Origin of the sequence: Pseudoalteromonas sp. CF6-2, assembly GCF_021729425.1 — a bacterium.
Taxonomy (GTDB): Bacteria; Pseudomonadota; Gammaproteobacteria; order Enterobacterales; family Alteromonadaceae; genus Pseudoalteromonas; species Pseudoalteromonas arabiensis.
The window spans coordinates 1,844,664-1,960,006 of record NZ_CP091442.1 but is presented as its reverse complement, the minus strand read 5'-3'; the positions used below and the strand labels follow the sequence as shown (position 1 = coordinate 1,960,006).

Annotated in this window: 106 protein-coding genes and 3 tRNA genes (1 of these 109 only partly in view); 67 read left to right on the top strand and 42 right to left on the bottom strand. The window is 40.2% G+C overall.

Features of this window, described 5'->3' with window-relative positions; translation table 11 throughout:
• The 5 genes from L3Q70_RS09080 to prpF form a co-directional block, all read left to right on the top strand.
• A protein-coding gene (locus tag L3Q70_RS09080; protein WP_054554723.1) for a GntR family transcriptional regulator crosses the window boundary here: on the top strand, positions 1 to 677 show its 3' portion. Its footprint begins 28 nt before the window's first position; the window shows 677 of its 705 coding nt (coding positions 29-705); the start codon falls outside the window, past its left edge; it ends in the stop codon at positions 675 to 677.
• Positions 678 to 761: 84 nt separating this feature from the next.
• Positions 762 to 1,637, top strand: coding sequence for a methylisocitrate lyase (prpB, locus tag L3Q70_RS09075; protein WP_062569203.1), 876 nt, complete (start codon positions 762 to 764; stop codon positions 1,635 to 1,637).
• Positions 1,638 to 1,661: 24 nt separating this feature from the next.
• Complete coding sequence (gene prpC / locus L3Q70_RS09070; RefSeq protein ID WP_062569202.1) at positions 1,662 to 2,786, top strand: 2-methylcitrate synthase; 1,125 nt, start codon at positions 1,662 to 1,664, stop codon at positions 2,784 to 2,786.
• A 116-nt stretch (positions 2,787 to 2,902) separates the two neighbouring features.
• Complete coding sequence (gene acnD / locus L3Q70_RS09065; protein ID WP_237114133.1) at positions 2,903 to 5,494, top strand: Fe/S-dependent 2-methylisocitrate dehydratase AcnD; 2,592 nt, start codon at positions 2,903 to 2,905, stop codon at positions 5,492 to 5,494.
• Positions 5,495 to 5,497: 3 nt separating this feature from the next.
• Positions 5,498 to 6,667 carry a 2-methylaconitate cis-trans isomerase PrpF gene (gene prpF, locus L3Q70_RS09060; RefSeq protein ID WP_237114132.1) on the top strand — a complete coding sequence of 390 codons (1,170 nt, stop codon included), beginning with the start codon at positions 5,498 to 5,500 and terminating at the stop codon, positions 6,665 to 6,667.
• A 29-nt stretch (positions 6,668 to 6,696) separates the two neighbouring features.
• Here the strand turns inward: prpF and L3Q70_RS09055 are convergent, their stop codons facing one another.
• The 5 genes from L3Q70_RS09055 to L3Q70_RS09035 all read right to left on the bottom strand — a co-directional run bounded on the left by L3Q70_RS09055 (position 6,697) and on the right by L3Q70_RS09035 (position 11,071).
• Complete coding sequence (locus L3Q70_RS09055; protein WP_237114131.1) at positions 6,697 to 7,605, bottom strand: transporter substrate-binding domain-containing protein; 909 nt, start codon at positions 7,603 to 7,605, stop codon at positions 6,697 to 6,699.
• Positions 7,606 to 8,329: 724 nt separating this feature from the next.
• Positions 8,330 to 8,406, bottom strand: a tRNA-Val gene (locus L3Q70_RS09050).
• A 121-nt stretch (positions 8,407 to 8,527) separates the two neighbouring features.
• A tRNA-Val gene (locus tag L3Q70_RS09045) sits at positions 8,528 to 8,604 on the bottom strand.
• 114 nt (positions 8,605 to 8,718) lie between these two features.
• Positions 8,719 to 9,723 (bottom strand): DUF3080 family protein, encoded by a 1,005-nt coding sequence (locus L3Q70_RS09040; RefSeq protein WP_237114130.1) that lies wholly within the window; start codon positions 9,721 to 9,723, stop codon positions 8,719 to 8,721.
• The gene (locus L3Q70_RS09035) at positions 9,716 to 11,071 is read right to left on the bottom strand and encodes an MATE family efflux transporter (protein WP_062569196.1); all 1,356 of its coding nucleotides are present in this window, start codon (positions 11,069 to 11,071) and stop codon (positions 9,716 to 9,718) included. The genes L3Q70_RS09040 and L3Q70_RS09035 overlap by 8 nt, the downstream gene beginning before the upstream one ends.
• 97 nt (positions 11,072 to 11,168) lie before the next feature.
• Here L3Q70_RS09035 and L3Q70_RS09030 point away from each other — a divergent pair, with 97 nt between their 5' ends.
• The gene (locus L3Q70_RS09030; protein WP_237114129.1) at positions 11,169 to 11,795 is read left to right on the top strand and encodes a riboflavin synthase subunit alpha; all 627 of its coding nucleotides are present in this window, start codon (positions 11,169 to 11,171) and stop codon (positions 11,793 to 11,795) included.
• Here L3Q70_RS09030 and L3Q70_RS09025 read toward each other — a convergent pair.
• Positions 11,792 to 11,995, bottom strand: coding sequence for a CPXCG motif-containing cysteine-rich protein (locus L3Q70_RS09025; RefSeq protein WP_062569194.1), 204 nt, complete (start codon positions 11,993 to 11,995; stop codon positions 11,792 to 11,794). The two genes, L3Q70_RS09030 and L3Q70_RS09025, sit on opposite strands and share 4 nt — an antisense overlap.
• 214 nt (positions 11,996 to 12,209) lie before the next feature.
• Positions 12,210 to 13,070: a fructosamine kinase family protein gene (locus L3Q70_RS09020; RefSeq protein WP_062569193.1), complete on the bottom strand. Its 861-nt coding sequence runs from the start codon at positions 13,068 to 13,070 to the stop codon at positions 12,210 to 12,212.
• Positions 13,071 to 13,181: 111 nt separating this feature from the next.
• On the opposite strand from L3Q70_RS09020, the gene L3Q70_RS09015 reads away from it, so the two are divergent.
• The gene (locus L3Q70_RS09015; RefSeq protein ID WP_193988877.1) at positions 13,182 to 13,877 is read left to right on the top strand and encodes a DUF445 domain-containing protein; all 696 of its coding nucleotides are present in this window, start codon (positions 13,182 to 13,184) and stop codon (positions 13,875 to 13,877) included.
• 41 nt (positions 13,878 to 13,918) lie between these two features.
• Here the strand turns inward: L3Q70_RS09015 and L3Q70_RS09010 are convergent, their stop codons facing one another.
• Complete coding sequence (locus L3Q70_RS09010; protein WP_062569191.1) at positions 13,919 to 14,275, bottom strand: DUF3718 domain-containing protein; 357 nt, start codon at positions 14,273 to 14,275, stop codon at positions 13,919 to 13,921.
• 342 nt (positions 14,276 to 14,617) lie between these two features.
• Between L3Q70_RS09010 and L3Q70_RS09005 the strand changes: the two genes are divergently transcribed.
• From L3Q70_RS09005 to L3Q70_RS08995, 3 genes are all read left to right on the top strand, one after another.
• Entirely contained in the window at positions 14,618 to 15,403 is a 786-nt protein-coding gene (locus tag L3Q70_RS09005; RefSeq protein ID WP_062569190.1) for a hypothetical protein, read from the top strand.
• Positions 15,404 to 15,514: 111 nt separating this feature from the next.
• Complete coding sequence (locus tag L3Q70_RS09000) at positions 15,515 to 16,897, top strand: amidohydrolase (protein WP_062569189.1); 1,383 nt, start codon at positions 15,515 to 15,517, stop codon at positions 16,895 to 16,897.
• 11 nt (positions 16,898 to 16,908) lie between these two features.
• Positions 16,909 to 18,135, top strand: a complete 1,227-nt coding sequence (locus L3Q70_RS08995) for an amidohydrolase family protein (RefSeq protein ID WP_193988875.1) — start codon at positions 16,909 to 16,911, stop codon at positions 18,133 to 18,135.
• Between the two features lie 90 nt (positions 18,136 to 18,225).
• Here L3Q70_RS08995 and L3Q70_RS08990 read toward each other — a convergent pair whose 3' ends face one another.
• Together L3Q70_RS08990 and cspD are read right to left on the bottom strand one after the other, a co-directional pair.
• Complete coding sequence (locus L3Q70_RS08990) at positions 18,226 to 20,448, bottom strand: NADP-dependent isocitrate dehydrogenase (protein WP_237114128.1); 2,223 nt, start codon at positions 20,446 to 20,448, stop codon at positions 18,226 to 18,228.
• Positions 20,449 to 20,883: 435 nt separating this feature from the next.
• Positions 20,884 to 21,099, bottom strand: a complete 216-nt coding sequence (gene cspD / locus L3Q70_RS08985) for a cold shock domain-containing protein CspD (RefSeq protein ID WP_062569186.1) — start codon at positions 21,097 to 21,099, stop codon at positions 20,884 to 20,886.
• Between the two features lie 209 nt (positions 21,100 to 21,308).
• On the opposite strand from cspD, the gene clpS reads away from it, so the two are divergent.
• Complete coding sequence (gene clpS, locus L3Q70_RS08980) at positions 21,309 to 21,617, top strand: ATP-dependent Clp protease adapter ClpS (RefSeq protein WP_193988873.1); 309 nt, start codon at positions 21,309 to 21,311, stop codon at positions 21,615 to 21,617.
• A 70-nt stretch (positions 21,618 to 21,687) separates the two neighbouring features.
• Positions 21,688 to 23,952, top strand: a complete 2,265-nt coding sequence (clpA, locus tag L3Q70_RS08975) for an ATP-dependent Clp protease ATP-binding subunit ClpA (RefSeq protein WP_237114127.1) — start codon at positions 21,688 to 21,690, stop codon at positions 23,950 to 23,952.
• A 161-nt stretch (positions 23,953 to 24,113) separates the two neighbouring features.
• Here clpA and infA read toward each other — a convergent pair whose 3' ends face one another.
• From infA to trxB, 4 genes are all read right to left on the bottom strand, one after another.
• Complete coding sequence (gene infA / locus L3Q70_RS08970) at positions 24,114 to 24,332, bottom strand: translation initiation factor IF-1 (protein WP_002962494.1); 219 nt, start codon at positions 24,330 to 24,332, stop codon at positions 24,114 to 24,116.
• Positions 24,333 to 24,422: 90 nt separating this feature from the next.
• Entirely contained in the window at positions 24,423 to 25,127 is a 705-nt protein-coding gene (locus L3Q70_RS08965; protein WP_193988871.1) for an arginyltransferase, read from the bottom strand.
• On the bottom strand, positions 25,120 to 25,836 hold the full coding sequence (gene aat / locus L3Q70_RS08960) for a leucyl/phenylalanyl-tRNA--protein transferase (protein ID WP_062569182.1): 717 nt from the start codon (positions 25,834 to 25,836) through the stop codon (positions 25,120 to 25,122). Before aat ends, L3Q70_RS08965 begins: the two co-directional genes overlap by 8 nt.
• Before the next feature lie 103 nt (positions 25,837 to 25,939).
• The gene (gene trxB / locus L3Q70_RS08955) at positions 25,940 to 26,890 is read right to left on the bottom strand and encodes a thioredoxin-disulfide reductase (RefSeq protein WP_062569181.1); all 951 of its coding nucleotides are present in this window, start codon (positions 26,888 to 26,890) and stop codon (positions 25,940 to 25,942) included.
• Positions 26,891 to 27,247: 357 nt separating this feature from the next.
• Between trxB and pssA the strand changes: the two genes are divergently transcribed.
• A complete protein-coding gene (gene pssA / locus L3Q70_RS08950; protein ID WP_062569180.1) occupies positions 27,248 to 28,573 on the top strand; it encodes a CDP-diacylglycerol--serine O-phosphatidyltransferase in 1,326 nt (441 codons plus the stop codon).
• A 65-nt stretch (positions 28,574 to 28,638) separates the two neighbouring features.
• On the opposite strand, the gene ald is transcribed toward pssA, so the two are convergent.
• Positions 28,639 to 29,760, bottom strand: a complete 1,122-nt coding sequence (ald, locus tag L3Q70_RS08945) for an alanine dehydrogenase (RefSeq protein WP_062569179.1) — start codon at positions 29,758 to 29,760, stop codon at positions 28,639 to 28,641.
• Positions 29,761 to 29,902: 142 nt separating this feature from the next.
• On the opposite strand from ald, the gene lrp reads away from it, so the two are divergent.
• The 8 genes from lrp to L3Q70_RS08905 all read left to right on the top strand — a co-directional run bounded on the left by lrp (position 29,903) and on the right by L3Q70_RS08905 (position 37,857).
• Positions 29,903 to 30,382: a leucine-responsive transcriptional regulator Lrp gene (lrp, locus tag L3Q70_RS08940; protein WP_062569178.1), complete on the top strand. Its 480-nt coding sequence runs from the start codon at positions 29,903 to 29,905 to the stop codon at positions 30,380 to 30,382.
• A 144-nt stretch (positions 30,383 to 30,526) separates the two neighbouring features.
• A complete protein-coding gene (locus L3Q70_RS08935; protein WP_237114126.1) occupies positions 30,527 to 33,013 on the top strand; it encodes a DNA translocase FtsK 4TM domain-containing protein in 2,487 nt (828 codons plus the stop codon).
• Positions 33,013 to 33,639, top strand: coding sequence for an outer membrane lipoprotein chaperone LolA (gene lolA / locus L3Q70_RS08930; RefSeq protein ID WP_062569176.1), 627 nt, complete (start codon positions 33,013 to 33,015; stop codon positions 33,637 to 33,639). Before L3Q70_RS08935 ends, lolA begins: the two co-directional genes overlap by 1 nt.
• 3 nt (positions 33,640 to 33,642) lie before the next feature.
• Positions 33,643 to 34,980: a replication-associated recombination protein A gene (locus L3Q70_RS08925; protein WP_237114125.1), complete on the top strand. Its 1,338-nt coding sequence runs from the start codon at positions 33,643 to 33,645 to the stop codon at positions 34,978 to 34,980.
• Positions 34,973 to 35,359, top strand: a complete 387-nt coding sequence (crcB, locus tag L3Q70_RS08920) for a fluoride efflux transporter CrcB (RefSeq protein ID WP_083515309.1) — start codon at positions 34,973 to 34,975, stop codon at positions 35,357 to 35,359. Before L3Q70_RS08925 ends, crcB begins: the two co-directional genes overlap by 8 nt.
• 9 nt (positions 35,360 to 35,368) lie before the next feature.
• Positions 35,369 to 36,679 carry a serine--tRNA ligase gene (serS, locus tag L3Q70_RS08915; RefSeq protein WP_062569174.1) on the top strand — a complete coding sequence of 437 codons (1,311 nt, stop codon included), beginning with the start codon at positions 35,369 to 35,371 and terminating at the stop codon, positions 36,677 to 36,679.
• A 228-nt stretch (positions 36,680 to 36,907) separates the two neighbouring features.
• Positions 36,908 to 37,045 (top strand): hypothetical protein, encoded by a 138-nt coding sequence (locus L3Q70_RS08910; RefSeq protein ID WP_157066196.1) that lies wholly within the window; start codon positions 36,908 to 36,910, stop codon positions 37,043 to 37,045.
• 440 nt (positions 37,046 to 37,485) lie between these two features.
• Positions 37,486 to 37,857, top strand: coding sequence for a hypothetical protein (locus tag L3Q70_RS08905; RefSeq protein WP_237114124.1), 372 nt, complete (start codon positions 37,486 to 37,488; stop codon positions 37,855 to 37,857).
• Between the two features lie 151 nt (positions 37,858 to 38,008).
• On the opposite strand, the gene L3Q70_RS08900 is transcribed toward L3Q70_RS08905, so the two are convergent.
• Entirely contained in the window at positions 38,009 to 39,208 is a 1,200-nt protein-coding gene (locus tag L3Q70_RS08900) for an Nramp family divalent metal transporter (RefSeq protein WP_237114123.1), read from the bottom strand.
• Between the two features lie 702 nt (positions 39,209 to 39,910).
• Between L3Q70_RS08900 and L3Q70_RS08895 the strand changes: the two genes are divergently transcribed.
• Positions 39,911 to 40,330: an MAPEG family protein gene (locus L3Q70_RS08895; RefSeq protein ID WP_237114122.1), complete on the top strand. Its 420-nt coding sequence runs from the start codon at positions 39,911 to 39,913 to the stop codon at positions 40,328 to 40,330.
• Between the two features lie 38 nt (positions 40,331 to 40,368).
• Here L3Q70_RS08895 and L3Q70_RS08890 read toward each other — a convergent pair whose 3' ends face one another.
• The 3 genes from L3Q70_RS08890 to L3Q70_RS08880 form a co-directional block, all read right to left on the bottom strand.
• The gene (locus L3Q70_RS08890; RefSeq protein ID WP_193988863.1) at positions 40,369 to 41,661 is read right to left on the bottom strand and encodes an Ig-like domain-containing protein; all 1,293 of its coding nucleotides are present in this window, start codon (positions 41,659 to 41,661) and stop codon (positions 40,369 to 40,371) included.
• A 22-nt stretch (positions 41,662 to 41,683) separates the two neighbouring features.
• Positions 41,684 to 42,196, bottom strand: a complete 513-nt coding sequence (locus tag L3Q70_RS08885) for an outer membrane beta-barrel protein (protein ID WP_237114121.1) — start codon at positions 42,194 to 42,196, stop codon at positions 41,684 to 41,686.
• Positions 42,197 to 42,392: 196 nt separating this feature from the next.
• Positions 42,393 to 44,240 carry an ABC transporter ATP-binding protein gene (locus L3Q70_RS08880; RefSeq protein ID WP_237114120.1) on the bottom strand — a complete coding sequence of 616 codons (1,848 nt, stop codon included), beginning with the start codon at positions 44,238 to 44,240 and terminating at the stop codon, positions 42,393 to 42,395.
• A 152-nt stretch (positions 44,241 to 44,392) separates the two neighbouring features.
• Between L3Q70_RS08880 and L3Q70_RS08875 the strand changes: the two genes are divergently transcribed.
• The 5 genes from L3Q70_RS08875 to gdhA all read left to right on the top strand — a co-directional run bounded on the left by L3Q70_RS08875 (position 44,393) and on the right by gdhA (position 49,807).
• On the top strand, positions 44,393 to 45,223 hold the full coding sequence (locus tag L3Q70_RS08875; protein ID WP_237114119.1) for an alpha/beta hydrolase family protein: 831 nt from the start codon (positions 44,393 to 44,395) through the stop codon (positions 45,221 to 45,223).
• A gap of 4 nt (positions 45,224 to 45,227) precedes the next feature.
• Entirely contained in the window at positions 45,228 to 45,623 is a 396-nt protein-coding gene (locus L3Q70_RS08870) for a VanZ family protein (protein WP_062569165.1), read from the top strand.
• Positions 45,624 to 45,684: 61 nt separating this feature from the next.
• Positions 45,685 to 46,590, top strand: coding sequence for a diguanylate cyclase (locus tag L3Q70_RS08865; protein WP_237114118.1), 906 nt, complete (start codon positions 45,685 to 45,687; stop codon positions 46,588 to 46,590).
• Positions 46,591 to 46,755: 165 nt separating this feature from the next.
• Positions 46,756 to 48,144, top strand: coding sequence for a M28 family metallopeptidase (locus L3Q70_RS08860; protein WP_237114117.1), 1,389 nt, complete (start codon positions 46,756 to 46,758; stop codon positions 48,142 to 48,144).
• Positions 48,145 to 48,454: 310 nt separating this feature from the next.
• Complete coding sequence (gdhA, locus tag L3Q70_RS08855; RefSeq protein WP_237114116.1) at positions 48,455 to 49,807, top strand: NADP-specific glutamate dehydrogenase; 1,353 nt, start codon at positions 48,455 to 48,457, stop codon at positions 49,805 to 49,807.
• A 132-nt stretch (positions 49,808 to 49,939) separates the two neighbouring features.
• On the opposite strand, the gene L3Q70_RS08850 is transcribed toward gdhA, so the two are convergent.
• The 3 genes from L3Q70_RS08850 to L3Q70_RS08840 form a co-directional block, all read right to left on the bottom strand.
• Complete coding sequence (locus L3Q70_RS08850; protein WP_237114115.1) at positions 49,940 to 51,655, bottom strand: AMP-binding protein; 1,716 nt, start codon at positions 51,653 to 51,655, stop codon at positions 49,940 to 49,942.
• Between the two features lie 237 nt (positions 51,656 to 51,892).
• Positions 51,893 to 52,339 (bottom strand): DUF3010 family protein, encoded by a 447-nt coding sequence (locus L3Q70_RS08845; protein WP_193988854.1) that lies wholly within the window; start codon positions 52,337 to 52,339, stop codon positions 51,893 to 51,895.
• A 64-nt stretch (positions 52,340 to 52,403) separates the two neighbouring features.
• Entirely contained in the window at positions 52,404 to 53,420 is a 1,017-nt protein-coding gene (locus L3Q70_RS08840; RefSeq protein WP_237114114.1) for an endonuclease/exonuclease/phosphatase family protein, read from the bottom strand.
• A 256-nt stretch (positions 53,421 to 53,676) separates the two neighbouring features.
• Between L3Q70_RS08840 and thrS the strand changes: the two genes are divergently transcribed.
• From thrS to L3Q70_RS08790, 10 genes are all read left to right on the top strand, one after another.
• Positions 53,677 to 55,587: a threonine--tRNA ligase gene (gene thrS, locus L3Q70_RS08835; RefSeq protein ID WP_062569158.1), complete on the top strand. Its 1,911-nt coding sequence runs from the start codon at positions 53,677 to 53,679 to the stop codon at positions 55,585 to 55,587.
• Between the two features lie 57 nt (positions 55,588 to 55,644).
• Positions 55,645 to 56,205: a translation initiation factor IF-3 gene (gene infC, locus L3Q70_RS08830; RefSeq protein ID WP_083515308.1), complete on the top strand. Its 561-nt coding sequence runs from the start codon at positions 55,645 to 55,647 to the stop codon at positions 56,203 to 56,205.
• Between the two features lie 211 nt (positions 56,206 to 56,416).
• Positions 56,417 to 56,617, top strand: a complete 201-nt coding sequence (gene rpmI, locus L3Q70_RS08825) for a 50S ribosomal protein L35 (protein WP_054554888.1) — start codon at positions 56,417 to 56,419, stop codon at positions 56,615 to 56,617.
• 15 nt (positions 56,618 to 56,632) lie between these two features.
• A complete protein-coding gene (gene rplT, locus L3Q70_RS08820; RefSeq protein WP_062569157.1) occupies positions 56,633 to 56,992 on the top strand; it encodes a 50S ribosomal protein L20 in 360 nt (119 codons plus the stop codon).
• Positions 56,993 to 57,191: 199 nt separating this feature from the next.
• On the top strand, positions 57,192 to 58,988 hold the full coding sequence (locus L3Q70_RS08815) for a M14 family metallopeptidase (protein ID WP_193988852.1): 1,797 nt from the start codon (positions 57,192 to 57,194) through the stop codon (positions 58,986 to 58,988).
• 1 nt (position 58,989) lies between these two features.
• Positions 58,990 to 59,631 carry an MBL fold metallo-hydrolase gene (locus tag L3Q70_RS08810; RefSeq protein ID WP_062569155.1) on the top strand — a complete coding sequence of 214 codons (642 nt, stop codon included), beginning with the start codon at positions 58,990 to 58,992 and terminating at the stop codon, positions 59,629 to 59,631.
• A gap of 97 nt (positions 59,632 to 59,728) precedes the next feature.
• On the top strand, positions 59,729 to 60,187 hold the full coding sequence (locus L3Q70_RS08805) for an Lrp/AsnC family transcriptional regulator (RefSeq protein ID WP_036968198.1): 459 nt from the start codon (positions 59,729 to 59,731) through the stop codon (positions 60,185 to 60,187).
• Positions 60,188 to 60,335: 148 nt separating this feature from the next.
• Positions 60,336 to 61,892, top strand: a complete 1,557-nt coding sequence (locus tag L3Q70_RS08800; RefSeq protein ID WP_062569154.1) for a SulP family inorganic anion transporter — start codon at positions 60,336 to 60,338, stop codon at positions 61,890 to 61,892.
• 155 nt (positions 61,893 to 62,047) lie between these two features.
• A complete protein-coding gene (locus L3Q70_RS08795) occupies positions 62,048 to 63,118 on the top strand; it encodes a histidine kinase (RefSeq protein WP_062569153.1) in 1,071 nt (356 codons plus the stop codon).
• Positions 63,119 to 63,943 carry a LytTR family DNA-binding domain-containing protein gene (locus L3Q70_RS08790; RefSeq protein WP_062569152.1) on the top strand — a complete coding sequence of 275 codons (825 nt, stop codon included), beginning with the start codon at positions 63,119 to 63,121 and terminating at the stop codon, positions 63,941 to 63,943.
• Positions 63,944 to 64,013: 70 nt separating this feature from the next.
• Here the strand turns inward: L3Q70_RS08790 and pyk are convergent, their stop codons facing one another.
• Positions 64,014 to 65,447: a pyruvate kinase gene (gene pyk, locus L3Q70_RS08785; protein WP_062569151.1), complete on the bottom strand. Its 1,434-nt coding sequence runs from the start codon at positions 65,445 to 65,447 to the stop codon at positions 64,014 to 64,016.
• A gap of 421 nt (positions 65,448 to 65,868) precedes the next feature.
• On the opposite strand from pyk, the gene gndA reads away from it, so the two are divergent.
• Complete coding sequence (gndA, locus tag L3Q70_RS08780) at positions 65,869 to 67,242, top strand: NADP-dependent phosphogluconate dehydrogenase (RefSeq protein WP_062569150.1); 1,374 nt, start codon at positions 65,869 to 65,871, stop codon at positions 67,240 to 67,242.
• Positions 67,243 to 67,301: 59 nt separating this feature from the next.
• On the opposite strand, the gene ansA is transcribed toward gndA, so the two are convergent.
• Both ansA and sppA read right to left on the bottom strand, forming a co-directional pair.
• On the bottom strand, positions 67,302 to 68,312 hold the full coding sequence (gene ansA, locus L3Q70_RS08775) for an asparaginase (protein ID WP_062569149.1): 1,011 nt from the start codon (positions 68,310 to 68,312) through the stop codon (positions 67,302 to 67,304).
• A gap of 59 nt (positions 68,313 to 68,371) precedes the next feature.
• The gene (sppA, locus tag L3Q70_RS08770; protein WP_062569148.1) at positions 68,372 to 70,237 is read right to left on the bottom strand and encodes a signal peptide peptidase SppA; all 1,866 of its coding nucleotides are present in this window, start codon (positions 70,235 to 70,237) and stop codon (positions 68,372 to 68,374) included.
• Between the two features lie 198 nt (positions 70,238 to 70,435).
• On the opposite strand from sppA, the gene L3Q70_RS08765 reads away from it, so the two are divergent.
• The 7 genes from L3Q70_RS08765 (at position 70,436) to L3Q70_RS08735 (ending at position 75,660) form a co-directional block, all read left to right on the top strand.
• Positions 70,436 to 72,397 carry an NADPH-dependent 2,4-dienoyl-CoA reductase gene (locus L3Q70_RS08765; protein ID WP_237114113.1) on the top strand — a complete coding sequence of 654 codons (1,962 nt, stop codon included), beginning with the start codon at positions 70,436 to 70,438 and terminating at the stop codon, positions 72,395 to 72,397.
• A gap of 68 nt (positions 72,398 to 72,465) precedes the next feature.
• Positions 72,466 to 73,164 carry a DoxX family protein gene (locus L3Q70_RS08760; RefSeq protein ID WP_237114112.1) on the top strand — a complete coding sequence of 233 codons (699 nt, stop codon included), beginning with the start codon at positions 72,466 to 72,468 and terminating at the stop codon, positions 73,162 to 73,164.
• Between the two features lie 72 nt (positions 73,165 to 73,236).
• Positions 73,237 to 73,785 (top strand): NAD(P)H nitroreductase, encoded by a 549-nt coding sequence (locus L3Q70_RS08755; RefSeq protein WP_237114111.1) that lies wholly within the window; start codon positions 73,237 to 73,239, stop codon positions 73,783 to 73,785.
• A 197-nt stretch (positions 73,786 to 73,982) separates the two neighbouring features.
• Positions 73,983 to 74,360 carry a hypothetical protein gene (locus tag L3Q70_RS08750; RefSeq protein WP_062569145.1) on the top strand — a complete coding sequence of 126 codons (378 nt, stop codon included), beginning with the start codon at positions 73,983 to 73,985 and terminating at the stop codon, positions 74,358 to 74,360.
• Between the two features lie 68 nt (positions 74,361 to 74,428).
• Positions 74,429 to 74,519: transfer RNA gene (locus L3Q70_RS08745), tRNA-Ser, on the top strand.
• A 52-nt stretch (positions 74,520 to 74,571) separates the two neighbouring features.
• A complete protein-coding gene (locus L3Q70_RS08740) occupies positions 74,572 to 74,970 on the top strand; it encodes a hypothetical protein (RefSeq protein ID WP_237114110.1) in 399 nt (132 codons plus the stop codon).
• A gap of 72 nt (positions 74,971 to 75,042) precedes the next feature.
• On the top strand, positions 75,043 to 75,660 hold the full coding sequence (locus L3Q70_RS08735) for an FKBP-type peptidyl-prolyl cis-trans isomerase (RefSeq protein WP_062569143.1): 618 nt from the start codon (positions 75,043 to 75,045) through the stop codon (positions 75,658 to 75,660).
• 63 nt (positions 75,661 to 75,723) lie between these two features.
• Here L3Q70_RS08735 and fur read toward each other — a convergent pair whose 3' ends face one another.
• The 5 genes from fur to L3Q70_RS08710 form a co-directional block, all read right to left on the bottom strand.
• Positions 75,724 to 76,167: a ferric iron uptake transcriptional regulator gene (gene fur / locus L3Q70_RS08730; RefSeq protein ID WP_062569142.1), complete on the bottom strand. Its 444-nt coding sequence runs from the start codon at positions 76,165 to 76,167 to the stop codon at positions 75,724 to 75,726.
• Positions 76,168 to 76,357: 190 nt separating this feature from the next.
• Entirely contained in the window at positions 76,358 to 76,885 is a 528-nt protein-coding gene (gene fldA, locus L3Q70_RS08725) for a flavodoxin FldA (protein WP_193988851.1), read from the bottom strand.
• A gap of 14 nt (positions 76,886 to 76,899) precedes the next feature.
• Positions 76,900 to 77,178 (bottom strand): LexA regulated protein, encoded by a 279-nt coding sequence (ybfE, locus tag L3Q70_RS08720; RefSeq protein ID WP_062569140.1) that lies wholly within the window; start codon positions 77,176 to 77,178, stop codon positions 76,900 to 76,902.
• Positions 77,179 to 77,180: 2 nt separating this feature from the next.
• Entirely contained in the window at positions 77,181 to 77,402 is a 222-nt protein-coding gene (locus L3Q70_RS08715; protein WP_062569139.1) for a DUF2788 domain-containing protein, read from the bottom strand.
• A gap of 100 nt (positions 77,403 to 77,502) precedes the next feature.
• Entirely contained in the window at positions 77,503 to 78,267 is a 765-nt protein-coding gene (locus L3Q70_RS08710) for an alpha/beta fold hydrolase (RefSeq protein ID WP_237114109.1), read from the bottom strand.
• Positions 78,268 to 78,398: 131 nt separating this feature from the next.
• Between L3Q70_RS08710 and seqA the strand changes: the two genes are divergently transcribed.
• The 6 genes from seqA (at position 78,399) to L3Q70_RS08680 (ending at position 85,810) form a co-directional block, all read left to right on the top strand.
• Entirely contained in the window at positions 78,399 to 78,995 is a 597-nt protein-coding gene (gene seqA / locus L3Q70_RS08705) for a replication initiation negative regulator SeqA (RefSeq protein WP_193988849.1), read from the top strand.
• A 16-nt stretch (positions 78,996 to 79,011) separates the two neighbouring features.
• Complete coding sequence (gene pgm / locus L3Q70_RS08700) at positions 79,012 to 80,649, top strand: phosphoglucomutase (alpha-D-glucose-1,6-bisphosphate-dependent) (protein WP_062569136.1); 1,638 nt, start codon at positions 79,012 to 79,014, stop codon at positions 80,647 to 80,649.
• A 79-nt stretch (positions 80,650 to 80,728) separates the two neighbouring features.
• Complete coding sequence (gene astE, locus L3Q70_RS08695; protein WP_237114108.1) at positions 80,729 to 81,784, top strand: succinylglutamate desuccinylase; 1,056 nt, start codon at positions 80,729 to 80,731, stop codon at positions 81,782 to 81,784.
• Positions 81,785 to 82,053: 269 nt separating this feature from the next.
• The gene (locus L3Q70_RS08690) at positions 82,054 to 83,268 is read left to right on the top strand and encodes a thiamine pyrophosphate-dependent dehydrogenase E1 component subunit alpha (RefSeq protein WP_062569134.1); all 1,215 of its coding nucleotides are present in this window, start codon (positions 82,054 to 82,056) and stop codon (positions 83,266 to 83,268) included.
• Positions 83,268 to 84,245, top strand: coding sequence for a transketolase C-terminal domain-containing protein (locus tag L3Q70_RS08685; protein ID WP_237114107.1), 978 nt, complete (start codon positions 83,268 to 83,270; stop codon positions 84,243 to 84,245). The genes L3Q70_RS08690 and L3Q70_RS08685 overlap by 1 nt, the downstream gene beginning before the upstream one ends.
• 8 nt (positions 84,246 to 84,253) lie before the next feature.
• Positions 84,254 to 85,810 carry a dihydrolipoyllysine-residue acetyltransferase gene (locus L3Q70_RS08680; protein WP_237114106.1) on the top strand — a complete coding sequence of 519 codons (1,557 nt, stop codon included), beginning with the start codon at positions 84,254 to 84,256 and terminating at the stop codon, positions 85,808 to 85,810.
• 126 nt (positions 85,811 to 85,936) lie between these two features.
• Here the strand turns inward: L3Q70_RS08680 and L3Q70_RS08675 are convergent, their stop codons facing one another.
• Both L3Q70_RS08675 and L3Q70_RS08670 read right to left on the bottom strand, forming a co-directional pair.
• Positions 85,937 to 87,109, bottom strand: coding sequence for a putative manganese transporter (locus tag L3Q70_RS08675; protein ID WP_237114105.1), 1,173 nt, complete (start codon positions 87,107 to 87,109; stop codon positions 85,937 to 85,939).
• 72 nt (positions 87,110 to 87,181) lie between these two features.
• Positions 87,182 to 88,807, bottom strand: a complete 1,626-nt coding sequence (locus L3Q70_RS08670) for a M28 family metallopeptidase (protein ID WP_062569130.1) — start codon at positions 88,805 to 88,807, stop codon at positions 87,182 to 87,184.
• A gap of 111 nt (positions 88,808 to 88,918) precedes the next feature.
• Here L3Q70_RS08670 and L3Q70_RS08665 point away from each other — a divergent pair, with 111 nt between their 5' ends.
• The 4 genes from L3Q70_RS08665 (at position 88,919) to L3Q70_RS08650 (ending at position 94,945) form a co-directional block, all read left to right on the top strand.
• Positions 88,919 to 89,734 (top strand): DUF3025 domain-containing protein, encoded by an 816-nt coding sequence (locus tag L3Q70_RS08665; protein ID WP_237114104.1) that lies wholly within the window; start codon positions 88,919 to 88,921, stop codon positions 89,732 to 89,734.
• Entirely contained in the window at positions 89,727 to 90,515 is a 789-nt protein-coding gene (locus L3Q70_RS08660) for an ATP-binding cassette domain-containing protein (RefSeq protein ID WP_237114103.1), read from the top strand. The genes L3Q70_RS08665 and L3Q70_RS08660 overlap by 8 nt, the downstream gene beginning before the upstream one ends.
• Positions 90,508 to 91,716, top strand: coding sequence for an ABC transporter permease subunit (locus L3Q70_RS08655; protein ID WP_237114102.1), 1,209 nt, complete (start codon positions 90,508 to 90,510; stop codon positions 91,714 to 91,716). The genes L3Q70_RS08660 and L3Q70_RS08655 overlap by 8 nt, the downstream gene beginning before the upstream one ends.
• A 172-nt stretch (positions 91,717 to 91,888) precedes the next feature.
• Positions 91,889 to 94,945 carry an ATP-binding protein gene (locus L3Q70_RS08650; protein WP_237114101.1) on the top strand — a complete coding sequence of 1,019 codons (3,057 nt, stop codon included), beginning with the start codon at positions 91,889 to 91,891 and terminating at the stop codon, positions 94,943 to 94,945.
• A gap of 159 nt (positions 94,946 to 95,104) precedes the next feature.
• On the opposite strand, the gene L3Q70_RS08645 is transcribed toward L3Q70_RS08650, so the two are convergent.
• The 6 genes from L3Q70_RS08645 to L3Q70_RS08620 all read right to left on the bottom strand — a co-directional run bounded on the left by L3Q70_RS08645 (position 95,105) and on the right by L3Q70_RS08620 (position 101,756).
• On the bottom strand, positions 95,105 to 95,932 hold the full coding sequence (locus L3Q70_RS08645) for a UDP-2,3-diacylglucosamine diphosphatase (RefSeq protein WP_062569125.1): 828 nt from the start codon (positions 95,930 to 95,932) through the stop codon (positions 95,105 to 95,107).
• Between the two features lie 142 nt (positions 95,933 to 96,074).
• On the bottom strand, positions 96,075 to 97,799 hold the full coding sequence (locus L3Q70_RS08640; protein WP_237114100.1) for a proline--tRNA ligase: 1,725 nt from the start codon (positions 97,797 to 97,799) through the stop codon (positions 96,075 to 96,077).
• Positions 97,800 to 97,925: 126 nt separating this feature from the next.
• Positions 97,926 to 98,630: a tRNA (N6-threonylcarbamoyladenosine(37)-N6)-methyltransferase TrmO gene (tsaA, locus tag L3Q70_RS08635; protein WP_237114099.1), complete on the bottom strand. Its 705-nt coding sequence runs from the start codon at positions 98,628 to 98,630 to the stop codon at positions 97,926 to 97,928.
• Positions 98,631 to 98,729: 99 nt separating this feature from the next.
• The gene (locus L3Q70_RS08630; protein ID WP_062569122.1) at positions 98,730 to 99,302 is read right to left on the bottom strand and encodes an outer membrane beta-barrel protein; all 573 of its coding nucleotides are present in this window, start codon (positions 99,300 to 99,302) and stop codon (positions 98,730 to 98,732) included.
• Positions 99,303 to 99,539: 237 nt separating this feature from the next.
• The gene (locus L3Q70_RS08625) at positions 99,540 to 100,004 is read right to left on the bottom strand and encodes an acyl-CoA thioesterase (protein WP_054561436.1); all 465 of its coding nucleotides are present in this window, start codon (positions 100,002 to 100,004) and stop codon (positions 99,540 to 99,542) included.
• A gap of 105 nt (positions 100,005 to 100,109) precedes the next feature.
• Positions 100,110 to 101,756 (bottom strand): electron transfer flavoprotein-ubiquinone oxidoreductase, encoded by a 1,647-nt coding sequence (locus L3Q70_RS08620; protein ID WP_237114098.1) that lies wholly within the window; start codon positions 101,754 to 101,756, stop codon positions 100,110 to 100,112.
• A 193-nt stretch (positions 101,757 to 101,949) separates the two neighbouring features.
• On the opposite strand from L3Q70_RS08620, the gene L3Q70_RS08615 reads away from it, so the two are divergent.
• Positions 101,950 to 102,699 (top strand): electron transfer flavoprotein subunit beta/FixA family protein, encoded by a 750-nt coding sequence (locus L3Q70_RS08615; protein ID WP_237114097.1) that lies wholly within the window; start codon positions 101,950 to 101,952, stop codon positions 102,697 to 102,699.
• Positions 102,700 to 103,626 carry an FAD-binding protein gene (locus L3Q70_RS08610; RefSeq protein ID WP_193988837.1) on the top strand — a complete coding sequence of 309 codons (927 nt, stop codon included), beginning with the start codon at positions 102,700 to 102,702 and terminating at the stop codon, positions 103,624 to 103,626. It abuts the gene before it with no gap.
• A 66-nt stretch (positions 103,627 to 103,692) separates the two neighbouring features.
• Here L3Q70_RS08610 and L3Q70_RS08605 read toward each other — a convergent pair whose 3' ends face one another.
• Both L3Q70_RS08605 and asnS read right to left on the bottom strand, forming a co-directional pair.
• Positions 103,693 to 104,622 carry a substrate-binding domain-containing protein gene (locus L3Q70_RS08605; RefSeq protein ID WP_062569118.1) on the bottom strand — a complete coding sequence of 310 codons (930 nt, stop codon included), beginning with the start codon at positions 104,620 to 104,622 and terminating at the stop codon, positions 103,693 to 103,695.
• A gap of 137 nt (positions 104,623 to 104,759) precedes the next feature.
• On the bottom strand, positions 104,760 to 106,157 hold the full coding sequence (gene asnS / locus L3Q70_RS08600; RefSeq protein ID WP_062569117.1) for an asparagine--tRNA ligase: 1,398 nt from the start codon (positions 106,155 to 106,157) through the stop codon (positions 104,760 to 104,762).
• A 271-nt stretch (positions 106,158 to 106,428) separates the two neighbouring features.
• Here asnS and L3Q70_RS08595 point away from each other — a divergent pair, with 271 nt between their 5' ends.
• Positions 106,429 to 106,863, top strand: coding sequence for an ATP-binding protein (locus tag L3Q70_RS08595; RefSeq protein ID WP_062569116.1), 435 nt, complete (start codon positions 106,429 to 106,431; stop codon positions 106,861 to 106,863).
• Between the two features lie 309 nt (positions 106,864 to 107,172).
• On the opposite strand, the gene bioA is transcribed toward L3Q70_RS08595, so the two are convergent.
• Entirely contained in the window at positions 107,173 to 108,465 is a 1,293-nt protein-coding gene (gene bioA / locus L3Q70_RS08590; protein ID WP_237114096.1) for an adenosylmethionine--8-amino-7-oxononanoate transaminase, read from the bottom strand.
• A 98-nt stretch (positions 108,466 to 108,563) separates the two neighbouring features.
• On the opposite strand from bioA, the gene bioB reads away from it, so the two are divergent.
• From bioB to htpX, 5 genes are all read left to right on the top strand, one after another.
• Positions 108,564 to 109,604: a biotin synthase BioB gene (gene bioB / locus L3Q70_RS08585; RefSeq protein ID WP_054553903.1), complete on the top strand. Its 1,041-nt coding sequence runs from the start codon at positions 108,564 to 108,566 to the stop codon at positions 109,602 to 109,604.
• 7 nt (positions 109,605 to 109,611) lie between these two features.
• Entirely contained in the window at positions 109,612 to 110,745 is a 1,134-nt protein-coding gene (locus L3Q70_RS08580) for an 8-amino-7-oxononanoate synthase (protein WP_237114095.1), read from the top strand.
• Positions 110,742 to 111,533 carry a methyltransferase domain-containing protein gene (locus L3Q70_RS08575; RefSeq protein WP_237114094.1) on the top strand — a complete coding sequence of 264 codons (792 nt, stop codon included), beginning with the start codon at positions 110,742 to 110,744 and terminating at the stop codon, positions 111,531 to 111,533. The genes L3Q70_RS08580 and L3Q70_RS08575 overlap by 4 nt, the downstream gene beginning before the upstream one ends.
• Positions 111,534 to 111,546: 13 nt before the next feature.
• Complete coding sequence (gene bioD / locus L3Q70_RS08570) at positions 111,547 to 112,230, top strand: dethiobiotin synthase (RefSeq protein WP_062569111.1); 684 nt, start codon at positions 111,547 to 111,549, stop codon at positions 112,228 to 112,230.
• A 174-nt stretch (positions 112,231 to 112,404) separates the two neighbouring features.
• Positions 112,405 to 113,265 carry a protease HtpX gene (htpX, locus tag L3Q70_RS08565; protein ID WP_062569110.1) on the top strand — a complete coding sequence of 287 codons (861 nt, stop codon included), beginning with the start codon at positions 112,405 to 112,407 and terminating at the stop codon, positions 113,263 to 113,265.
• Between the two features lie 38 nt (positions 113,266 to 113,303).
• Here htpX and L3Q70_RS08560 read toward each other — a convergent pair whose 3' ends face one another.
• Complete coding sequence (locus tag L3Q70_RS08560; RefSeq protein WP_054561447.1) at positions 113,304 to 113,507, bottom strand: hypothetical protein; 204 nt, start codon at positions 113,505 to 113,507, stop codon at positions 113,304 to 113,306.
• Between the two features lie 80 nt (positions 113,508 to 113,587).
• On the opposite strand from L3Q70_RS08560, the gene L3Q70_RS08555 reads away from it, so the two are divergent.
• The 4 genes from L3Q70_RS08555 to L3Q70_RS08540 all read left to right on the top strand — a co-directional run bounded on the left by L3Q70_RS08555 (position 113,588) and on the right by L3Q70_RS08540 (position 115,333).
• Positions 113,588 to 114,067 (top strand): GNAT family N-acetyltransferase, encoded by a 480-nt coding sequence (locus tag L3Q70_RS08555; RefSeq protein WP_062569108.1) that lies wholly within the window; start codon positions 113,588 to 113,590, stop codon positions 114,065 to 114,067.
• Positions 114,068 to 114,149: 82 nt separating this feature from the next.
• Positions 114,150 to 114,581, top strand: a complete 432-nt coding sequence (locus L3Q70_RS08550; RefSeq protein WP_062569107.1) for a DUF3859 domain-containing protein — start codon at positions 114,150 to 114,152, stop codon at positions 114,579 to 114,581.
• 21 nt (positions 114,582 to 114,602) lie between these two features.
• Positions 114,603 to 115,013, top strand: a complete 411-nt coding sequence (locus L3Q70_RS08545; RefSeq protein WP_062569106.1) for a GFA family protein — start codon at positions 114,603 to 114,605, stop codon at positions 115,011 to 115,013.
• 5 nt (positions 115,014 to 115,018) lie between these two features.
• Positions 115,019 to 115,333, top strand: coding sequence for an antibiotic biosynthesis monooxygenase (locus tag L3Q70_RS08540; RefSeq protein ID WP_062569105.1), 315 nt, complete (start codon positions 115,019 to 115,021; stop codon positions 115,331 to 115,333).
• The last annotated feature ends 10 nt before the right edge of the window (positions 115,334 to 115,343 follow it).

Here is a 115,343-nt window from a genome sequence, read left to right as displayed (position 1 = left end):
ACAACGATATCACGATAACAACGGCATCAGACCAAGTGTTTGTCGACATGCGTCGTGAAATTGTACAAGGCACCATTGAGCAGGGCAGCAAAATTTCTGAGCCAGAACTTGCTAAACGCTATGGTGTAAGCCGTGCCACCTTACGTGAGGCGCTAAATCGTTTAGAGAGCTGTTATTTGGTAGAGCGTAAAGCGAATGTCGGTTGTCGTGTTGTAGCACTGACCGCTGAGCGTTTAATCGAAGTTTATCAGGTACGTAGTGCCTTAGAGGGACTTGCTTGTCGGTTAGCTGCTGACAATATGGAACCTGAAGAAGTGCAAGGTTTAAAACAGTTATTGAATCAGCACTTACAAACACAGCGTGTAAAAGAAGGTGAATCATACTACCAAGAAGCGGGCGACCTTGATTTTCATTATCGCATTATTAAAGGGTCTAAAAACGCGCATCTAATTCATCTTTTATGTAATGAGTTGTACCAGTTAATTCGTATGTACCGTGTACAAATGGGGATGGTTGGGCCGCGTGTATCAAAAGCATTTGACGAACACTTGGCAATTATCAATGCCATTGAAAACCATGATGGTGAATTGGCCGAAATGCTTATGAAACGCCATATTAGTGCGTCTCAGGCAAATATTCAGACTAAGTTTGACTTACTCGCAGCAAAAAATCAGTAGCGCCTTAGTTAAACAGTCACAATTTAGCTTTAAAAATTAGAGTCAGCCAAAGAGCTGAAACCGTTCAAAGATAGGAGTTATCCAATGTCAGCAGGATTAAAGTTCAAACAGGCAATCGCCAACAATAAGCCACTGCAAGTGGTTGGCACCGTCAATGCGTACTGCGCAATGATGGCAGAAAAAACAGGTCACCAAGCACTTTACCTCTCAGGTGCGGGTGTTGCTAACGCATCATACGGTATGCCAGATTTAGGTATGACAAGCTTAGATAACGTACTTGAAGATATTCGTCGAATTACCAGCGCTACCGACTTACCGCTTCTTGTTGATGCTGACACAGGTTGGGGCGGTGCATTTAATATTGCTCGTACTGTTAAAGAAATGACTAAAGCGGGCGCTGCGGGCTTCCATATTGAAGACCAAGTTGCACAAAAACGTTGTGGTCACCGTCCTAATAAAGAAATCGTGTCTAAAGATGAAATGGTTGACCGTATTAAAGCCGCAGTTGATGCGAAAACAGATAGCGATTTTTACATTATGGCGCGTACTGATGCATTCCAAAAAGAAGGCTTAAATGCAGCCATTGACCGCGCTGCCGCATGTGTTGAAGCAGGTGCCGACGCTATCTTTGCAGAAGCTGTGCATGATTTAGCAGATTATCAAGCATTTGCTAAAGCGTTAAATGTGCCAATTCTTGCGAACATCACTGAGTTTGGCCAGACACCGCTATATACAGCTGAGCAATTAAGCGAAGTGGGTGTTGAAATTGTACTTTACCCACTTAGTGCATTTAGAGCGATGAACAAAGCAGCACTTAATGTGTATTCGTCTATTCTTAGCGAGGGCTCGCAACAAAGCCAATTAGACAACATGCAAACACGTGCTGAACTCTATGAGTTTTTAGACTATCACTCATATGAAAACACACTCGATAACCTTTTCTCAGCTAAAAAATCATAACGACAACATATAAGGAGAACACTCATGGTAGATAAAGCATTAGGCGGCGCAGGTTTACGTGGTCAAGTAGCAGGTGAAACAGCACTGTGTACAGTAGGTAAATCAGGTTCAGGTTTAACTTATTGTGGTTATGATATTAGTGAATTAGCAGATAAAGCGCAGTTTGAAGAAGTGTCTTTTTTACTGTCACGTGGTGAATTACCCACAGAGTCTGAGCTTACTGAATATAAAGCAAAGCTAAAATCACTACGTGGTTTACCAGATGCACTAAAAACAGTGCTTGAGAACATTCCCAAAGACGCGCACCCAATGGATGTAATGCGTACCGGTTGTTCTATGCTAGGTAATCTTGAAATGGAGCAAGATTTCTCAGAGGCGAATGATGCGATTGACCGCCTAGTTGCCGTATTCCCAAGTATTATTTGTTATTGGTATCGTTTTAGCCATGACGGCGTTCGCATCGACACTGAAACAGATGATGATTCGGTAGGCGCACATTTCTTAAATTTATTACACGATAAAGCACCATCAGCATTATTTGAGCAAGTAATGAATGTGTCTTTAATTCTCTATGCAGAGCATGAGTTTAATGCATCAACATTCACTGCGCGTGTATGTGCGTCAACATTGTCTGATATTCACTCTTGTGTAACGGGTGCGATTGGTAGTTTACGTGGTCCATTACATGGTGGTGCTAACGAAGCGGCAATGGATATGATTGAAGGCTTCACAAGTGCAGACCAAGCTGAAGAGGCGCTAATGGGTATGCTTGAACGTAAAGACAAGATTATGGGCTTTGGTCACGCTATTTACCGTGAATCAGATCCACGTAACGTGATCATCAAAAAATGGTCAGAAAAACTGGCTGATGAAGTGGGTGACGATGTTCTATATCCTGTATCTGTTCGCTGTGAAGAGGTCATGTGGCGTGAAAAGAAATTATTCTGTAATGCTGATTTCTTCCATGCATCTGCGTATCACTTCATGGGTATCCCAACTAAGTTATTCACGCCAATTTTCGTGATGAGCCGTGTTACAGGTTGGACAGCACACGTGAAAGAGCAACGTGCCAATAACCGTATTATACGCCCAAGTGCAGATTATACGGGCCCAGAAGCGCGTAGCTATACGCCAATTTCTGAGCGTTAATCGTTAATTAAATAGTGATAGGGGTGGCTTAGCTGCCCCTTTATGAAGGGGCGAAATAAATACAAAAACAATCAGCCCACCTTTGTTCACCGTCACCAAGTACAAGTAGAATCATCATGAATACAAATTTTAGAAAACCATTAGCAGGCACCGGAGTCGATTACTTTGATACGCGCGCTGCTGTTGATGCAATTAAACCGGGCAGCTATGCTACACTTCCTTACACATCACGTGTCCTTGCTGAAAACTTAGTTCGTCGCTGTGAACCTGAAATGCTCAATGATGCACTGTCGCAATTGATTGACCGCAAGCGTGATTTAGATTTCCCTTGGTTTCCTGCGCGCGTTGTATGTCACGATATCTTAGGTCAAACAGCGTTAGTTGATTTAGCAGGCCTTCGAGATGCCATTGCTGCAAAAGGCGGCGATCCTGCAAAAGTAAACCCTGTGGTACCAACACAGTTAATTGTTGACCATTCATTAGCGGTTGAACACGCAGGTTTTGAACCAGACGCATTTGAAAAAAACCGTGCGATTGAAGACCGTCGTAACGATGACCGTTTTCACTTTATCAATTGGACGAAAACAGCATTTAAAAATATTGATGTGATCCCGCCGGGTAATGGCATTATGCATCAAATCAATTTAGAGAAAATGTCGCCAGTGATCCAAAAACGTGATGGCGTGGCATTCCCAGATACATTAGTGGGTACAGATAGCCACACACCTATGGTCGATGCGTTAGGTGTTATTGCTGTCGGTGTGGGTGGCCTTGAAGCTGAAAGCGTGATGCTGGGGCGTGCTTCTTACATGCGTTTACCTGATATTGTCGGTGTTGAGCTGACTGGTAAACCACAGCCGGGTATTACTGCAACGGATATCGTATTAGCGATCACCGAATTTTTACGCAATGAAAAAGTCGTTTCGACCTACCTTGAATTTTATGGTGAAGGTGCCGATGCACTGACTCTCGGTGACAGAGCAACTATTTCTAATATGACGCCAGAGTTTGGCGCAACAGCTGCGATGTTCTACATCGATGACAACACACTTGATTACTTACGTTTGACTGGCCGTGAAGAAGAGCAAGTTAAACTAGTCGAAACTTACGCAAAAGAAACTGGTCTTTGGAGTGATAGCCTTAAAACGGCCGAGTATGAGCGTGTATTAACCTTTGATTTGTCATCTGTAGGTCGAAATATTGCGGGTCCATCTAATCCACATCGCCGTGTTGCAACCAGCGAACTTGATAAAGCGGGTATCACTGGCGTCTTAGAAAATGAAGAAGGCTTAATGCCAGATGGCGCGTGTATTATCGCAGCAATTACAAGTTGTACTAATACCAGTAACCCACGCAATGTCATTGCCGCAGGTTTACTTGCGCGTAATGCTAACGCTAAAGGGTTAACCCGTAAGCCATGGGTTAAAACATCACTGGCACCGGGTTCTAAAGCGGTGAAATCTTACCTAGAAGAAGCTAACTTATTACCTGAGCTTGAGCAACTTGGCTTTGGTATTGTGGGGTTTGCATGTACGACCTGTAATGGCATGAGTGGTGCGCTTGATCCTAAAATTCAGCAAGAAGTGATTGATCGTGATTTATACGCAACTGCTGTACTTTCGGGTAACCGTAATTTCGATGGCCGTATTCACCCATATGCCAAACAAGCATTTTTAGCATCACCGCCACTGGTTGTTGCTTATGCTATTGCGGGTACGATTCGTTTTGATATCGAAAAAGATGTATTAGGGCATGATCAACAAGGCAACGAAATTCGCCTAATGGATTTATGGCCAACAGATGAAGAAATTGATGCAGTGATCAAACAAAGTGTTAAACCTGAGCAGTTTAAAAAGGTTTACGAGCCAATGTTTGATTTAAGTGTAGATTACGGTGAAGACAACGATCCGCTTTACCAATGGCGCCCACAAAGTACTTATATTCGCCGCCCACCTTATTGGGAAGGGGCATTAGCGGGTGAACGTTCTTTATGTGATATGCGTGCACTAGCCGTACTAGGCGACAATATCACCACTGATCATTTGTCGCCTTCAAACGCGATTTTAGCGTCAAGTGCTGCTGGTGAATACCTAGCTAAAATGGGTCTCCCTGAAGAAGATTTTAACTCATATGCTACTCACCGAGGTGACCATTTAACAGCGCAGCGTGCAACATTCGCAAACCCTAAATTATTGAATGAAATGGTTAAAGAAAATGGTGAAGTGAAGCAAGGTTCATATGCTCGCATTGAACCTGAAGGCAAAGTAACACGTATGTGGGAAGCCATTGAAACCTACATGCAGCGTAAACAACCACTTATCATTGTGGCTGGTGCTGATTATGGCCAAGGCTCATCACGTGACTGGGCTGCAAAAGGTGTACGCCTTGCAGGTGTTCAAGTGATTGCAGCCGAAGGCTTTGAGCGTATTCACCGCACTAACTTAATTGGTATGGGCGTATTACCACTTGAATTTAAAGCTGGCACGACACGAATGACTTTAGGCATTGATGGTAGTGAGAGCTTTAGTGTCAAAGGTGAGCCAACACCTGGTGCAACACTGACATTGGTGATTAGCCGTGCCAATGGTGAAACCGTTGAAGTACCAATGACATGTCGTTTAGATACCGCTGAAGAAGTGTCAATTTATTCAGCTGGTGGTGTGCTACAACGTTTCGCGCAAGATTTCTTAGAATCTGAGGAGCACTAAACTATGGCGTTTAAACCACAAATGAAGGTGCCAGCAACCTATATGCGTGGCGGCACCAGTAAAGGGGTGTTCTTTAACTTAATTGATTTACCTGAGCCTGCCCAAGTGGCAGGCGAGGCCCGCGATAACCTATTATTACGTGTGATTGGTAGCCCCGATCCTTACCAAAAACAAACTGATGGTATGGGCGGTGCAACCTCAAGTACGAGTAAAACGGTGATTTTATCGAAAAGCGCTAAACCAGATCACGATGTTGATTATTTATTTGGTCAAGTGGCCATCGATAAAGCGTATGTTGATTGGAGTGGTAACTGCGGCAATCTAACCTCAGCAGTTGGGGCTTTTGCGATATCGAATGGTCTTGTTGATGCGAGTAAAATTCCTGATAACGGCGTTGTTGAAGTTAAAGTATGGCAAGTCAATATTAGTAAAACCATCATAGTGCATGTGCCAATTACTAACGGTGAAGTGCAAGAAACCGGTGATTTTGAGCTTGATGGCGTGACCTTTCCAGCCGCTGAAGTGAAACTTGAATTTATGGATCCGGCAGATGGTGAAGGTGCATTATTCCCAACAGGTAATTTAGTGGATGAACTTGAAGTTCCGGGGATTGGTATGCTGTCTGCGACGATGATCAATGCGGGTATTCCAACGGTTTTCATAAACGCCAGTGAAGTTGGCTATGATGGTACAGAGCTTCAAGAAGCGATTAACGGTGATGCATCTGCACTTGAAAAATTAGAAACAATTCGTGCCTATGGGGCGTTAAAAATGGGGTTAATTTCTCATCTTGATGAAGCAAAAGCACGTCAACATACGCCAAAAGTAGCCTGGGTAGCTCCAGCAACAACCTACCATGCATCAAGCGGCAAAGTTGTAAACGATACTGATATTGATTTAGTGGTACGTGCTATGTCAATGGGTAAATTGCATCACGCCATGATGGGCACAGCAGCGGTTGCAATAGGCACCGCTGCAGCTATACCCGGTACGCTTGTAAATCTCGCCGCAGGCGGGGGAGAGCGTCAGGAAGTTAACTTTGGTCATCCTTCTGGCACATTAAAAGTGGGCGCTGCTGCAACACTTGTTGATGGTAAATGGCAAGTCACAAAAGCAAGTATGAGCCGAAGTGCGCGCGTGTTAATGGAAGGCTGGGTTAGAGTACCCGAGTAATACCCTGTGTAATCTAAATGAAGCGGCGGTTACGCCGCTTTATCGAATTTGTAGCATTGTTTTTTCATATCTTCAATAAACTCATCAAACTTACCGCTTTTTTGCATGGTGTCTATTTCGTCATTGAGATCTTTTAAGGTATTTTTCCAGTTTGGGCTTGTTTTGCTGACAGAATAATAAAGTGGTTTGTGTTCTAGAGTTGGTTCTACAGCAACTAGAGATTCTATAATTCTTTGCTTATCGCTGTTAGATAGCTGAGATTTATAGACACTTGCTTTTAAAACCTCTAGGTCTGCAACAATAAGGCTGACACGATTGCTCAGCAATAAATGAATAAGTTGGTATTCATTATTAGCGACGATGGTATCAAGTTCTTTGCTTTCGATCATGCTATCAAGTTTCTTGGTGTTTTTGTAAGCACGGACTACACCTATAACATGCTCCTTGATTGCTTCAAGGTCACCATTGAATGTAATCGAGTTACCTTTTAAAGTAACAAAAGATAAGTCGCCACCTGGTATTGGTTGACTTAAAGCTAATAGATTATTGCGAGTTTGGTTGAGAAAGTTGTCAGATATTACATCGTCCTCAACGAAATACTCGGGGAATAAGATATCGGCTTTTCCTAATTCCGCTTCTCTAACTGCGCGAGCCCATGGATAAAAGCCAATATAGACGCCATAGCCTTTTTTTAGTAGAGATTGGACCGTAAATTGGTAAAGCCAGCCTTTGTTACATAGGTTTTCATCAATATAAGGAGGCCAATCAAGAGTTACTAATCGAAGCGTTTTTTTAGCACCCAAGTTATAACCATAACCATCTTTATAGCGTACAGCATTTTGAGTAACTTCTTTGCCATCGAGTTGGTAAGTAACAGGAGTAAGTCCAGCGAATGCTTGATACGAAAAGATAAATATAATTACAGCAAATACTTTCATAGTTTTTTAAGCTTCTTTTTTAAGTTAAGCTTAGCCCTTTTTGATTAGTCTTCAACACTGTATTTGTAATAAAATTTAACGAAGCCCGAGCTACGTTAGATCACCCGTACTGGTTAGAGGCATTACATTCGAATTATTTGTCTTAGATATTTCCATATAGTAATTTGAAACGGTTATCCGATTTTTCGATGACGCGTCATGAGAACGACCTTATGATGTTAATTTTATTTCGGGGACGACCCTATACTAAAGAGTAATTGGTATGGGTTAAAGTTGCCAGCGAGTATAAGCTCAATTAGGTGTTTTTAAATATCAAAAAGTACTGTAAATTCAATGCTCTTAGTTATTTATTTTTAGATGAAAACGCTGAAATAGAGGATTGGTACGACCGAGTGGATTCGACCCACCGACTTTGGCACGGGTCATAGAGAGCGGTAGTGCTCTAACCAACTGAGTTAATTATTTTTTTAGATGAAACCGCTGAAATAGAGAATTGGTACGACCGAGTGGATTCGAACCACCGACTTTGGCACGGGTCATACAGAGTGGTACCGCTCTAACCAACTGAGCTAATTATTTATTTTTAGATGAAACCGCTGAAATAGAGAATTGGTACGACCGAGTGGATTCGAACCACCGACTTTGGCACGGGTCATAGAGAGTGGTAGCGCTCTAACCAACTGAGTTAATTATTTTTTTAGATGAAACCGCTGAAATAGAGAATTGGTACGACCGAGTGGATTCGAACCACCGACCTCTACCATGTCAAGGTAGCGCTCTAACCAACTGAGCTACGGTCGTACAGGCATTTAATTCTGAAGAGATTAAATGTTTTGGTACAACCGAGTGGATTCGAACCACCGACCTTTGGACTGGGCCGTTAAGAGTGGTAGTGCTTTTTCCTTTGGTTATACCTATATCATGGTACAACCGAGTGGATTCGAACCACCGACCCCTACCATGTCAAGGTAGTGCTCTAACCAACTGAGCTACGGTTGTATTTTGATATAAAATTGTTGTCTGTTTGGCTAAACAACGGAGGCTAATATATAGCGACTAGTTGTGTGAATCAAGCAGGTTTAGCTATTTTTGTGTTAAGTGCTGTTTTTTTATTCATAACGGACTAATTTCACACTCTTTATAAAAGTTTTGCCACCATTGTACGTGGCTCTTTGCTGATTGCTTTAGCTGCTCTAAAATAGCATGTTCGCCAGAAACAGATACATAATGATGCATTGAGGTATCATCCCACACTTGCAGGTAAAGTGGTTGTAGAGCTTCTAGCTTACCTGTCAAAAATGACTGATAGGGCTGTAGTTGCTGCAAATAAAACTTTTTAAAGATATTACTTAATGTGCGTGCTTTTTGTTTATTTTTATTGAGAGGGCATAACTCGTTACTTGAAAACTGAGTTAAAAGTTTTGTTAGTTGGTTATTATAACTAATCTGTGTCCTTGCTGCTGATATTAAAAGTTTATTGTAATTGAACTGGTTCAAAACCTGTAAGTTTTTAACAATTGACTCAGTATCTACATTTTTTACATTACCTGAATTTATCTGCTTAGCAAGTTTGGCAAATTCTTTCATCGCCTGTTCTGTCTCAGTAAAACCCGCGGTATCTTCTGCAAGGTGTACAGATGTTAGCTGCCAAGTTTGTTTAAATTCTGGTTCGTTGTTGAGCATAGCTTTAAAAAAAGTAGGCAGGGCGATTGTTTTTTGCTCTGCTGTGAATGCTATTTTTTTATAAAGCTCATCATTTTGCTCAAGGGTTACTAAGCAAGTATTTGCACTTTGTATAAAATCTATTTGGTATTTCAATATATTTGCAGCTGAAGCGGTTTTGCCAAGTTGATTGTTGTGTTCAGCGATGAGGGTTGCAAGTTTACACTGTTGAAGCTGAGCAAGCTCAAGCATGCCAATGGTGGTACTATTATGTGCATCGACTTTGTCATGTTGAACAGGGAAAGTCGTCGGCTTTTTTAGCTCAAAATCGTTAAATTTAAGAACATTGTGTAGCCTCTGTGCATAGGTTTGATTTAGTTCTCCCGAAGACTCAGAGCAAGCAACGACGAGGAAGCTCACCGTAATCACAGTGAGCTTCAAAAAAATTTTAGGCATTTTTAAAAGGTGCATGGTTAAATCGCCAATGTACTGTAAACATCAACATAATAGCTGCAGCACTTAAACCTACAATAATTCCAATCCAAAAGCCGTGTGGGCCCATTGCTGACACTATTAAATCTGTACGAGCAAGTACGTAGCCAAGAGCAAAGCCGATCAACCAGTAAGATATAAAGGTGATATAGCCAATGGGGGCAGTGTATTTTAATCCTCGCAAAATACCATTAGCCGATACCTGTAGTGCATCAGGTAATTGATAGATACAAGCAAGCACCATGATTGATGAAGCAAGCGCGAGCACTTCAGGGTTATCAGAATATAATTGACTTATCACATCACGTGCAAAAAAAGTCACAGTGGCTAATATAAAGGCAATTATTGCGGCTAAAATATAGCTGGTTTTAACAGCATTTTTAAGTTGATCGTAATGCTTTTGGCCAAATAGGTTTCCAATGCGAATACTAATCGCAATAGATAAGCTCAGCGGCATCATGAATAACAACGTTGTGACACTGGCAGCAATTTGGTGACCCGCTACAGCAACAGCCCCTAGATGCGCTATGAATAAAGGAATACACGCAAATAGAGTCACTTCAAAAAAAGTTGCCAATGAAATTGGAATACCCACTTTTGTAATTGTCCACATAGTCGTTACTTTAGGTAAGGCAAAGTTTGCTAACAATGATTTGGCATTAATTTTTTTACTGAAGTGGCAGTATATAACTTGTGTTAACGCCATTGCGCTGAATACTAGGGCGGTCGCGATGCCACAACCAGCACCGCCATAGGCCTCAAAGCCTAATTTTCCATGAATGAATATATAATTAGCCGGAATATTCACTGCTAAGCCAATTAAACTGATATAAAAAGCTGGCTTAGTCATGCCCATACCTTCGGTTATATTCCGGTATACGCTAAATAGTAAAAAGCCAAAAATCCCCCACTTAACAAAATAAATGTATTGCTCTGATAGGGTTAAAATTGCAGGTGATGTATTTAACTGAACCAGCACTATGTCAGTAAGGCTGGCAAGCCCCAGTCCAATAACACTCAATACCAGCGCTAGGTATAAGCCTTGTTGAAAATAATGACTAATCCCTTGTTTGTCGTTGGAGCCAGCAAATTGAGCAATAATCCCCGTAAGGGCTAATAGAATGCCTTGTAATGCCAGCATTAGTGGATTCCAAATACCTGTAGCGATAGACAATGCAGCGAGATCAGTCGCACTAACTTGCCCTGCCATAATAGTGTCTACCACCGTCATCAAAATAAGGGTAACTTGTGCCAAAAATACAGGGATGGCTAGAGAAATTAACCGTTTGGCTTCCCAACTACAAAAAGACATAAAATACACGACTAAATAAACAGGCAGCCATTGTAATCTATTCATAGATCAATAAAAATCGCTGTTACTTATTTAGTGAAGAAAAGAAGGTACATCTATGTTTACCGGAATTGTACAGACCCAAGCGTTAGTTGAACATATAGCAAACCAAGAAGGTGTTTTAAGGCTTACTTTAAAAGTTAAGGACGCTTATGCTAATAACCTAGCAATTGGTGCAAGTATTGCTATCAATGGGTGTTGTTTAACGGTTGTAAAGTTTGAAAAGGTATCACAAGAAAACACCATAATTAGTTTCGATGTAATAGATGAAACCCTTAAGTTAACCAATTTAGGCCTTTTAAAAGTAAATGATATGGTCAACTTTGAACGTTCTATGACCTTTGGCACAGAACTTGGTGGTCATGTAGTGTCTGGTCACATTCATACCATGGCGGAAATTTTAGCTATTGAACATACACAAGATAACTGCAAAATCCAATTGGCAATACAAAGCACTTGGCAAAAGTATGTTTTATATAAGGGCTTTGTAAGTGTAAATGGCGCAAGTCTTACAGTAGGAGAGGTCGATGAGAAGGGCTTTTGGTTGCACCTTATCCCAGAGACTCTCGCTATTACAAATTTAGATAGATATAGTGTTGGTGATAGGCTCAATATCGAAGTTGATCAGCAAACCTACACTATCATCAACACTGTTGAGAACTACTTGGCTCGGCAAGCAAATTAAAAAATTTGTTCATCATCACTATCAACATGCAACTCTAGTTTGTTCTGTGCGTAATCTATATGCATGTTTAAATGAATAGGGTTGCAGCATGCACTGCAATCCTCATAGTAATCTTGGTCACCATCACTGGCATCTAGTGCAACATGAATATGGTGACCGCAATGAGGGCATGAAATACGTTGTGTGAAATGATTTTTCATCAGCTTTTACCTTAATCAGGCATGCCTGAATTAGTTAAATTGCAATCTTTATTAAACTCTAACCCATCAAAAATGAATTTATATTTAATACGATTGATATAACTTACTAGCCAGCTAATAAACAAGTGGCTAGCACCTGTATTTGAACATGTTCTAAGGCAAATTATAGTTCTGATTTTGCATTTATGACATTTGCTTTACAGCGGCAAGGAGATTATTTAAGGAGTAAATTAATTTGTTGTTTAGCTTCAGTCAGATAGTGACCAGCAAAAATATTCGCATTATTTAAAATAGGGTAAAGTTGATAAATTTGTTTGCGTTGCTGATAACCATTTTGTAGCGGGTACTGGCTATCGTATGCACTGTAGAACGCGTCTGGGAGCGGGGCGAATAACTCACTCATGGCAATATCGCATTCCCGATCACCATAATAACAGGCAGGATTGTAAATGCTTGGAACAGCATGAATAAATCCCATGTTCCTGCGCCAAAAATCACCGTGTAGCAAAGATGGCTCTACTAGATGGCCGTGTAGCATGTCTTTTATAAAAGCAATAAACATATCTTGATTAACGAGCTCTATACCTTTTTCTTGAAGCAATTGAAGTTGCCAACCAATGCGCTCCTCAGCAAAAAATACATCCCACTTTTTATGCCATCTATTCGGTTGCACTGTCGGACCTAAAAAGTTGTCATTATCATAGCCAAACATGGCTTGTGTGTGTTTTTTATGTAAGTTTGCTAAGTGTTCCCCCATAATGTGCCAACAATCATGAGGTTGTTTGTCGTGTTCAAGCCACTCAAGCACTATAAATGAAAACTCAATATTACTGCCAACTGTGATGCAGTCTGGAATCATGAACAGGCTTTCTTGGGTTAGAAGTTTAAGATTAAATGCTTCACATTCGAGGCGATCTAATTCACTGACATGTGCAACTTTGACAAAGTAACGATGTGAATCATTGGCAAGTTCAAAGTATTTATCGTTATTAGGTGATTGCAATTGGCGTTTGAAAGTATGTTTAAAGTCAAAGTGCATTGCTTGGCTGATTTGCTCATTCACTGAATTCCACATAGGTTTTGCTCACCTTTTGACCATCTAATTAAACTATGGCAAAAAGACAGTGAATTAACAAACCCATAGCGTTAATATTATCAAGATTAATAAGATTTTCTGGGGAATTGAATGAACAAAAGTCTTGTGACTAATCTTGTCGCTGCGATTTTAGTATTGTTGGGCTTCTTGCTAGACAATGAAATTGTTTTATCAGTGGGTTTGTTTGCCTTGTCGGGCGCTGTAACAAACTGGGTTGCAATTCATATGTTGTTTGAAAAGGTCCCGTTTTTATATGGTTCTGGTGTTATAACAATTAAATTTGAATCGTTTAAAGTGGCGATTAAAAACTTGGTTATGACAGAGTTCTTTACTGAGCAAAAAATTGACCAAGTAATGGCAATGGCAAAGCCCAATATTGACCTTGAGCCTGTGATAGCACATGTGAACCTGAGCCCCGCTTATGACTCATTAATCGAAGTGATTGAAGCTTCTCAATTTGGCAGTATGTTAGGAATGTTCGGTGGCCGAGAAGCTTTAGAGCCAATGCGTGAGCCGTTCATCGTGAAAATGAAAGAGGCGGTGATTGACATTTCACATAGTGATGAGTTTAAAGCGATTTTAGATGAAAAACTGTTTGCTAGTTCGCATATTGGTAGCTCACTACATACGACAGTTGAAGCGCTAGTGGATGATCGTTTAAATGAGCTTACACCCACAATGGTAAAAAATATTATTCAAACAATGATTAAAGAGCATTTAGGTTGGTTAGTGATTTGGGGTGGCGTTTTTGGAGGCCTATTTGGCTTACTAGCAGCACTTATTTAAAGGTGAGCAACAGGTATATAAAAGCTGTTGCTCAGTGGCTTTTATTTAGAGCCGGCAATAACAATAACAGTGTCATCAGTTGTTTTTGCCAAGTCATGAATGCTCGTTTGGGTCGATTCTAATTTTAGATACTTTGCTGTCTTATTGAAGCCATAGATACTCGCAAATTTTGCAGTAGACATATTATTACATAGAAGCTTGTCTGAAATTACACGCCTATTGATGCCTAAGTCTCGCATTTTATGCACAAGATCTAAACGATTGTTTGACGCAATTGCCATACACGTTTGCGTGCCAGGTGAATCATCTGCAGCTACAAATTGCGCTGCACTTGTATCAAAAGTAATCACAGATGAGCCAATAATAAGCGCTGTTCCAAGTGTTGTTAACGTATTCATATTTCTCTCCGGTTGATGTCTTAGCGATTAAAGGGTTTGAATGTTTATCCCATTTGGTTAGAACACCTTAATTATTAACGTATCTTTATCTGGTTGCTGTTAATGAAAATCGATAAGATGTAAGTAAGTATGAAGATATGTATAAATTAAACTAACCCACTGAAAAATTAGTATATTAAGTATTACTTTTGACACAATTAACGAAAAGTATTTCTGCCTTTGAATTGAAAAAGCGAAATGGCGATGGGTTTAATGTATGGTTTTTACTTCATACTTACATTTGAGTATTTACACTAGCGCTAAATCAGTTTTACAACGCCGATTAAAACGTGAGGAGAATAAGTGACTAAAAAACTATCTGGCTATTATCAACAAGCTTATGCAGTAAACTCAAAACACTTTAATCAGTGTTTCTACTGCGGCTGTGAAGCAACTGAGCGTGATTATTGTCCGCCACTGCATATGCTGCAAAGTATTGTTGATCTAGGAGAGGACGCTGAGTTTATCTCTATTCCAGCCTGCTATGAATGCTTTGCGTTACTGCATAATGAACGTGTACTCACTATTGATGCACGTTTTGTAAAAGTGAAAAAGAAAATAACAACCAAGTACGCTAAGGCACTACGCATTTTCCATATGTGGCATGAAAGTGAACTTGATGATATGAGTGATGAGTTTGTTCATAGTATTCGGGCCGGTATGAAGCTAGGTGCAGAGGCGGCTGAGCGTTTAGCTTTTCAAGGTTATAGTTACGCGACTGAAGATGCCAGCGTCACTGTACGCGAAAAACGTGCAGAATTTGATGTCCAAGGTAAGACATTTTATGACTTTAAAGACGCACTCAATTATTGCATTAATGATCTAGGTGTCGATCGAAGTGAATTTTATAAGCTGGTGGTAGAAGATTATAACGGTGATTTTAACCGTGCTTTAAGCCAATACAGGCATCGCCATGATAGAGTAACCGCTGCCAGTGACGCAGACACCTTAATAAAAAGTTTTGCTAAGCAACACAAACAAAACTCTGATTTTGTTACCCGAACAGTGAAACATTTCATCAATAAAGATCCAACGTTAACAACTGAAGGGGCATTGGAGCAGCTTTATATTAACTATATAAAAAAGTAGTCTAGCTCAGGTTCGTTATTCATCTTAATAAATGGTGATTAGCCTCTTTTGTTCGCATTAAAATTAACATTTAGTTAAAGTAAATGAATAATAAAAAGGAGAAACAACATAATGCAAAAATTTGCTCCATCAGTGTTGGTCATTGCGCTTGGTGTCGTGTTAGCCGGCTGTCAAGATAATGGCCCACAAGACCCAAGAGTCTCAATTAATAAAAATCCATATCCAAGCACTTATAAGCCACTTGCTTCAACGAGTACCCTTATCACCAATGCGACTGTATTAACAGGAACCGGTGAGCGTTTAGACGAGGCTGATGTCTATTTTGTTGACGGTAAAGTACAACAAGTTGGTAAGGGGTTAAGTGTTCAAGCTGATACAACAATTGATGCACAAGGTAAATGGGTAACACCTGGGATTATAGATGTTCACTCACATTTAGGTGCATACCCAACCCCATCAGTGGCATCTCACCAAGATGGTAATGAAATGACCAGCCCTGTGACTGCAGAGGTGTGGGTTGAGCACTCTGTTTGGCCACAAGATCCTGGTTTTAATCGTGCTCGTGAGGGCGGTATTACGTCATTACAAATTCTACCAGGCTCAGCAAACTTGATTGGTGGTCGTGGTGTAACCCTTAAAAATGTTCCTTCGCATACAATGCAAGGTATGAAATTTCCTGATGCACCCTATGGTTTAAAAATGGCGTGTGGCGAAAACCCGAAACGTGTTTATGGTAGCAAAGGTGTTTTGCCATCTACGCGTATGGGGAATATGGCAGGGTATCGTACAGCATGGATTGAAGCCGCTGAATATAAACGTCAATGGGATAAATACGACAGTGATTATGACGCGGGTAAGAACCCAGAAGTACCACATCGTGACATTAAGCTAGATACCCTAGCAGGTGTACTTGAGGGCGACATACTCATTCATAACCATTGCTATAAAGCAGAAGAAATGGCCATGATGATTGACCTTGGCAAAGAATTTGGCTATCACTCAGGTACTTTCCATCACGGTGTCGAAGCATACAAAATAGCTGATTTACTCGCTGAAAACGGTAACTGTGCAGCACTTTGGCCAGATTGGTGGGGTTTTAAGATGGAAGCCTATGACATGGTTCAGGAGAACGTGGCAATTGTCGATGCAGTTAAAAACTCATGTGCTGTTGTTCATTCAGACTCGGATACTACCATTCAACGTCTAAACCAAGAAGCTGGTAAAGTTATGTATCGCGCAAACGATGTTGGCTATGACATCTCTGAACAACATGCAATTAAGTGGATCACCTCAAATGCGGCTAAATCGCTGGGTATCGATGACAAAACAGGATCACTTGAATCTGGTAAACAAGCTGATGTTGTTATCTGGAATCAAAACCCATTTAGTGTGTATGCAAAAGCTGAGCAAGTATTTATCGATGGTGCCAAAGTTTATGATCGTAACGATGATAAATACCAAGCACAAAGTGATTTCATGCTAGGTCAAAAATAGGAGTAACATTGATGACAAAATTAACTAAATCATTAAAGCTGTCACTTGTTGCTGCTGGCTTATTTTCTGCGACAGCAAGTGCTGCATCTGTGGCAATTGTAAATGCAACATTACACACTTCAACAGAGCAAGGTGTGCTAGAAGGCGCAAGCGTTGTTATTGATGGTGACAAAATTGTTGCAATTAACCCGACATCTATCAACGCAGATACAACTATTGACGCAAAAGGCCAAATCGTAACTGCTGGGTTTATCGGCACAATGAACCAACTTGGCTTAGTTGAGGTGGGTGCTGTTGCAGGCTCACGTGACGGAAGCGATGATAAAGCAACTATCGATTTTGACCCAAGTCTTGCGTTTAACCCACGTAGCAGCTTAATTCCTTATGCCCGCAAAGGTGGCATTACTCAAGATGTAATTGTCCCTAATGGCGGTGAAAGTATCTTTGCTGGCCTTGCATCTGTGGTTGATTTATCGGGTAGTTTTGAAAGTGTTAATAAAAAGCAAGTTGCACTTGTTGTTCACCTAGGTGAAAAGAGCAAGGGCTCTCGTGCAATGTCAATGAAAACACTTATCGATAAGCTTGAAGGTGAAAAGTCAGCTAAAAAAGATGACAAAAAAGAGCCTTCAACAGAGCAAAAAGTGCTAGCAGCAGTGCTTGCTGGTGACATGCCGCTGATTGCTAGTGTTCAACGCGCGTCAGATATTTATTCACTTGTTAAGCTAAAAGAAACCTATGGTATTAATTTAGTGATTCATGGCGGTGATGATGCTGTTGTAGTTGCGGATACGCTAGCAAAAGCTAATGTGCCCGTGATCATCAGTTCAATGGCTAACTTACCAGGGAGCTTTGACTCATTACATGCAAACCTTGCTAATGCAGGTAAGCTTGAAAAGGCCGGTGTCAAAGTGATTATTGGTGTTGCCGGTGACTCAAGCCACAATGTATACCAATTACGTTTTGATGCAGGTAACGCTGTATCTTACGGTATGACTCAACAGGGTGCTTTGAGTGCAGTAACGAGTAATATTGCCGATGTATTTGGGCTGAATTCCGGTGTTATTGCAACAGGTAAACGTGCCAACCTCGTTATGTGGTCTGCCGATCCTTTTGAGCTTAACTCACACGTGAGCAAAATGTGGATCAATGGTGAAGAGGTTTCTACCGAAGCGCGTCAAGATAAACTACGTGAGCGTTACACAACAGATTCAGCTATGCCTCGAGCTTATACAAAATAAGCGCATTAGCTAACAAACTAAAAAGGCCGCAATGCGGCCTTTTTCATATCAGTTAAAGGCGCTTATCAAGCGCCTTATAACAGATTAAAACTAAACAAACTTAGCTAAAATATCATTAAATGTCGTGCTTGGACGCATTGCTTTGAATGCCGCATCGTCATTTGGCTGATAATAACCACCCACATTCATCGCAGGGCCTTGCGCATCGTTTAATTCTTTAACGATTTGGTCTTTTTGAGACTCAAGATCAGCAGCGATTTGTGTGAACTGTGATTTTAATTCTGCGTCATCATCTTGTGCAGCAAGTTCTTGTGCCCAGAATAATGATAGGAAGAAGTGTGAACCACGGTTATCAATCTCTTTCACTTTACGCGAAGGTGATTTGTTTTCAGCAAGGAAAGTACCTGTTGCTTTGTCTAGCGTATCAGCAAGAACTTGTGCTTTCTTGTTACCAGTATTAACCGCTAGGTGTTCTAAAGAAGCAGCAAGTGCTAAGAATTCACCTAATGAATCCCAACGTAAGTGGTTTTCTTTTTCGAATTGTTGAACGTGCTTAGGCGCTGAACCACCTGCACCCGTTTCGAATAAACCACCACCATTCATAAGAGGTACGATAGACAGCATTTTCGCACTGGTACCAAGCTCAAGAATTGGGAACAAGTCAGTTAGGTAATCACGTAAAACGTTACCCGTAACAGAAATTGTGTCTTTACCTTCTTTGATGCGCTCTAATGAGAATTGAGTTGCTTCTAGTGGCGCAAGAATACGAATGTCTAGACCATCAGTATCATGGTTTGGTAAATATGCATTCACTTTTTTGATTAACTGTGCATCGTGTGCGCGGTTTTCGTCTAACCAGAAAACTGCTGGCGTGCCTGTTGCACGAGCACGGTTAACTGCAAGCTTAACCCAATCTTGAATTGGTGCATCTTTCACCTGACACATACGCCAGATATCGCCTTGCTCAACAGCGTGTTCAAGTAACGTGTTGCCATTTGTGTCAACAACACGAATAGTACCGGCATCAGCTACTTCAAACGTTTTATCATGTGAACCGTACTCTTCTGCTTTTTGAGCCATTAAGCCAACATTAGGCACGCTACCCATTGTTGTTGGATCGAATGCACCGTGTTCTTTACAGAAGTCGATAGTTGCTTGGTAAACACCTGAGTAACAACGATCTGGAATGACAAAGCTCGTGTCTTGTAATTTGCCTTCGCTGTTCCACATTTGACCGCTTGAACGAATTGCAGCAGGCATTGACGCATCGATGATCACATCACTTGGGACATGAAGGTTAGTGATACCACGGTCAGAGTCAACCATCGCAATAGCTGGGTTGTTGTCATAAACTGCTTGGATATCAGCTTCGATTTCTGCTTTTTTAGCAGCATCTAAACTTTCAATTTTAGAGAAAACATCGCCAAAACCGTTGTTTACGTCAACATCTAGCTCTTTGAAAAGATCTGCGTGTTTTGTAAATACGTCTTTAAAGAATACTTTAACAGCGTGACCGAAGATGATTGGATCAGACACTTTCATCATCGTTGCTTTCATGTGTAATGAGAACAACACGCCTTTGTCTTTTGCTGCTTGAATTTCTTTTGCAAGGAAAGCTTGAAGCTTAGCAGCACTCATGCGAGAAGCGTCAATTACTTCACCCGCGAGTAATGGTGTGCTTGCTTTAAGAACGGTGATATCACCATTTTCAGCAACATGCTCAATACGTACATCAGTTGCTTCTGCTACCGTTACTGATTGCTCAGAACCAAAGAAGTCACCGTCTTCCATGCTTGCAACGTAAGATTGAGAGTCTTTGCTCCATGCACCCATTGAGTGTGGATTATTGCGAGCATACTCTTTCACTGAGCTTGGTGCGCGGCGATCAGAGTTACCTTCACGGAGTACAGGGTTTACAGCACTGCCTTTAATTTTGTCGTAAGTTGCTTTAACTTTTTTCTCTTCGTCTGTTTTTGGCTCAGAAGGATAGTCAGGCAGGGCATAGCCTTTTTCTTGTAGCTCTTTGATTACGGCACGTAGTTGTGGAATTGACGCGCTGATATTTGGCAGCTTGATAATGTTGGCTTCAGGTGTTTTAGCCATTTCACCTAATTCAGCTAGGGCATCATTAATGCGTTGCTCTTCCGTTAGGTATTCTGGGAAGCTAGCAATTACACGGCCCGCTAATGAAATATCACGCGTCTCAACTTCAACACCAGCTGCGTTAGTGTAAGCTTGGATAATGGGTAACAATGAATATGTTGCCAATGCTGGCGCTTCATCTGTTTTAGTATAGATAATTTTTGATGTCATCATCATTCCTAGATAGTTGGCGTAATGGTTGGTTAAGCTGAGGACAGCCCCCCCTTAATTAGCCATATTCAACAATGCAAATTTACTGCTATAAAATAGCAATCAGTCTGTTAGGTGTTACTACTTAATATTGGCTATCAAAATAGTCACAACTGACAGACTGTAAGATTTTTTAGCTTAATAGCTGACAAAATAAAATTAGCCATTAGCCTTAGTCAAAATTGACTAAATCGCTAAATTTAAGCAACAAGAGTGTAACAAGCTTGACTCTAAAGGGCTAATAACAATTCAACAATTTTGTCGTCAAATAGCTATTAATGAAAGTAGAAGTGGGGTTGAAAAATAGATTTTCAAGGTCATATCAGAAACATTAGGGGAGAGAAGTAAGCGAGGATCTTAACAAGGTCGCTCGCTTGGTACTCGAACAGGTTTTACCTAAGATAGCTCATCGTTAGGGGCAATATTCGTTGCGTGTAACCCTTTTGGACCTTGTTGCAATTCGAATGTTACATCTTGACCAGCTTTAAGTGTTTTATAACCGTCCATTACAATCGTTGAGTAATGAGCGAATATATCAGTCTCGCTGCCGTCTTCTACGATGAAGCCAAAACCTTTGGCATTGTTGAACCATTTGACTTTTCCACAAGCCATACTTCTACATCCTTCTATAAGTTGACTAATTTAGTTATTCTAAACCGTGTAATTTGCTAGACTGACTAAGGTTTAATCAATCTATCTTTGACTGTAGTTTATTTAGTCAATCAGTCAAGTGTTTTGAACTATTTTTTAACAATTTATTTATTTTTTTATTCAAGTTTGCTTGAGTTCTAAAGACAAGACTATATTTAATTATGAGTGGCATGAAAGATTCTGGTGTTATTGAAACGGTTCGCGATAGTGAGAAGCAAAAACTGCAACCACCGCGAAAATATAAAGTCATTTTGAATAATGATGATTACACGCCTATGGACTTTGTGATAGAAGTACTAATGACGTTTTTTAATATGGATAGCGAAAGAGCAACAGATGTGATGCTTCAGGTTCATCATAACGGTAAAGCAATTTGCGGTGTTTATAGCGCCGATGTTGCACATACCAAAGCTGAGCAGGTTAATCGTTACGCACGCGATAACGAGCATCCACTGCTATGTAGTTGTGAGCAGGAATAAATACCAAGGTAGGGTGAACATTTAGCCCATCACAACGGTATATAAATATTATCTCAGTAAGGGGTTGCCAATGCTAAACAAAGACTTAGAACTAACCTTAAATGCGGCGTTTCGCGAAGCGAGAACACGCCGCCATGAATTTATGACCGTCGAGCACCTTTTACTTGCACTGCTCGATAACCCTTCTGCTGGAGAAGCGCTCAATGCGTGTGGCGTAGATATGGGCACTTTAAAAGTCGAGTTATCTGAATTTATCGATGAAACGACGCCTGTTATTCCTGATTTAGAAGAAGACCGTGAAACACAACCAACGTTAGGTTTTCAGCGCGTTCTGCAACGTGCTGTATTCCATGTACAATCATCAGGTAAAAATGAAGTTACTGGCGTTAACGTGCTGGTGGCTATCTTTTCTGAGCAAGAAAGCCAAGCAGTCTATTTACTGAAAAAAGCGGATGTAAATCGTCTTGATATAGTCAACTTTATCTCTCATGGTATTTCCAAAGCTGATGATGAAATTGGCGGTGAAGACCATGATGATATCCATGAAGAGGTACAAGAAGTTCAAGGTGAAGAGCCGACTAAGCTCGAGAACTTCACAACAAACCTCAACCAACAAGCGATTGATGGCAATATTGATCCACTGGTTGGGCGAGACAGTGAAGTTGAGCGTACTGTTCAAGTTTTATGTCGTCGTAAGAAAAATAATCCGCTGCTTGTTGGTGAAGCTGGGGTAGGTAAAACGGCCATTGCTGAAGGTCTTGCTTATCGTATTGTCAACAAAGAAGTGCCTGAAGTAATTGCTGATGCGGTTGTTTATTCACTTGATATGGGTGCATTACTGGCCGGTACAAAATACCGCGGTGATTTTGAGAAACGCTTTAAATCACTGCTCAAAGAGCTGCAAGCAAAACCTGGGTCTATTCTATTTATCGATGAGATTCACACCATCATCGGTGCTGGAGCGGCATCAGGTGGCGTAATGGATGCTTCTAACCTAATTAAACCGCTACTTTCAAGTGGTAAACTGCGATGCATGGGCTCTACCACTTATAACGAGTTTAAAAATATCTTTGAAAAAGATCGTGCACTAGTACGTCGTTTTCAAAAAATTGATGTTCTTGAGCCAAGTGTTTCAGACACCACTAAGATTCTTAATGGTTTGAAAGAGCGTTATGAAGAACATCATGGCATTCGTTATACACAAAAAGCGCTCAAAGCAGCTGCAGAGCTAAGTGCTAAATATATTAATGAACGTCACTTACCAGATAAAGCGATTGATGTTATTGATGAGGCAGGAGCCAATCAGCGCTTACAGCCTATATCAAAACGTAAGAAAACGATTGGCGTATCCGATATTGAACTGATCGTATCGAAAATGGCGCGTATTCCACAGCAAAGCGTGTCTTCAAGTGATAAAGAGACGTTGAAAAACCTTGACCGTAACTTAAAAATGTTAGTGTTTGGACAAGACCAGTCAATTGACGCGCTCACCTCTGCTATCCGTTTATCTCGTTCAGGTCTTGCGAATGAAGATAAACCAGTGGGCTCGTTCTTATTTGCTGGTCCTACGGGGGTTGGTAAAACAGAGGTGACTAAACAACTAGCTAAGTGTATGGGCGTTGAGTTTATTCGCTTTGATATGTCTGAGTATGTTGAGCGTCATGCAGTTAGCCGTTTAATTGGTGCGCCTCCAGGTTATGTCGGTTTTGAGCAGGGTGGTCTATTGACTGAAGCGGTTATCAAAAACCCCCATGCAGTGGTGCTGCTTGATGAAATCGAAAAAGCACACCCTGATATTTACAACATTTTATTACAAGTTATGGACCACGGTACATTAACTGATAATAACGGCCGCAAAGCTGATTTTAGAAATGTTGTATTGGTGATGACCACAAATGCAGGTGTGCAAGAGACAGTGCGTAAATCAATAGGCTTTACTGAGCAAGATCACTCACACGATGCAATGAGTGAAATTAACAAGGTATTCTCACCAGAATTTAGAAACCGTTTAGATAATATTATTTGGTTCAACCATCTTGATAAAGAGGTGATCCTTCAAGTGGTTGATAAGTTTATTGTTGAATTACAAGCACAACTTGATAAGAAATCAGTTAATTTGGAGCTGACTTCTAAGGCACGAGAGCTGTTAGCTGATAAAGGCTACGACAAAGCTATGGGGGCGCGTCCGATGGCTCGCGTTATCCAAGAGGAGCTTAAAAAGCCACTTGCTAATGAAATATTATTTGGTGAGTTATCAGATGGGGGCTCTGTCAAAGTCTCTGTTAAGGATAAGAAAATTCACTTTGAATATGAAACAAGCTTAGAAACAGCCTAAAACAGGCAACAAAAAGCCCAGCAAATGCTGGGCTTTTTGTTTATTAAATGGAATTAAAACTAAGACTAGTTTTAACACCATTTAACAAACGCTTTTAGCTCTTTGTAATAAACACATCTGCTCATTCAAAGCAGCAAAAAGCTAAATCTCTCGTTAACGCACTAGCGAGCACGGAATACGATGCGACCTTTCGATAAATCGTAAGGAGTCATTTCTACGGTTACTTTGTCGCCAGTTAAGATGCGGATATAGTTTTTGCGCATTTTACCAGAGATATGAGCCACAACAACGTGACCATTTTCTAGCTCAACTCGGAACATTGTATTTGGTAAAGTATCAAGGACTGTCCCTTGCATTTCGATTACGTCTTCTTTCGCCATGTTTAGCGTAACACCTCTTTAATAGTTAAACGCTGCAGATTTTGCCGAAAATACAGCAATAAGTAAAGCTACAGGGCTTAATTTTGTAAATTAAATCGCCAACCACTGATCGCCAATGTGCTTTTGTGCTGGCAAAAATTGGGTTTTATATTTCATTTTATTACATTCGTCTATTTGATAACCTAAGTAGACAAATTGTTTTTGTTGTTGCTTTGCAAATTCTATTTGGTGCATGATCATTACACTGCCGAGGCTGTACGATTCGTAGTCAGGGTCAAAAAACGTATAAATAGCAGAGACGGCATTATCCATATTATCAGTAACAGCTACCGCGACAAGTTTGTCGCCATCACGTAGCTCAATAAATGTGATAGGTAACCACTGACAAAACAAAAAACTTTCGTACTGATTTTGTTCTGGTGGGTACATTGAGCCATCTTGATGGCGCTGCGTTATGTACTTGCAGTAAAGAGGGTAATAGTCTGCTCGTTCATACTCACTATAACTCACAGTAAAGATTTTTTTCGCTCTGTTTAGTTTACGCTTTTGTGATTTTGAGGGTTGAAACGATTGTGCTAGCACCCGAATAGAATTACATGCATTACATACTGGACAGTGCGGTCGATAAATTTGATCGCCACTGCGCCTAAATCCTAGCGCGAGTAGTTGCTCAAACTTCTCAGCACAGTAACAGCTTGGATCAAGAATAACTAACAGTTGTTCTTGGCGGTTTGGTAAATAACTGCAATCAAATTGCTGGCTCAAACCTAGCCTAGTGGGTAAATGCTCAGTCATAAATATTTATCAACTCTTGCGGTTGCCACATGTGCGATGTTGGTACGTATTGTTGGGCTAGTTTAAGTCTAGTTAAAAATTCAGTCCGCGGGATAACTTTTGCACCTAGCGTTATCAAATAAGGGTTTTCAAGTTGGCAATCAATAAAATGTGCATTATGTTTTTTTAACCAATTCACAAGCGCCCACATAGCTAACTTCGAACCATTGGATGTATGATGAAACATTGATTCGCCACAAAATATACCGTTTTGCATAATGCCATAAAGGCCAGCGACCAAATGGTTATCTTGCCAAATTTCAAGGCTATGTGCGATACCTTGATGATGTGCTTCGATGTAGGCATGCATCATTTGTTCAGTGATCCACGTACCTTCAGCATCTAAGCGCTGCTCTCGACAGGCATTGATAACATGTGCAAACGCCTGGTTGACCGTGACGCGAACAGGAGTGCGCTTCAAATGTTTTTTCAAACTTCGACTCACGTGAAATTCGTCCAACTCGATAACACCACGCATACTAGGCGACCACCACATAATCGGCTCATAATCACTAAACCATGGAAAAACGCCATTTTTGTAAGCATTTTTGATGCGTTCAACGGATAAATCGCCACCAATAGCTAATAAGCCATCTGGCTCGTCAAGCGCAAATTCAGGGTTTGGAAAATCAACACTCTCGGCTGAGAGTTGGTATAGTTGCTTGATCATATTGCGTTATCGTTGTTATTTAGCTTAATTTTAACAAAATCTTAGTTATAAAAAAGGGGCTGTTGATAACAGCCCCTAAATTTATTGTGTTAGATTAAAAAAATTATAGGTTATCTAAGAAACGCTCTGCATCAAGTGCTGCCATACAACCTGTACCTGCCGAAGTGATAGCTTGACGGTAAATGTGATCAGACACATCCCCTGCAGCAAACACCCCTGGTACGCTTGTTTGTGTTGCGTTACCGTTTAAGCCAGATTCAACAACTAAATAGCCGTCCTTCATTTCAAGCTGACCTTCAAACATGTCGGTATTTGGTTTGTGACCGATTGCGATAAACACACCAGCAAGGTCAAGGTTCTCTGTTTCTTGCGAATCTGTAGCTTTGATGCGGATACCTGTCACACCCATTTCATCGCCTAATACTTCGTCTAAAGTACGGTTATAATGTAAAACTACATTACCGTTCTGCGCTTTCTCTTTTAAGCGATCGGATAAGATTTTTTCACTACGGAAGCTGTCACGACGATGAATTACATGAACTTCTTCTGCGATATTAGATAAGTATAACGCCTCTTCAACAGCCGTATTACCACCACCAACAACCGCTACCTTTTGACCGCGATAAAAGAAACCATCACAGGTTGCACACGCTGAAACACCACGGCCTTGAAAGTTCGTTTCAGATTCTAAGCCTAAGTATTTTGCCGAAGCACCTGTTGCAATAATAAGAGCGTCACAGGTATACGTACCAGAGTCACCAGTTAATGTGAAAGGGCGTTTAGATACATCTACTTTGTTAATATGATCAAAAACAATTTCTGTTTCAAAGCGCTCAGCATGTTCTTTCATTCGATCCATTAACGCAGGACCCGTTAGACCATGAGCATCACCCGGCCAGTTTTCAACTTCTGTAGTGGTTGTTAATTGTCCACCTTGTTGAATGCCGGTAATAAGAACCGGATTAAGGTTGGCACGGGCAGCGTAAACAGCTGCGGTGTAACCAGCAGGGCCAGAGCCTAGAATGAGAAGTTTACAATGTTTTGCGTTCGTCATGGTTTTTCCTAAATACGTTTTAATACGATTGTTAATGCGCCCGATTCTAAGAAAAACAAGGCGGATGTAAACAAAAGGGCCGATTATTTTTTTGCAGAAATCGCAAAGCTGTCAAATAATCCTTACTTAAAAAGTATGTATAAGTAAATATACGAGTCAAAACAGCAGTACGTACTTATTAAGTAAATACTCTATTAGTAGAGTTTAAAGCTTGGTTTTGGTTATTAAATAATCACAAAGCAATGTATTGCACCAACAAAGTACGTTTATTCATGACCAAGCAATTTTTTTTTGGTATGTTTTAGCTAATTTTGATATTAGCTTACACACAAGAGCTAAACAACCGAACAGGCAACTATGGTATTTTGGCAGGAAAAGCCCGCATTTGGGCTGACTACAGAAGATATAAAAGTCTTAACCAATGCAAAAGAATATCGCAGTGAGTTATTACGACTAATTCGCACAGCGACAAAAAGAATTTATATTACTGCGTTGTACTTGCAAGATGATGAAGCAGGACGTGAAATACTCAGCGCTTTACATGAAGCATCTTTGGCTAATCCCGCATTAGATATAAAGGTGTTGGTAGATTTTCATCGCGCGCAACGAGGTTTAATAGGCGCTGCAAAATCAGAGGGTAACGCCAGCATGTATTGCGACTTTCTTGAAGAGTTTCAATCTAATGTGCAAGTTTATGGTGTGCCGGTTAAGGCGAAAGAGCTATTTGGCGTACTACATTTAAAAGGTTTTGTTATTGATGACACTTTGCTTTACAGCGGAGCAAGCCTAAACAACGTCTACTTACAACAAGATGATAAATATCGCCTTGACCGTTATTTTCTTGTTAATCAAGCTGGCTTATGTAATTCGGTTATTGATTTTATACATACGTACCTACTGAGCTCTGAAGCTGTCCCGCGTCTCGATCGCCGTCCCTTAACAAAATTTAATGATATAAAAGTAGCGCAAAAGCAGCTCATGCGAGAGCTTAAATCTGCCAGCTATAACAGTGCCAGTGAAGCAAGTTCTGCACAACTGGGGGTTCGGCTATTTTTGGGCCTCGGTCGCCGTAGTAATAAGCTAAACCGTTTAATAAAGTCTTTGTTTGATACCACAGAGCAAGAGTTAGTTCTGTACACACCTTATTTTAATTTTCCTGCGCCGTTACTGCGTTCGTTACGTCGATTATTAAAACAAGGTAAACAAGTGACTATTGTGGTAGGCGATAAAACGGCGAATGATTTTTACCTTCCACCCAGCGAGCCGTTTAGTAAAATTGGGGCATTACCGTATTTATATGAAACGATTTTATATAAGTTTTTAAAATCTCAAAAGCGTCATATTGTCAATGGCAACTTAAATGTCTATCTGTGGAAGCATGAAAGCAACTCTTTTCATTTGAAGGGAATTTGCAGAGATAATCGTACTCATTTATTGAGTGGTCATAATCTAAACCCTCGTGCGTGGGGATTAGATATCGAGAATGGTATTTTAATTGATGATCCTGAGCAACGCATATTGCCACAGATTGAGCAAGAGAAAAAAGCCATTTTAACCCACTGTCGTCGACTGACAGGGCCGCAGGATTTAGAAACAATGGACGATTATCCTTCGCCAGTTAAAAAGTTACTTGGGCAAGCTAAGCGTGTAAAGGTCGACTTTATAATCAAGCGGTTTATTTAATCTCAATAATAAACAGGTATAAAAAAAGCAGCGAATTCGCTGCTTTTTTTGTGTCAAAATGCTAATTAAGCATTTTCAACCGCTGTACGTGGGTCAACATATTCCATGTTGAATGCTTCAGCTACTTCTTTATAAGTAACTTGGCCTTTGATCACGTTTAAGCCTTTTAAGAAGTGTGCATCGTCAAGAAGCGCTTTCTTGTAGCCTTTGTTAGCAAGGTTGATGATAAATGGTAATGTCGCGTTATTAAGTGCGAACGTAGAAGTACGTGGAACAGCACCTGGCATGTTAGCAACACAGTAGTGAACAACGTCATCAACAATGTATGTAGGATCTGCGTGAGTTGTTGCTTTAGATGTTGCAATACAACCACCTTGGTCGATTGCAACGTCAACGATTGCAGAACCAGGTTTCATTGCTTTAATGTGCTCAGCAGTTACAAGTTTAGGCGCAGCTGCACCTGGGATCAATACGCCACCGATTACAAGGTCAGCTTCTAGTACGTGTTTTTCCAATGCGTCAGCAGTAGAGTAGATCGCTTGTACTTTATTACCAAATTGCGCGTCTAGGGCACGGAGTACATCGATATTACGATCAAGAACGACCACGTTAGCACCTAGGCCAACAGCCATCTGCGCTGCACTACGACCAACCATGCCACCGCCGATAACAACAACTTTAGCTGGCTCAACACCTGGTACACCACCAAGTAACATACCACGACCGTGGTTAGATTTCTCTAATGCCTGTGCACCTGCTTGAATAGACATACGACCCGCAACTTCACTCATAGGAGCAAGAAGAGGTAAACCACCACGTGCATCAGTTACTGTTTCGTAAGCGATACACACTGCACCACTTTTAACTAGGTCTTCAGTTTGTGGAAGATCTGGTGCTAGGTGAAGATAAGTAAATAGAATTTGGTCTTCACGTAACATTGCACGCTCAACAGCTTGTGGCTCTTTTACTTTAACGATCATCTCAGCTTTAGCAAAAACGTCTGCTGCTGTAGGAAGAATTTCAGCACCTGCAATAACATAGTCTTCATTAGTGAAGCCAATGCCCATACCTGCATCAGTTTCAACAAACACTTGGTGGCCATGGTTTACTAATTCACGAACACTCGCAGGAACCATACCTACACGGTATTCATGGTTTTTAATTTCTTTAGGTACACCAATAATCATAATTTTTCGCCTTAATAGAACGGGATGAAATTTTCGACTATTATATTCATGACAAGGCAGTGTGTCTCACCTTTTTTTGTGTATTATCTAGTGATATAATCTAAAATATATTTTTTAATGGTTTAAAACTCTGGTTAGCACTATGCATCAATTACTTGACAGAATTGACCGTAAAATTTTGATGGAATTGCAGCTTGATGGTCGGATCTCTAACGTAGAGTTAGCAAGGCGTGTAGGGCTAAGTGCCACTCCTTGTTTAGAGCGTGTAAAGAAGCTCGAAAGGGAAGGTTATATAGTAGGTTATAAAGCTGTTGTTGACCCTGCTAAGCTTGGGCAAGGTTTGTCTGTTTATGTTGAAGTGACTATTACTAAAACCTCACCCGATGTATTTGAAGAATTTAATGCTGCTGTAAAAAAACACGATGAAATCATTGAATGTCACCTAGTGTCAGGTAACTTTGACTTTTTATTAAAAACACGTGTTAACGATATGTCAGAGTATCGCAATGTTTTAGGGGATATCTTGTTAAAGCTCCCTAATGTCAGTGAAAGTCGTACTTATGTAGTTATGGAAGAAGTGAAAGGTGAGCAAGGCGTGATTATTCGCCCATATATTGCTTAAGCTGTTAAAATGCAGGTAGAGTAATAAAAACTTGTTCATTATCAGTCCATCAAGGTTAAGATAAAGTGCATAAAACGGCATTTCCTGCTAAGGTATTTCACTGCTAACCGATCAGTTGTAAAGAATAATAAGGAATAGGGAGCTATGCGCCTAAATGGTGTTCAAAGACTGCTAGAAACAGGGCTAATTATTAGTACCTTTGCGGCAGTATTTATTTTATGTGCATTAATTAGTTTTGATCCGGCCGACCCATCATGGTCGCAAACTGGTGAGTTCGTCAATGTAAAAAATATAACAGGTACTGCAGGTGCTTGGGTAGCAGATATATTGCTGCTTACATTTGGCTGGTTAGCTTATCTAGTGCCTGCCGCTATCCAATTGTTCGGCTATTTACTGTTTAAACAACCACATCGTATTTTCCAGCTTGACTACACCACATTGTCGTTAAGAGTTATCGGGTTCGCTTTATTTATAACGTCAGCGACAGCAATCAGTAGTATAAATTTTGATGATATTTATAACTTCTCATCTGGCGGGGTAGTGGGGGATATCATTGCCTCAGCGATGATGCCAACGTTTAATTTTACTGGTACTTCGATTCTTTTACTCTGCTTCTTCTTTGCCGGTTTAACACTTTTAACCGGTGTGTCATGGGTTCAATTTGTTGATTTTGTGGGTAAGTGGGTCATGCAAGCTTTCTATTTCTTGCGTGAACAATTATCTGCGTGGTTACATCGCGAGAAAGAAGCTATCAAGCCTGTAACAGAGACTGAGTCAGATGCTAACTTTGTTGAGCCAGATAACGAGCCGTCAATCAGTTTTAATAAAGAGAGTGAAGCTAAGCAAAAACCATCGAGCGAGACTAAAAAGCCAGATAGCGAGTTTGAGGGGTTCGATGAGCTTGATGATATTTTGGATCAAGAAATAGGTTTTAGTGCACTTGATGATGAGTCCTTCGACACCGTCTCGGCACTGAATGCGCTTGACCAAAGCCCTGTGGTAGATGCTGAACCAGAAAAACCGACTACCACAGTCGTATCACCTGCGCGACCAATGCCTAAGCCAAAGCCCGCGTATCAGCCACCACCAACGGCAAAAGAAAAATTTGAAGCGTTATTAGATGAAGAGCCGCCGACTAATCCTTTACCGTCACTTGATTTATTAGACCGCCCAGATAAAGCGAAGAATCCGTTATCACAAGAAGAGCTTGACGGTATTTCGCGTTTAGTTGAAACCAAACTCCTTGATTTCAATATTCAAGCAGCAGTTGTAGGTGTATACCCAGGCCCTGTTGTTACACGTTTTGAGCTTGATTTAGCGCCGGGTATTAAAGTGGCTAAAATCACTGGCTTAGCAAAAGATTTAGCGCGTTCATTGTCTGCTGTCAGTGTGCGTGTAGTAGAGGTTATTCCAGGTAAAACCTATGTTGGTTTAGAGCTGCCGAACAAACATCGTGAAATAGTGCGTCTAAGCGAAGTTATTAACGCGCCTAAGTTTGAATCAAACCCATCACCACTGACTATGGTGTTAGGTAAAGACATTGCTGGCGAGCCAGTCTGTGCTGATCTTGGCAAAATGCCACATTTACTTGTTGCTGGTACGACAGGTTCAGGTAAGTCAGTGGGCGTTAATGTAATGATATTAAGCTTACTGTACAAATCGGGCCCTGATGATGTACGTATGATCATGATCGACCCGAAAATGCTTGAACTTTCTGTGTACGAAGGCATCCCACATTTATTATGTGAAGTTGTGACCGACATGAAAGAAGCAGCCAATGCATTGCGTTGGTGTGTAGGCGAAATGGAACGCCGTTATAAGCTGATGTCGGCACTTGGGGTGCGTAACTTAAAAGGTTACAACCAGAAGGTACGTGATGCCAAAGAAGCGGGTCATCCAATACTCGATCCTCTTTTTAAAGACACCGATGGCATGGCCGATGGCCCTGAAGAGCTAGATAAACTCCCAAGTATTGTGGTGGTGATTGACGAATTTGCCGACATGATGATGATCGTGGGTAAAAAAGTGGAAGAGCTGATTGCACGTATCGCGCAAAAAGCCCGTGCTGCAGGTATTCACTTAGTACTAGCAACACAGCGACCATCGGTTGACGTTATTACAGGTTTAATTAAAGCGAATATTCCAACCCGTATGGCGTTCCAGGTTTCAAGTAAAATTGACTCGCGTACTATTTTAGATCAGCAAGGCGCTGAAAACTTACTAGGTATGGGTGATATGCTTTACTTACCGCCGGGGACTAGCGTCCCAGTGCGTGTGCATGGTGCATTTGTAGACGACCACGAAGTTCACGCGGTTGTAGATGATTGGAAAAAACGTGGCAAACCAAATTATATAGATGAAATTTTAAGTGGTGATGCCGCAGAGGAAATTTTACTACCAGGAGAAACCAGTGAAGATGGTGATGAAGAGTCAGATCCGCTTTACGATGAAGCAGTATCATTTGTAATTGAAACCGGCAAAGTGTCGGTATCGAGTGTACAGCGTAAACTTCGCGTAGGTTATAACCGCGCAGCACGCTTAGTTGAACAAATGGAAACATCAGGCATTGTTAGCGCACCGGGACACAACGGTGCACGCGAAGTCTTAGTGCCAAATGGTGGAGCAAATTAATGAAAAAATTTAAATACCTAGCCTTAATTATGGGCTGTTTATTAAGCGGCCAAAGTTTTGCAGACGACAGCGAAGCATTGCAACAACAACTGGCTGCGATTAAAAGTTTTAAAGCAGAGTTTTCACAGCAAGTGACCGATTCACAAGGTGAAGCTATCATGCAAGGTGAGGGGAATATTGCCCTTCAGCAGCCTATGATGATCCGCTGGCAACAACAAAGCCCAGACGATACCTTGTTTGTATCAAATGGTGATAAAACGTATTACTTCGACAGCTTTGCTGAACAAGTCACTATTATGAATACTCACAGTTTGATTGATTCAACACCGTTTGTATTGTTGACCTCAAAAGATCCAGAGCAATGGGCTAAATACCAAGTTGTGGCAACGGATGTAGGCTTTAGCGTCACGCCAAACAAAGGCGTTGAGAGCCAAGTTGAAAAGTTAGACATTCGCTTTAATGCTCAAGAGCAGGGCCTTGCATCACTTACAGTACTAGATACCTCAGGTCAGCAGTCTTTATTTACCTTTAAAGACGCTAAAGTAAACGAAGCACTTGCAACTCAGACCTTTGAATTTACCATTCCTGAGGGCGTTGAAGTTGACGACCAAAGCCAAGGTGATTAAGGCTTGAGTAACCTCGGATTTAATTTTGGTCCTGATGTGCGCCCTCTTGCGGCGCGCATGCGACCCGAAACACTGAATGACTACATAGGTCAGCAGCACCTTTTAAGTCCCGATAAACCCCTTTACCAAGCCATTCTTGCAGGTCGCTGCCACAGCCTCATTTTGTGGGGACCACCTGGCGTTGGTAAAACCACCTTAGCGCAAATTATTGCGAATCATGCCGATGCAAGCCTTATTCAAATGTCGGCGGTCACAGCGGGTGTAAAAGATATTCGTGAAGCAGTAAGCGAAGCGAAAGCAAATCTTGCAGGGCGAGGGCAACGGACGTTATTGTTTGTAGACGAAGTGCATCGCTTTAATAAATCTCAGCAAGATGCATTCTTACCCCATATCGAAGACGGTACCTTTATTTTTGTAGGCGCAACCACCGAAAACCCATCATTTGCACTTAACAACGCGATACTGTCTCGTGCCCGTGTATATGTATTAAAAGCACTTGAGCAAGCTGATTTATTTACCGTAATCGAGCGCGCTTTACGTGAAGATGTGGAGCTTAGCCAAAAACACATAGAAATTGCTGATAACGCCAAACAAGCGCTTTGCCAAGCAAGTGATGGCGATGCGCGTAAAGTACTTAACTTGTTAGAACAAGCGGTTGATTTAACCACTGAGCAGCAGGGCAAATACCTTGTTGATCAACATGTTTTAAGCCAAGTACTGCCAACTCATTTAGCCAAATATGATAAAGGCGGCGATGAGTTTTACGACTTAATTTCCGCGTTTCATAAGTCAGTGCGTGGTAGTTCACCTGATGGTGCCTTATATTGGTATTGCCGTATTTTAGCAGGTGGCGGCGACCCGCTTTATGTAGCTAGGCGGTTATTAGCGATTGCCACAGAAGATATTGGCAATGCCGACCCGCGAGCAATGGAGGTCGCACTCAATGCGTGGGATATTTTTCAACGTGTTGGCCCAAGTGAAGGTGAGCGCGCTATAGCACAAGCCACCATTTATTTAGCCAGTGCGCCGAAAAGTAACGCTGTGTATATGGCGTTTAACCAAGCGCTGCAAGATGCTAAAAATGAGCCGAGTCATCCGGTGCCAGAGCATTTACGTAATGCACCAACTAGCTTAATGAAAGATTTGGGCTATGGTGCAGAATATCGGTATGCACACAATGAGGAAGGTGCCTTTGCAGCGGGCGAAAAGTACTTCCCAGAAGCTATTCATGATCGTCAGTATTACTTTCCAACTGAGCGCGGCCTTGAACAAAAAATAAAACAAAAGCTGGACTATTTAACTCAGCGCAACGAGCAAAGTGATATTAAACGTTATGAATAGTTTGAAACTTTACATGATGATTGCAATGGGCGGTGCTTCTGGGGCATGTTTACGCTATTTTCTTAGCGAAACCATGCTAAAACTGCTCGGTAGGGGATTCCCTTTTGGCACGTTGACAGTTAATATTCTTGGTTCATTGTTAATGGGCATTTTATACGGCTTGATTGAAAGAGAAATAATCGCTGTTAGCCCCGCTAAAACCTTAATTGGTATTGGCTTTTTAGGTGCATTGACCACCTTTTCAACATTCTCAATGGATTCGTTGTTGCTATTGCAACAAGGTCACTTTTTTAAAATGGCCCTCAATATCACCTTAAACGTGGTGGTGTGTATATTTATGGCTTGGCTGGGCCTTCAGCTGGTAATGCAAAAAGGTTAAAAATCAAACATGTTAGATTCTAAATATTTACGTCAAGATATCGAACAAGCGGCTGCACGCTTAGCAACTCGTGGATTCGACCTTGATATTGCAGCGGTAACTGCACTTGAAGAAAAGCGCAAAACATTACAAGTAAAAACGCAAGAACTTCAAAGTGAGCGTAACGCAAGTTCCAAAGCTATCGGCCAAGCAAAAGCGAAAGGCGAGCACGAAAAAGCACAACAGCTTCTTGATTCAGTAAGTACTCTTGGTGACCAACTAGACAGCGTTAAAGCAGAGCAAGACGCAGTATTAGAAGAGCTTAAGCAAATTGCACTTGCTATTCCAAACCTACCTGATGAGTCTGTACCCGTTGGTGAAGACGAAGACCAAAACGTTGAAATTTCAACCTGGGGTACGCCTAAGTCATACGACTTTGAAGTAAAAGATCACGTTGATGTTGGTCAAGACGTAAACGGCCTAGATTTTGAAATGGGCGTTAAAATCAGTGGCGCACGCTTTACTGTTATGCGTGGTCAAGTTGCCCGTATGCACCGTGCTCTTACGCAGTTCATGCTGGATACGCACACAGAGCAAAACGGCTATACAGAAATGTATGTGCCTTACCTGGTTAATAGCGCAAGTTTATACGGCACAAGCCAATTACCTAAGTTTGCTGGTGACTTATTCCACACTCTAGGTTTAGTGGATGATGACGGTCAGCAACAACCTGGTTTTAGCTTAATTCCAACTGCGGAAGTACCACTTACAAACAGTGCTCGCGACGAAATTTACGACGAAAGCGACTTACCAATTCGTTTAACAGCGCATACACCTTGTTTCCGTAGTGAAGCAGGTAGCTATGGCCGTGATACACGTGGTCTTATTCGTCAACACCAATTCGACAAAGTTGAATTAGTACAACTAGTAAAACCAGAAGATTCAATGCAAGCGTTAGAAGAGCTTACAGGTCACGCTGAGCAAATCTTACAAGCATTAGAACTTCCTTACCGTAAAGTGATTCTATGTACCGGTGATATGGGCTTTGGCGCAGCAAAAACTTACGATTTAGAAGTTTGGTTACCTGCACAAAACACCTATCGTGAAATCTCATCATGTTCAAACATGGTTGATTTCCAAGCGCGTCGTATGCAAGCGCGTTTCCGTCGTCAAGGCGAGAAAAAGCCAGAACTACTTCATACACTAAATGGTTCAGGTTTAGCGGTTGGTCGTACGCTTGTTGCTATTTTAGAGAATAATCAACAAGCTGATGGTTCTATTGTTGTACCAGAAGTGTTACGCCCATATATGGGTGGCTTAGAAGTGATTGGTAAAGCCTAAGCTTATTAGCTTTAAGCCTTAAAAATAAGAAAGCCGTTGTTTTTATGAATAGCGGCTTTTTTTATAAAAGTAAATAAATTTGTTTTAAAGGTTACAAGTACCTGTAATCTTTTTGCTTTTTTTACAAAAAATAGTCGTAGAGGTATATTAAGGAAGTTAAAGGAATTAACTAAGATTGCTAGATAAAACACTACTAGCAAAAATTGTATAGTGATAATGGAATATAATATGGATTTAGCAGCAACATACTCGCAAACAAACTCACTTACGTTCGATATCTTCGAAGAGCACCTCCATAAGGCAATCGACAAACCAACGGTTAATATCGTACGGTATGTGTTGGGCCTTCAAGAAGCGAGGAACTAAGTTAAAAGTTCATAATGGAGCTCATAAAGCCACATGGGCTAAAACAACAGTCAACAGCTTAACAAGAACTATTTATATTGATGTTTACCTTAACTTTAAACTAAATAGTTTACGACAAGGTGATTACCTCAAACTAAAAGAGCTGGCATCCCAGAAAAGTTGATTGATGATGAGTTTAAATTAGTTTCAGCACATGAGTTTGGTCATTCAATCCTTATGCATGTAGGAGGTATTAGCTTATCGTGGGGTCATAAAGGGAGTACTAATATAATTCTTCAAAAGGTTAAGTCGTCTTCTCCTGGTTATCCAAAACAGGGAAAGATAGATCTGATGAAATATTATAATGAAACTAAAAATACAGCTAATTTGAAGGAGTGTGTGTCAGGTAGCAAAGCTGTTGAAATTGACATAAAAAGATTGATTTGGAGTTCTAGTATTTTATGGAAAAATTAAAAATATCAACTTTTTGGTTACTGATAATTTTTGCTTTGGCCTCTTGTTCAAGTATTTATTGGGCGAGTGTTAAAAATTCTACATCTGAAGAGCTTTTGGTTAAAGTAAAGTTTCAAACCAAGTATGGTACTCAGATAATGGACATGCCATTAAAATCAGATGAAGTTAACGTATGGCAATATGAGCAGTCATCAAGTGAGTCCAAGGTAATGGATATAAAGCTGTCTTCTATTGAAATAAGTAATGCTAGTGGTTGTCACTTGGTTTTTAGTAAAGAAGAGGTGAGAAAGAAAGTTGAAAATACAACACGGCAAATTGTAATAACCCCAGATGATTTGCTAAAAGCTTGTGATAAGTGAAGAAATTAGAAGGTACTCGATAACTTTAGGTGTACTTTTATGCCACAAGCGAATGCTGCAAAGTTTACTAAAAATTATACACGGTAATCTGAATAGTCTTTAATAAGACAAGCTAAAACCGCAGATTATAAACCTGCGGCTATATCAATCCTTAAAAAATCAAGCTAAACAACTTGATGCTACTCAATCCAAAAATAAGTACAAGTACGGGTAATGTCACTAGGTTTACTAGCATAGAGTTGGTGTAATCTCCCATTACAGTTTTTTGATTGACTAGCCATACCAAATACGTCGTTACAATAGGTAGCAGGAGGCCATTAGCTGCTTGTGCAAAAATAATAACAGCGACAGGGTCAAGACCGAGTGAAGCAACAAATGCACCAAACAGTAAAATAGTAATTGCAACAAGTTTAAAACGCGTGTTACTCATTTGTGTTGACCAGCCAAGCATACCGCACACAGCATAAGCGCCTGCTAGAGGGGCGGTTATAGCACTTGTTAGGCCTGCTGCGCACAAACCAAGTGCAAAGAAGTAGTGAGCCATTGAACCTAATAAAGGTTCGAGTTGTACGGCCATGTTAGCCGCTGATATTTTGCCAGCTTCAGTACCATAAAAAGCCACGGAAGCAGTCGATAAAATTGCTAAGGTGATCACACCACCAAGCGTGATCGATATACCAGTATCAAGATTTGTTTCTTTTATTACTTTTTGCATGTCATTATTTTTATCATGTTTTTCGGCAAGGACACCTGAGTGCAAAAATAAATTATAGGGCACAATTGTCGTGCCAATCAATGCCAGTACAGTTGTGATTGATTCGTCAGGTAGGCTTGGAATGAAGCCTTTTAAAATCGCCGTTAAAGACGGTGCAGCCATTACTAAAGTTGATATAAACACTATACTCATTAGTACAACGAGAACAATTAATGCGCCTTCTATTACCTTATGTTTACCTGTATATAAAAGTACAGCACTTAGAATTGCTATCAGTGGAGTCCATAATAATGGGCTAACAGAAGGAACAATTTCTTGCAGACCCAAACTTGCACCAGTCAAATTACCCGCTTCATAAGCCGCACTACCAATACCTATAGCACTGATTACTAAAATAGCTGCTAAAGCTTTAAAAACGGGTGTTTGAATCGTTGTTCTTAAAGCTGATGCTAAATCATGCCCAGTTGCCACACCTAAGCGAGCAGCCATAGATTGAAGTAGAATGGTGGCAATAACAGAGAAAAGTAACGTCCATATCAAAGCAAAACCAAAATTAGCACCGGCTACACTTGCTGTGGTGATGGTGCCTGGGCCGATAAAGGCGGCAGTGACAAGAAGTCCTGGTCCTAAGCGCATAAAAAACCTTTTATTATTAGAATGTTGTTTTATTAAGGTGAAAAGTACCAAAAAACACATGTTCAACAGATTGAACCAAAGGGTATAGGGACTAAAGAGCAGGGTAAAGTAAAATAGGTGAACAGTTACAACTTTCTTTTATGGAAATATCACATAACGTAGGTAGATCCATAGTGATTTTAATGTAGTTGAGTGTTGTATTTTTTATCAGTGGTTTAGCAAAATAGAAAACAGCAAACCACGCTTGCTGAGAATACCGACTTTGATATAGGTTCAATTTAAAAATAGTGCTGGCAAGGGTTTTTTACGACACAATACTACCGATCACAGCTCATCTTATTGCTAGAGAAAGATATACTCAGTAACAAACTAATTTCCTATAATGGATCAAACAGTTACAGCTATGAGCTATGCAAGCAGCTACCTGATAAAAACGTATTTACTTTTGTTGCCACTAATAATTGTGATGACTATCAACAACAATTATTTGAGCAACTTGATGCATTAACGATTAATCAAATAGTGCATCAAGGATAGACAATCACCACTAAAAGGTTATTTAACGACTATGAAAAGTTTATACATAACCAAGTAAATTATAGATTGAAATATATTTTATTTATTAAAAAGGTATATTATTCAATGTGTTATTTTGGTTTGCTTTTTGCTTCTATTGTTTAGACTACTTTGAAGGAGCAATAAATGACCAAATTATCGTTAACTGTATATTTTGCGTTCTACGCGTACCTCATAATGCTGCTGACTCAATGGTCGGTGGCAACTGTTTCAAAGGCAAAACGAGCGGGGGCAATCCCTGGCAAGCTTGAACCTGAATTGAGCCATGAGAGTTTCACATTTCGTGCCCATCGCACTTTTATGAATACATTGGAAAATAGCCCCTTATTTATAGGGACTTTGTTGCTCGCTTTTACACTGAACCTCACTAGTGGCGTCTTTGCTGTTTGTGTTTGGGTATATGTTGTAGCAAGAGTAATACATATGGTGCTTTATTACGCGATAGCCACTGAGAAAAACCCAAGCCCACGTAGCTATTTCTTCTTAATTGGCTTGGTATCTAATATTACAATGCTAGTACTGGTAGGAATACGTCTACTGTATTAATAGAGAAGGGCTCTTTAGTAAAAGAGCCCTATTTATGGTCACTCGATGTTAATGAGGGTACTGCTTACCTGCGAGTCATATGTCACAGTGATAACTGCGGTACCTAAATTATTAGCCTTACTCGTTACTCTAAAAGCCGCCTGCTGAGTACCAGGGTTGATTAGTTTGGCTGTTATTAAGTTGCTATCATTCGTGCTCCAAGTAGCAAACTCAGTGACATTTAAAGACTGTGGGCTTGAATTATAATTTGCTGTTAATTGCAAATCTAATGACTCTGATGATGAGATTGTATATTCGCTATTGCCTTCGTTTATCTGAATAGAATTGAGATCGTCATTACCTTCTATCACCAATGTCGCTATTTTTTGTTTTGGACCACACGAACCAATTAACTGCGTTACGCCTGGTTTTAAAGCTAAAATAGTTGCATTGTCACCTTCATCAGTACTGACATTTTCTGAAAGCCCAACTAAGCCTGCATTGATCACAGACCAATTGACACTCGGGTTGATATTAACAGCTTGCTTAGAAACACTTTCATCATAAGTTGCTTGAGCAGCGAGTTGGATTTGTTCGCCAACATTCAGTGTGATCTCGTCCACTGTTTCTTCCGCAACAATTAGATTTAAACTTTCTAAATTGACAGGATCTGCAGTAACAACCAACTCTCCTGAAACATTATTGATTGTTCCAGTAACGGTTGTGTTTTCTATGTTTGCAGCAGAGGTATAAATGATGCCTTGGTTATTTATTCTAGCTGTGGAGTCTTCATCAATACTAAAATTAACACCTCTAATACTATTTTGGGCGATATACCCATCAGCATAGGTAATATCAGCCGATATTCTAGCTGGCATACAGGTGTTAATGCTCCCTGATGCGGGAGCTATTTGTTTTAACGAAATTGACGAGGCTGCCACATCACTGATAGAAATTTCCTCTTCATCAAAAATATCGTTAATAGTGGTTGCCGTTATTGTTAACAGCCCTTGACTAGAGTCAGCATTTTTTAGTGCTGTTAGGAGTCCGCTACTACTAATTTTCGCGATGGTTTCATCACTTGTTTGCCAAGTTAACTCGTCAGTAATATCTCTCGAATCGCCGTTGCTATCAATGCCGGTTGCGATTAACTGATGCGTTTCACCCGCTTTGAGTCGAACCTGACTATTTTCAATGCTGACTGTCTCAATAATAGTGCCATTTTCGCGAAGCTTTTCTAGCTCAACTTCTTTTGCTAGTTTTGATGAGTCAGTCTCTGAGCCGCAACCTAGAATTGAAGTGACAATAAGTGCAACAGTTGACAGCTTTGTAATGTTCGATATTTTTTTCATGGAATTCCTTTTAACTGACTACTTAAAATTGATAGGTGAAACCTAGCGTTACACCACTGATGTCAACATCATCGCCTTCAAACAAAGACTGGTAAGCAAGTCTTACATGTGTATTTTTAATGTAAGGCACTTCTTGATGTATTGCGACGCCCCATGCAAAACCATCGTAGTCATAGTCGCTAGGAAGCTCTTGGGAAGTTGAAGTTACTTTCATTTGAGTTTTCGCATAGCCCAATGAAACATCTAGGCCAAAACCATTGACGATATTTGATTGCATTACAAAATAAAGACCAACACTTTTATCAATATCGAAATTTATATTGTAGATATCATCATCATTACTTGAAACGAGGTATTGAGCTTCAAATGCCATATTTTTGTTACTTACCCCAGCTCTTAAAAAAGTGGCTGTTGGTTTGGCACTTTCGCTGCTGATCTCAATATCACTGAGCATGTAATCAACACCGAAGTAGGGCGTGTCAGCCTGCGCAGAGAAAGAGGCTGTGAGAATTAAAAGCGAGAATAAATGTTTCATAATCCATTATTTTGTGTTTATTTTAGGCGCAATGGTAACGCTTTGTAGTGACTCAAGCAAGCGAGCTTTACTTTATATATGTAGACTCGTTGATGTATGATTAAGCGAATTGGTATAACGAACATCTAAACTTTGGCTGCGGACTTAGCTGCGGAGCGAAAAAATTTAGATGTTCATATAAAAAACGCTGATAGAGCTACTCTACACCAATAAAACCACCGGTTTGATGTGACCAAAGTGCAGCGTAAATACCCCCTTTTTGGATTAGTTCTTCATGAGAGCCTTGTTCAACGACGCCGCCTTCATCAAGTACTATGAGCCTATCCATTTGTGCAATTGTTGATAAACGATGGGCTATGGCAATAACCGTTTTGCCAGTCATTAAGTCATCTAGACTTGTTTGAATAGCAGCTTCTACTTCTGAATCTAAAGCACTGGTTGCTTCATCTAAAATAAGAATAGGGGCATCTTTTAATAATACACGCGCTATGGCGATACGTTGACGCTGCCCTCCTGACAGTTTCACACCGCGTTCACCGACTTGTGCAGCAAAACCTTTATTGCCTTTACTGTCTTCTAAGTCCTCAATAAACTCAATTGCTTTTGCTTGTTTTGCTGCTGCTAGCATTTCTTGTTCAGAGGCATCAGGTCGTCCATAGAGGATATTATCTTTGACTGAACGATGTAATAAGGACGTATCTTGTGTGACCATTGCAATATGTTTGCGTAAGCTTTCTTGAGTTACGTTGGCAATGTTTTTGCCATCTATACTAATGGAGCCGGAATCAACATCATAAAAGCGCAGTAACAGATTGACGAGTGTGGATTTCCCCGCACCAGAGCGGCCAACTAAACCTATTTTTTCGCCAGGCTTGATAGTAAGGTCCAATCCATTGATAACAGGGCCTCTGTGGGTTTCATTCGCTGCTTTTCCATAGTTAAACTGTACGGAATCAAACGTAATCTCACCTTGCGTTACAGCTAAAGTGTCTGCGTTTGGTTTATCATCGACATCAATGGGTGTTGATAGGGTTTTCATACCATCAGCCACTGTACCAATATTCTCAAATAGACTACTGATCTCCCACATAATCCATTGAGCCATGCCATTTAAGCGAAGTGATAAGCTTACTGCAATAGCAATTGCCCCCACTGATATTGCACTAATCGACCATAAGTACAAAGACAAAGCAGCAATACTAAACACAAGAAGGTAGTTTAATGTATTGATAGAAAAATTTAGGCTCGTTACTAAGCGCATTTGTTGATAAACAGGCTGTAAAAAAACATCCATACTATCTTTGGCATATTGTTCTTCGCGTTGTGTGTATGAGAACAATTTGATGGTGGAAATATTTGTATAGCTATCTACCACTCGGCCGGTCATTTCCGAGCGAGCATCAGCTTGGGAACTCGCGATCTTTTTTAATCGTGGTACAAAGTACATTTGTATAGCGGCGTAGACGAGTAACCACACTAATAACGGGATCATTAGGCGCCAATCTGAGTCTGCAACGAGAAACACCATAGCGCCAAAGTAAACAACAATGTACATCAACACATCGAGTAGCTTCATGACAGATTCACGCACTGCCAGTGATGTTTGCATCACTTTCGTTGCTATTCGTCCAGCAAACTCATTTTGGTAAAAACCGATACTTTGTCGCAGCAAATAACGGTGTGCTAACCAACGGATCGACATAGGGTAATTACCAAGCAAGGCTTGGTGTAAAATTGCAGAGTGAAAAAAAACGACGATTGGCAAAACAATCAATAATACGACAGCCATTTTTATTAACTCTGACTTTTGTTGGTCAAATAATGTCTCTGGAGTGTATTGGCCTAACCAGTCAACTAGTTGCCCCATGTAGCTAAAGAGCGACACCTCTAAAATAGCCAAAGCTGCAGCACTTAGAGACATCAGTATCAGTGATAACTCCATGCCTCGAGTATAATGACGGCAAAATGCAAATAATGTATTGGGTGGCTGGGAAGGCTGCTCTTTTGGAAATGGATTTATCATCCGTTCAAATAAACGATACATACACGACACTTTTCAAAGTAAGATTGCCTAACTATATCACTGAGCAGAATTTTTAGCAGTTGATTTACCTAAAAACTATTAAAATACATCATGATTCAAGTGTTTACATATCTTAATAACCATGGAACTATAATAAGAAAAAGGAACTTACCATGAAAAAACGGCTTAGCTTATTTGCACTCATGATCAGCTTACCTATAAGTGCTTATCAAACAGACACTTTCACCTTTAAAGGTAAGAAGACCGCGATAGAAAAACCGCTGACAATTACTTTACCTGATAACTACGAAGAATCTAAAAACTATAATGTTGTTTACGTATTACATGGCTTTAGTGGTAATCACACTGATTGGACAAAGCTCACTAACATTGAACAACTTGCTGACCAATATAATGTTATCGTTGTTAACCCAGATGGTAACTTTGGCTCTTGGTATTTAGATTCTGAGGTCGACAAAACATCGCAATATGAAACATATATTGCTGAAGACGTTGTAGACTATATCGATTCTAATTATTCGACTAACCGGTCTAAAACTGGCCGAGCAATCACAGGGTTATCGATGGGAGGGTTTGGTGCACTGCATATCGCGATAAATCACCCTCATCGGTTTGCAGTTGTATCAGCGATGTCTGCGGGGGTCGATGTAAGACCTTTTAGTGCAGAGTTTGATCTTACCAAGGTGCTTGGCAATTATGCTGAAAATGAAGCAAGGTGGGATAGCATCGCTATCGTTAATAACCTTCATAAAATTGCAGCAGGTAATACAGCATGGAAAAAGAGCGCTGACGATCTTCCCATCATGCTTGATATTGGCGTTGATGATTTTTTTATTGAACAAAACCGAGCCTTGCATCAAGCGATGCTAAATCTGCGTATTCGGCATGATTATATCGAACGCCCAGGCATTCATGATTGGCATTATTGGAATAAAGTCATTCCTTATCAGTTTTTGTTTTTAACTTCTCATATGGCACCGTAAATAGATGTTTCAACGTTTTCTTATTCTATTAGCAATTGGTTTTTTTGGGTTTATCGGTTGGGTTATTTACCTTGCTAATACAGGTCAGAAATCGGTGTTTTTTGATTTAGTTGCTGCGATACCTTATGGCGATAAGCTTGGGCATTTTTTATTGTTTGGATTGCTCACACTATTTATAAACTTAGCGTTTAAGTTCAAAGCCAGTGTTATTGGGGGTTTTAAAATATATTGGGCTGCTTTAATTGTGTTTACTTTTGTTGTGTTGGAGGAGTTCAGTCAATACTTTATCGCCACGCGTACTTTTGATCTTGTTGATTTACTCGCTGATTTAAGTGGCATTGTATTTTTTTGTATTGTATCTACTTTTTTATCAAAAAAGTTGTACCCAATTACTACTTAATTGCTCAGTTACTTGCTCGGTTTAGGCTATACTCAATTTATAGTCAGCTTGAAAGTCGCTTATGAAGAAAGAAACGCCTGAATACTTGTCTGATATTATAGAGCTTTTATTAGATGCTGTTTGTGTAGTAGATGCAAAGGGCTGCTTGCTTTTTACTAACCCTGCCTTTGAAACTATTTTTGGCTACCCCCCTGAAGAAGCCATCGGTAGATATATGTTAGATTTTGTCTACCCAGAAGACAGGACTAAAACTATCAATGCCGTTAATCAAATTGTTATAAATAATCATCCTCCTCGTTTTGAAAATCGATGGGTTAGAAAAGATGGCCGTATTGTACATGTTTTATGGTCAGTTTACTGGTCTGAAGAAAAACAAGTCAGGGTGGCAATAGCTTATGATATTACCGAGCAAAAGAACCTCGAACAAAAACTGATTTATATGGCAGGACATGATCCATTAACAGATTTACCTAATCGCAGCTTTTTGATTTCTGAGCTAGAAGAGTCATTGTCTGTTGCTAATACGATATCGACAATTATTGCTGTCCTCTTTATTGACATAGATGGTTTTAAACAAGTAAATGATTTTCATGGTCATGCAGCGGGCGACAAGCTATTAAAAACAGTTGCGATGCGTCTTCGTCACCAACTTAGAAAAGAAGATAGTGTAGGGCGCTTAGGGGGAGATGAATTTGTTGTTATTTTAAATAGTATTAGTAATAAGCAAGATGTTGTCGAAGTCGTTGATTTATTGCGTGAAGAGATTTGTAAACCTCTTGAATATAATAATGAGTTACTAAGCTACTCGCCAAGTATTGGTGTGGTTTTATTCCCTGAGCATTATGGTGATGCTGAATATTTAATCCAATGCGCTGATAAGGCAATGTATGATGCGAAAAAAGCAGGGGGAAACCAAGCCGTTTTTTATCACAGTGGAATAAAGCTTCCCAATGTAAAGCCAGAGTAGTTTTAAGAGAAAACGACTATTTAGGCTGATAAGTAATCGTATCGGACTCATACTTAAGTTCTGTTTAATGATTGTTTTAACCTGATAATCTGTTTTCTGACTCATAACTATTGTGCGAAAAAAAATAGTAGTTAGCCTTGAATGATTCATTGAAGGAGTGAAACTATGTTTAAGCGTAAAATAATAACACCAAGTGGTGCTTTGTTTAGCTCATCACTGTTATTGGCAGCGGCAGTGCATGCCACGACACCTCAATACAAAGGTCAACAAGCTTTGCATGATATTGCAAATGCAGTTTCAAAAACGCGTATAGAGCAAGATATTCAAACCTTGGTTGATTTTGGTACTCGTCACACCTTATCAGAAACGAAATCGAATACGCGCGGTATTGGTGCGGCTAGGCGCTGGATAAAATCTGAGTTTGAGGCCATTTCAAAAGCCTGTGGTAATTGTCTAGAAATCATTGAAGTAAAAGACACTATCTCTGGTGAAAAGCGTATTCCAAACCCGGTAGAAGTTGTCAATATCGTGGCGATTCAGCGCGGCCAAGTTGATGAAAACCGCATGATAATGATGTCGGGAGATATTGATTCGAGGGTCTCTGATGTAATGGACTATACCTCTGATGCACCAGGGGCTAACGATAATGCTTCCGGTGTGGCTGGTGTGCTTGAATCTGCACGTGTTTTATCAAAGTATAAATTTAATGGCTCAATTGTGTATGCTGCGCTCTCTGGTGAAGAACAAGGCTTGTTTGGTGGTAAAATTTTAGCTAAATATGCACAAGAGCATCACTGGCGTGTTCATGGCGTTTTAAATAACGACATGATTGGTAATTCAACCGGCATTAATGGTGTTACAGATAACACAACAGCACGTATCTTCTCAGAAGGCACTCGTGTTATAGAAACAAAAGAACAAGCTAATAAACGCCGCTTTACCGGTGGTGAAGTCGACTCTGCAAGTCGTAACCTCGCGCGCTACATCGATACAATTGCGGATAGATATATTGAAAATCTCGATACCATGTTGGTCTATCGACTCGATCGATTTGGTCGAGGAGGGCATCATCGTCCATTCAACGATGTTGGTTTTGCGGCTGTGCGCATTATGGAAACCAATGAAAACTACAATCAACAGCATCAAGACTTACGTACTGAAAATGGCATTACTTACGGCGACACCATCGATCATGTTGATTTTGCCTATGCGGCTAAATTAACCTCGTTAAATGCTGTGACAATGGCATCAATGGCGTGGGCACCCGCACCGCCAACAGGTGTCAGTATTTCAGGTGCTGTAAAGCCAAGTACAACACTAGCTTGGCATAAAAGTGATGATCCAACAGTGGTTAGCTATAAAATTTATTGGCGTTATACCAGTGAACCACAGTGGCAGTTTAGTCGGGACGTTGGCAAGGTAACCGAAGCCACCCTTAACAATGTCGTGATCGATAACTACTATTTTGGTGTCGCAGCCGTGAACAAAGACGGAATTGAATCCCCAGTTGTATTCCCAGGGGACGTTGGCGCATTTGAGTGGCCTAATAAGTAAGTTATTAGGCGTCATAGCGTACATTAATGTGCGCTATGAATGATCCTAATTCGCATTTCGACAAAGCTATTTTGTAAAATTAACTCTCTTTTAGCAGCGTTAAAATGTCTTCGCTTTTCATTCATATCCACAACAAAAAATATGCGCTAGCATAAAGTTAACTTAGCGAGTGGCTTTAGCACATGATTACTTGACCTTTTAAACCATTTTTATAGAGTAGTCTTCACTTATCATTCAAAGTGATCGATTTTTTACTAAATAGAGTTTAATTAGTAACGAGTAATTTCAATAGCTTAATAGAGGAGTTGGCATGCAATATCTACAAGGAATTCTGCAAACAGTAAAGGAATCTAACCCTAACGAACCTGAGTTCTATCAAGCTGTTGAAGAAGTACTATCATCTCTAAAGCGTGTCGTTGATGGACATAATGATTATAAAAAAATGGGCATTATTGAGCGATTAGTTGAACCGGAAAGACAAATCATGTTCAGAGTTCCATGGCTTGATGATAACGGGAATGTGCACGTTAACAGGGGCTATCGTATTGAGTTTAGCTCTACTCTTGGGCCTTTTAAAGGAGGTCTACGTTTTCATCCAAGTGTAAACCTTGGAGTTATTAAGTTCTTAGGCTTTGAACAGATCCTTAAGAATGCGTTAACGGGTTTACCCTTAGGTGGCGCAAAAGGAGGTGCAGACTTTGACCCGAAAGGGAAAAGTGATAACGAGATTATGCGTTTTTGCCAATCTTTCATGACAGAGCTATATAGGCACATTGGTGCTACAACGGATGTACCAGCGGGTGATATTGGCGTAGGTTCAAGAGAAATAGGCTATTTATTCGGCCAATACAAGCGCATAACTAATCAGTTTCAAGGGGTGCTAACGGGTAAGCCCTTGCTGATGGGGGGCTCTGCATTAAGAGCTGAAGCGACAGGCTATGGCATAGCTTATTTTCTAAGTGCTATGCTTGATGCTAAAAATGACTCTTTACAAGGAAAGCGTTGTCTCGTATCAGGCGCAGGTAATGTCGCACTCCATTTGATGGATAAGCTTAGCCAATGTGACGCTATCGTTTTAACCTGTAGCGATTCAAAAGGGACTTTATACTGCAAAGATGGTTTAGATGTTGAGCTTGTTAAACACCTAAAAACAGAACAAGGAGCTGAGCTTCGAGACTACCTAAACACACATTCTGAAGCTGAGTTCACACCCGTTAATCAGTACCCAAACAATGGTCATAAAGTATGGCAATATGAAGCTGATATCGCTTTACCCTGTGCAACTCAAAATGAAATTACTAAAAATGATGCGACTTCACTTGTAGATAATGGCTGTTTAATCGTATGTGAAGGTGCAAATATGCCAAGCACTGCAGAAGCGCTGACTGTTTTTAAAAAGCATAAAGTTTACCTTGGACCTAGCAAAGCCGCGAATGCAGGTGGTGTGGCAACTAGTCAGTTTGAAATGGCACAAAATGCTAGTATGCAAACATGGCGACCAGAGCAAGTCGATGAAAAACTCCAACAAGTTATGAGGACTATCTTCGATACTGTTTCCACTACAGCGAAACAGTACTCTCATGAAGATGATCTAAGCCTTGGCGCTAACATAGCAGGTTTCGAGCGTGTAGCAGAAGCAATGATGAAACAAGGCGTTGTATAGCTGAGATCTGAAAACAACCCCATGCTATTTACAGAAAACGCATGATATATGGTGGCTTTGAGACTATTTTAGATAAATAAAAGTGCATTTTTAGCTAAAGCTCGATAATGCAGAGCTTTAGCTATCTCTTAATTACGAGAATGTTTTTTCACTGAGCAACTCCTGCATTTGCTCACGCATTTTGAATTTTTGTAGTTTACCTGTGACTGTCATTGGGTATTCATCGACAAAGTGAATGTGCTTTGGTACTTTAAAATAGGCAAGCTTGTCTTTTAAAAATGTGCGAATGGCCTGTTCATCTAGTACTGCATCATCCTGTGGTTGTATCCACGCACACACTTCTTCGCCATATTTTTCATCGCTAATTCCAAAAATTGCGGCATCTTGGATACCTGGGTAGGTGTAAAGTACCTCCTCGATTTCTCGTGGATATATGTTCTCACCGCCACGAATAATCATATCTTTAATGCGACCAACGATAGAAACAAACCCTTCTTCGTCCATTACCCCTAAATCTCCAGAGTGTAACCAGCCGTCCTTATCAATGGTGGCATCCGTTTTCTCTTTATCGTTCCAATAGCAGCGCATGATACCCGCACCGCGGCTACATACTTCGCCAGGGATACCAATCTGTTGAATATCACCCAGTTCATCAATAATTTTCACCTCGGTATGGGCCAGAGCGCGGCCGACAGTACTCACTTGCTTTTCAATTGGTGAGTCAGTTTCAGTCACATTGTTAATCGGGCTACATTCAGTTTGCCCATAACCAATCACGACTTCTGTCATATGCATTAGTGAATGAACTTTGCGCATAACTTGCTCAGGGCATGTCGAACCGGCCATGATGCCCGTTCGTAGGCTAGATAAATCATACTGAGCGAACTCTTTGTGTTCCAATTCTGCTATAAACATAGTCGGTACGCCATGAAGAGCGGTACAATGTTCTTTTTCTACCACTTCAAGGGTTGTTTTAGGATCAAATGAATCACTTGGGAAGACCGCTGTTGCACCTTTACTAATACACACTAAATTACCTAACACCATACCAAAACAATGGTACAGAGGCACAGGAATACAGAGTTTATCCTGATATGTCAGTTTCATAGCCTCAGCCATCAAAAAGCCATTATTGAGAATGTTTTTATGCGATAAGGTCGCGCCTTTTGGGTTGCCTGTGGTACCTGATGTAAATTGAATATTGATATCTTGCTCGCAATTCAACGTAGCTGCAATCGCATCGAGTTCGAGTTTATGAGCATCTGTAGCGCGTTGCATTATATCATCAAAACTGAACATTCCTGGAGCTGGCTTATCACCAATACGGATGATGTTTTTTAAATGTGGAAGGGCGTTTAGGTTTAACTCACCTGCATATGAGTTTTTTAACTCAGGGGCAAGTTCATTAAGCATGCTTATATAATTACTCGCTTTAAATTCACTCGCGGTAATAAGTGTTGAGCACTCAACGCTGTTAAGGGCATATTTTAATTCACTGGGGCGATATGCTGGGTTAATACATACCATAATGGCACCAATTTTTGCGGTAGCGAATTGCGTTAAACACCATTCAATATTATTAGGGGACCAGATACCAACACGGTCTCCTGGTTTAACGCCAAGCGAGAGTAGCCCCATAGCGAGTTGATTAATTCGATGTTGGTATTCTTTGTATGTCAGACGAATGTTTTGATGATTAACAACAATAGCGGGATGTTCTGGGTTATTGTCGACAATAGCGTCAAGATACTGACCTATTGTTTTATCAATTAAGGGAACGTCAGTAGCGCCTTGGAAATAGCTTTGTGTTAATGGAAGACTGTTACCATGTATATTATTTGCTTGCATTGTGTTCTCCGTGTCCTATTGAATGTTGTCGTGGACTTGATGCGAAAATAGCTAAATCAATTTATTGAATATTCGCATAGCATTAGCTTACATGTTTAACTAAGCATAGATTGTCGACAAATGAAAGCGATATAAGACTAATGTACAGAGTGTAGCTCTAAGTTGGGAGGAAAGGATGGTCTTTTTACAGGCACAAAAAAACGTGCATAAGCACGTTTTTCAAGTATTGATAAATGGTTAGTCTTCATCTCGCTTGTAGGTTTTACGCATCAAATAAACGTAGGCATTAATAAAGGCATTTTCTTGAAACTTTTTAAGACCTGTATCTTCAAACGCGATAGGTAGAGGGTTACGTTTTAACTGTTCTTTTATTGTCGTTGCGCTTAATACTTCTACGTCTAGTTCTTCAATCAGTTGGATAGCCGTTTCCATCTTAAAACCTTTTGCACTACCGGCAAACTTACCTTTCGGCTGACGTTCCTTAATTGCTACAGAATCAATTTGATAGTCTTGCATTAATTTTCTGAAATCAAATTGAAATTTACGCATCACTTCCGTGTCGTTACCGTTCGCTAAGGTAAAGCGAGTTTGTCTTATATCACGGATATCAAACACATCGTTATCTTTCGTTAAAATACACAGCAGCACGTCGCTACCGGTAATTTCTACACCGCATGTTCTCATGGTCATTCTCTAAATAACTTAATTTTCGCAATTATAGCAAGTAACGACCTGAAAAACAGTTGCTTTAAAAATGAATTTTAATAGCAATCGCACTATGATCACTGACGCTTATGTCTTCAAGTGTTTCGGCAGGATTTAAATGTTCTTCAAAGCTCGAATAGGAGACTGAACTCACTTTTGACATTGCACATTCAGGATTAAAATGTGCAGAAACAAGGATATAATCAAGTACGCTGCCACGGCGGTGATAATAATGACTGTAAGGCTTAGTATAGCCTGCTTTATTTTCATCACTAAATAGATATGCATCTGTTAATCCTACCACAGGTTCATTTTGCTCGATGCATGGTTCACAGCGCGTCGGATGAAAACCTTGTGTCATAAATGATAATGTCGGGCTAGTAAGTACATCGTTAAAATCACCCATCACAATAGTTGCACACTGTTTTTCACGCTGTGTCTTTAAAGCATCGTAATAAACAATTGAGGCCTCAAGGGAACGTGATATTTGCGATTGCATAGTCCCCACAGTTTGATGTAGCAATTGAAGTAATGGATCTTCAAGGTTATGAATATTTAAAATATGCGCCATTGATTGCACGCGTTGTGATTTAAAGTGAACCACATAACAGCAGATATCCCCAAAGAAGGGGATTGAGATTAAGCATTTAATAGGGGTTCTATTGAACTTGAACTCATTTTGGTTATTCAGGTATTCAAGCAGTTCAGGGCATGGTGTCAGTGGTTCACAGCTTTTTAAAGGGTACTTACTGGCTAAGGCGACAATGGGATTGAAAAGTACCTGTGGATACAGCGCATCGTGACTTGGCGTGTCAACTATTTCAAAGTAGTCGTAACCTGCTTCTTTACATTGTACTTCCAATGCTTGATAGCTAAACACTTCTTGAAAAGCGACTATATCGGCTTGGGTTTGGTTTAGAAACTGGGCGATAAATTGCTGCTTTTGGCGCCACTGGGTTTTATTATAATGTTCATGTTGCTGATAAAAAGAATAGGGTGGTGCTGTATAATTTAGCAAATTAAATGTTGCAAATTTAACTGTGTGAGGTTTTGACATCATATTTACCCAAAAAGTTATCTTCACTAAGTATGAAATGGGATAAGTAATTGTCAATTTAGTCTTCTAACTACTTGTATTTGAATTCAGTAGCGGCGACAATGGTCGTTCATGTTTGCGAAGACTCAGTGAATATGAGCCTAAATAGGCACTAAAATGGCAATGCTTATTCGTAAAAGCGTTGCAGAGTTTACAAATTAATTTTTTAAAAAATACATGTGATGCATTGTAGGCATCACCACTGTAGTAAGGATTTATAATGCCAGTTATTACCCTCCCTGACGGCAGTCAGCGTAGTTTTGAAAACCCAGTAAGTACCTATGATGTAGCAAGTGATATCGGTCCTGGCCTTGCCAAGGCAACTATTGCAGGCCGTGTGAATGGCTCGCGTGTTGATGCATGTGATTTAATTACCGATGACGCACGTTTAGAAATTATCACAGCAAAAGACGACGATGGTTTAGAGATCATCCGTCACTCATGTGCGCACCTTATTGGTCATGCAGTTAAGCAACTTTTCCCTGAAGCGAAAATGGCAATCGGTCCGACCATTGATAACGGTTTCTATTACGATATCGATATGGAGCATTCTTTAAGCCAAGACGATTTAGATGCAATTGAAAAGCGTATGCTTGAGCTTGCTAAAACAAACTACGATGTGGTTAAAAAGACCGTTAGCTGGCAAGAAGCGCGTGATACTTTTGAAGCACGCGGTGAAACATATAAAATGGAAATCTTAGACGAGAATATCGCAAAAGATGACCGTCCAGGCTTATACCATCACGAAGAATATGTTGACATGTGTCGTGGCCCACATGTACCAAATATGAAATTCTGCCAACACTTCAAAATTATGAAAGTGGCGGGTGCATATTGGCGTGGTGATTCAGAAAACAAAATGCTGCAACGTATTTACGGCACAGCATGGGCAGATAAAAAGCAACTTAAAGCGTATTTAAAACGTTTAGAAGAAGCTGAAAAACGTGACCATCGCCGTATTGGTAAAGCACTTGACCTTTGGCACTGGCAAGAAGAAGCACCAGGCATGGTGTTTTGGCATAATGACGGCTGGAGCATTTACCGTGAACTAGAAGACTTTGTTCGTGAAAAACTACGTGAGTATGATTACGAAGAAGTGAAAGGCCCACTAATGATGGACCGTGGTTTATGGGAAAAATCAGGTCACTGGGATAAATATTCAGATGCCATGTTCACAACTGAATCAGAAAAGCGCGAATATGCAATTAAACCAATGAACTGCCCAGGTCACGTGCAAATCTTTAATCAAGGTTTAAAATCATACCGTGATCTTCCATTGCGTATGGCTGAGTTTGGGTGTTGTCACCGAAACGAACCATCAGGTGCATTGCACGGCTTAATGCGTGTACGTGGCTTTACTCAAGATGATGCGCATATCTTCTGTACAGAAGAGCAAATCATGGATGAAGTATCGTCATGTATCAAAATGGTTTACGATACATACGAAACGTTTGGCTTTGAAAAGATTGTTGTAAAACTATCTACTCGTCCAGAAAAGCGTATCGGCGAAGACGAAATGTGGGATAAAGCTGAGCTTGCACTGGCTGAAGCGCTGAAAGCAAATGACATTGAATTTGATTACCTACCAGGTGAAGGTGCATTTTATGGTCCTAAAATTGAGTTTACACTCTATGACTGTTTAGATCGTGCATGGCAATGTGGTACTGTACAGCTAGATTTTGCATTACCGGGTCGTTTAGGTGCGACATACGTTGCAGAAAATAATGAACGTCGTACACCAGTGATGATTCATCGTGCTATATTAGGTTCAATCGAGCGTTTCATTGGTATTTTAACCGAAGAATACGCTGGCTTGTTTCCAACATGGCTTGCGCCTAAGCAAGTTGTGATTATGAATATCACCGATAAACAAGCTGATTATGTGCAAGAAATTGTACAAAAATTAAATAAACTTGGAATTAGAGCCGCTGCTGACTTGAGAAATGAGAAGATTGGCTTTAAAATCCGTGAACATACGTTAAAACGTATTCCATATTTACTTGTTGTTGGCGACAAAGAAGTTGAACAACAAGAAGTGGCAGTACGCACTCGCACAGGTGAAGACCTAGGCAAATTTAATGTTGATGATTTTGTAGCTAAAATTAGTGATGAAATAAAAAATCGACAGTAAATCATGAGCGTGTAGGGCATAACAAACAGCCAACTACACGCTTTTTATTTTATATTCTTGGAGGATCGTACCATTAGAGGCGGCAAGAAAGGGCAACAAACAGCTCAAAAAAATCGTATCAACGAAGATATTACAGCTAAAGAAGTTCGTTTAATTGACATTGACGGCGAGCAAGCTGGCATCGTGTCATTAAAAGAAGCGCAAGCTATGGCTGATGATGCGGGTGTAGATCTTGTAGAAATCAGTCCTAATGCAGAGCCACCTGTATGTAAGGTTATGGACTACGGTAAGTTCATCTTTGAAAAAAGCAAAGAACTAAAAGAACAAAAGAAAAAGCAAAAGCAGATCCAGGTTAAAGAAATCAAATTCCGTCCAGGTACGGATGAAGGTGATTACCAGGTTAAGCTTCGCAACTTGCGTAAGTTCTTAGAAGCGGGTGATAAAGCTAAAATTACTATTCGCTTCCGTGGCCGTGAAATGGCTCACCAAGAAATTGGTATTGAATTATTAAATCGTGTTAAAGCTGATTTGGAAGATGTTTCACAAGTTGAATCTTTCCCTAATCGTGTTGAAGGTCGTCAAATGGTAATGATGATGGCCCCTATTGCTAAAAAGTAATAAACAAGCGATAATACGCACCGAATTTATTTCAGGTCTCCAAGTAGCAGCATGCTGTTCACCTGAAATAACCGGTTTAAAGTAAAATTGCAGTTATATTTACTGGATTTTCACCGGATATTGGCGGTAAGTTTGGCCTTAAAAGTAGAGTTATTTATTTACCTCTCGCCTGCTTGCCTAATCGTAAAGCAATACATTTGGAGTTATTGCAATGGCTTATAAGCTAAAAACTCACAGAGGCGCTGCTAAGCGTTTCAAAAAGACTGCTTCTGGCGGTTTCAAGCGTAAACAAGCGCATCTTCGTCACATTCTGACTAAGAAAACTTCTAAGCGTAAATTACACTTACGTCCTAAGATGATGGTTCATAAGAATGACCATGGTCTAGTTTCACGTATGTTACCATTCGCTTAATAGGAGTCTTCAGAAATGGCAAGAGTTAAACGCGGTGTTATCGCACGTGCACGTCACAAAAAAGTTTTAAAGCAAGCTAAAGGTTACTACGGAGCACGTTCACGTGTTTACCGCGTAGCTTTCCAGGCAGTTACTAAAGCGGGTCAATACGCTTACCGTGACCGTCGTGCTAAGAAACGTACTTTCCGTCAACTTTGGATTGCACGTATCAATGCAGCAGCTCGTCAAAACGGTCTTTCATACAGCCGTTTTATCAATGGTCTTAAAAAGACTTCTGTAGAAATCGATCGTAAGATCCTTGCAGATATCGCAGTTTATGACCAAGTTGCATTTGCAGCACTTGTTGAAAAAGCAAAAGAAGGCCTAGCGGCTTAATTCACTTTTCATAAAAGTTTTAAAAAGGAGCCTTGTGCTCCTTTTTTTGATCTCAAACTCAAAACATTTCTTTGCTAAATAATTATATACGCATGTCATTAGCTCCATTTTTTTGTTGAATCACCGCAGTTTACGCAATCAACTCAGATTAGTTGTTATAATTTCTTCTAATTAAATAAGTATCGCACCTGAGAGTAATATGTTTGCTGGCTTAATGTTTTTATCTGCTGCTGTGACCATGGACAGTCACTTACCACCCTTAAAACCTTGGCAAGGTGAAAGTGTGACGTTGATGCAAGAAAAAGGTCCATTAACTACAGATTTTGAATTAAGTGGCGGTATGCGTTCGCCAAACTATGAAGATACCATGGCGTTTGTTGATAGGCTTGTTGCAGCCAACCCAACACAGTTTAAAGTACAAACAATCGCAACAAGCAGTGCAGGGCGTAAGATAAAAATGTTAGTTGCGAATGAGCAAGGTTTGTTCGATGCAGCGCAGTTAACGTCTGATGCAAAACCAACAATTTTTATTCAAGCTGGTATTCATAGCGGTGAGATTGATGGCAAAGATGCCATGTTTATGCTGCTGCGTGACATTGCAACAGGCAAGCGCCGTGATATCTTGAGTAAAGTAAATATACTTTTCATTCCTATTTTAAATGTTGATGGACATGAAAGAAGTAGCCAATTTAATCGTATAAATCAGCGTGGCCCCGTTGAAATGGGTTTTAGAACCAATGGTTTAAATTTAAACCTTAATCGTGATTACACTAAGTTAGATACCCCAGAAGTGCGAGGTGTGTTGAAGGTTATTAATACGTTCAAACCCGATCTTTATGTGGATGTACATGTTACCGACGGCGCTGATTATCAATATGATGTGACGTATGGCTATAATCCGGTTTTTTCAAGTGAATCACCCAGTGTTTCAGAAGCACTCGACACAATGTTCAAGCCAGTTATCGACACTAAATTGGCTAAGATGGGTCATATTCCCGGTCCGTTAGTTTTTGTAATGGATAAACGTGATTTTAAAAAAGGATTGGCTGGATGGGTTGCAACACCACGCTATTCGAATGGGTGGGGCGATTTACGTTCTTTACCGAGCATCTTAGTTGAAAACCACTCTTTAAAACCTTATAAACAGCGTGTACTTGGCACTTACGTGTTTTTAGATGGTGCAATTGATGCGCTTGCTAAAAATAATCAAGCGTTACAAGCGGCGGTTAAAAAAGAACGTGAATTTAAACCTACGCAACTGGTAGTTGAGCGCAGCTATGCAACAGAACCTGATACACTGGTATTTAAAGGAATAAAATATACGCGTAGTAAAAGTGAGTTATCAGGGCAAGCGGAAGTAGCTTATCTTGGTGAAGAAGAAAGTTATGATGCATTGCCTATTTACTGGCAAAAAATCGTTAAAAAAACAGTTAATGTGCCTAGCGCCTTTTATATTCCGCCAGCTTATAGTGCAATTATTAGTAAATTAAAACTACATGGTGTTGAAGTATTGCGTGTTAAAGACACTGGGCCTAAATCTTTAACCCAGGCTACGGTGAAAGACTATACTTTTGCTAAAGTGCCTTTTGAAGGGCGTTTTCGAGTTGAAGCAAGCTTCGATTACAAGAACATCACTGATGTTGATGTAACTGGCTGGTATAAGGTATCAACAAATCAGCCATACTCAGAGCTAGCAACTCATTTGCTGCACCCTGAAGCACCTGATTCATTCTTTGCATGGGGCGAGTTCAATACTATTTTTCAGCGCACTGAGTATATGGAAAACTATGCTTTGATACCTTACGCAAAGCAAATGTTACAAGCGCAACCAGAGCTAGCGCTTGAGTTTGATAAAAAAGTTCGTGAAGATAAAGTCTTTGCTAAAGACCCAGAAGCACGCCTGAACTGGTTATACAAGCGCTCACCTTTTTATGATCAAGCTTATTTGCAGTACCCAATTTTAATGGCGTTTGAAAAACCTTCCATGGAGCAGTGAAATGAACGTTATTACAATTCCAGTAACAGGCTTTGCACAAAATTGTCGTGTTGTTATTTGTAGTGAGACCAACAAAGCGGCATTAATTGATCCTGGCGGAGATGCCGATAAACTAAGTGCAACGCTTTGTGAATTAGGATGCGAACTTGAGTCTATTTTTTTGACTCATGGTCACCTTGACCATGTTGGTGCAGCGAAACAACTTGCTGAAAAATTTGCTGTAAAAATCATAGGCCCACACATTGGCGATAAGTTTTGGTTTGATTCATTGCCAATGCAAGCGCAAATGTTTGGTTTTACGCCCATAGCGCCATTTTATCCAGATGCATGGTTAGCTCATGGAGACACAATTCGTATCGGTAATACTTGTCTATCAGTGCGCCACTGCCCTGGTCACACCCCAGGACATGTTGTTTTTTACCATGATGTGTCTGAACAAATATTTGTTGGAGATGTAATTTTTCAAGGTTCGGTAGGGCGTACAGACTTTCCTAAAGGCGACAGTGCGCAACTTATTGAATCTATTAAATCTGAAATATTGACTCTAGCAGATGAGGTTAGAATTCTCTCTGGGCATGGTCCAAATACAACGGTAGGTCATGAACGAAAAACGAACCCATTCATTAGCGGGCGCTATGGCTAGAATTGCATTTTTTTTGCATAAATAATTGAAAATGAGCAGACTGATTTTTAAATCAGTAGTATAATTTAACCAATAACTTTAAAGAAAAAGAAATAAAATGTCTCTAAACCAAGTAGATCGCCAAATTTTGGCATTGTTACAGCAAGATGCTAGCTTATCAACGGCAGAAATTGCCGATAAAGTTGGTTTATCTCAATCTCCATGTTGGCGTCGTATTGCGAAGCTTGAACAGGATGGCTATATCAAAGGTAAAGTTGCTTTGCTTGACGAGAAAAAGCTTGGCTTCGATATGTTGGTTTACGCCCATGTTCGCTTATCTAACCACGGTAGAACAAACTTGGCTGAATTTGAACGTTTGATCATGAGTTATGATGAAGTTACCGAATGCTACAGTATGGCAGGGACAATGGACTTTATGTTACGTATCATATCAAAAGGGATAGAGGGCTATGAGCAGTTTGTTCGTGATAACCTTTTGAACTTAGAATTCGTTCAAGAAGTACATTCGAATGTTACAATGACATGTGTTAAACGTAGTACATCATTACCACTCTAGTTCTTCCATTTACTACACTGAGTCTTTTTCAATGAACGGCTAGCATTTTACAATGCTAGCCGTTTTGTTGTTAATAATTGTTAACGTAACAAGTTTTTGCTAGAATTCCGCGCCTTGCCAAAACGTATTCACAAGAAAGAGGATCTTAATGTTTAACTTACTCAGCAAAGCACCTAGCTCTGCTAAAAACGATATATTATCAGGCCTGACTGTAGCGTTAGCATTAGTACCAGAAGCAGTTGCATTTGCTTTCGTTGCTAACGTAGAACCATTAGTCGGTTTATATGCTGCATTTATTGTTGGCTTAATAACGGCTATTTTTGGGGGTCGTCCAGGTATGATTTCTGGTGCTACAGGCGCACTGGCTGTTGTGATGGTAAGTTTAGTATTAGATCATGGTGTAGAGTATTTATTTGCCACTGTACTATTAATGGGGATATTGCAGATCTTAGCGGGGGTGTTTAAGCTGGGTAAATTTATCCGCATGGTGCCACATCCTGTGATGTTGGGATTTGTAAACGGCTTGGCAATCGTTATTTTCTTAGCGCAGTTAGGGCAGTTTAAAGTACCAGATGGCATGGGCGGTCAGCAGTGGATGGAAGGACAAGCGCTTTATATCATGCTTGGTTTAGTTGCATTAACTATGGCTATTATTCACTTTTTGCCAAAGCTCACGACAGCAGTACCATCTTCGCTTGTTGCGATTGTGACCGTAACAGGTTTAGTTATTGGTCTAGATTTAGAAGCGCGTACGGTACTTGATTTTCTAAAGGGCATGACAGGTAACGAGCAAGCGACTATTGCAGGTGGCTTACCTGAATTTCATATTCCTATGGTGCCTTTCAATTTAGAAACGCTTAAAATTATTTTCCCTTACGCATTAGTTTTAGCGGCAATTGGCTTAATTGAGTCATTATTAACACTTACTTTAATTGATGAGATCACAGAAACTCGCGGCCATAGTAATAAAGAGTGTATAGGTCAGGGCGCTGCCAATGTGACGTGTGGCTTCTTTGGTGCAATGGGTGGTTGTGCCATGATTGGTCAATCAATGATCAATATAAACTCGGGTGGTCGTTCACGTTTATCTGGCATTAGTGCAGCTTTATTACTTCTTGTTTTTATCGTGTTTGCAGCAAGTTTAATCGAGATGATCCCATTAGCAGCGCTAGTAGGTGTTATGTTTATGGTGGTTTTAGGCACATTTGAGTGGGCAAGTTTCAAAATGATGAAGCGAGTACCTAAGTCAGATGCGTTTGTGATTGTATTAGTGTCAGGTGTAACCGTTGCAACCGACTTGGCAATAGCGGTTTGTGTGGGGGTCATTGTATCTGCACTGGTATTTGCTTGGCAGCATGCGAAGCACATTTACACAAGTAATTATATAGATGAGCAAGGCTCAAAAGTATATGAACTACATGGCCCGTTGTTCTTTGGCTCAGTGAAAAATTTTGCTGAACTATTTGATGTTAAAAATGATCCTCAAGATGTGATCATCGAATTCAAGCATAGCCGTGTTGCTGATCACAGTGCAATTGAAGCCATAGATAGCCTAGCGGACAAATATAAAAAAGCAGGCAAGCAATTACACTTACGCCACTTGAGTCCTGATTGCATTCAACTCCTTCATAAGGCACGTGATATTGTTGAAGTAAATGTGATTGAAGATCCAAATTATAAAGTGGCTTCAGATAAATTAGCTTAAAAATAAAGTAATGATAAAGCGAAGGCTGTCGTAGTCTTCGCTTTTTTAATGCCTGAAGAATGCGGTAAGGCTATAAAAAATCAAGATAGGCGGCAGTGCTTTATTCTCGTGACTATCGGTATAATAAAAATAAGTATATAAGGTAACTCGTTATTTTGAATTGGCAATCTTTAGTTGATAATCGACAACGTTTTTTCTGGGTCCTGCAGATCGCTGGCTGGATTGGCTATGCATTAGTAAATTATATAGGCTCAAAAGTATTTGAAATGCGTGACATATACGTGTTTGTTATCGTTTTGAATGCTTATGCAGGATGCTTAATGACGATACCTTTACGCTATATGTATAGGAAAGTGTGGAACGCGTCACCTTGGGTATTAATGCTCGTTGTTTTTGGCGCGTCTTATCTGACGGGAACGCTTTGGGCAGTAGTACAAAAATTTAACTTATGGGAAATATACCGGCATGGTTATAGGCCAAATGAGTGGTTTTATTACCTTCAACAAGGTTTAGATTCTGTCTATATCATTTTGTGTTGGAGTGGTTTGTACTTTGGAATTAAGTATTACCAGCTTTTACAAAGTGAGCGACAAAAAGCATTAAAAGCAACAACAATGGCCCATGAAGCGCAACTAAAAATGCTTCGTTATCAGTTAAACCCGCATTTTTTATTTAATACGCTTAATGCTATTTCTACACTGATATTAGTTAAAGAGAACAAAGATGCAAATCTAATGGTCTCTAAATTAAGTGACTTTTTACGTTATACGTTAAACACAGATCCAATCAAAAAAGTCCCATTAGAGCAGGAGTTACATGCTTTAATGTTGTACTTAGAAATTGAAAGAGTGCGTTTTGATGAACGTTTGCAGGTAAATGTTGAAGTGAGTGAGCAAGCAAAAGAAGCACTAGTGCCAAGTTTAATACTGCAACCGATTATCGAAAATGCCATTAAGTATGCTATTGCACAACTAAATGAAGGTGGTGTGATTGATATAAAAGCACAAGTTTTCGCAAATGAACTATTATTGGAAGTAGGCGATAATGGTCCTGGTACCGAGCTGATAAATGGCCAACTGGTTAATTCTCAAGGCGTTGGCATAGCAAATACCAAAGACCGACTAAAAACACTTTATGAGAACAATTATTCGTTTGTACTCTCTGACAATACGCCAAGTGGATTAAAGGTAAATCTGCGTGTTCCGTTTGAAAAGGCTGTTAAATAAATGAGCAAAATTAGAACGCTGATTGTTGATGACGAACCATTAGCCAGAAAAGGCTTAGCTGTAAGACTTTCTGAGTTTGACGATTTGGAAGTTATTCGTTTATGTAGCAATGGACAAGAAGCAATTGATGAGTGTGTATCTGGCAACATTCAATTAGTATTTTTGGATATCCAAATGCCAAACATGAATGGGTTTGAAGTAGCGCGAGCATTGAGCGAGAGTGTTAATCCATTACCAGCTATTGTTTTTGTAACGGCATTTGACCAGTTTGCTGTTAAAGCATTCGAAATTCATGCATTGGATTATATTCTTAAACCAGTCGATGACAACAGACTAAAACAGGCGGTAGAGAAAGTGCATACCTATTTAAAGACACAACAAGATAACGCCCATAAGAAGAAACTAGCGAGCTTTGTTGCGGGTATTACAGGTAACAACTGCGAAGAAATTTTAAAGAAATTAGCAACAGGAGATAGCCTAGCAGATAGGCGTTATCCAGAATCACTCGCTGTAAAAGAGCAGGGTGAAATTGTTCGTGTGCCTGTGGTTACAATTCAATGGGTTGATGCGGCAGGTGATTATATGTGTCTACATTGCCAAGACGGACAAACGCATATCTTACGAAAAACGATGAAAGAGCTAGAACAAGAGCTCGACCCGCAATTGTTTGTACGTGTTCATCGTAGTGCTATTGTAAATACTAAACAAATTAGCAAACTTGTTACCCAAGTTAGCGGTGAGTACTTATTAGTGCTTGATAACGGTCAAGAACTAAAAGTGAGCCGTAGTTACCGTGATAAAGTGAAAGCAGCACTGGCCAGCTAGTTAACAATAGACACTAATTAAGTCAAAAAGGCGCATTTAATGCGCCTTTTTAACGAGTAATTGTAATAGTTTAAACTGTTACAATCTTCATTGTGTTTGTCGCACCAATCGTTTCCATCGCATCGCCGTGCGTTAAAATCACGGTGTCGCCAGCCACAAGAGAACCAAGTTCAACCAGCGTGTTTAATGCGTCACGAACCATGCTGTCATCTTCACATTTTGTTGAATCGAAGAATACAGGATAAACACCACGATAAAGAGCTGTTTGCCCCAGTGTGCTTGCATGGCGTGATAGTGAGTAAATTGGCAGACCAGAGCTAATACGCGACATTAACTTAGCTGTGCTGCCTGATTCCGTTAGTGTCACAATCGCTTTTACAGAATCTAAATGATTAGCTGCATACATCGCAGATAAGGCAATTGATTCAGCATTTGATGAAAAACGGCTGTCTAAACGGTGTTTAGAGACATGTGTTTCTTTTTGAGATTCTGCACCTAAACAAACGCGAGCCATAGTAGCTACGGTTTCTTCAGGGTAGTCACCTGCTGCTGTTTCAGCAGATAACATAACTGCATCTGTACCATCTAATACGGCGTTAGCAACGTCCATAACCTCTGCACGGGTTGGCATTGGGTTATCAATCATTGATTCCATCATTTGTGTTGCAGTAACAACAGTACGGTTTAGTGAACGTGCGCGGCTAATAATAAGCTTTTGTTTACCAACTAGGGCGGCATCACCAATTTCAACACCAAGGTCACCACGTGCAACCATAACAGCGTCAGATGCAAGTACGATATCATCAATTGCTTCAACAGTCTCAACCGCTTCTGCACGCTCTATTTTTGCTAGAAGTTGCGCGTTTGAACCAGCCGCTTCTGCTAAAGAGCGAACATAGCGCATGTCATCGCCACTACGTGGGAATGAAACAGCAATATAATCAACACCAATTTCAGTAGCTGTGATTAAATCTTCTTTGTCTTTTTCAGTGAAAGCTGGGGCTGTTAAGCCACCACCTAATCGGTTAATCCCTTTATTATTTGACAGTATACCGCCAACAGTAACAGTCGTGTGAACTAGGGCACCATCAACGCTATCGACGGTTAATTGAATCAAACCGTCATTTAATAGTAGTAAGTCACCAGGTTTAACGTCGTTTGGTAACTCTTTATAGTCGATACCTACCGAGTTTACGTCGCCTTGGCCTTTTTCCATTTTCGCATCAAGGGTAAATTTTGCGCCTACTTCTAGGTTAACTTTACCATCTTTGAAAGTTGATACACGAATCTTAGGGCCTTGTAAGTCGGCGAGAATAGCAACGTGTTTGCTTAAACGCTTAGCAATGCTGCGTACCGCTTCTGCGCGGTCTTTATGATCTTGTGCTACACCATGTGAGAAGTTCAAACGAACAACATTTGCACCTGCACGAATAATTTTTTCTAGGTTGTTATCGCGATCGGTTGCCGGTCCAAGGGTCGCAACAATTTTTGTGCGTCTTAGCATCAAATTCTCCTGTGCGCTTAATTAAATTAAGCAAATTGATGGTTATCTATTAAAAAGTCGTGCAATTAAACCATTTATATTGGCTTATACATCGGCACGATGTAGAACTCATAAGTAAGAATAGTGTTCTTACTTATGAGAATCAGACTATTTGTATAAAATTGTAATATACAAAGTAACAATGACGTTATTATGACACCGGTGTCAGGTAGCGTCAATACACATACCTTTTTAAAGGGTATTATAAAAATCTGGTCCGATGCCTTCGTTATTTTGATATACTGACCATAACGTCGCTTCATGATTTTGATGATTTATATCAACTTAGCTTACAAGCTCGCATTTTTGGGCTGCTTGGGTATAATGCGCGCGTAATTATTTTGATTAACTAACCAATAGTTGTTACCGAGGAGGACACTAAATGCAAGTTGCATTAGTAGGGTTAGGCGTTATGGGTAAAAATCTTGCCCTCAACCTGATTGAAAAAGGGCTGACATTAGTAGCTTATGATAAAAACCCTGATGCGGGTGCTGAGTTACTAAGCTGTGCGAAAACGCTTGGTTTGGCAGACCGTTTACACATAGTGTCTGATTTAAATGATATGGTTAGACGCTTAGAGCCGCCTCGTTCAATCTTACTATTAGTTCCTGCTGGTGAATTGGTTGACAAAGTGTGTACAGAGCTTGCAGAAGCAGGCGTTGACTGTGATGACATTATTGTAGATTGCGGCAACAGTAACTACAAAGATGGTATTAGCCGTAAACTTAAATATCAAAACAAATTTGAATTTGCCACTATGGGTATTTCTGGCGGTGCAGAAGGCGCACGTCATGGTCCTGCTATGATGGCGAGTGGCTCAGAAGGCGGCTGGGAGCGTGTAGAGCCGTGGTTCGAAAAAGTAGCGGCAAGCTACAAAGGTGAATCATGTTTTGCGCGTGTAGGCCAATCTGCAAGTGGTCACTTTGTAAAAATGGTTCACAACGGTATCGAATATGCGTTGATGCAATTAATTGCCGAAATGTACCAATTACTGCGTTTAGGCACCAATCGTTCACCGAAAGAAGTGGCTGATATTTTCAATGACTGGTCAGAAGGGACTTTAAATAGCTACTTACTGTCAATTTCAAGCCATATCTTAAGCCTTGAAACAACAGAAGGTGAGCCACTAGTCGATTTAATCGATAATAAGGTTGGCGCTAAAGGCACTGGCCTATGGACTGCACAAAATGCGTTAGAACTTGGCATTGCAGTACCATCATTAGTGGCGGCTGTACAAGCTCGTCACTTAACAAATACTTGTGATACACATGCAGCGAAAGAAATGACTTACGCTGCTAAAGCAACTGACTCAGTTGATTTAGATTTGGATGAGTTAAAAGATGCATTCACACTGGCAAGTTTACTTGCTTATCGTCAAGGCTTAGCACTTATCAAAGGTGCATCTCGCGCTCATCAATGGAAAGTTGACCTTTCGAAAACGCTACAAACATGGCGCGCTGGTTGTATCATTCGTGCTGATTACTTAGACAATGTGGCTGAAGGTGTAGAATTTATCGATTCTATGCAGCGTGAATCAGCTGCATTACGCAAAGTAACAGGCGCAGCAGTTGCTTCGGGTCTTGCGTTCCCTGTGTTAACAGCAACACAAACTTACATTGCGACGTTAACGACACCAAGTAATGGTCACCTTGTTCAAGCACAACGTGACTACTTCGGTGAGCATGGTATTAAAACTCACAGTGGTGAGATTTGCCATTTAACAGACTTAGTGGAGATTGATGAAAAAGTTCGTTAATTATCAAAAGTATAAAAAAAGGCACCAGTTGGTGCCTTTTTTGTATTCAATTGTATTGATTATCGGCTTAACTCACCGCGCAAATTGTCTTGCATCAAGTGACGAATTGTTTCTACTTCAAGTTTTTGACTGAATAAGTAGTGTAATTTGGTTAAACACGCCTCTAATGTCATATCGTAGCCACTGATCACACCACAATTTAATAAGGCATTACCCGTTGCATATCCACCCATATTCACTTGGCCTTTTAAGCACTGTGTTAAGTTAACAATCACCATACCGCGTTTACTAGCGTCATTAAGAATATTTAAAAACGCAGGATCTTGTGGCGCATTACCGACACCAAAGCTAAGTAAAACAAGTGCTTTGATATCATCGTTAACTAAACTTTTTACCACTTTAGGGCTTATACCAGGGTATAGATAAAGCACACCTATGGGTTGTGGTGTGATATTCGATACCTGTAATTCGTTATCAACGTAAGGGCTGAGCTGCCCTTTGATCAGTTGAATATTAATTCCAGATAATGCTAAAGGTTCAAGGTTAGGTGAAGCAAACGCATCAAAGCCATCGGCATGCGCTTTGGTAGCACGGTTACCACGGAACAGCTGGTTATTAAAAAATAGGCTTACTTCAGCAATCGGATAATTAGCGGCTAAATACATCGCATTTAGTAAGTTCACTTGCCCATCTGAGCGCAGCTGCGACAGTGGAATTTGCGAGCCGGTTACAATCACAGGTTTTGTTAGGTTTTCGAACATGAAAGACAAAGCCGAGGCGGTATAGGCCATGGTATCGGTACCATGTAAAACTACAAAGCCATCATAGTCTTGGTATTTACTTTTAATATCGTCAGCAATGAGTTGCCAATGGGCAGGCGACATGTCTGAAGAATCAATGAGTGGGCAATATTCGTGTATATCAAACAAAGGCATTTCATCGCGATTAAACTCTGCATTATTAACCACTGTTTCGGTCAAAAAACCTTCTGCCGGAACATAGCCGCGGCTCGATTTTTTCATCCCGATAGTCCCGCCCGTGTAGGCGATATATATACGTTTACGTTTCATAAAAAAAGCCCAGTAAAATAACTGGGCTTAGTATACCTAAAATTGCTTAGCTAAGTAACTTATTGAATTACGTTACATACTAAACAACGTGCATAAACACCTTGTGGATCGTTATAATCTTTTAGGTTATCAATTTCACTACTAACCTGATTAATTAGGCTCTGTAAATTAGCTTGTGTTGCAAGCACTGATCGCGATGAATCAGATTTAGCAAAAAAGCTTTTAACAGCGGCTGTACCAAAGATATCTTGTAGCATTTGCTCTTGAGGGGTAAGCGACTGTTTGATGGTTTTAACATCATAGTGAGTTAGCTTAGCAAGTTCAGCCGCAGCTTTAATAGCATCTTGCTTATCACCTAGTTTATCGACTAAACCTAGCTCTTTTGCTTGGGTCGCAATCCACACACGGCCTTGAGCTATTTCATTCACTTGTTCTGGTGTCATGTTACGTGCTTCTGCCACTACATTTAAGAAGCGCTGATAAGCATCTTCTACACTCAATTGAATGATATCTGCCATTTTCTCATCAAGTGGGCGAGCAATCGAAAAACCAGCAAGATCGGTCGTTGCCACACCATCTGAATAAATACCTAATTCAGCCATGGTATTTTCAAATGTCATGAAGGTACCGAATACACCAATTGAGCCCGTAATAGTACTAGGAGCAGCCCAAATTTCGTTAGCGGCAGATGCAATCCAATAACCACCAGAAGCGGCAACTGAGCTCATTGATGCAATAACGGGTTTGCCAGCAGCTTTAAGTGCTAATACTTCGGCACGAATTACTTCAGATGCGAACATACTACCGCCACCTGAATCAATACGAAGCACAACAGCTTTTACTTTGTCGTCAAGACGCGCTTTACGAAGTAGGGCAGCGGTAGAGTCACCACCAATCTCACCTGCCTTGCGTTCACCGTCTACAATGGTTCCTTTAGCAACAACAACAGCTACTTTTTCAGTAATTGGATTATCAAATTCAATAGGTGGCTTCACTAGCGATAAATACTCACGGAAGCTAACCTGTTTAAAGGTTTTGCCTGTTTCTTCAGTACCCACTACATCAATTAATTGTTGACGAATTTGTTGTGACGTTTTCAGTGAGTCAACCCATTGGTTGTTTAGTGCGTATTGACCTGAATTACCATTAACGGCTTGCATTTTAGCAAGGTATACATCCATATCTTCATCGAAATTGCTTTCATCGAATGGACGACTTGCAGCGACGTCTGTTTTGTACTCGTTCCAAAGTGCGGTTAGCCAGACATTATTTGCCTCTTTTGCAGCCTCAGACATGTCGTTGCGGATGAAAGGTTCAACGGCTGACTTATAAGTACCCACGCGGAAAATGTGTTGTGTTACTTTAAGTTTCTCAAGTGCATCTTTGAAATAAAGCGGAAACATGCCGTAGCCTTCAATGCTTACACCGCCATAAGGGTGCATTGACACCTCATTAGCATGAGCTGCAATATAATATTGTGCTTGCGTGTAATAATAGCCCGTTGCGACAACTTGTTTACCCGCTTCTTTAAATGCATCAATCGCCTTTGTTATTTGCTTTAATTTGTTGATATGGGCACTTGGCATTTTTTGTAAGTCAAGCAGCATAACTGAAATACGATCATCTTCAGTTGCCTGATTAATAACTTCAATTACATCATCAAGCAAAATTTCTGATGGTGCTTCTTGGCCCATAGTTGCATCGTTGATAGCTGCTTCAACAGGGTCAACATAGGTTTTTTCCTCAACAATTGGTCCATTTAGGTTTAGGCGTAATACAGTGCCGTCGGCCACTTTTACTTTGTCTTCTTCACTGGAGATAGCAACAATAAATAGTATTACTAGTAGTAAAAATATAATGTTGAGAACCAATCGGCGTGAGAAGTTAATCCCTGCCCAAATGCCTTTAAATATCTTTGCTAGCAAAATAAATCCTTAATTCAGTACAACTTAGTAGTTAACTCATCTTAGCTCAGAATAACCTTAAAATTAACTGTTAAATAGTAACAGAGTGTTTAAATCAACAAATTGCCACAGATTAATTAGATGCTAAAAGTTGATTATTTACAGTTATTACAGCAGAATCTAACTATTACAGAGGTTAGACCAGTTAACGGGGCACACATGTTAGAACAAAAATTACAATTACCGCATACTGAACTTCGTAATCGTTTGGTTATGGGATCAATGCATACAGGGCTTGAAGAAGGCTGGCATAACCGAAAACGCTTACGAGCATTTTACCAAGCAAGGGCGAAAGGGGGCACTGGGTTAATTATTACTGGCGGCTATAGCCCAAATATACGTGGTAAATTAACTCCCTTTGCTTCAACGTTTAGCTCTTATTATGATGTGATTAAACACCGTGCTTATACAGAGGCTGTGCATGAGCAAGGTGGAAAAATCTGCTTGCAGTTACTGCATGCTGGACGATATGCCTATCATCCATTTAATCAAGCGCCAAGTGCAATTAAAGCGCCTATCAATCCTTATAAACCTAAAGCAATGTCATTAGGTTCAATAAAAAAGACCATCAAAGACTTTGCGAACTCTGCAAAGCTTGCTGAAAAAGCGGGTTATGATGGTGTTGAAATTATGGGCTCAGAAGGGTATTTAATCAATGAGTTTATGGCTAATCACACAAATAAACGCACCGATAGCTATGGCGGTAGTTTAGAAAATCGCATGCGTTTAGCTGTTGAGATTGTTAAAGCTGTTAGAGCAAAAGTAAGTAAAAAATTTATTATTATTTTTCGTCTATCAGTTATGGATCTTATTCCAGATGGCTCAACGCCAGATGAAGTAAAGCAACAAGCTATAGCACTTGAAGAGGCTGGAGTAGACATATTTAATACTGGTATTGGCTGGCATGAAGCGCGTGTTCCAACTATTGCCAGCATGGTTCCGCCTGGTGCATTTAAAGAAGCTTCGAAAAGGTTAAAAGACACTGTGTCAGTGCCGGTTGTGGCTGTAAACCGTATTAATACTCCTGAAATCGCCAATAGCATTTTAGAGGCAGGTGAGTCAGATCTTATTTCTATGGCTCGTCCACTTCTGGCTGATCCTGAATTCTTTAACAAATATATTAATAAGCAGTCTGAACAAATTAATATTTGCATTGGTTGTAACCAAGGTTGTTTAGATCATGTATTTAAAAATAAACGAGCGACATGTTTGGTCAATCCACAAGCGGCGTTTGAATTAGACTATAGTTTAGAAAAAGCATCGTCTTCACGTTTAGTACTTGTTGTGGGAGCAGGGCCGGCTGGTCTTGCTGCAAGTTGCTATCTCGCACAGAAAGGGCACAAGGTAACACTCATCGAGCGCAAAGAGAAAATGGGTGGTCAATTTAATCTGGCAATGCAAATCCCAGGTAAAGAAGACTTTAACCATACACTTAACTACTTCACTAACAAATTAAAGCGTCTTGATGTTGATCTAAAACTAGGTACTGAATTTAAAGACGATATGCTTAATCAATACGATGACGTTGTGTTTGCAACAGGCGTACGTCCACGTGAAGCGAAAATCGAATGTGGCGATGGTAAACGTGTATTCGCTTATGATGAAGTGATTCGAGGTGAAGTAGAGCTTGGTGAAAAAATTGCTATATTGGGGGCTGGCGGCATTGGTTTTGATATGGTGGCATTTTTAAGTGAACACAAAGGTCAAACTATTGAGCAGTTTAAAACTCAGTGGGGAATAGAGTGTGAAGCCAAGCCAGACAAAGATACACGTAAGCTTTATATGCTTAAGCGAAGTGAAGGACGCTTTGGTAGCGACTTAGGTAAAACGACAGGTTGGATACATCGCCAGGTTGCTAAACAACATGGTGTAACACAAATAGCAGAATGTCAGTACTTAAGCTTCGATAAACAGGGGTTGAAGATCACAGTCAAAGGCGAAGAAAAACTGTTAGATGTCGATACGGTCATCGCATGCATCGGTCAAGTGTCTAACAGCGAAACATTTGCAAATGAAAAAGAAAATGCGAAAGTTCACGTTATTGGTGGAGCCAAGTTAGCGGCTGCCATTGATGCTAAGCGTGCAATTTTTGAAGCATTACAGGTAGCTAGAAAAATCTAATTGAAATAAACACAAGCTATATGTGGTCTTAGTCTATACTAATTACTAGTCTTATAACTGAGGCCACAATGTTGAATACTTTAATAAAATCATATGATCAATCCTTAAATAAACTCCGTATTTTTGACGGCGTTCCTGCACTTCTTATCAGATTTATCTTAGCCCCGGTTATGATAATTGCTGGCTTTAATAAGCTTGCTCTGAGTGGTGATGTTACTCATTTTTATCAATACTTTTTAGCATCCGAAGATATCATCGCCTGGTTTGGAAATGAAGAGTGGGGTCTCGGTTTACCTTTTCCTGCATTATTAGCTTTTCTAGCTGCATGGACTGAATTTTTAGGTGGGATACTTTTATTTTTTGGCTTTTTAACTCGACTTGTGGCTATACCACTTATGATTACCATGTTAGTAGCGGCAACGACTGTTCATAGCGAACATGGTTGGTTTGCTGTTACGCCAACAGATGCAAGCACAAGTCCTGCGCGTGTTTTAAGTTGGATAAATATCCCTGGAGCACAAGAAAGCTTAGACAACTCAGCACAAGCCTCAGAAAGATTATCTAAAATGCGCGATTTATTAGAAACACACGGCCATACTGGCTATTTATATGAAACTGGCCGTCCTGTGATTTTAAATAATGGTATGGAGTTTTCAGTAATTTACTTTGTCATGCTTTTGAGCCTGTTCTTTATGGGTGGGGGAAGATACTTGAGTATCGATTACTGGTTGGCTGTAAAGCGAACTAATGACTTTATTGATAACTAGAATAAGTGTTAAGCTTAAATTTTATAGCCCCTATTAATTAGGGGCTTCGTATTATGTACTTACGGATTTGAAATGGATGCTTTAACGCTTTTACAAACTCGACAGTCTGATCCAAGGCTTGTCGCACCTGGCCCTTCACAAGAACAATTATCAATTATCAAACGTGCGGCACTGAAAGTGCCAGATCATGGTTGCATAGCACCGTGGCGATTTATTGTTGCACAAGGCGAGGCATTAAATAAGCTAGGTGAGATTTATCACCAAGCGGCAGTTGCTGAGCAACAAGATGCAAGAATCATTGAACGTGCAAAATCATTACCTTTGCGTGCGCCAATGGTGATAATTGCAATCGCTAATATAATCGACAATCCAAAAGTACCGCGTATTGAGCAAGTACAAAGTGCAGGATGCAGCGTCCTAGCAATGCAACAAGCTGCTTTTGCACAAGGACTAGGTGGTATTTGGCGAACCGGTTACTTTGCGCAAAGTCCTTTTGTTAAGTCTGCTTTAGGGTGCAAAGAAGAGGATGAAATTGTAGGATTTTTATATCTGGGAACACCAGAAGTGGACCACAAAAAGCCTGTAAGGCATGAACCATCACGATTTTTTGAAAATTTATAATAATTTTTGAACTTTTTTGTATTTTAGTAGTCAGATCTGATTAAGCTTGCTTATGCTACTTTTTTCAAGTTTATCTTTGCTGTAAGAAGCGCTTGGACGCAAAACTAAATAATCTTCTTCGGTATGTTTTTTAATCGGTTGTTTTTTGATAATGTAATGGAAGTCTCAGAAAAATAACGATAAAGAAGACGAGAAAAATGGGAAACTTATTTTTACGTGAAAAAGAAAATTGGTTCGCTTGGTCAGTATGGGGATTATTCGGCGCAATTATTACATTTTTTGTGGCTATGTCGACTAAAGCTCCTCAGTTTCTAGGGTTATCGGCTGTGGGAGTGTTATTTCTACTCACATGGTGGATGCAAAGTACAAAACGCTTTGATTTTGGGCGTGCATTTAAAATATGTTGTTATGTTCTGACATTTACAAGCTTGCCTGCATTTTTACTTGTTATTGTTCCTAGCGACAACTTTAATCGCATCGACGTTGTTGTTCAGGCAACGGCTTTTGCCCTTATAAGCGTGTTTATTTGTTTGATATGCTCATGGATTGCAAGACGTCCTAAGCAATATTATTAACTTTATTGAACTTTATTAAAAATAAACCTTTACAAAAAACTCAGTAAACACTATTATGCGCGCCGTACGGAGAGATGGCAGAGTGGTCGAATGCACCGGTCTTGAAAACCGGCAGGGGTTTGTAGCCCCTCTAGGGTTCAAATCCCTATCTCTCCACCATTATTTAAAAAAACCGCCTTATTGGCGGTTTTTTGCTTTCTGGAGATAAATAATGCCGATAAGCGAACCTTCAAAATTACAACGTATTATTAAACACCTGTTGCTGTGGTCAGTCTTTTCCTATTTTTATCATAGCGGTGTAACTGTACTTGTTGCAATGGCGCATGATGCTAAGCCTGAGCACGGCCTGTTAACTGCGATTGCATATGGCATTGGTTTTAATGCGCTTGTTGCTCATTTGATTGGTAAATATGATAAACATTGGCCAATTATTGCTGCGTCATATATAGCACTTGTGGGTTTACTTGTTGTGCCTTTGGTTCTTACAGGCATTGTGGGCTTGATGAATGTATACTTCATTTCAGTAATGGTTATAACTTTACCAATCGCTACCTTTATCGTTGATAAAATAAAGCAACGAATTAGTTTAAACACTAACCAAACACAGTAAAACTAGGCGATATTCAGTGTTTTTTTATGTTAGTATGGTTTTGTCTTTTAACTAATAAACGTGAATTTAAACATGTCAGATATTTTTACAACAGATGCTGAAAAAGCAAGTTATGGTATTGGTTTACAAATGGGTGAACAATTAAAAGCGAATCCATTTGAAGGTTTAAACCTTAACTCTGTATTTGAAGGTATGAAAGACGCGTATGCTGGTAGTGATTTCCAAGTTGAAATTCCTGCAATTCAAGCTGCTTTTGAAAAAATCAATGCTGAAATTCAAGCGCGTCGTGAAGAAGAAGCTAAGGTACTAGCTGCTGAAGGTGTTGCTTTCTTAGAAGAAAATGCAAAGCGCCCAGAGATCACTGTAACCGAGTCAGGTTTACAGTATGAGATTCTTACGGCAGGCGAGGGTGAAAAACCAACAGCTGAATCTACTATTCGTGCGCATTACCACGGTACACTAATCAACGGCACAGTATTCGATAGCTCATATGAGCGTGGTCAACCTGCTGAATTCCCAGTAAGTGGCGTTATCAAAGGCTGGACAGAAGCAGTTCAAATGATGGGGACAGGTTCGAAATGGCGCCTATATGTACCACATGAGCTTGCTTACGGTGAGCGTGGTGCTGGTGCAGCAATCGCACCTTTCTCGACGTTAATTTTTGACGTTGAGCTATTAGAAATCATTTAATAGATTTTGAATAGACGTAAAAAAACCTGCTAGATGCAGGTTTTTTTATGTCTGATAAAAATATTAACTATTTGATTCAGCGTATTCTTTACACTTTTCAGTGTCAACGCATTCACCATATAAGTAGAGTGAGTGGTTAGTTAGCTTAATGCCATTTTCTTCAGCAATTTCAACTTGACGACGTTCAATAAGATCATCCTCAAACTCCACAACCTTGCCACACTTTAAGCATACAAGGTGGTCATGGTGCGTACTTCCTGATAGTTCAAATACCGACTTACCACCTTCAAAGTGGTGGCGAGATACGATACCAGCATCATCAAATTGGTTAAGAACACGATAGACAGTTGCAAGACCAATCTCTTCGCCTTTGTCTAATAAAATTTTATAGACATCTTCAGCGCTGATGTGTTGATTGTCTGGAGATTGCAGAATCTCTAAAATTTTAATACGTGGCAGCGTTACTTTTAACCCTGCTTTTTTTAGTTCCAAGTTGTGATCAGTCATTCAATCTGTCTCAATTTATTTAGTTATACTAGGCACCTTAAAAGATGCACACGACACATTAGCAACCATTAGAATAACGCGCATGGCAAACAAGTGCAAAGAACAATTCGCTTAATTGCCGAATATTTAGACAAAAACAAACTGGTTGTGCATCTTTACAGCAGCTAGTAAATGCGAGTGTTACTTGTTATTAATCAGCAAGTTCACTTAAACACATTTCTTCATAAACTTGAGCACACCATTCTTTAACTCGCTTTTCTGTGAGTTCAGGTTGACGGTCTTCATCAATACCTAGGCCAACAAAGTGGTTATCATCGATGACCGCTTTTGAGGCTTCGAAGTCGTAACCTTCCGTTGACCAATGGCCAACAACGATAGCACCACGTTCTGTTACGATATCATTGACCATACCCATAGCATCTAAGAAATACTCTGCATAATCTTCTTGGTCACCGCAACCAAATATCGCGACTAATTTCCCTTCGAAGTCGATTTCTTCTAATTCAGGGAAAAAATCATCCCAATCGCACTGCGCTTCACCGTAGTACCATGTAGGGATACCAAATAATAGCAAATCGAATTCAGCAATCTCTTCTTTAGAGCTTTTCGCAATGTCATGAACGGCAACAAGTTTCTTACCTAGCTCTTTTTGGATCATTTTAGCTACGTGTTCAGTATTGCCTGTATCGCTTCCGAAAAAAATACCTACGCTTGACATGGATTTAAAACCTTCTATCTATCAATAGCCAATCTTTCTTGTAAAATTGTTTCAATCAACGCGCTACGGCTAATATTCTGCGCATCTGCCATATCGCTTAATGCTTGATATAACTGTGATGAAACCTTAAATTCTACACGCTTTAAACCACGTGCTTTATCTCGTTTTATTTGATTACGTTTATTCACTTTTAATTGCATATCGCGAGGTAGGGGGTTCGTTTTTGGCCTACCTGGGCGTTTTTCGTATTCAAATAAATCGGGTGTTGTTCTATCTAGTTCTGACTTTGCCATGTCTAGCCAACACCTGCGCCTTGCCAAAAAACTTGAATAAGTCCTTTAGCTATAAACCCAGAGCAACCTAAAAACAGCACTAACCAAACGATGTATCGGCCAAATTTTGGTACATCACCTTTTTTAAGGACATCTTGAATTGCCATTCCAATAAAAAAGAAAATGCCGGCTAAGCCAAAATACAACCCTAAGGTATCAAATTCGTTAATTAACTGACTGACCATCAACGTATAAACCTTCAAATTAAACGGCGCGTACTATAGCACACAAAATCATAATAATTTAGTGGGCTAGATCAAAAACGTGAATTTTATCTTGCCCTTTTTATTGCTCTAAAAAGTCGCTAATTGCTTTATTTACAGCAAGTGGTTTTTGCGCATGTAACCAATGACCCGCACCGTGAATTACTTTTGCCTTCGCATTTGGAAATAAACTTATAATCATTGGACGATGCTCAGCCAAAATATAGTCGGAATCATTACCTTTCACGAATAAAGTATCACATAAACAAGAATCATTTTCATCAAGTTGCGATAAAATATTTTCGTATTGCTGATATAAAACGTCTAAATTGAATCGCCATTGGTACTGTCCTTGGTCGTTTTTTGCAAAACTTTTTAACAAAAATTGTCGAACACCCATCTCGTCGATATGTTTTGCTAGTAGTTGATCCGCTGCTTTTCTATCTGCAACACTCGATTCAGCCACTTCGTTTAAACCTGCAAAAATAGCACTGTGCCGTGGTTTATTTGCTACAGGGGAAATATCTAATACAACTAACTTATTGACCACATCCTTGTGCTTGAGTGCTAATTGCATTGCTGCTTTGCCGCCCATTGAATGGCCAATAATATGTGCATTTGATATGTTTAAGTGCTTTAGCAAGTTGTAAATATCGTCTGCCATTACTTCATAGTTCATCGTTTCACTATGAAATGACTTACCATGATTTCGTAAGTCAATATTAGTAACGGTGTAATTTTCTGCTAATGCTTTGGCTATAACATTCAAATTCTCTAATGAGCCAAACAAACCATGGATCAATACAACGTCAGGACCTTGGCCCGATTGTTGGTAGTTTAATAGCATTTTAAACTCCTATTTTTAATCGCTGTATTTTGCCTAGCGAAATTACAAATTGCAAAACATAGAGAATTGCTGCGAGCTTAGGTATAATCATTGAGAACTTTTAAAATGTGACCCGTAAAGACAGGAATAACATGAAAAAAATCGACATAGACGACGAGTTATATCAATACATAGCAAGTAACACTCAAAGTATTGGTGAAAGTGCATCAACTATTTTGCGTCGTTTATTAAACCTATCTGATGGTAACACGGTAGCAGAAACAACGAGTGAACATAGTGAACAAGAAACCTCAACCGTTGAACCTGTAAAAGACAACACGACCGATAAAACGCAACAACCTGAGCCAGAAGCAGAAAAAGCGACTCCACCTAAAGCCAGCTCACAAGCTAAAGGGAATGTTTTTAATGTGTTGAATAAAGAAGAGCTTGCAATGCAAAAGGGAGTGGTAGGGCGCTTTTTATTCATTCTAGCTGCCTTGTACCGTTCTCACAAAAACGAATTTGTGAACGTATTAGATATAAAAGGCCGTGACCGCGTTTATTTTGCTACCAGCAAAGAAGCATTACTCGAAAGTGGTAGTAGTATGAATCCGAAAAACATCACTGATACAGAATACTGGGTGATGACGAACTCAAATACAACACGTAAGAAAATGATGCTTCACGAAGTCGCGCTGTGTTTAGGCTACAGCAGTGATGACGCTGAAAAAATCCGTGACTATTTATAACCGATAAGGAAATATTATGGCGATTCACCCGGATGCAGGAAAAACCGCACCACAAGAAAGCTTAGTTAATGTACCTAAACTGGTTTCTGCTTACTATTTAAATGAGCCCGATCTTGAACAAAATCCAGAGCATTGTGTTGCTTTCGGTACGTCAGGACATCGCGGCTGCTCGTACGATGTAAAGTTTAACGAATCGCATATATTAGCTATTACTCAAGCTATTTGTGATTACCGCAAAGAAAATGATATTTTTGGTCCTCTTTTTCTTGGTAAAGATACTCATGCTTTAAGTGAAGCTGCATTTAATTCAGCCATTGAAGTGCTGGTTGCTAACGAAGTACAAGTTATTACGCAAGAAAACGATGAATACACCCCTACACCTGTCATCAGTCATGCGGTTGTGTCACACAATAAACAAAATCCAAATGAATTAGCAGATGGTATTGTCGTTACGCCATCTCATAATCCACCAGAAGACGGTGGTTTTAAATATAATCCGCCAAACGGTGGGCCTGCTGATACTGATGTAACTAAATGGATTGAAGACAGAGCAAATCAGTTACTGCTTGAAGATCTCGTTGAAGTAGAGCTATTTCCATTTGCTAAAGCATCACGCTCAGGTTTTATAAAATATCAAGACCTTATTAATCCTTATGTTAACGATTTAGAAAATATCATTAATTTAAAAGCCATTAGCGAAGCAAATATAAAAGTAGGTATTGACCCGCTTGGTGGTTCAGGTATTAATTTTTGGCCTGTAATCGCAGAAAAATACAATTTAGACCTAACAGTCGTAAATAAAGACGTTGATCCACGCTTTGCTTTTATGCCACTGGACAAAGATGGCAAAATTCGTATGGATTGTTCATCGCCTTACGCCATGACCAATTTAATCGCACTGAAAGATGATTATGATATTGGTATTGGTAATGACCCAGATTATGACCGCCATGGTATTGTGACGCCTGATGGTTTAATGAATCCAAATCACTTCTTAGCCGTGGCGATAGATTACTTATTAAATAACCGTGATTGGTCAAAAGATGTCGCGATTGGTAAAACGCTTGTATCAAGCGGCATGATTGATAAAGTTGTAGAGCGTAACAATCGTAAAGTAAAAGAAGTACCCGTTGGTTTTAAATGGTTTGTTGAAGGCCTGGGTAAAGGTACGCTTGCTTTCGGTGGTGAAGAAAGTGCAGGGGCGTCGTTCTTACGCTTTGATGGTACAGTTTGGAACACAGATAAAGATGGCTTTATCTTAGGTTTACTCGCAGCTGAAATCTTGGCAGTGACGGGTAAAACACCTTCACAACTTTATAAAGAGCTTGAACAAGAGTTTGGTGCGCCTATCTATAAGCGTATCGATGCGCCAGCAACCTCACAGCAAAAAGAACGTCTAAAAGCACTTTCTGCTAACGATGTTACTGCAAGCACACTCGCTGGCGATGTCATTACGCAAAAGCTAACCCATGCACCAGGTAACAATGCTGCAATTGGTGGTTTAAAGGTTGTTACTGAAAACGGTTGGTTTGCTGCACGCCCATCGGGCACTGAAGATATTTATAAAATTTACCTTGAATCATTCAAAGGTGAAGAACATTTAGCATTACTTGAAAAAGAAGCGAAAAAATTAGTTGATTCAGTAATTAGCTAATCTCTTTTTTATCTTTTAAAACGGCTGATATTCTCAGCCGTTTTTGTATTCTACTCTCACGCATTATTAGGATAGAACAATGAGCTATTCAACCTCTGCATACCTAGATGAATTAAAACGTACAGGCGACTTTTTAACACTCACTCGCAGTAATGAATTTCAACTTGAACCATCGTCATTCACCCTCAAAAATGGCACTGATGTAACAGTTCATGATACGGGTATCATAGAGTTTCAACCAAAAGGACAAACAAATAAAGATATTGTGCTTTCAAGTGCGATACATGGTAACGAAACAGCGCCAATTGAAATCTGCGATCAATTAATCAAAGCAATCATTGCAGAAGAACTTACGCTGAAACAGCGCATATTGTTTATTTTTGGTAACCCTAAATCAATTAATATCGGTCAGCGTTTTGTTGATGAAAACCTAAACCGTTTATTTAATGGCCACCATACTGTTGAAGGTATTGCCTCAAACCCTGAGCGCGTGCGTGCAAAGCTACTTGAAGATGTGGTTTCGGATTTCTTTGAACGAGGCAACCAGGCCAGTGAGCGTTTTCATTATGACCTTCATACTGCAATTCGTGGCTCTAAAAATGAAAAGTTCGCAGTGTATCCATTCTTACATGGCAAGCCTTGGAAAAAGTCGCAGTTACAATTTTTGCTTAGCTGTGGCGTAAACACAGTATTAATGATGAAATCTGCGGCAACAACGTTTAGCTACTACTCGTCTTATGTCCACGGTGCTGACTCATTTACAGTTGAGCTTGGTCAAGTAAAGCCATTTGGCGAAAATGACATGTCTCGCTTTGAGAAAACTAAAAAAACGTTAATTGCATTAATTAGTCAAGAAACTGTTGAATACAAAGAATTCAATGCAGAAGATTTTGAGTTGTTTTCAGTTTATAGAACAATAAACCGTACTTGCGAAGATTTTAGTTTCCCATTTGCTGATGATGTAGAAAATTTCACCGGTTTTGCCAAAGGGGAATTATTAGCGATTGATGGTCAGACCAGGTATGAAGCGGAAGTAGACGGTGAAGCTATAATCTTCCCAAATGCAGATGTAGCCTTAGGTCAGCGTGCTTTGCTTACCGTTATCCCTATGCAAGTTGATAGCAACTTTATTTAAATTTTTTGCATTAACACCCATCTGAATGTAGTTAACTATATGACTTTAATGGTTTTATTTTGTTGTATAGTTAACTTTCCATGCGTATTTAGCCATTTATCGACTATTCGTCTATGATTAGTTGAATAACAACTTACGTTAACGTAAAGTGACGGCAGTTTAATTTAATTTGATTGAATATTGCGCAAACTTTATCCTTGCAGCTCAAGCTGATAAAAACACAAATAAGGGCAGTGGCGTAGGTTTCTGACAACGAAAGAAGGTAGGTTATGAGTAATCCAAATAACGTATCGCTAAACATTAATCATGAACTGTCATTTATTGATGGTCACGCATTAACAATTCCTACATTAAGCATTCTTAATGAGGATGGCGACATCTACGAGGGTGCAACCGCACCTGATATCGACAAAGCAACAGCAATCCATCTATACGAGACAATGCGTTTTATCCGTGCTCTTGATGAGCGTATGCAAGCTGCGCAGCGCCAAGGCCGCGTTAGCTTTTATATGCAATGCTTAGGTGAAGAAGCAGCTGTAACTGCATCAGCAGCAGCCCTTGATCAAAACGACATGATCATGGCCCAATACCGTGAGCAAGCCGCTCTGCGTTATCGCGGCTTTAGCCTTGACCAATTCATGAACCAAATGTTTTCAAATGAAAAAGATTTAGGTAAAGGTCGCCAAATGCCGATTCACTATGGCTCACGCGAACTTAACTACATGACTATTTCATCACCGCTTGGTACACAAATCCCCCAAGCAACGGGTTACGCTTATGGTCAAAAAGTGCGTCATATTGATGCCAAAACCGGTGAGTTAAATAGCACTATTGATAACATTACTATTTGTTACTTTGGTGAAGGTGCTGCCTCTGAAGGTGACTTCCATGCTGGTTTAAACATGGCTGCTGTTCATGAAGCGCCGGTGATCTTCTTTGCTCGTAATAATGGTTATGCGATTTCTACACCTGCTGATGAACAATTTAAAGGTGATGGTATTGCATCACGTGGTGTTGGCTACGGTATTAAAACAATCCGTGTTGATGGTGCTGATGCACTTGCTGTTTACGCAGCAACGAAAAAAGCCCGTGAAATAGTAACGACTAAAGGCGAACCCGTTTTAATCGAGTCAATTGCCTACCGTTTAGGTGCTCACTCAACCAGTGACGACCCAAGCGGCTACCGCACAAAAGACGAAGAAGCGAAACATAAGGGGTGTCCTATTGAGCGTTTCCGTAAGTGGTTATTAAAACAAGGTTGGTTAGACGAAGCACAAGACGCTAAAGATAAAGAAACAATTCGTGAAGAAATTTTAGCGGCTCTTAAGCGTGCTGAGAAAGTGGCAAAACCGGCATTAGAAGAGCTTATTTCTGACGTTTACGATACGCCAATTCCATCACTGCAAAAACAATACGAACAATTAAAAGAGCATATTTTGCAGCATCCTGATGCTTATCCAACCACTGCAGGGAGATTAAAGTAATGGCTAAAATGAACATGCTTCATGCAATTAACTCTGCTCTTGATATCACCATGGCAGAGCATCCAAATGCCTGTATTTTTGGTGAAGACGTTGGTTATTTTGGTGGTGTATTCCGTGCTACATCAGGCTTACAAGAAAAATATGGTAAGCACCGTGTGTTTAATACTCCGTTAACTGAGCAAGGTATTTTAGGTTTTGCCAATGGTTTAGCGGCATTTGGTGCACCAGCTTTAGCTGAAATTCAATTTGCTGATTATATTTTCCCTGCATTTGACCAAATCGTGAATGAATCAGCTAAATTCCGTTACCGTAGTGGTAATGAATTTAATGTTGGCAATCTAACAATCCGTACTCCATACGGTGGTGGTATTGCCGGTGGTTTATATCACTCACAATCACCAGAAGCTTATTTTGCTCACACACCTGGTTTGAAGTTAGTTGTGCCACGTAACCCATACCAAGCTAAAGGTTTACTTCGTGCATCAATTAAAGATGATAACCCTGTTATTTTCTTTGAGCCAAAACGTTTATACCGTGCATCAACTGGTGAAGTACCTGAAGAAGATTACAGCATCGAGCTTGGTAAAGCTGAAATCGTACAAGAGGGTACTGATGTCACTGTACTTGCTTGGGGGGCGCAGATGGAAATCATCGAAGACGCCGCTAAAAAAGCAGCAGAGCAAGGTATTAGCTGTGAAGTAATCGACTTACGCACCATTTTACCGTGGGATGTAGTAACGATTGCTAAATCAGTAATCAAAACAGGCCGTTTAGTGGTTAGCCACGAAGCACCAATTACCAATGGTTTTGGTGCAGAAATCGTTGCAACAATTCAACAAGAGTGTTTCTTACACCTTGAATCGCCAATTGCTCGCGTGTGTGGTTTAGATACGCCATACCCATTAGCACTTGAAAAAGAATATGTGCCAGATGCACTTAAAGTGCTTGCTGCGATTAAGCAATCAGTAGAGTTTTAGGAGTCAGTATGTCTAAAGATTTTATCTTGCCAGATATCGGCGAAGGCATCGTAGAGTGTGAAATTGTTGAATGGTTAGTTGCAGAGGGCGATTCTGTAAAAGAAGATCAGCCAATTTGTGATGTGATGACCGACAAAGCGCTTGTGCAAATTCCAGCTGTTCATGATGGTGTGATCAGTAAGCTATATTATGCAAAAGGTGACATTGCGAAAGTACATGCACCCTTATTTGCAATGGATGTTGATGGCGAAGCACCAACACAAAGCGAAGAAGCGCGAGCTCCTGCTACAACTGAAGCATCATCTGAGGCTGATGAGCACTTAGAAGATTTCATTTTACCAGATATCGGTGAAGGTATCGTTGAGTGTGAAATCGTTGAGTGGTTAGTGAGTGAAGGCGATGAAATCGTTGAAGATCAAGCGGTTTGTGATGTAATGACAGACAAAGCACTGGTGCAAATTCCGGCTAAATACACAGGTAAAGTCGAAAAGCTTTACTACAAAAAAGGTGATATTGCAGCGGTTCACAGCCCATTATTCCAAATGAGTATTGCAGGCCAAAGTGCAGAGCCAGATGTAAGTTCTGCAGTGGTTAAAGCACAAACAAATGCAGCAACTAAACCAGCACAGAAACCTGCGGCTTCAGCAAATGAAACTAAACAGCTTAATAAGAAAGCAGTTGCTTCACCTGCTGTTCGTCGTAAGGCGCGTGAACTTGATGTAGATTTAACGCAAGTGCCAGGCTCGGGTAAAAATGGCCGGATTTATAAGCAAGACATCGAAGACTTTTTGAATGAAACACCAAGCCAAACTGTATCACAAGATGCTACGCCAAAAACCGCATCAACAACTTCTGTTGGTAGTAGCCGTGTTGAGCCTATTAAAGGTATTAAAGCGGCAATGGCGAAGCAAATGGTTGCGTCAGTATCGACTATTCCTCACTTTACTTTCTGCGACGAAATTGACTTAACAAAACTGATCGCAATGCGCAGCGAGCTAAAAGAGCAGTATAAGCAACAGGGCGTTAAGCTCACTATGATGCCGTTCTTTATAAAAGCGCTGTCATTAGCTATTAAGCAATTCCCAGCGCTTAACTCACAAGTTAATGATGATTGTAGCGAGCTGACTTACTTTGATGATCACAACATCGGTATGGCGGTTGATTCTAAGATTGGCCTATTAGTGCCAAATATTAAATCATGTCAGTCGAAGAGCATTGTTGATGTTGCTAATGAGGTTACGCGTTTGACAGAGGCGGCACGTGATGGGCGTGTATCACCCGATGATTTGAAAGGCGGCACGATTAGTATTTCGAACATCGGTGCGATTGGCGGCACAATTGCAACCCCGATCATCAATAAACCAGAAGTGGCGATTGTTGCTTTAGGTAAACTGCAGCACTTACCTCGTTTTGATGAAAAAGGGAATGTGATTTCAGCAGCTATTATGCAAGTAAGCTGGTCTGGCGACCACAGAGTCATTGATGGTGGCACTATTGCTCGCTTCAACAACTTGTGGAAGTCTTACTTAGAAGATCCTGCAAAAATGATGATGGCGATGAGCTAACATTAGGGCGTGTTGACCTTTTGTGGTTAATAGTGAACAAATTTCAATCTACAAAGGTCAACACGCCCTACTAAGCATTAAAAAACCAGCCTCGGCTGGTTTTTTAAATTCTAAATATTCTATTTGCTATATGCCGTAAAAATACAAACCATAACCGAGTAACAATGCTGGTATTGTTGAATATACTGTCGCCACTAAGGCCGCTTTTGGTGCTAATGCGATAGCTGGGAATAAGGCATCGCCATCATTCGATATTGCATTGGCTGCCATCGCACTAAACGGAATAATCCCTTGAATATATAGTGTCATTACAACAATTTGTGGCCCGCAACCAGGTAATAAGCCGATTGCCACAGCAACTAAGGGCGCTAAGTAGGCATACTCAGAAAACCATGCTGCTAAATCTACGCCAGCCACATTCACCAAAATTTCAAACACCATAAATGAAGCAACGACCCATGCTGTAACAAAATGAGTGTCCATTAACACTTTAGTAAGCTTTGATGGAGGCGTGCAAGGGGCTTCTTCGCTAGTTACTTGCTTATAACTTACACCTTTTGAAGATAAAGCCCATACAATCACGGTAAAAAGAGCCATCAAGGCGCCAAAAATACTGATTGTGTTTGCAAGGCCTTCACTGAAGAAACGAGTATCTGTGTTTGTTGCAATAACAAAAGCGATAATCAAACTAGGTATTAAAGCTAACTTCCAAACAGGGCGGCTATATTCGAGTATCTTTGGTTGGCACTGAGGCTCTTCATTATACTCAGTCGCATTACTTGGTTGAAAACTTGAACTGGAATGAAATAAATTAACAATTTGACCACTAATAATACCCACGCTCACTCCTATCAACATCATTAATAGTCCATCAAGAGGACGAGTGGCGAGTAATAAGAATGCAGCATCTCCCATTGTCGCTGTCAGTACCGCAACAACGGAGCCAAAGCTAGCTTGCTTTTTGGTAAATTGAGTAACAACTATAATGGCGCCACCACAGCCAGGTAAAGCACCTAAGATAGAAGCAAAACTGACTTCAAGGATGCCTGATTTTGCGCGTAAATAGCTTAGCTGTAATTGTGGAAGGCGATCGATTAAATAATAATAAATTAATAAAGTGGCAGCAACAAAGACCGATACTTGAAAAAAAGCATCGCTCAATGCTTGTAATGTAAATTCACGGGTTGCAGGTATTGCTAATGCAGTAAGCAATAGAAAGGGTAAGAACAAGCGCTTATTATCCGTAATGTAACACCTCGCTTTTTGAGGAACTAACCTCGTTTGGGAAAAAAAATACATACAGTGCAACCTAAAAAATTAATCAGATTACACTGTAGTACCATTTTAAATGAAAATCAATCTCATTTGCATTTATTTGCGTTGGAATTCAGAGTTTGCATTCCATTTAGGCCATTCTTCACGCTCAGAAATATCAAAGCCTACTTGATAGAATAGCTGAAGGTCCTGAATCGCACCTGATAAATCCCACTCATCACGGTAACGATCACATGGTTGATGGTAACAACCTCGAAGCACTAAGCTCATTCGTTTACGGTAATTAGCGGTTTCTTCATTAAGCGCTTCACTGCCGCCACCAGCGTACATTGCTGGCACACCCATGTTTGCAAATGCAAAGTGATCAGAGCGGTAGTAACCACCTGAAGACGGTTTAGGATCGCCAGATACAGTGCGGCCTTGTGCTTTTGCAGCTGTTTCTAAAAGGCTATCCATTTCTGATTTACCAATACCAACAACACTGATATCTTTTACTTTACCTAACAGGTTTAAGCTATCCATATTGATGTTAGCAACCGTTTGTGATGCTGGGATAACCGGGTTTGCAGCATAATATTTCGAGCCGAGTAAACCTTGTTCTTCAGCAGTAACTGCTAAGAAAGTCATCGAGCGGCTAGGGTGCTGTGGTAAAGTAGCGAACGCTTCAGCAACTTCAATTAAGCCTGCAGTACCTGTCGCATTATCGTGGGCACCATTGTAGATTTGGTCGCCTTTACGCGTTTTATCTGTACCAAGGTGATCCCAGTGAGCTGAATAAATGATGTGCTCGTCTGGCTTTTCGCTACCCGGTAAAGTCGCAATGAAGTTATACGAAATTGACTTTTTGATTGTGTTGTTTACTTCAACACTCGCTGTTAGGTCGCCCATATCAACATGGTAAGCGCCTTTAGCAGCATTGGCTTTCATCGTATCGAAATCTAAGCCTGCTTTTGTGAAAAGCTCTTTAGCAACATCAGTTGTTACCCAGCCCTCAACAGCAACACGGTCCATGTTGTTATTTTCTTTTTGGAAACCAAATTGCTCACCACTCCATGAGTTTTCAACTACAGACCATGGATAAGATGCTGGCGCTGTTTCGTGAATGATAATCGCACCTGCTGCACCTTGACGGCTCGCTTCTTCATACTTGTATGTCCAACGGCCGTAATAGGTCATTGCATCACCGGTGAATAAATCAGGGTTTTTTGTCGCAAACCCCGGATCGTTTACCAGCATTACAACTGTTTTACCTTCAACATCAAGGCCTTCGTAATCGTTCCAGTTATATTCAGGCGCGTTTACACCATAACCAACGAAAACAAGCTCAGAGTCTTTAATGCTTTGTTTTGCACTTATACGGCTACTCCCCATCACCATATCTTTCTTGTATTGGTAATCTTTGCCACCAATGGTAAGTACCATGTTTGAGTCTGCTTCAAGTGAAACAAGCGGAACTTCTTGTAAAAAGCTATCACCATTGCCTGGCTGAAAACCGAGCGCTTTAAATTGATCAGTTAAATAAGCTAGAGTGAGTTCTTCACCCTTTGATGAAGGTGCTCTACCACCAAACTCATCAGAGGCAAGCACTTTAATGTGTTCAGCTAACTGCTGTGAATTTATACTCTGATAAGCGTTAGCTACATCATTTGACGTGTTACTTGTTGAAGCACAGCCTACAAGCATCGCGCTTGCTATCACTGTCATTGAAAAATAACGTTCCATAATCAATCTTTTTTGTTTTAAGGTAGCATTAGTATATGAGGTTCTATTAATGAGAACCAGTTTTTGCGGTAAACTAGCCACAATACATCAAGAAGTTAAATGTTATAAGAAATGAAACGATTTACCGCCCCCGAACAGTGGTCAACCCAGTACCTTACAACCGGTGCGTTCGCTGACTTAGTCAAACTGTTTAATATAGATAAGTTGTCTGATTGGCCATCATGTGAATGGTTTAATCAATTTTTAACCGCCACGACTTCGCAAGGGATCCCCATTCGTTTTTCTGAGGATGAAAAGTTTGCAGATGAAACTCGGTATTATGAACAAATAATTTTTGAAACAGGGCAAGTACCCACACGCCAGCAGAATTGGCATGATCTATTTGGTGGTTTTATTTGGTGTTTATTCCCAAGAACCAAAGCGCTGATTAATCACCAGCACATTGAAGAAATTAAACTGCATGGTCTAAAAGAGCGCAGTAAACACAGAAATGCACTTACCTTGTTTGATGAATGCGGCGTTGTATTTGCCATTACCGAACAAAGCTGGCAACAGCAATTACGCGATCATCAATGGCAGCAGGCATTTGTATTACAGCGCGAATTATGGGGTGAAACTATACGTCCTTACATGTTTGGTCATGCTAACTACGAAATGCTTACACAACCTTATATTGGTTTAACGGGTAAAGCATTATTTATTGTTGTACCTGATGACATATTTTGTAAAGATTTAGCCGAGCAGTATGCATATATAGATCAACGTCTCTATGAGATGATTAAAGTTGACGATTGTTTGCGAGACAATAAAAATTTGTCACCCTTACCATTGTTAGGTGTACCTGGCTGGTGGGCTGAGAATAATAACCCAGAATTTTATAATAACACGGACTACTTTAGGCCGAAACGAAGGAAACGCAATGATTGAAGTAGCAGGGCTTAAAAAGAAGTTTAAGCTAACAAAAGATCATAAAAAAAATAACACGGATAATATTGATCCCCGAGAAGACAAGCAGTTTTTTCATTCCGTGAGAGACGTCAGCTTTCACTGTAATAAAGGCGAGGTGTTGGGCTTGTTAGGCCCGAACGGAGCTGGTAAAACAACAACACTTAGAATGATCTCAACAGCGCTCAAGCCTGATGAAGGAACAATAACCATCTCTGGTCACGATATTGTTAAAAAACCTTTAGTTGGCCGTAAATCAATCGGCTTTTTATCGGGGAGTACTGGTTTATACGGACGTTTAACGGTTAAAGAAAACGTTGAGTACTTTGCTCGTTTACATGGCATGAGTAAAAAGGCGGTAGCAGCACGTTGTGATGAGCTTTTTACCTTACTTGATATGCACAACTTTATTGATAAACGTGCAGAGAATTTATCTACAGGCATGAAGCAAAAAGCCAATATTGCCCGTGCAGTTGTTCATCACCCCGATGTGGTTATTCTTGATGAGCCTACCACTGGTTTAGATATCATGACTACGCAAACCGTCATTAACTTTATTCGTGGCCTTAAAGAACAAGGTACACCAGTCATTTTCTCAACACACCATTTAGATGAGGTTGCGTTACTTTGTGACCGTGTTGCGGTGATAAACCAAGGCATAAGTTGTTTTGATGGCACCTTGGATGAGTTTAAACAAACTGGGCAAAGCGTAGAGCTAAACCAAGCGTTTATGAATATTTTGACGGAGAGTCGTGATGTTTGAAGTATTTAAAAAGGAATTAAAAGAGCTGTTACGCGACCGTAAAACATTGATATTCGTGGTCGCACTGCCGGTTGCTGTTTTCCCATTATTATTTGCTGTAATGGCATTTATTAGCTCACAAGCAGCATTAGAGGCAGAACAAGAGGTCCATACTTACGCCATCATCAATGGTAATTACGCGCAAGAGTTTACCGATAAGGTGTTTTACCACAAGAGCTTTGCTTTATATAAAGGTGACGAAACTTTTAATACAGTAGAGGACCTTACCAAAGCAGTTAAAGCGGGCACCATAGATATGGGTATCTATTTGCCGTCAGACGCTAGGCAAACTTTAGATAACGCTAAGCAAAGCGAATGGCAAGTTGTGTATAACGACGCGAAAGCAATTAACTTTTTATTTGACCGCGTTAAGGAGCTTGCAAAAGAATATGGCGATAAACTGCGCACGACAAAGCTTTTAAGTTTTGGCGTATCAGAGCAGCAACAAGCGGCAATTATCGAACCTGTTAAAGTGGTGAAGGTCGACACCGCAGATAAACGTGAAAATCTCGGTGAGAAAATTGGTGGATTTATTCCTTATCTACTAATACCTCTGGTATTAATGGGCGCAACGTATCCCGCGATTGATTTAGGTGCCGGTGAAAAAGAGCGCGGAACCCTCGAAACGCTTTTACTTACACCAATCACGCGTACACAGCTTGTGTTAGGTAAGTTTGTAACCTTACTTGCTTCTTCAATTGCAACAACCACCATAACGGTACTCAGTATGGGGGTGTGGATATCAATAGCCATTGCTTTTGTTGATTTAGCGGTTGTTAAAAACGCATTTAGTTCTTTAACCGTGTTAGATTTAGGATTGATTTTTGTGTTGTTATTGCCTATTGCTGCAATCTTCTCTTCATTAGCGTTGGCCATTTCTATTTATGCGCGAACCTTTAAAGAAGCGCAAAACTACATGGCGCCACTTAGTATGGGTGTTATTTTTCCAATTATGGTTGCCTTAATGCCAAATGTTGAACTCACGAGCAAAACCGCTTTTATTCCAGTGACAAACGTTGCGTTGGCAATCAAAGAAATCATTAAAGGCACAGTAGATTACACATTAGTGGGTTTAATCTTCTTAGCGACAGTGATAGTGGCAGGGGCTTTACTCACGTTTTGTGTTAAATGGTTTAATAAAGAAGATGTCTTATTCAGATAAAAGACGTATTGTTTCAACCTAATAAAAAGCACCATTTGGTGCTTTTTTTATATTTTCAATACGTTACCTTGTATTACCTCCTTATTGATTAATATTTTTTACTTATACCCCATCTTTATTATGAAATTCTCCTATACTCTGTGAAGAATGGTAAATAAGGCTTTTTAATTCAATGGATTTGCTTCAAGCAACTAATTTCTTTTATCGGCACAAGCTTCCTTTTGTTGCTCTGTTGGTTTTGATCTCTCTTGCGTGCGTTGCGATAATAAAATTTGAATTTGATACCCGTGAAGATGTGTATGCTCGTACATTAGAGCAAATGAAACGAGAGCTAACTACAAAAGAGGATAGGTTTACCGCTACACTCAGAGAAAATATTTCTGCGCTTAATTTCTTAGACGCAACTCCCCCGATTATGGCGATTATGCGCGCCACAAACGATAAGAATATCGATCCTGTTCTTGGCACACCAATATCAGCTTGGAAGGATAGGTTAGCCAAGATCTTCAGTGGCTTTATGACTACCGATAACGACTTAGCACAAGCTCGCTATATTTACGTTGGACAGGAAGGTAAAGAAGTTGTCAGGGTTGATAATATTAATGGTGAAGTAAAACGCATAGCTGAAACTGATTTGCAGTTAAAAGGTCATCGAGACTACATGCAAATAACAAAGGGACTACCTAATGGCCACATTTATGTTTCGCCAATTAATTACAACAGAGAGAATGGTCATATACAAATCCCCTATGTGAGTACGTATCGTGTATCAAAATTAGTACGTGACCTGTACGGAGAGCCCTTTGCTGTCTTGATCGTCAATTATTATGCTGATGATCTTTTAAACGGATTAGTTGAAAACACAGCAGATATTTTTGATGTCTACCTACTTAATGCTGATCAGCAATTTATTTATCATCCAAATGAAGCGTATCGTTTCAGCTTTGAGTCAGGGAATGCGCGATTTTGGAAGCAAGAGTTTTCAACTAATCAGGCGATGGATCAAATTGATATTTTCGATTTTATGAGCTTGCCAGAGAAACTTTATTTAAAGAAAGTTATTCAGTTCTCTAATGGTATTGATATGAAGCCACTTACACTGGCAGTGTCTGTTGATACCCAGACTATGTTGCATGAGATTAAAAGTAAACGCTATAAATTCATAGCCATGCTATGTTTGATTATTATTGCTGTTATCGTGCTATTTATAATTTATCAGCGTGACATAAGCCGAAAACTCGAATTGAGCTTTTTCAAAGAAAAAAACAGCAAAATTATAGAAAGCTCCTCTGATGCAATTATTATGGTTACCCCTGATGGCACTATTTGCAATGCCAATCAAACTGCGAAAGAGTTTTTTAGCATAAAAGAAAAGGAAACAAATTTTGATAACTTGTTCAATTACAATGATGAAGATTTTCAAGGAATTGCACAAGCTATAAAACATAATGAACGCTGCTCGTTTGAAGCCATTTATATAGATGAAACACAGTGCCATTATTTCTCAATTACTCTGGCCCCGATTTTTGATGCGCTTAAAAAACAAGTCCAAGTCGCTGCAATAATACGTAATATAAATTCATTAAAAAGGGCACAACATCAACTTGAGCAACTAAACGAAACGCTTGAAGAAAAAGTCCAAAATCGTACGGCAGAGCTAGAAGAGGCAACAAAGCAAGCTTTGGCGGCTAGCAAGGCGAAAAGCCAATTTGTTGCTAATATTTCGCACGAAATACGTACACCAATGAACGGTGTACTGGGTATGCTCGAAATGCTGGAAGTTGAGCCGCTCACAATTCAACAAAAGCAGTACTTACATTATGCCAATAGTAGTGCACAGTCCTTAATGACGCTTATTAACGATATTCTGGACTTTTCTAAAATTGAAGCCGGCAAACTTGACTTAGATTACCATGAGTTTGATGTTGTCTCTGTGTGTAATGATCTAATGACATCAATGGCGGTGCAAGGTCAAAAAAAAGGTTTAGAAGTGCTCTTTGATTCAAGTTTAGTTAGTCACAGAGGCGTTGTTGGAGACAGCCATCGCTTGAAGCAAATACTCAATAATTTACTGAGTAACGCATTTAAATTTACTCATCAAGGATTTGTTAGTTTACATCTCAGTGAACGAAAAATGCTGGATGACAATGTTTTATTAACCTTCAAAGTCACAGATACGGGTATTGGTATATCAAAAGGTAGCCAAAAAAAACTGTTTGATGTTTTTACACAAGAGGATTCAAGCACAACTCGGCACTATGGTGGGAGTGGATTAGGTCTTTCTATTAGTCGCAAGTTATCACAGTTAATGGGAGGCGATATTGCTGTTGAGAGTGAAAAAGGTCAGGGTAGTTGTTTTACTGCCACGGTTTTGATGACACTCAGTCAACCAAGTAAATCGAATAGTCAAACTGCTATACTAGCGAATAAAAAAGTTGCGTTTTCCTTGTTGTACGAACCTTTAAAGCAAAACTTGATAAGCCAATTAAAATCTTTTACTCAATTAGAAGAGGAAAATATAACGTCACTGTTTTCATTGGAAAAAGAAAGTAAGAGTAAGTTTGATCTTATCGTCGTTGATCAAAAGCACCCACAAATTAGTGATTTCATAGATCTCGCTAGTCAAAATAGTGATATTAAGTTATTAGTGATTGGTTTGGTGTCAGCATTAGAAAAAAAATACTTGTTACCTGCCAATGCAGTGGCCATGTCAAAGCCGATAACACAGGATGAGCTTATTTATCGGTTAGCAACGTTATTTAAATATGAAGGGCAAATATTGAATCATAAAGATAGAGTGGAAAAAGAAATTGTCGATGTGGATTTCTGTAACCGCTCTATTCTTATTGTCGATGATAACCTGATCAACATTGAAGTGAGTAAAGCTATTTTGCGCGATACAAATATTAATATCGAATCTGCAGGTGATGGTATCGAAGCATTGGAGATACTTAAAAATACTGATACGCAGTTTGACCTTATTTTAATGGATTGCCAAATGCCAAATATGAATGGCTATGATTGTACTAAACAAATAAGATATGGTAATGCAACAGAGCGCTTTCAAGATATTGTTATTATAGCTATGACTGCAAGTGCGATGGCAGGGGATAGAGAGAAGTGCCTGAGTGTTGGCATGAACGACTATATTACCAAGCCGATAAAACAAGCCACACTTCGAAATAAACTCGTTATGTGGCTTAATGCTGATAATACCAATCTGCAATAATACTTCATCATTTTGAGGGATAAAGCTTGTCGCTACCTGCGTTAAAAATTTCTTATTTAGAACAACTAAATAACGAAATTTTTGCCTTGTTATCAACGAGGATTTATTGCCTCAAAATAGACCACTTAATTAAGCGAATCGGTATAAATATCAGTTTGGCTAAGCGGCATCTTTATTATGGGCTGGGGTTGGCATTAGCTTGCTGATGTCTGCTGAGTGAATTACTTTTTGTGTTTCACTCCAGTGAAGTAATTCAATTCTTCCACAGTCATTCTCTACAAGAGCCGTACAGTTTTCTATCCAGTCGCCATCATTGCAATATAAAATCCCATCTACTACTTTAACGGCTGGGTGGTGAATATGGCCACATATAATACCGTCCACGCCTTGCTTTTTTGCTTCATGAATAGCCGCTTTTTCGAATGCATCAATTGCTGCGCGGGCTTTGTGTACTCGTGCTTTGATCCATGACGCCAACGACCAATAATGCCCACCGAATAATCGACGAATGCGGTTAGTCCAGCGATTTAAAAATAACAGTAAGTCGTATCCTGCATCACCTGCAATACTAATTAATTTGTTGTAACGGGTTGCTGAGTCGAAATCATCGCCGTGCAAAAGTAAAAAACGTTTATTGGCTTTTGTTGTGTGGATATATTGCTGATGTACTTCAATACCAAATAAAGACTCATCGGCATATTGGCGAAACGTTTCGTCATGGTTACCCGGTATATAGATGACGCGTGTGCCATCTTTCGCTTTTTGTTGAATAAGCGCTAACACATCATAATGGCTAGGATGCCAGAAAAATTGCCGTTTCATGGACCATAAATCGACGATATCACCGACCAAGTATAATACGTCGCATTCAATGGCATTCAAAAAATCCAATAAATACTGCGCTTGGCAGTCTTTATAACCTAAGTGAACGTCGGAAATCCAAACGGCAGGATAGTGGGTTTTACTACTGCAAGTGGTGTTATTCATGGCATTTACTCATGGTGTAATAAAGTAAATGCTAGGCAGAATCAATGACAGTTAAAAGACGCTTTAGCGAAACATCTATGACAAATACTAATAACAAAAAAACCGCCGAAGCGGTTTTTCTATTTTGTATAGGTTGGTTCAATTAGCCTTTAACGAGTGCGGCAATTTCGGAAGCGGCACTATCTAAATCAAGCATTAGCTTTTCACCGGTATGACGGTTTTTAAGCTCAACCTTATTTTCGTCAAGATTACGTTCACCAATCACCAATGTGAAAGGCACACCTAATAGTTCCATATCGTTGAACATCACACCAGGGCGCTCTTTACGGTCATCAAATAACACATCTAAACCAGCTTCTTTCAAACCTTTGTAAAGGTTATCTGCAATATCAGGAATACGATGAGACTTATGCATGTTCATAGGCACGATTGCTAAATCAAATGGTGCGATAGGTTGTGGCCATTTAATACCGTATTGGTCGTTGTTTTGCTCAATGGCAGCAGCCACGATTCGTGAAACACCAATACCGTAACAACCCATCGTCATGACTTGGTTTTTACCTGATTCACTCAGAACGCCTGCTTTCATTGCCTCTGAGTACTTAGTACCCAGTTGGAAAATATGACCTACTTCAATACCACGTTTAATTTGCAGTGCCCCTTGACCACAAGGGCTTGGGTCGCCTTCAACGATGTTACGAATATCTGCCACTTCATAGCTTTCTACGTCACGATCCCAGTTAATGCCGCTGTAGTGTTCGTCGTCTTTATTCGCACCCGCAACAAAATCAGCCATTACATTAGCTGAACGGTCAACAATAATTGGCATTTTAAGACCGACAGGGCCTAATGAGCCAGGTTTTGCACCAATCGCTGCAACGATATCTTCTTCTTTTGCCATTTCAAGCGGTGAGTCTACAAGCGGGTGCTTTTCAGCTTTCAACTCGTTCAACTCATGGTCGCCACGTAATACAAGCGCCACTAAACCACGTTGTTCGTTTTCATCTGGAGCACCATACACGATAAGTGTTTTAACGCCGCGATGAGGTTTAACACCGTAGTGCTGTTTAAGCTCTGTAATGGTTTTTGCATCTGGCGTTGGAAATGCTTTTAACTCTTTAGTTGCTGCTGGGCGCTCTTCAGTCGGTGCCAATGCTTCTGCTTTTTCGATATTTGCAGCGTAATCACTTGCATCACTAAATGCGATTGCATCTTCTCCTGATTCTGCAAGTACATGGAACTCATGCGATACGCTACCACCGATAGAGCCGGTATCCGCGATAACAGGGCGGTAATCAAGGCCTAGACGCTCGAAGATATTGCAATATGCCTTGTGCATTACTTGGTATGTTTTCTCTAAACACTCATCGCTTAAATGAAAAGAGTAAGCATCTTTCATCGTAAACTCACGGGCACGCATGACACCAAAACGAGGGCGAACCTCGTCACGTACTTTTGTTTGTACTTGATATAGAGTAAGCGGTAATTGCTTATAAGAGCTTACTTCTTTACGTACAAAATCAGTGATCACTTCTTCGTGTGTTGGACCCAGTGCAAAAGGGCGGTTATGACGGTCGTTAATGCGTAATAATTCAGGACCAAATTGCTCCCAACGGCCTGACTCTTCCCAAAGGTCAGCTGGTTGGATAATAGGCATTAACATTTCGATAGCGCCTGCTTTATCCATTTCTTCACGTACAATGTTTTCTACTTTTTTAAGTACGCGTAAACCAGAGGGCAACCATGTATACAAACCCGACGCAACGCGGCGGATCATGCCTGCTCGTAGCATTAATTGATGAGAAACAATTTCTGCATCAGACGGAGTTTCTTTAAGTGTTGCGAGTATATATTGACTGGTACGCATCTCTATTCCAAGTAGTGTTAAAATTATTATCGTTTACTCAAGACGTTTGAGTAATAACAAGTCGCTAAGTTTACCAGTGGACGCACTGACACTAAAGCGATATGTTTTAAAAAAAGTGTTAAAAAATTAGCATTTTTCAATGCTGGTCACTGTATTATGATTATCCCGAACATGCCACCTAATATTGAAATCATATAAGGTCATGCCGTAGCTTTGTTCAGACTCACGTTGCTTTTTATAAGCAGGGCGAGGGTCTTGCTTTAATACATTGCTAATAAAGGCTTTTAATTCTGGTTGCTCAGTTTGTTTTTCGATAAACGCCAGTGCTTCATCAGTAAACTCAACACTCATATCTGTTTCTGGTCGGGTATCGGCAAAACCTGCGGTCGCATCAGTCATTGCATCTGAATAGGGCAAATAAGGCTTAATATCTAAAATCGGTGTGCCATCAAGTAAATCAATACCTGAGAGCAATAAGCATAACTGACCATTTTTATATTCAATGCCCTCAAGTTTTACTGCACTCATGCCAATGGCATTAGGGCGAAAAGTCGCACGTGTAGCAAATACACCTTTACGTTCATTTCCGCCAAGGCGAGGGGGTCTCACCATTGCTGAATAGCCTTTATCAGCGGTTTCATGAAATCTAAATAATAACCAAATATGGTTAAATTCATCGAGACCACGGACAAACTCTTCGCGATTGAAATCGCTACTGAATACCAGCTTTGCCTTAGCCTCAGGAACCAAGCGAGGTTGGCGAGGTATTGCAAACTTTTGTTTGTATGGAGATTGAATGTGGCCGACGGCAGTTAGTTGGTATTCGCTCATTGTGTATTAAACTTAAGGAAATCTGCCGACATTTTACATGCAAACACAAAAAAAGGCAGTCGAGACTGCCTTTTTTAAAATTAGACATGTCAGTCTAAATTAGAACATGTATTGGAATGATACCGAAGCCACATCCATATCAGGGTCAATATCATCTTCTAATTCGTAACGTTCATACTCTAAACGTACTTGCATGTTTGTTGTGAAAGCATACTCAATACCTGCACCATAGAATACATCGCCACCATCAGTGTCAGCGCTAATGCTACCAAGCTCACCTAAGTCTTGTTCTACTTCTGCATCCCATTCAAGCCAACCGCCTTTTGCGTAAACAGAAAAGCTGTCAGTGATTGGTGCTGCTAAACGCGCAGCTAGTGAGATACCGTCAAGCTCAACTTTAGAATCGATATCACTCGCTTCATCGAAGTTTTGGTATGCAAGCTCAAGGCTTAAGTATTTATTAAATTGAGTACCAACGTAACCTTTTAACATTTGTGCATCATCATCAAAGTCAGTGTCATTTTCACTGTCTTCAAACTCAAATGAATATTGGCCGTAACCAATACCTGTATAAATACGTGGTGAATCCATCTCGGTAATATCTGCATGTGCAGCATTGTTGAAACCAAGTAGTGCTAGAGAAATTGCAGAAATTGAGATTGCTTTAATCATTTAATAGCTCCTTTATAAAATAAATAAACGAATGTTTCGCTTCATTCCCAAGGAGTATTGCAGTGACCGTGCCATACTGTAAATGAGGCCTAAATCACTGTTTTTAGGCCCGAATAAATGAAATTTTGTGCAGTTTGTCGAAACTATAATCAAGCATTCAGTTTGGCGCTCGTAACAATTTCAGGGTGCCCTGTAGAAGTTACTAGGTGCAGTATAATAATGCAAAGCAAAGCCATGTTATGCTTTTTGTAGTAATGTTTCTGTTTCTATGGCTATTTCTTTCATTTTTATCGCATAGTTTTCTATTTTCTTTTCCTCATCAGTAACTGCTGTGTAAGAGGGGACTTCAATAGGATAACCTGCTTCATCCATGGCAATAAAACTAATTACACAATGATTGGTTTCAACGAGGTTTTGTGTTTTTGGGTCGCCGCAGCGTACTTGAATAAAGATTTGCATACTGGTTTTACCCGTATGGGCGATACTGGCTTTCACTTCGACAATTTGGCCAACCAAAATAGGGCGCTGAAACTTTACACCCGCAACAGAGACGGTAACACAGTAATGACCGCTCCAACCTGCAGCACAGGCATAACCAGCTTGGTCAATCCACTTCATGACCACACCACCATGAACCTTACCGCCAAAATTTACATCGGTAGGTTCAGCTAAAAAACGAAAGGTTACACTTGAAGACGGCATACTTTACTCACTATTTTAAACACGACAATTTCAGCATAGCCTAAAAAAGGGGCCGAAGCCCCTGCAATTTAGGATAAATTTTAATTAAATGAGTAACGTGCGTTATTACATATTAGGGTAGTTTGGTCCGCCAGCCCCTTCAGGTGTTACCCATGTAATGTTTTGGCTTGGGTCTTTTATGTCACATGTTTTACAGTGCACACAGTTTTGTGAGTTGATCACAAACTCTTTCTCACCTTCGACATCTTGTACTTCGTAAACGCCAGCAGGGCAGTAGCGTTGTGCTGGCTCATCAAACTTAACTAAATTCACTTTAATGGGAATGCTATTATCTTTAAGTTTTAAGTGACAAGGCTGCGATTCTTCATGGTTGGTATTTGATAAAAACACCGATGAAAGTTTATCGAAGCTAAGCTTGCCGTCTGCTTTGGGGTAGTCGATCTTTTCGGCCTGATCAGCAGCAACTAAGGTGGCATGATCTGGTATGTTGTCTTCAAAGTTAAACGGTAAGCTGCCACCAAATAGATTTTGATCGAGTGTGTTATAAGCGCCCCCTAAGAACTTACCCAGTTTATGCATAACTGGGCCAAAGTTACGCGATTGGTAAAGCTCTTTATACGCCCAGCTTTGTTCAAAGGCCGTTTTATATTCAGCTAAATCGGCATTTTCTTTACCGTTGCTAAGAGCTGCTACGATTACATCAGCAGCAACCATGCCTGATTTCATTGCAGTATGGTTACCTTTGATCTTAGCAAAGTTCAATGTGCCAGCATCACAACCAACAAGTAAACCACCTGGGAAATGCATTTTTGGTAAAGAGCGTAGGCCGCCTTTAGCGATGGCTCTTGCACCATAGGCTATACGTTCACCGCCTTCTAAAACATCTTTAAAGACAGGGTGATGCTTCATACGCTGGAATTCATCAAACGGGCTTAAATGTGGGTTTGAGTAATTAAGATCAACTATTAAACCTACAACTACTTGATTGTTTTCACTGTGATACATAAACGCACCGCCACTGGTATCACCGGTTAAAGGCCAGCCTGTACCATGTACTACTGTGCCTTCTTTATGTTTACTCGGGTCGATTTGCCAAATTTCTTTGAAACCTAAACCGTAATGCTGTGGTGACGCATCTTTATCAAGGGCAAAGTGTTTAATTAGCTGTTTACCTAAATGACCTCGGCAGCCTTCAGCAAATACGGTGTATTTGGCTCTAAGTTCCATACCTGGCATGTATCCATCTTTTTCATTGCCGTCTTTATCAAGACCCATATCGCCGGTGATAATACCTTTTACGGTCTCGTCTTCTATAATTAAAGAGTGCGCACTAAAGCCAGGGAAGATTTCTACCCCTAAGTTTTCCGCTTGCTCAGCTAAAAAGCGGCACACATTACCCATAGAAACAATGTAATTGCCTTCGTTATGGAATGTTTTAGGGCTAGCAAAGTGGGGGATGCTGGTGGCTTTTTCACTATTATTGAACCAGTAAATATCATCTTGCGTTACTTTAGTGGTAATTGGAGCACCTAATGACTGCCAATCGGGTAGTAATTCATCCAATGCTTTGGTTTCAAAAACCGCACCGGATAAAATGTGCGCGCCCACCTCAGAGCCTTTTTCTACCACACAGATCATTAATTCTTGTTGTTTTTCTTGTGCTTGTTGAGCCAATCTAATCGCAGTTGATAAACCTGCTGGGCCTGCGCCTACGATGACTACATCAAATTCCATGACTTCGCGTTCGACCATATAAACCTCTTCTCGGTGACGGACCTGCTGTAAAGAACCTTATTTCATACTTGCAAATGAAACGTTACAGGCTGTGAATACTTTAAGGTTATTTTAGGTTGACGTTTACGTCAACAGGAAGTAGTCTGAATTCATAAAATAAATAAGTTGACGTCTAGGTCAACTTCGAGAACACACAATTGATGGAGTCACGATGAAAGTCCTTGTTCCAATTAAAAGAGTAATTGACTACAACGTCAAAGCACGCGTTAAAGCTGACAAAACGGATGTTGATCTAGCTAATGTAAAAATGGCGATGAACCCGTTTTGTGAAATTGCAATTGAAGAAGCTATTCGTTTAAAAGAAGCAGGGATGGCCACAGAGGTTGTTGCTGTGACTATTGGTAATAAATCATCTCAAGAGCAATTACGTACGGCCTTAGCACTGGGTGCCGATAAAGCCATTCATATTGAAACAGAAGAAAAGCTTGAGTCTTTACATGTTGCTAAATTACTGAGCAAGATTGTAGAGCAAGAATCACCTGAATTGGTAATTTTAGGTAAGCAATCGATTGACTCTGACAACAATCAAACCGGTCAAATGCTTGCTGCTCTAACAGGTCGTGGCCAAGGCACCTTTGCATCTAAAGTCGATATACAAGCAGGTACAATTAATGTAACGCGTGAAGTAGATGGCGGCTTACAAACTGTTGCTCTTAAACTACCTGCTATTGTAACGACAGACTTACGTTTAAATGAACCCCGTTATGCTTCATTACCAAACATCATGAAAGCAAAGCGTAAACAACTTGATGTAATTGCTGCTGATAGCCTTGGTGTAGACCTTGCGCCTCGCGTGCAGCTGGTTGAAGTAAACGAGCCAGAAAAACGCAGCGGCGGCATTATCGTAGAAGATGTTGCGACATTGGTTGAAAAGTTAAAAACAGAAGCGAAGGTGATCTAAATGAAAACATTAGTGATAGCCGAACACGACAAAGGTGTTCTAAAGCCTGAAACCAATAAAACGATTACTGCTGCTGTTAAATTAGGCTTTGATGTAGATTTATTACTAGCAGGGGAAAACTTATCTGCTATGAGTGAGCAAGCAGCATCAATTGCAGGGGTAAGTAATGTACTGATTGCTGATGATGCCTCTTATGCTCATCAGCTAGCTGAAAACTTAGCGGATCTGGTTTTATCTTTAGCAGATAACTATTCACACATTGTCGCAAGCGCAACAACAACGGGTAAAAACTTTATGCCACGTGTTGCAGCACTTTTAGATGTTGCACAAATCTCAGAAATCATTGACGTAATTGATGCAGATACCTTTAAGCGTCCTATTTATGCGGGTAATGCAATTGCGACAGTTAAATCACTTGATAGCAAAAAGGTGATTACCGTGCGTGCCAGTAGCTTTGATGTTGCATCAGAGCAAGCACCAGTGTCTGTAACAAGTGTTACGGGTAAAGGTTCAGTTGGTTTGAGTGAGTTTGTATCAGAAGAACAAACTGAATCAGAGCGTCCAGAGCTGACAGCTGCACCTGTAGTTATTTCAGGTGGTCGCGGTATGCAAAATGGTGAAAATTTTGCACTATTAAATGGCATTGCCGACAAACTTGGCGCAGCCATTGGTGCTTCACGTGCTGCTGTTGATGCGGGCTTTGTACCAAATGATATGCAAGTCGGTCAAACGGGTAAAATTGTTGCCCCAGATTTGTATATTGCTGTTGGTATCAGTGGTGCAATTCAACACTTAGCGGGTATGAAAGACTCAAAAGTGATTGTTGCCATTAATAAAGACCCTGATGCGCCAATTTTCCAAGTCGCTGACTACGGTTTAGTTGCTGATTTATTTGATGTGTTACCAGAGCTAGAAAGCGCTCTGTAATTCATAACGATTCTGGTTGTTAAAAGCTGTTGCACTTAGGTGCGCAGCTTTTTTTATTTCTCGAGGTTAAAACTGAACCGGGAGGTAACCATGTTCTCGTATTTTATCTTTTACTTTTTGCGATTTAAATAAGGCTGCGAGTTTCACACCTATCTCCTTAGAACGAGGGGATTGTGTGTTTACAATTAAAATGAGCGGTCGTACAAAGGCATATTCACCATCACTTATGCTTTGCAAATTAGGTTTAACGCCATTTATTGATAGAGTCGTTACTTTATTGATGCGACGATCATTTTCAAGATTACTAATGGCGCCATACGAGTCATAGGCAATCGCATTTGGAATACGCTGAACTATACCAAGTGCTTGATTGAATTGGTTGTACAGTTCGACTTTTTGATTTGAAAATAAACCCCTATTACCTGCATTTTTGAGTCGTATAAAGTTACTTTCAGGGTCTTTGATATAGTCCAATTCTAAAAATTCTAAAAATACATCGAAGCTGCCATGATGAGTCGCTTTACTAAAAAGCAGTATTTCATCGTTTTTATTGCTTAATTCTGGCGTTAACTGAGAGGCGTCTGACCATTTAGTTATTTTTCCTTGATAAATATTTTTGAGAGTCGTGATACTCAAATTTTTAATATTTAGTTCGCTGTTAACTATAAATGTTAACGCATCTTGCGCTATGACTATCTGCCTTAAATGAGGCCATTGTTCTTGCTCTTGCTTCGTTAGGTACCGTGATGTTGTACCTATGTCGATAAGACCTTCAGCAATCGCTTTGACACCTTTGTCACTGCCCATCGGTCTTATCTGCAATGTGTTGCCTAAAGCGAGACTTATATCATCTTTGAGTGGGGTTAGTAACTCGGTCACAGACGTTGAACCCGCAATTAAAATAGGTTTTGTATTAATATCTTCATCAAGTGCGAAGCTAGACTTACCTAGAAAAATGAAAGTCAGTGTGAGTACTTTTAGTGAACGAACGAACATAACCAATAATAGATCCTTTTTTGGCAAGTCTTATGACTATAGAACATTAACTAAAAATTTCTAGAGTGAATTGTTTTATAATGATTTTTAGGCATAAAAAAACCAGCCAATAGGCTGGTTTTCTATAAATACTAAAATTAGTATGTTGCACTACCTTTAGTACGTGGGAAGGCGATAACGTCACGAACGTTGCCCATACCCGTTACATAAGCCACTAAACGCTCAAAGCCTAGACCAAAACCAGAATGTGGCACAGTTCCGTATTTACGTAGATCACGGTACCAGCTGTAGTCTTCTTTATCTAAGCCCATTTCTTCTAGACGCTTATCTAATACATCTAAGCGCTCTTCACGTTGAGAACCACCGATGATTTCACCAATACCTGGTGCAACAACGTCCATTGCAGCCACTGTTTTGCCGTCTTCGTTTTGACGCATGTAGAACGCTTTAATATCACGCGGGTAGTTTTTGATAACGACTGGCGCATTAAAGTGTTCTTCAGCAAGGTAACGCTCGTGCTCAGATTGTAAATCCACACCCCATTCAACAGGGAATTCGAACTTCTTGCCGCATGCTTTTAAGATTTCGATAGCATCAGTGTAATCAACTTGAGCGAAATCTTTTGTAACGAATTCTTCTAAACGAGAGATCGCTGTTTTCTCAACACGCTGTGCAAAGAATTCCATATCATCACGACGCTCTGTTAATACCGCATTGAAAACGTATTTCAGCATGTTTTCAGCAAGTTTTGCGATATCTTCTAAATCTGCGAATGCAACTTCAGGTTCTACCATCCAAAACTCTGCTAAGTGACGAGACGTATTTGAGTTCTCAGCACGGAAAGTAGGGCCAAAGGTATAGATTTTTGACATTGCTGATGCGTATGTCTCACCATTTAACTGACCTGATACTGTTAAAAATGCTTCTTTACCGAAGAAATCTTCACTGTAGTCGATATCACCTTTGTCTGTGCGCGGCAAGTTTTGCATATCTAATGTAGATACGCGGAACATTTCACCTGCACCTTCACAGTCACTTGCTGTGATGATTGGTGTGCTGATCCAGTAGAAACCTTGCTCGTGATAAAAACGGTGAATCGCTTGAGCTAAGCAGTTACGCACACGTGTTACCGCGCCGATGATATTAGTGCGAGGGCGAAGATGGGCGTGTTCGCGTAAATATTCAATGCTATGACGCTTAGCTGACATAGGGTAGCTATCAGGGTTTTCTACCCACCCTAATACTTCTACAGTGTTGGCTTGAATTTCGAAAGACTGACCTTGGCCTTCTGATTTAACCAGCACACCCGTAATTGATACAGAACAACCGGCAGTTAAACGTGTAACTTCATCATAATTATTAAGTGAATTAGGTACTACCGCTTGAATAGGATCAAAACACGAACCGTCATGAACGGCTAAAAATGAAATTCCTGCTTTTGAATCGCGGCGTGTACGGATCCAGCCTTTTACTGTTACTTGGCTGTCTACCGCAACCTTGCCTTTTAATAGCTCTGAAATCGCTAAATGGCTCATCTTCACTCCAATGATATAAGTTGCCTAATATTTAATATGCTGTGCATTGCACTTGAATCGACTATCTTACCCTCGTAAATCAAATAAAAAAACATTTCAGGCATACTCTTTAGTAGTTTTTCTTGATTTGGATAAAATAGCAGCAATATTTGCGTAAATTTTGCGTTTATTTAAATTCTCGCTGCGCTAATTGGTTATTTTGTGGCATTATTAACAGTTCTCAATAGGATATAGGTCCTTTAGTCTTTAATTAATTTATATAACAGGTGCTATGAAACAAGTTTTTATTCTTCGCGGCTTACCCGGCTCAGGTAAATCATATTACGCACAAAGCCTTGCTGATGAGCTGGTAGCAGGTAATGAAAGTGATTATGTCGTGTGCGCAACAGATGATTATTTTTACAATAGCGAAGGTGAGTATCAATTTGATAAGTACAAGTTATCTGAATACCACAACCTAAACCTAGCGCGTTTTATTAATGCCTTAGCAGAAGAAATCCCGTTAGTGATTGTTGATAACACCAATATCAAAAAGTGGGAATTTATTGCTTATGTACAAGCAGCCACTGCATTGGGTTATCAAGTAAAAGAAGTGATCGTCGGTGAAATCAAAGATAAGTCTTTACAACATCTTTACGCGAAGCGTTGTGAACATAAAGTTCCACTTCGAATGATAAGTAAAATGGCTTATATGTTTGAATGGTAACGTTTAAAGGAAAAGGAAGCATCAGCTTCCTTTTTTAATGTCTAGAGGGCGTGTTGACCTTTGTGGATTAAAATTTGTTCACTCTAGGGGCGATTTAATCGCGGCGCGAGATTTGTAACCTAGTGGGCTAAGTAAAAATCGAGCAACAAAGAGTTAATCGCCCCTAGAAAGAACCCGAAGGGCAGCGCGTGTTTGGCATTGATGCTGCGTTATCGCCTATTTATGTGGAACAATCACACTACATAGGCTCTGCCTTGCCTAAATACCAAACACACTGCTGCAAAATTAATCACAAAGGGTCAACACGCCCTAATACGCCTGTTGTTCAATGGCTGCAAAAATAGCATCGCACAACTTAGTTAAGCTTTGTTCATCGCTTATGTAAGGCGGCATCAAGTAAATTAGTTTGCCAAACGGGCGGATCCACACACCTTGCTCTATAAAAAAGCGTTGAATTTTTGCTACATCAACACTTTGTTTAAGCTCTACAACACCAATAGCACCTAATGTACGCACATCTACTACTGCATCGAGTTGCTTACATTTAGCAAGTTGTGTTGTTAGTACATCATTTATATATTTAATTTGCTCTTGCCAAGGCTGCTCTAACAGTAAATCAATACTTGCGCAGGCCGTGGCACACGCAAGCGGGTTACCCATAAACGTTGGGCCGTGCATTAATACACCGGCTTCACCTTCGCTAATCCCAACAGCGACTTTGCTGGTGGTTAATGTCGCTGATAACGTCATCATGCCGCCCGTTAATGCTTTGCCAACACATAAGATATCCGGCTCTATATTGGCATGCTCAACAGCAAACAAGGTGCCGGTGCGGCCAAAACCTGTGGCGATTTCGTCACAAATAAGTAAAACATCATACTTATCGCAAAGAATGTGCAGGTGTTTTAAGTAATCAGGATGATAAAAATTCATGCCCCCGGCATTTTGCACTATGGGTTCAATGATAAATGCCGCAACATCTTGATGATGAGCAGCAAAATAGCTTTCAAGCGTATCCGCTTCAGCAGGGCTAAACTCGCCATTAAATTTAGCACTCGGCGCAGGTACAAAAATATGTTCAGGTAAAAAACCTGAGTACATGCTGTGCATTGAATTGACCGGATCGCAAACGCTCATGGCTGCAAAGGTATCGCCGTGGTAGCCCTTTAGCGGCGTCATTAACTTTTGCTTGCTGGTGTATCCTTGGCTTAACCAGTATTGCAAAGCCATTTTTATGGCGACTTCAACACTCACTGAGCCGCTGTCGGCTAAGAACACCTTATCGAGTGATTTAGGTGTGATACTGACTAGCTTTTTACATAACTCAACAGCAGGCTCATGAGTTAAGCCACCAAACATAACATGACTCATTTTGCTAACTTGCGTGGTGATTGCCTCATTTAAAACAGGATGGCAGTAACCATGGATGGCACTCCACCAAGAAGCCATACCATCTATTAGGCTTTCGCCTGTTTCTAAGAAAATACGATTTGCATTGGCATGGCTAACAGGGTACACGGGAAGGGGCTCAGTCATAGAAGTATAAGGATGCCAAATATGCTCCCGATCAAAATCTAAATCTATTGGTTTTTTATTAATCATATGTAAACTTTATATCGCTCCGATTCGTTGACAATGTTACGTCAACTCGTAGACTAAGCCAATCTAACCGTCCCAATAATTTAAAAAAAGAGACTATTATGGAGCACGCAGTTGTCCGTCACGATTGGACTCACCAAGAAGTAAAAGCATTATTCGAAATGCCGTTCAATGATTTGTTATTTAAAGCGGCCAGTGTGCATCGTGAAAACTTCAACCCAAATGAAGTACAAATTTCTACTTTATTATCGATTAAAACCGGTGCTTGCCCAGAAGATTGCAAATATTGCCCTCAATCTGGTCATTATAAAACAGACTTAGACCGTGAACGCTTAATGGAAGTTGAAAAAGTGGTTGAGCAAGCGCGTGTTGCCAAAGAAAAAGGCGCAACCCGTTTTTGTATGGGCGCTGCGTGGTCTGATCCGAAAGAACGTGACATGCCTTATATTTCAAAAATGGTAAAAGAGGTTAAAGAACTTGGCCTTGAAACCTGTATGACACTTGGCATGCTAGATAACGAAAAAGCCCATGCTTTAAAAGACGCGGGCCTTGATTACTACAACCATAACCTAGATACATCACCTGAGTATTACCAACAGATCATTACAACACGTACTTATCAAGACCGTTTAAACACTATCGATAACGTGCGTGATGCCGGCATGAAAGTGTGCTCTGGCGGTATAGTTGGTATGGGCGAGCAGGCAGCTGACCGTTTTGGTTTATTAATGCAATTAGCTAATTTGCCGCAACAGCCAGAAAGTGTGCCAATTAATATGTTGGTTAAAGTGAAAGGTACGCCACTTGAAGATGTCGAAGATTTAGATCATTTTGAGTTTATTCGTACTATCGCAGTTGCACGTATTATGATGCCGAAAAGCTATGTTCGTTTATCAGCGGGTCGTACGGCGATGAATGAGCAAATGCAATCTATGTGTTTCTTTGCCGGCGCTAATTCAATTTTCTACGGTGATAAACTACTGACTACAGAAAACCCAGAAGCAGACGCTGACATGATGCTGATTAAAAAATTAGGCATGAACCCAGAAACCCGTGAAGATTATTCCGATGAAGCGGTTGCAGCATCACTTTCATCAAAAGTTGCCGATAAAGCAACATCAGAACTATTTTACGAAGCGTAACATTTAAATGGCTTTTGAATTTATTGCCGAGCATCTTATCGAGCGCCAAGCCGATGCATTACTGAGACAGCGCCAACTTGTAGAGCAATCAAGCGGGCGCTTTATTGAAGTTGCTGGTAAACAATATTTAAATTTTGCCAGTAATGACTACCTTGGCTTTGCGGATGATTTTATCGAAATACAAGCGCAGCAACTAGGTAGCCATAGCTCAGCGCTAGTGAATGGTTATAATAAACCACAGCAACAGCTTGAGCAGCGTTTGTGCGAATTATTAGGCTATGAAAGCGCTATGTTATTTAACAGCGGCTTTAGTGCTAATAGCAGCGTATTAAAAGCATTGTTTCAAGATAAAAGCGTGGCGCAATCAGCTGCAATTTTTCAAGATAAACTCAATCATGCCAGCTTAATTGATGGTGGCCTTCATTCTGCCGCTGCTATGGTGCGGTTTAATCATAACGATCTTAAGCATTTAGAATCTCGGTTACAAAAGTCAAAAGCTAAGCATAAGCTTATTGTGAGTGAAGGGGTGTTTTCGATGGATGGTGATAAAGCTCCCATTGAAGCCCTGTGTAAACTTGCTAAACAATACAATGCTTGGCTGATGATTGATGATGCCCATGGTTTTGGTGTCTTAGGTGAGCAAGGTTTAGGAAGTTGTGAGGCAATCAAGCCCGATTTATTGATTATCACCTTTGGAAAGGCACTTGCAAGTAGTGGTGCGTGCCTGCTTGCATCAGAGCAGATGGTTGATTATATGCTGCAGTTTAATCGTGAATACACTTATTCAACGGCGATGTCACCACTGATGGCAAGTTGTACTCTTGAGCGACTCGAAAAGTTATTAAAAGCGGATAAGAGACGCTCTCAGCTTTCAGAAAATATTGCTTACTTTAAAGCGCTTGCCAAAGAGCATAACTTAGCATTAATGGAATCAACAACGGCTATTCAGCCTTTGGTATTGGGCGATGCAGAACACACGCTTGCCGTTGCTAATAAGCTTAAAGATAAAGGCGTATGGTTAACCGCTATTCGACCGCCCACGGTGCCTTTTAATACGGCACGACTGAGGATCACCTTAAGTAGCGCGCATCAACCTGACGATATAAAACAGTTGGTTGATTCGCTAGTGGAGTGTTTATGAGTGTTCAACTACAAGCGCCTATAAGTTTTCAACACAGTAATAAGCTAACAACACAAACTAAGTTCTCTAAAGCGGCTGCAAATTATGCGCGTCATGCCAGTGTTCAAAAACAAGCGGCTGCACACTTATTCAAAATGATGGCAAACAAGCATCAGCAAGGTACTTGCCTTGACTTAGGTGCAGGGCCTTTAGTTAACACGGCAATGCTTAAAACACATTTTGATACTGTACTGGCAATGGACTTAAGTCATTCTATGCTAAGCACAGATCAAGACTCGCGTTGTTTAAAAGTGTGTGCTGATATGGATAACTTACCTTTACAGCAAAATTCCTTTGATTGCGTATTTAGTAATTTTGCAATGCAATGGTCTGGGGATTTAAAAGCGCTATTAATAAGTCTTTTTTATTCTCTAAAAGTTGGCGGTAAGGTTTATTTAAGCTGTGTTGTGGATGGGTCGCTCAAAGAGATCAAACAGGCATTCGCTTGTTTAGACGAGCAAAACCATATTAATCAGTTTCATAGTGCTAGTCACATTATCGAGTATGCAAAATTGGCGGGGTTTAAACCCAATTTTGCAGCCGATAGGTGTTATATAGATACCTATAACTCACCCATAGAAGCGCTGCGTTCTATTAAAGCTATTGGCGCTACATCATTGCAAACTAAGCAAAAACGCCAAGGGTTATTAACGAGGCAGGCACTTAATCGTGTTTGTAAGGCATACCCTCTGGTTGATGGGCATGCTAGAGTGAGTTATCAAGTTGTCCTTTTAGAACTAGAAAAATAGAATTAACTCAAAAATGAAAGAATTTTTTATCACGGGTACAGACACCGATGCAGGAAAAACCCATGTCACCAGTTTATTATTAAACTTACTGGCGCAACATAAGCAGCGTGCGGTTGGTTTTAAACCCATTGCAGCAGGTGCAGAAGAAGCATTTGGGCAGCTAGTTAATGATGATGCGTTAACCTTAATGGAAAGCTCATCAATTGGGGTAAAATACAACATTGTTAACCCCTTCACCTATGAGCCACCCATTGCACCGCATATTGCAGCTGCCCAGATAGGCGATAGACTGACATTTGACAAGCTCGATGCTGCTTATGCGAATGTAAGAGCACTCAATACCGATTATATTCTTACAGAAGGTGCAGGTGGTTGGTGTTTACCTATCAACGAAACCGATTTGCTCAGTGATTGGGTTAAATCACAGCAGCTTGATGTGATTTTAGTAGTGGGTATGAAACTAGGTTGCCTTAATCATGCATTACTGACAGCTGCTCATTTTAAAGCGCTAGGTGTTAATTGTGTGGGTTGGATTGCAAATCATGTAGACCCTAACATGCGTGAGCAAGACGCCAATTTAGAAACATTAAAATCAGCATTACCTTTCCCGCTTTTAGCGATTAGTCCATATACAGACGGCACCCCTAAATTAAAAATTTACAAAACCTTACTTGAAACTTTATCTATTAACCCATAATAATTGAGTTGTTACTTTTGACATACTCTGTCACAATTGGTTGCAATTAGTTCCTTGCAACCAATTGCATAAGCCCTAAACTGAGTTGGTAGAACACCCAGATAATTTTATTAACTAACGATTTTTAACCATGTCGTTAGTTAATACAATTGGTATGTTTATTCTGAGGTTTTTATGAAGCGTGTATTTTTGTTTCTACTGACTAACTTAGCGGTAATGCTAGTGTTAGGTATTGTGTTGTCTATTGTGATGAGCGTACTGGGTATTAGCCATCGCAGTTTAGGAGGCATTTTAGTTATTTCAACCGTATTTGGTTTTGGTGGCTCGTTTATTTCGTTATTTATGTCGAAATGGATGGCAAAAAAATCAACCGGTGCACATGTGATTGAACAACCTCGTTCTGAAACAGAACAATGGTTAGTTTCGACGGTAGCAGCGCAAGCGAAAAAAGCAGGTATCGCGATGCCTGAAGTGGCTATTTACGATAGCCCTGAAATGAACGCGTTTGCGACAGGCCCAAGTAAGAACAACTCGCTGGTAGCTGTGAGCACAGGTTTATTACACAATATGAACCAAGATCAAGCGGAGGCGGTATTGGCTCATGAGGTGTCACACATTGCAAATGGTGACATGGTAACGCTTACCCTTATCCAAGGTGTAGTGAATACCTTTGTTATCTTTATGGCGAAAGTATTGGCAGGTATTGTTGATAATTTCCTAAATAGTGATGAAGAAGAGGGCGGTAGTAGCTGGACTTACTTCTTGTTCGATATGATTTTCCAAGTGCTATTTGGTGTGCTAGCGAGTGTGATTGTTGCTTACTATAGCCGTAAACGCGAATTCTCTGCGGATGCCGGTGCAGCTAAATTAGTAGGTGCAGATAAAATGCGTAGCGCCCTTGAGCGTTTAAAACAAAACCACCCATCACAACTAGAAGGTTCAATGATGGCGTTTGGTATTGCAAGCGGTAAAGGTGTTGCCGAGTTATTCTCATCGCACCCACCTCTTGATGAGCGTATTAACGCATTACGTTAATCTTAAACACGAAAAAGCCAGCTTGATGCTGGCTTTTTTTATTGTTGGTTTTTCTCGCGCTCGAGTTGTTGTGGTAATAATACCTCAACAATTTCACGGGCCGGTAAGGTATACCTAACGCCATCGAACATCACTGAAGTGTGTTCATCAATACTAGTGATCCCTGTTAAGGTCCAGCCTTCGCCACGCTCTTTACAGTAAACTGTGGTGGTTGGTTGAATTACTTTAAATTCTTCACTCATCGAACTTAATCTAATTGCTTGAAATTGCGTTTATAGTAAGACAATAATGCTAGCTCATAAAGCAAAAAGAAGAAATTAACGTGTCAAGCCACGATGACTTAGCCTTTGACTTACGCCCCATTCGTCATAAAGATTGCCAAGCGATATGGGATATTTTAAGAGATCCCCGAGTACAATCGTTTAATGATTACGGTGCTGACATAACGAAAGGTGACGTGTATGACTTTATTCAAGGCGACATAGAACGTTTTTATAATCAACAAGGCATTCGTTTAGTTATTGTTTTACGAAGTAGTGGGCAAGTTATTGGCAGTGTAGGCATATTTAACATAATAAACGGGCAGGGCATGTTGGGATTTGAATTGTCATCGCAATACTTTGGCAAAGGAATAATGCAAAAGGTACTAGATATGCTGTTTGAAAAACTAACTTCCTTTGTAACGACACCACTAAACAGTGTGGTCGCTTTAGTTGACTCAAATAACAGCGCAAGTATTAAGCTTTTAAATAAATGCGGCTTTGTACAACATGACGCTCACTGGATAAAATACGTTAGCTAATTACTATAATAGTACAATCTTGTTCTGCTAGAATTGCTACTATAAAATAGCGCCTCATTTTTAAAAAGGAGCGCTAGCAACTATGGCAAAGGCCAAAGCAATTACCAGTATTGAAAGTTACGGCATTTACAGTCATTGGGATGCAAAAGAGAAAGACCTGCCTCAAATCACCGAATTTACAACAGACGTTCCTGCACAGTTAGATATTGAATTTGGTTTTATTGTTAATATTAAAAAAGCCAAAGGACAAAAAATTAAATTTTGCGTTTACCACCCAGATATCCCCGATGAAGATGGCGAGATCATGCCACCATTTGAAGGCGAGCAGTACATTAAAACAAACGATTGGCAGTTTTACTTAGGTGATACGATATGGGCACCTGTTTGTAATAAAGTAGGTATTTGGCGCATGACTATTGAGTTAAATGGCCATATAATTGCTGATAAATCCTTTAACTTATTAAAGGAAGCCGAAGGCACTGCCACTGATTTTTGGAAGCATCGCGGCTATTAATCTTCAAACCTGAGAGGGGCTATGTATCAAGGAAGTTGTTTGTGCGGAAAAGTAAAAGTAACGATTGCTGGTGGCATAGACTCAATTATTCATTGCCATTGCTCGTTATGTCGTAAAAATTCAGGCACAGCCTACGCAACCAATGGCTTTATTCAACGAGATGGTTTTAACCTCACAGAAGGGCAACAGCATCTAAGTGCCTTTGAATTTAAACCCGGCAGAATTCGCTATTTTTGTAGCTGCTGTGGCTCACCGGTATATAGCGAGAATAAAGACGATTCAAGCCGTTTACGTATTCGCTTAGGTTTGTTAGATAGCGATTTAAACGAGCGTCCCATTAGCCATAACTTTGTAAGTTCTAAAGCAAACTGGGATACGTTTGACGCAGAAATTCCATGTTATGATGGTTTTGAACCAAGTAGAGGGAAGTAATCATTATGATAGTGAATACGCCAAAACCGCCTTATTACGCCGTGATTTTCACTAATACCTTATCTGACGATACCACTGGCTATGAAGAAATGGCGAATAGAATGGTGGAGCTCGCAGAGCAACAACCAGGGTATTTAGGCATGGAGTCTGTTCGTGATGGTTTGGGTATTACGGTATCGTATTGGCAAAACTTAGATGCCATCAAAGCCTGGAAACAAAACGTGGAGCACTTAAATGCGCAGCAGCTTGGCAAAGATAAATGGTACAGCGCGTTTACAACGCGTATTGCTAAAGTAGAACGTGATTATTCACTTTATTAGTCATTAACGT

What these genes read in the sequence shown, in the direction of transcription:
- prpB (WP_062569203.1), top strand. Translation starts at nt 762, where the DNA reads ATGTCAGCAGGATTAAAGTTCAAACAGGCAATCGCCAACAATAAGCCA.
- prpC (WP_062569202.1), top strand. Translation starts at nt 1,662, where the DNA reads ATGGTAGATAAAGCATTAGGCGGCGCAGGTTTACGTGGTCAAGTAGCA.
- acnD (WP_237114133.1), top strand. Translation starts at nt 2,903, where the DNA reads ATGAATACAAATTTTAGAAAACCATTAGCAGGCACCGGAGTCGATTAC.
- prpF (WP_237114132.1), top strand. Translation starts at nt 5,498, where the DNA reads ATGGCGTTTAAACCACAAATGAAGGTGCCAGCAACCTATATGCGTGGC.
- L3Q70_RS09055 (WP_237114131.1), bottom strand. Translation starts at nt 7,605, where the DNA reads ATGAAAGTATTTGCTGTAATTATATTTATCTTTTCGTATCAAGCATTC.
- L3Q70_RS09040 (WP_237114130.1), bottom strand. Translation starts at nt 9,723, where the DNA reads ATGCCTAAAATTTTTTTGAAGCTCACTGTGATTACGGTGAGCTTCCTC.
- L3Q70_RS09035 (WP_062569196.1), bottom strand. Translation starts at nt 11,071, where the DNA reads ATGTCTTTTTGTAGTTGGGAAGCCAAACGGTTAATTTCTCTAGCCATC.
- L3Q70_RS09030 (WP_237114129.1), top strand. Translation starts at nt 11,169, where the DNA reads ATGTTTACCGGAATTGTACAGACCCAAGCGTTAGTTGAACATATAGCA.
- L3Q70_RS09025 (WP_062569194.1), bottom strand. Translation starts at nt 11,995, where the DNA reads ATGAAAAATCATTTCACACAACGTATTTCATGCCCTCATTGCGGTCAC.
- L3Q70_RS09020 (WP_062569193.1), bottom strand. Translation starts at nt 13,070, where the DNA reads ATGTGGAATTCAGTGAATGAGCAAATCAGCCAAGCAATGCACTTTGAC.
- L3Q70_RS09015 (WP_193988877.1), top strand. Translation starts at nt 13,182, where the DNA reads ATGAACAAAAGTCTTGTGACTAATCTTGTCGCTGCGATTTTAGTATTG.
- L3Q70_RS09010 (WP_062569191.1), bottom strand. Translation starts at nt 14,275, where the DNA reads ATGAATACGTTAACAACACTTGGAACAGCGCTTATTATTGGCTCATCT.
- L3Q70_RS09000 (WP_062569189.1), top strand. Translation starts at nt 15,515, where the DNA reads ATGCAAAAATTTGCTCCATCAGTGTTGGTCATTGCGCTTGGTGTCGTG.
- L3Q70_RS08995 (WP_193988875.1), top strand. Translation starts at nt 16,909, where the DNA reads ATGACAAAATTAACTAAATCATTAAAGCTGTCACTTGTTGCTGCTGGC.
- L3Q70_RS08990 (WP_237114128.1), bottom strand. Translation starts at nt 20,448, where the DNA reads ATGACATCAAAAATTATCTATACTAAAACAGATGAAGCGCCAGCATTG.
- cspD (WP_062569186.1), bottom strand. Translation starts at nt 21,099, where the DNA reads ATGGCTTGTGGAAAAGTCAAATGGTTCAACAATGCCAAAGGTTTTGGC.
- clpS (WP_193988873.1), top strand. Translation starts at nt 21,309, where the DNA reads ATGAAAGATTCTGGTGTTATTGAAACGGTTCGCGATAGTGAGAAGCAA.
- clpA (WP_237114127.1), top strand. Translation starts at nt 21,688, where the DNA reads ATGCTAAACAAAGACTTAGAACTAACCTTAAATGCGGCGTTTCGCGAA.
- infA (WP_002962494.1), bottom strand. Translation starts at nt 24,332, where the DNA reads ATGGCGAAAGAAGACGTAATCGAAATGCAAGGGACAGTCCTTGATACT.
- L3Q70_RS08965 (WP_193988871.1), bottom strand. Translation starts at nt 25,127, where the DNA reads ATGACTGAGCATTTACCCACTAGGCTAGGTTTGAGCCAGCAATTTGAT.
- aat (WP_062569182.1), bottom strand. Translation starts at nt 25,836, where the DNA reads ATGATCAAGCAACTATACCAACTCTCAGCCGAGAGTGTTGATTTTCCA.
- trxB (WP_062569181.1), bottom strand. Translation starts at nt 26,890, where the DNA reads ATGACGAACGCAAAACATTGTAAACTTCTCATTCTAGGCTCTGGCCCT.
- pssA (WP_062569180.1), top strand. Translation starts at nt 27,248, where the DNA reads ATGGTATTTTGGCAGGAAAAGCCCGCATTTGGGCTGACTACAGAAGAT.
- ald (WP_062569179.1), bottom strand. Translation starts at nt 29,760, where the DNA reads ATGATTATTGGTGTACCTAAAGAAATTAAAAACCATGAATACCGTGTA.
- lrp (WP_062569178.1), top strand. Translation starts at nt 29,903, where the DNA reads ATGCATCAATTACTTGACAGAATTGACCGTAAAATTTTGATGGAATTG.
- L3Q70_RS08935 (WP_237114126.1), top strand. Translation starts at nt 30,527, where the DNA reads ATGCGCCTAAATGGTGTTCAAAGACTGCTAGAAACAGGGCTAATTATT.
- lolA (WP_062569176.1), top strand. Translation starts at nt 33,013, where the DNA reads ATGAAAAAATTTAAATACCTAGCCTTAATTATGGGCTGTTTATTAAGC.
- crcB (WP_083515309.1), top strand. Translation starts at nt 34,973, where the DNA reads ATGAATAGTTTGAAACTTTACATGATGATTGCAATGGGCGGTGCTTCT.
- serS (WP_062569174.1), top strand. Translation starts at nt 35,369, where the DNA reads ATGTTAGATTCTAAATATTTACGTCAAGATATCGAACAAGCGGCTGCA.
- L3Q70_RS08910 (WP_157066196.1), top strand. Translation starts at nt 36,908, where the DNA reads ATGGATTTAGCAGCAACATACTCGCAAACAAACTCACTTACGTTCGAT.
- L3Q70_RS08905 (WP_237114124.1), top strand. Translation starts at nt 37,486, where the DNA reads ATGGAAAAATTAAAAATATCAACTTTTTGGTTACTGATAATTTTTGCT.
- L3Q70_RS08900 (WP_237114123.1), bottom strand. Translation starts at nt 39,208, where the DNA reads ATGCGCTTAGGACCAGGACTTCTTGTCACTGCCGCCTTTATCGGCCCA.
- L3Q70_RS08895 (WP_237114122.1), top strand. Translation starts at nt 39,911, where the DNA reads ATGACCAAATTATCGTTAACTGTATATTTTGCGTTCTACGCGTACCTC.
- L3Q70_RS08890 (WP_193988863.1), bottom strand. Translation starts at nt 41,661, where the DNA reads ATGAAAAAAATATCGAACATTACAAAGCTGTCAACTGTTGCACTTATT.
- L3Q70_RS08885 (WP_237114121.1), bottom strand. Translation starts at nt 42,196, where the DNA reads ATGAAACATTTATTCTCGCTTTTAATTCTCACAGCCTCTTTCTCTGCG.
- L3Q70_RS08880 (WP_237114120.1), bottom strand. Translation starts at nt 44,240, where the DNA reads ATGTATCGTTTATTTGAACGGATGATAAATCCATTTCCAAAAGAGCAG.
- L3Q70_RS08875 (WP_237114119.1), top strand. Translation starts at nt 44,393, where the DNA reads ATGAAAAAACGGCTTAGCTTATTTGCACTCATGATCAGCTTACCTATA.
- L3Q70_RS08870 (WP_062569165.1), top strand. Translation starts at nt 45,228, where the DNA reads ATGTTTCAACGTTTTCTTATTCTATTAGCAATTGGTTTTTTTGGGTTT.
- L3Q70_RS08865 (WP_237114118.1), top strand. Translation starts at nt 45,685, where the DNA reads ATGAAGAAAGAAACGCCTGAATACTTGTCTGATATTATAGAGCTTTTA.
- L3Q70_RS08860 (WP_237114117.1), top strand. Translation starts at nt 46,756, where the DNA reads ATGTTTAAGCGTAAAATAATAACACCAAGTGGTGCTTTGTTTAGCTCA.
- gdhA (WP_237114116.1), top strand. Translation starts at nt 48,455, where the DNA reads ATGCAATATCTACAAGGAATTCTGCAAACAGTAAAGGAATCTAACCCT.
- L3Q70_RS08850 (WP_237114115.1), bottom strand. Translation starts at nt 51,655, where the DNA reads ATGCAAGCAAATAATATACATGGTAACAGTCTTCCATTAACACAAAGC.
- L3Q70_RS08845 (WP_193988854.1), bottom strand. Translation starts at nt 52,339, where the DNA reads ATGAGAACATGCGGTGTAGAAATTACCGGTAGCGACGTGCTGCTGTGT.
- L3Q70_RS08840 (WP_237114114.1), bottom strand. Translation starts at nt 53,420, where the DNA reads ATGATGTCAAAACCTCACACAGTTAAATTTGCAACATTTAATTTGCTA.
- thrS (WP_062569158.1), top strand. Translation starts at nt 53,677, where the DNA reads ATGCCAGTTATTACCCTCCCTGACGGCAGTCAGCGTAGTTTTGAAAAC.
- rpmI (WP_054554888.1), top strand. Translation starts at nt 56,417, where the DNA reads ATGGCTTATAAGCTAAAAACTCACAGAGGCGCTGCTAAGCGTTTCAAA.
- rplT (WP_062569157.1), top strand. Translation starts at nt 56,633, where the DNA reads ATGGCAAGAGTTAAACGCGGTGTTATCGCACGTGCACGTCACAAAAAA.
- L3Q70_RS08815 (WP_193988852.1), top strand. Translation starts at nt 57,192, where the DNA reads ATGTTTGCTGGCTTAATGTTTTTATCTGCTGCTGTGACCATGGACAGT.
- L3Q70_RS08810 (WP_062569155.1), top strand. Translation starts at nt 58,990, where the DNA reads ATGAACGTTATTACAATTCCAGTAACAGGCTTTGCACAAAATTGTCGT.
- L3Q70_RS08805 (WP_036968198.1), top strand. Translation starts at nt 59,729, where the DNA reads ATGTCTCTAAACCAAGTAGATCGCCAAATTTTGGCATTGTTACAGCAA.
- L3Q70_RS08800 (WP_062569154.1), top strand. Translation starts at nt 60,336, where the DNA reads ATGTTTAACTTACTCAGCAAAGCACCTAGCTCTGCTAAAAACGATATA.
- L3Q70_RS08790 (WP_062569152.1), top strand. Translation starts at nt 63,119, where the DNA reads ATGAGCAAAATTAGAACGCTGATTGTTGATGACGAACCATTAGCCAGA.
- pyk (WP_062569151.1), bottom strand. Translation starts at nt 65,447, where the DNA reads ATGCTAAGACGCACAAAAATTGTTGCGACCCTTGGACCGGCAACCGAT.
- gndA (WP_062569150.1), top strand. Translation starts at nt 65,869, where the DNA reads ATGCAAGTTGCATTAGTAGGGTTAGGCGTTATGGGTAAAAATCTTGCC.
- ansA (WP_062569149.1), bottom strand. Translation starts at nt 68,312, where the DNA reads ATGAAACGTAAACGTATATATATCGCCTACACGGGCGGGACTATCGGG.
- L3Q70_RS08765 (WP_237114113.1), top strand. Translation starts at nt 70,436, where the DNA reads ATGTTAGAACAAAAATTACAATTACCGCATACTGAACTTCGTAATCGT.
- L3Q70_RS08760 (WP_237114112.1), top strand. Translation starts at nt 72,466, where the DNA reads ATGTTGAATACTTTAATAAAATCATATGATCAATCCTTAAATAAACTC.
- L3Q70_RS08755 (WP_237114111.1), top strand. Translation starts at nt 73,237, where the DNA reads ATGGATGCTTTAACGCTTTTACAAACTCGACAGTCTGATCCAAGGCTT.
- L3Q70_RS08750 (WP_062569145.1), top strand. Translation starts at nt 73,983, where the DNA reads ATGGGAAACTTATTTTTACGTGAAAAAGAAAATTGGTTCGCTTGGTCA.
- L3Q70_RS08740 (WP_237114110.1), top strand. Translation starts at nt 74,572, where the DNA reads ATGCCGATAAGCGAACCTTCAAAATTACAACGTATTATTAAACACCTG.
- L3Q70_RS08735 (WP_062569143.1), top strand. Translation starts at nt 75,043, where the DNA reads ATGTCAGATATTTTTACAACAGATGCTGAAAAAGCAAGTTATGGTATT.
- fur (WP_062569142.1), bottom strand. Translation starts at nt 76,167, where the DNA reads ATGACTGATCACAACTTGGAACTAAAAAAAGCAGGGTTAAAAGTAACG.
- fldA (WP_193988851.1), bottom strand. Translation starts at nt 76,885, where the DNA reads ATGTCAAGCGTAGGTATTTTTTTCGGAAGCGATACAGGCAATACTGAA.
- ybfE (WP_062569140.1), bottom strand. Translation starts at nt 77,178, where the DNA reads ATGGCAAAGTCAGAACTAGATAGAACAACACCCGATTTATTTGAATAC.
- L3Q70_RS08715 (WP_062569139.1), bottom strand. Translation starts at nt 77,402, where the DNA reads ATGGTCAGTCAGTTAATTAACGAATTTGATACCTTAGGGTTGTATTTT.
- L3Q70_RS08710 (WP_237114109.1), bottom strand. Translation starts at nt 78,267, where the DNA reads ATGCTATTAAACTACCAACAATCGGGCCAAGGTCCTGACGTTGTATTG.
- seqA (WP_193988849.1), top strand. Translation starts at nt 78,399, where the DNA reads ATGAAAAAAATCGACATAGACGACGAGTTATATCAATACATAGCAAGT.
- pgm (WP_062569136.1), top strand. Translation starts at nt 79,012, where the DNA reads ATGGCGATTCACCCGGATGCAGGAAAAACCGCACCACAAGAAAGCTTA.
- astE (WP_237114108.1), top strand. Translation starts at nt 80,729, where the DNA reads ATGAGCTATTCAACCTCTGCATACCTAGATGAATTAAAACGTACAGGC.
- L3Q70_RS08690 (WP_062569134.1), top strand. Translation starts at nt 82,054, where the DNA reads ATGAGTAATCCAAATAACGTATCGCTAAACATTAATCATGAACTGTCA.
- L3Q70_RS08685 (WP_237114107.1), top strand. Translation starts at nt 83,268, where the DNA reads ATGGCTAAAATGAACATGCTTCATGCAATTAACTCTGCTCTTGATATC.
- L3Q70_RS08680 (WP_237114106.1), top strand. Translation starts at nt 84,254, where the DNA reads ATGTCTAAAGATTTTATCTTGCCAGATATCGGCGAAGGCATCGTAGAG.
- L3Q70_RS08675 (WP_237114105.1), bottom strand. Translation starts at nt 87,109, where the DNA reads ATGTATTTTTTTTCCCAAACGAGGTTAGTTCCTCAAAAAGCGAGGTGT.
- L3Q70_RS08670 (WP_062569130.1), bottom strand. Translation starts at nt 88,807, where the DNA reads ATGGAACGTTATTTTTCAATGACAGTGATAGCAAGCGCGATGCTTGTA.
- L3Q70_RS08665 (WP_237114104.1), top strand. Translation starts at nt 88,919, where the DNA reads ATGAAACGATTTACCGCCCCCGAACAGTGGTCAACCCAGTACCTTACA.
- L3Q70_RS08660 (WP_237114103.1), top strand. Translation starts at nt 89,727, where the DNA reads ATGATTGAAGTAGCAGGGCTTAAAAAGAAGTTTAAGCTAACAAAAGAT.
- L3Q70_RS08655 (WP_237114102.1), top strand. Translation starts at nt 90,508, where the DNA reads ATGTTTGAAGTATTTAAAAAGGAATTAAAAGAGCTGTTACGCGACCGT.
- L3Q70_RS08650 (WP_237114101.1), top strand. Translation starts at nt 91,889, where the DNA reads ATGGATTTGCTTCAAGCAACTAATTTCTTTTATCGGCACAAGCTTCCT.
- L3Q70_RS08645 (WP_062569125.1), bottom strand. Translation starts at nt 95,932, where the DNA reads ATGAATAACACCACTTGCAGTAGTAAAACCCACTATCCTGCCGTTTGG.
- L3Q70_RS08640 (WP_237114100.1), bottom strand. Translation starts at nt 97,799, where the DNA reads ATGCGTACCAGTCAATATATACTCGCAACACTTAAAGAAACTCCGTCT.
- tsaA (WP_237114099.1), bottom strand. Translation starts at nt 98,630, where the DNA reads ATGAGCGAATACCAACTAACTGCCGTCGGCCACATTCAATCTCCATAC.
- L3Q70_RS08630 (WP_062569122.1), bottom strand. Translation starts at nt 99,302, where the DNA reads ATGATTAAAGCAATCTCAATTTCTGCAATTTCTCTAGCACTACTTGGT.
- L3Q70_RS08625 (WP_054561436.1), bottom strand. Translation starts at nt 100,004, where the DNA reads ATGCCGTCTTCAAGTGTAACCTTTCGTTTTTTAGCTGAACCTACCGAT.
- L3Q70_RS08620 (WP_237114098.1), bottom strand. Translation starts at nt 101,756, where the DNA reads ATGGTCGAACGCGAAGTCATGGAATTTGATGTAGTCATCGTAGGCGCA.
- L3Q70_RS08615 (WP_237114097.1), top strand. Translation starts at nt 101,950, where the DNA reads ATGAAAGTCCTTGTTCCAATTAAAAGAGTAATTGACTACAACGTCAAA.
- L3Q70_RS08610 (WP_193988837.1), top strand. Translation starts at nt 102,700, where the DNA reads ATGAAAACATTAGTGATAGCCGAACACGACAAAGGTGTTCTAAAGCCT.
- L3Q70_RS08605 (WP_062569118.1), bottom strand. Translation starts at nt 104,622, where the DNA reads ATGTTCGTTCGTTCACTAAAAGTACTCACACTGACTTTCATTTTTCTA.
- asnS (WP_062569117.1), bottom strand. Translation starts at nt 106,157, where the DNA reads ATGAGCCATTTAGCGATTTCAGAGCTATTAAAAGGCAAGGTTGCGGTA.
- L3Q70_RS08595 (WP_062569116.1), top strand. Translation starts at nt 106,429, where the DNA reads ATGAAACAAGTTTTTATTCTTCGCGGCTTACCCGGCTCAGGTAAATCA.
- bioA (WP_237114096.1), bottom strand. Translation starts at nt 108,465, where the DNA reads ATGATTAATAAAAAACCAATAGATTTAGATTTTGATCGGGAGCATATT.
- bioB (WP_054553903.1), top strand. Translation starts at nt 108,564, where the DNA reads ATGGAGCACGCAGTTGTCCGTCACGATTGGACTCACCAAGAAGTAAAA.
- L3Q70_RS08580 (WP_237114095.1), top strand. Translation starts at nt 109,612, where the DNA reads ATGGCTTTTGAATTTATTGCCGAGCATCTTATCGAGCGCCAAGCCGAT.
- L3Q70_RS08575 (WP_237114094.1), top strand. Translation starts at nt 110,742, where the DNA reads ATGAGTGTTCAACTACAAGCGCCTATAAGTTTTCAACACAGTAATAAG.
- bioD (WP_062569111.1), top strand. Translation starts at nt 111,547, where the DNA reads ATGAAAGAATTTTTTATCACGGGTACAGACACCGATGCAGGAAAAACC.
- htpX (WP_062569110.1), top strand. Translation starts at nt 112,405, where the DNA reads ATGAAGCGTGTATTTTTGTTTCTACTGACTAACTTAGCGGTAATGCTA.
- L3Q70_RS08560 (WP_054561447.1), bottom strand. Translation starts at nt 113,507, where the DNA reads ATGAGTGAAGAATTTAAAGTAATTCAACCAACCACCACAGTTTACTGT.
- L3Q70_RS08550 (WP_062569107.1), top strand. Translation starts at nt 114,150, where the DNA reads ATGGCAAAGGCCAAAGCAATTACCAGTATTGAAAGTTACGGCATTTAC.
- L3Q70_RS08545 (WP_062569106.1), top strand. Translation starts at nt 114,603, where the DNA reads ATGTATCAAGGAAGTTGTTTGTGCGGAAAAGTAAAAGTAACGATTGCT.
- L3Q70_RS08540 (WP_062569105.1), top strand. Translation starts at nt 115,019, where the DNA reads ATGATAGTGAATACGCCAAAACCGCCTTATTACGCCGTGATTTTCACT.